Origin of the sequence: Peribacillus sp. NPDC097225 (assembly GCF_044761955.1) — a bacterium.
Lineage (GTDB): Bacteria > Bacillota > Bacilli > Bacillales > DSM-1321 > Peribacillus.
The window spans coordinates 393,806-475,565 of the sequence record NZ_JBIWDJ010000004.1 but is presented as its reverse complement, the minus strand read 5'-3'; the positions used below and the strand labels follow the sequence as shown (position 1 = coordinate 475,565).

At 41.0% G+C, this 81,760-nt stretch carries 73 protein-coding genes, 4 tRNA genes and 1 rRNA gene (1 of these 78 only partly in view); 57 read left to right on the top strand and 21 right to left on the bottom strand.

Annotated elements, in window-relative coordinates:
- The 9 genes from ACIQXH_RS15020 to dnaA all read right to left on the bottom strand — a co-directional run.
- Window positions 1-89: ribosomal RNA gene (locus ACIQXH_RS15020) — 16S ribosomal RNA — on the bottom strand; the annotation flags it as partial.
- Window positions 90-399: 310 nt separating this feature from the next.
- Complete coding sequence (locus tag ACIQXH_RS15015) at window positions 400-1,395, bottom strand: HD-GYP domain-containing protein (RefSeq protein ID WP_403124265.1); 996 nt, start codon at window positions 1,393-1,395, stop codon at window positions 400-402.
- Between the two features lie 276 nt (window positions 1,396-1,671).
- Entirely contained in the window at window positions 1,672-4,251 is a 2,580-nt protein-coding gene (gyrA, locus tag ACIQXH_RS15010; protein WP_402991096.1) for a DNA gyrase subunit A, read from the bottom strand.
- A 95-nt stretch (window positions 4,252-4,346) separates the two neighbouring features.
- Complete coding sequence (gyrB, locus tag ACIQXH_RS15005; protein WP_402871286.1) at window positions 4,347-6,272, bottom strand: DNA topoisomerase (ATP-hydrolyzing) subunit B; 1,926 nt, start codon at window positions 6,270-6,272, stop codon at window positions 4,347-4,349.
- A gap of 73 nt (window positions 6,273-6,345) precedes the next feature.
- Window positions 6,346-6,597 carry an extracellular matrix regulator RemB gene (gene remB, locus ACIQXH_RS15000; protein ID WP_402869910.1) on the bottom strand — a complete coding sequence of 84 codons (252 nt, stop codon included), beginning with the start codon at window positions 6,595-6,597 and terminating at the stop codon, window positions 6,346-6,348.
- A 12-nt stretch (window positions 6,598-6,609) separates the two neighbouring features.
- Complete coding sequence (gene recF / locus ACIQXH_RS14995; RefSeq protein WP_402869912.1) at window positions 6,610-7,728, bottom strand: DNA replication/repair protein RecF; 1,119 nt, start codon at window positions 7,726-7,728, stop codon at window positions 6,610-6,612.
- 21 nt (window positions 7,729-7,749) lie between these two features.
- Window positions 7,750-7,962 carry a S4 domain-containing protein YaaA gene (gene yaaA / locus ACIQXH_RS14990; protein WP_402869913.1) on the bottom strand — a complete coding sequence of 71 codons (213 nt, stop codon included), beginning with the start codon at window positions 7,960-7,962 and terminating at the stop codon, window positions 7,750-7,752.
- Window positions 7,963-8,174: 212 nt separating this feature from the next.
- A complete protein-coding gene (gene dnaN, locus ACIQXH_RS14985) occupies window positions 8,175-9,311 on the bottom strand; it encodes a DNA polymerase III subunit beta (protein ID WP_402869915.1) in 1,137 nt (378 codons plus the stop codon).
- A gap of 191 nt (window positions 9,312-9,502) precedes the next feature.
- Complete coding sequence (dnaA, locus tag ACIQXH_RS14980) at window positions 9,503-10,852, bottom strand: chromosomal replication initiator protein DnaA (protein ID WP_402869917.1); 1,350 nt, start codon at window positions 10,850-10,852, stop codon at window positions 9,503-9,505.
- Window positions 10,853-11,815: 963 nt separating this feature from the next.
- Here dnaA and rpmH point away from each other — a divergent pair.
- From rpmH to ACIQXH_RS14930, 10 genes are all read left to right on the top strand, one after another.
- Window positions 11,816-11,950 (top strand): 50S ribosomal protein L34, encoded by a 135-nt coding sequence (gene rpmH / locus ACIQXH_RS14975; RefSeq protein ID WP_402869919.1) that lies wholly within the window; start codon window positions 11,816-11,818, stop codon window positions 11,948-11,950.
- Window positions 11,951-12,031: 81 nt separating this feature from the next.
- Complete coding sequence (gene rnpA, locus ACIQXH_RS14970) at window positions 12,032-12,385, top strand: ribonuclease P protein component (RefSeq protein WP_402955098.1); 354 nt, start codon at window positions 12,032-12,034, stop codon at window positions 12,383-12,385.
- A 161-nt stretch (window positions 12,386-12,546) separates the two neighbouring features.
- A complete protein-coding gene (gene spoIIIJ / locus ACIQXH_RS14965) occupies window positions 12,547-13,335 on the top strand; it encodes a YidC family membrane integrase SpoIIIJ (RefSeq protein ID WP_402869925.1) in 789 nt (262 codons plus the stop codon).
- Window positions 13,332-13,952: an RNA-binding cell elongation regulator Jag/EloR gene (gene jag, locus ACIQXH_RS14960; protein WP_403124261.1), complete on the top strand. Its 621-nt coding sequence runs from the start codon at window positions 13,332-13,334 to the stop codon at window positions 13,950-13,952. The genes spoIIIJ and jag overlap by 4 nt, the downstream gene beginning before the upstream one ends.
- A 374-nt stretch (window positions 13,953-14,326) precedes the next feature.
- Window positions 14,327-15,712 carry a tRNA uridine-5-carboxymethylaminomethyl(34) synthesis GTPase MnmE gene (gene mnmE / locus ACIQXH_RS14955; RefSeq protein ID WP_402869932.1) on the top strand — a complete coding sequence of 462 codons (1,386 nt, stop codon included), beginning with the start codon at window positions 14,327-14,329 and terminating at the stop codon, window positions 15,710-15,712.
- A gap of 21 nt (window positions 15,713-15,733) precedes the next feature.
- A complete protein-coding gene (mnmG, locus tag ACIQXH_RS14950) occupies window positions 15,734-17,620 on the top strand; it encodes a tRNA uridine-5-carboxymethylaminomethyl(34) synthesis enzyme MnmG (protein ID WP_402955090.1) in 1,887 nt (628 codons plus the stop codon).
- Between the two features lie 31 nt (window positions 17,621-17,651).
- On the top strand, window positions 17,652-18,368 hold the full coding sequence (gene rsmG, locus ACIQXH_RS14945) for a 16S rRNA (guanine(527)-N(7))-methyltransferase RsmG (protein WP_402869937.1): 717 nt from the start codon (window positions 17,652-17,654) through the stop codon (window positions 18,366-18,368).
- A gap of 351 nt (window positions 18,369-18,719) precedes the next feature.
- Window positions 18,720-19,586 (top strand): nucleoid occlusion protein, encoded by an 867-nt coding sequence (gene noc, locus ACIQXH_RS14940; RefSeq protein ID WP_402869940.1) that lies wholly within the window; start codon window positions 18,720-18,722, stop codon window positions 19,584-19,586.
- 232 nt (window positions 19,587-19,818) lie between these two features.
- Entirely contained in the window at window positions 19,819-20,580 is a 762-nt protein-coding gene (locus ACIQXH_RS14935) for a ParA family protein (RefSeq protein ID WP_402871289.1), read from the top strand.
- On the top strand, window positions 20,573-21,433 hold the full coding sequence (locus tag ACIQXH_RS14930; protein ID WP_402869943.1) for a ParB/RepB/Spo0J family partition protein: 861 nt from the start codon (window positions 20,573-20,575) through the stop codon (window positions 21,431-21,433). Before ACIQXH_RS14935 ends, ACIQXH_RS14930 begins: the two co-directional genes overlap by 8 nt.
- A 93-nt stretch (window positions 21,434-21,526) precedes the next feature.
- Here the strand turns inward: ACIQXH_RS14930 and yyaC are convergent, their stop codons facing one another.
- Window positions 21,527-22,159: a spore protease YyaC gene (gene yyaC / locus ACIQXH_RS14925; protein WP_402869946.1), complete on the bottom strand. Its 633-nt coding sequence runs from the start codon at window positions 22,157-22,159 to the stop codon at window positions 21,527-21,529.
- A gap of 392 nt (window positions 22,160-22,551) precedes the next feature.
- Here yyaC and ACIQXH_RS14920 point away from each other — a divergent pair, with 392 nt between their 5' ends.
- From ACIQXH_RS14920 to rlmN, 25 genes are all read left to right on the top strand, one after another.
- Window positions 22,552-23,391 (top strand): mechanosensitive ion channel family protein, encoded by an 840-nt coding sequence (locus ACIQXH_RS14920; protein ID WP_402869949.1) that lies wholly within the window; start codon window positions 22,552-22,554, stop codon window positions 23,389-23,391.
- A 21-nt stretch (window positions 23,392-23,412) separates the two neighbouring features.
- Window positions 23,413-23,610 (top strand): DUF951 domain-containing protein, encoded by a 198-nt coding sequence (locus ACIQXH_RS14915; RefSeq protein WP_402869952.1) that lies wholly within the window; start codon window positions 23,413-23,415, stop codon window positions 23,608-23,610.
- Window positions 23,611-23,776: 166 nt separating this feature from the next.
- The gene (gene ychF, locus ACIQXH_RS14910) at window positions 23,777-24,877 is read left to right on the top strand and encodes a redox-regulated ATPase YchF (RefSeq protein WP_402869955.1); all 1,101 of its coding nucleotides are present in this window, start codon (window positions 23,777-23,779) and stop codon (window positions 24,875-24,877) included.
- 172 nt (window positions 24,878-25,049) lie between these two features.
- The gene (gene rpsF / locus ACIQXH_RS14905; protein ID WP_402869958.1) at window positions 25,050-25,334 is read left to right on the top strand and encodes a 30S ribosomal protein S6; all 285 of its coding nucleotides are present in this window, start codon (window positions 25,050-25,052) and stop codon (window positions 25,332-25,334) included.
- Window positions 25,335-25,402: 68 nt separating this feature from the next.
- Window positions 25,403-25,933, top strand: coding sequence for a single-stranded DNA-binding protein (gene ssb, locus ACIQXH_RS14900; protein WP_402869961.1), 531 nt, complete (start codon window positions 25,403-25,405; stop codon window positions 25,931-25,933).
- Between the two features lie 45 nt (window positions 25,934-25,978).
- Entirely contained in the window at window positions 25,979-26,218 is a 240-nt protein-coding gene (gene rpsR, locus ACIQXH_RS14895) for a 30S ribosomal protein S18 (protein ID WP_053348323.1), read from the top strand.
- A 335-nt stretch (window positions 26,219-26,553) separates the two neighbouring features.
- Entirely contained in the window at window positions 26,554-27,495 is a 942-nt protein-coding gene (locus ACIQXH_RS14890) for a YybS family protein (RefSeq protein ID WP_402955085.1), read from the top strand.
- 33 nt (window positions 27,496-27,528) lie between these two features.
- On the top strand, window positions 27,529-29,499 hold the full coding sequence (locus ACIQXH_RS14885) for a DHH family phosphoesterase (RefSeq protein WP_403124256.1): 1,971 nt from the start codon (window positions 27,529-27,531) through the stop codon (window positions 29,497-29,499).
- On the top strand, window positions 29,496-29,945 hold the full coding sequence (rplI, locus tag ACIQXH_RS14880) for a 50S ribosomal protein L9 (protein ID WP_402869967.1): 450 nt from the start codon (window positions 29,496-29,498) through the stop codon (window positions 29,943-29,945). Before ACIQXH_RS14885 ends, rplI begins: the two co-directional genes overlap by 4 nt.
- A gap of 156 nt (window positions 29,946-30,101) precedes the next feature.
- Window positions 30,102-31,466, top strand: a complete 1,365-nt coding sequence (gene dnaB / locus ACIQXH_RS14875) for a replicative DNA helicase (protein ID WP_402869969.1) — start codon at window positions 30,102-30,104, stop codon at window positions 31,464-31,466.
- Between the two features lie 335 nt (window positions 31,467-31,801).
- Window positions 31,802-33,094 carry an adenylosuccinate synthase gene (locus tag ACIQXH_RS14870; protein WP_402869971.1) on the top strand — a complete coding sequence of 431 codons (1,293 nt, stop codon included), beginning with the start codon at window positions 31,802-31,804 and terminating at the stop codon, window positions 33,092-33,094.
- Window positions 33,095-33,325: 231 nt separating this feature from the next.
- Window positions 33,326-33,401 (top strand) — tRNA-Lys (locus ACIQXH_RS14865).
- An 8-nt stretch (window positions 33,402-33,409) separates the two neighbouring features.
- A tRNA-Glu gene (locus ACIQXH_RS14860) sits at window positions 33,410-33,481 on the top strand.
- Window positions 33,482-33,507: 26 nt separating this feature from the next.
- Window positions 33,508-33,583 (top strand) — tRNA-Asp (locus ACIQXH_RS14855).
- Between the two features lie 45 nt (window positions 33,584-33,628).
- Window positions 33,629-33,701 (top strand) — tRNA-Phe (locus tag ACIQXH_RS14850).
- A gap of 421 nt (window positions 33,702-34,122) precedes the next feature.
- Entirely contained in the window at window positions 34,123-35,544 is a 1,422-nt protein-coding gene (locus ACIQXH_RS14845; RefSeq protein WP_403124254.1) for a peptidoglycan DD-metalloendopeptidase family protein, read from the top strand.
- A gap of 274 nt (window positions 35,545-35,818) precedes the next feature.
- Window positions 35,819-36,526, top strand: coding sequence for a response regulator YycF (gene yycF, locus ACIQXH_RS14840; protein WP_402869975.1), 708 nt, complete (start codon window positions 35,819-35,821; stop codon window positions 36,524-36,526).
- A gap of 5 nt (window positions 36,527-36,531) precedes the next feature.
- A complete protein-coding gene (gene walK / locus ACIQXH_RS14835; RefSeq protein WP_402869978.1) occupies window positions 36,532-38,364 on the top strand; it encodes a cell wall metabolism sensor histidine kinase WalK in 1,833 nt (610 codons plus the stop codon).
- Window positions 38,361-39,686, top strand: a complete 1,326-nt coding sequence (locus ACIQXH_RS14830; RefSeq protein ID WP_403124250.1) for a YycH family regulatory protein — start codon at window positions 38,361-38,363, stop codon at window positions 39,684-39,686. Before walK ends, ACIQXH_RS14830 begins: the two co-directional genes overlap by 4 nt.
- A complete protein-coding gene (locus tag ACIQXH_RS14825; protein ID WP_402869982.1) occupies window positions 39,673-40,467 on the top strand; it encodes a two-component system regulatory protein YycI in 795 nt (264 codons plus the stop codon). Before ACIQXH_RS14830 ends, ACIQXH_RS14825 begins: the two co-directional genes overlap by 14 nt.
- A gap of 6 nt (window positions 40,468-40,473) precedes the next feature.
- The gene (locus ACIQXH_RS14820; RefSeq protein ID WP_402991125.1) at window positions 40,474-41,268 is read left to right on the top strand and encodes an MBL fold metallo-hydrolase; all 795 of its coding nucleotides are present in this window, start codon (window positions 40,474-40,476) and stop codon (window positions 41,266-41,268) included.
- Window positions 41,269-41,523: 255 nt separating this feature from the next.
- Window positions 41,524-42,732, top strand: a complete 1,209-nt coding sequence (locus ACIQXH_RS14815) for a S1C family serine protease (RefSeq protein WP_403124247.1) — start codon at window positions 41,524-41,526, stop codon at window positions 42,730-42,732.
- 169 nt (window positions 42,733-42,901) lie between these two features.
- Entirely contained in the window at window positions 42,902-43,063 is a 162-nt protein-coding gene (locus ACIQXH_RS14810; RefSeq protein WP_402869992.1) for a CxxH/CxxC protein, read from the top strand.
- Window positions 43,064-43,385: 322 nt separating this feature from the next.
- On the top strand, window positions 43,386-43,865 hold the full coding sequence (gene rlmH / locus ACIQXH_RS14805; RefSeq protein WP_402955073.1) for a 23S rRNA (pseudouridine(1915)-N(3))-methyltransferase RlmH: 480 nt from the start codon (window positions 43,386-43,388) through the stop codon (window positions 43,863-43,865).
- Between the two features lie 77 nt (window positions 43,866-43,942).
- Window positions 43,943-45,010, top strand: a complete 1,068-nt coding sequence (rlmN, locus tag ACIQXH_RS14800; RefSeq protein ID WP_402955070.1) for a dual-specificity RNA methyltransferase RlmN — start codon at window positions 43,943-43,945, stop codon at window positions 45,008-45,010.
- A gap of 138 nt (window positions 45,011-45,148) precedes the next feature.
- On the opposite strand, the gene ACIQXH_RS14795 is transcribed toward rlmN, so the two are convergent.
- On the bottom strand, window positions 45,149-45,481 hold the full coding sequence (locus ACIQXH_RS14795; RefSeq protein ID WP_402869999.1) for a heme oxygenase: 333 nt from the start codon (window positions 45,479-45,481) through the stop codon (window positions 45,149-45,151).
- 333 nt (window positions 45,482-45,814) lie between these two features.
- Between ACIQXH_RS14795 and ACIQXH_RS14790 the strand changes: the two genes are divergently transcribed.
- From ACIQXH_RS14790 to ACIQXH_RS14765, 6 genes are all read left to right on the top strand, one after another.
- Window positions 45,815-47,263 carry a DEAD/DEAH box helicase gene (locus ACIQXH_RS14790; RefSeq protein WP_403124244.1) on the top strand — a complete coding sequence of 483 codons (1,449 nt, stop codon included), beginning with the start codon at window positions 45,815-45,817 and terminating at the stop codon, window positions 47,261-47,263.
- 605 nt (window positions 47,264-47,868) lie between these two features.
- Window positions 47,869-48,939, top strand: coding sequence for a DUF5105 domain-containing protein (locus tag ACIQXH_RS14785; RefSeq protein ID WP_402955062.1), 1,071 nt, complete (start codon window positions 47,869-47,871; stop codon window positions 48,937-48,939).
- Window positions 48,940-48,953: 14 nt separating this feature from the next.
- Window positions 48,954-50,090 carry a TcaA second domain-containing protein gene (locus ACIQXH_RS14780; protein ID WP_403124241.1) on the top strand — a complete coding sequence of 379 codons (1,137 nt, stop codon included), beginning with the start codon at window positions 48,954-48,956 and terminating at the stop codon, window positions 50,088-50,090.
- A 434-nt stretch (window positions 50,091-50,524) separates the two neighbouring features.
- Window positions 50,525-51,166, top strand: a complete 642-nt coding sequence (locus ACIQXH_RS14775) for a phosphate starvation-inducible protein PhoH (protein ID WP_403124239.1) — start codon at window positions 50,525-50,527, stop codon at window positions 51,164-51,166.
- Window positions 51,163-51,771: a hypothetical protein gene (locus ACIQXH_RS14770; protein ID WP_402955053.1), complete on the top strand. Its 609-nt coding sequence runs from the start codon at window positions 51,163-51,165 to the stop codon at window positions 51,769-51,771. Before ACIQXH_RS14775 ends, ACIQXH_RS14770 begins: the two co-directional genes overlap by 4 nt.
- Window positions 51,772-52,043: 272 nt before the next feature.
- Window positions 52,044-54,107 carry a catalase gene (locus tag ACIQXH_RS14765; protein ID WP_403124236.1) on the top strand — a complete coding sequence of 688 codons (2,064 nt, stop codon included), beginning with the start codon at window positions 52,044-52,046 and terminating at the stop codon, window positions 54,105-54,107.
- A 65-nt stretch (window positions 54,108-54,172) separates the two neighbouring features.
- On the opposite strand, the gene pepT is transcribed toward ACIQXH_RS14765, so the two are convergent.
- The 3 genes from pepT to ACIQXH_RS14750 all read right to left on the bottom strand — a co-directional run bounded on the left by pepT (window position 54,173) and on the right by ACIQXH_RS14750 (window position 57,529).
- A complete protein-coding gene (gene pepT, locus ACIQXH_RS14760; protein ID WP_403124234.1) occupies window positions 54,173-55,408 on the bottom strand; it encodes a peptidase T in 1,236 nt (411 codons plus the stop codon).
- Between the two features lie 168 nt (window positions 55,409-55,576).
- Window positions 55,577-57,034: an alpha-amylase gene (locus ACIQXH_RS14755; protein ID WP_402870020.1), complete on the bottom strand. Its 1,458-nt coding sequence runs from the start codon at window positions 57,032-57,034 to the stop codon at window positions 55,577-55,579.
- 309 nt (window positions 57,035-57,343) lie between these two features.
- Entirely contained in the window at window positions 57,344-57,529 is a 186-nt protein-coding gene (locus ACIQXH_RS14750) for a hypothetical protein (RefSeq protein ID WP_403079744.1), read from the bottom strand.
- Between the two features lie 299 nt (window positions 57,530-57,828).
- Between ACIQXH_RS14750 and ACIQXH_RS14745 the strand changes: the two genes are divergently transcribed.
- Genes ACIQXH_RS14745 through rbsB form a run of 6 tightly spaced genes read left to right on the top strand, consistent with a single transcriptional unit; the run spans window position 57,829 to window position 63,465 of the window.
- Window positions 57,829-58,812 (top strand): LacI family DNA-binding transcriptional regulator, encoded by a 984-nt coding sequence (locus ACIQXH_RS14745; protein WP_403124231.1) that lies wholly within the window; start codon window positions 57,829-57,831, stop codon window positions 58,810-58,812.
- Complete coding sequence (gene rbsK / locus ACIQXH_RS14740) at window positions 58,809-59,693, top strand: ribokinase (protein WP_402870027.1); 885 nt, start codon at window positions 58,809-58,811, stop codon at window positions 59,691-59,693. Before ACIQXH_RS14745 ends, rbsK begins: the two co-directional genes overlap by 4 nt.
- Window positions 59,690-60,082: a D-ribose pyranase gene (gene rbsD, locus ACIQXH_RS14735; RefSeq protein WP_402870030.1), complete on the top strand. Its 393-nt coding sequence runs from the start codon at window positions 59,690-59,692 to the stop codon at window positions 60,080-60,082. The genes rbsK and rbsD overlap by 4 nt, the downstream gene beginning before the upstream one ends.
- An 18-nt stretch (window positions 60,083-60,100) precedes the next feature.
- Window positions 60,101-61,582, top strand: coding sequence for a sugar ABC transporter ATP-binding protein (locus tag ACIQXH_RS14730; RefSeq protein ID WP_402955036.1), 1,482 nt, complete (start codon window positions 60,101-60,103; stop codon window positions 61,580-61,582).
- Between the two features lies 1 nt (window position 61,583).
- Window positions 61,584-62,528 (top strand): ABC transporter permease, encoded by a 945-nt coding sequence (locus tag ACIQXH_RS14725; protein WP_402870036.1) that lies wholly within the window; start codon window positions 61,584-61,586, stop codon window positions 62,526-62,528.
- A 16-nt stretch (window positions 62,529-62,544) separates the two neighbouring features.
- Window positions 62,545-63,465 carry a ribose ABC transporter substrate-binding protein RbsB gene (gene rbsB / locus ACIQXH_RS14720; RefSeq protein ID WP_402870039.1) on the top strand — a complete coding sequence of 307 codons (921 nt, stop codon included), beginning with the start codon at window positions 62,545-62,547 and terminating at the stop codon, window positions 63,463-63,465.
- A gap of 111 nt (window positions 63,466-63,576) precedes the next feature.
- Here rbsB and gdhA read toward each other — a convergent pair whose 3' ends face one another.
- On the bottom strand, window positions 63,577-64,959 hold the full coding sequence (gene gdhA / locus ACIQXH_RS14715) for an NADP-specific glutamate dehydrogenase (RefSeq protein WP_402870042.1): 1,383 nt from the start codon (window positions 64,957-64,959) through the stop codon (window positions 63,577-63,579).
- A 163-nt stretch (window positions 64,960-65,122) separates the two neighbouring features.
- Between gdhA and gltC the strand changes: the two genes are divergently transcribed.
- The 3 genes from gltC (at window position 65,123) to ACIQXH_RS14700 (ending at window position 68,811) form a co-directional block, all read left to right on the top strand.
- Window positions 65,123-66,025, top strand: coding sequence for a glutamate biosynthesis transcriptional regulator GltC (gene gltC / locus ACIQXH_RS14710; protein ID WP_402870044.1), 903 nt, complete (start codon window positions 65,123-65,125; stop codon window positions 66,023-66,025).
- Between the two features lie 482 nt (window positions 66,026-66,507).
- Window positions 66,508-67,500 carry a PTS sugar transporter subunit IIC gene (locus tag ACIQXH_RS14705; protein WP_402871292.1) on the top strand — a complete coding sequence of 331 codons (993 nt, stop codon included), beginning with the start codon at window positions 66,508-66,510 and terminating at the stop codon, window positions 67,498-67,500.
- 111 nt (window positions 67,501-67,611) lie between these two features.
- Window positions 67,612-68,811, top strand: coding sequence for a class I SAM-dependent rRNA methyltransferase (locus ACIQXH_RS14700; protein ID WP_403124228.1), 1,200 nt, complete (start codon window positions 67,612-67,614; stop codon window positions 68,809-68,811).
- Between the two features lie 74 nt (window positions 68,812-68,885).
- Here the strand turns inward: ACIQXH_RS14700 and ACIQXH_RS14695 are convergent, their stop codons facing one another.
- On the bottom strand, window positions 68,886-69,563 hold the full coding sequence (locus ACIQXH_RS14695) for a lysoplasmalogenase (RefSeq protein ID WP_403124226.1): 678 nt from the start codon (window positions 69,561-69,563) through the stop codon (window positions 68,886-68,888).
- Window positions 69,564-69,704: 141 nt separating this feature from the next.
- Window positions 69,705-70,973: a dicarboxylate/amino acid:cation symporter gene (locus tag ACIQXH_RS14690; RefSeq protein WP_403124224.1), complete on the bottom strand. Its 1,269-nt coding sequence runs from the start codon at window positions 70,971-70,973 to the stop codon at window positions 69,705-69,707.
- 286 nt (window positions 70,974-71,259) lie between these two features.
- Between ACIQXH_RS14690 and ACIQXH_RS14685 the strand changes: the two genes are divergently transcribed.
- The 3 genes from ACIQXH_RS14685 to ACIQXH_RS14675 all read left to right on the top strand — a co-directional run bounded on the left by ACIQXH_RS14685 (window position 71,260) and on the right by ACIQXH_RS14675 (window position 72,820).
- Complete coding sequence (locus ACIQXH_RS14685; protein WP_403124222.1) at window positions 71,260-71,424, top strand: hypothetical protein; 165 nt, start codon at window positions 71,260-71,262, stop codon at window positions 71,422-71,424.
- A gap of 169 nt (window positions 71,425-71,593) precedes the next feature.
- Window positions 71,594-72,349 carry a threonine/serine exporter family protein gene (locus ACIQXH_RS14680; protein WP_403124219.1) on the top strand — a complete coding sequence of 252 codons (756 nt, stop codon included), beginning with the start codon at window positions 71,594-71,596 and terminating at the stop codon, window positions 72,347-72,349.
- Between the two features lie 18 nt (window positions 72,350-72,367).
- Complete coding sequence (locus ACIQXH_RS14675) at window positions 72,368-72,820, top strand: threonine/serine exporter family protein (RefSeq protein ID WP_402870056.1); 453 nt, start codon at window positions 72,368-72,370, stop codon at window positions 72,818-72,820.
- 66 nt (window positions 72,821-72,886) lie between these two features.
- Here the strand turns inward: ACIQXH_RS14675 and ACIQXH_RS14670 are convergent, their stop codons facing one another.
- Window positions 72,887-74,422 carry a solute symporter family protein gene (locus tag ACIQXH_RS14670; protein ID WP_402870058.1) on the bottom strand — a complete coding sequence of 512 codons (1,536 nt, stop codon included), beginning with the start codon at window positions 74,420-74,422 and terminating at the stop codon, window positions 72,887-72,889.
- 7 nt (window positions 74,423-74,429) lie between these two features.
- Window positions 74,430-74,756 (bottom strand): DUF485 domain-containing protein, encoded by a 327-nt coding sequence (locus ACIQXH_RS14665; protein ID WP_402991185.1) that lies wholly within the window; start codon window positions 74,754-74,756, stop codon window positions 74,430-74,432.
- Window positions 74,757-75,114: 358 nt separating this feature from the next.
- Here ACIQXH_RS14665 and ACIQXH_RS14660 point away from each other — a divergent pair, with 358 nt between their 5' ends.
- From ACIQXH_RS14660 to msrB, 4 genes are all read left to right on the top strand, one after another.
- Window positions 75,115-75,786 (top strand): response regulator transcription factor, encoded by a 672-nt coding sequence (locus ACIQXH_RS14660; protein WP_402870061.1) that lies wholly within the window; start codon window positions 75,115-75,117, stop codon window positions 75,784-75,786.
- A 12-nt stretch (window positions 75,787-75,798) separates the two neighbouring features.
- Window positions 75,799-77,025, top strand: coding sequence for a sensor histidine kinase (locus ACIQXH_RS14655; RefSeq protein WP_402955027.1), 1,227 nt, complete (start codon window positions 75,799-75,801; stop codon window positions 77,023-77,025).
- A 330-nt stretch (window positions 77,026-77,355) separates the two neighbouring features.
- Entirely contained in the window at window positions 77,356-78,534 is a 1,179-nt protein-coding gene (locus tag ACIQXH_RS14650) for a NupC/NupG family nucleoside CNT transporter (protein ID WP_402870067.1), read from the top strand.
- Window positions 78,535-78,690: 156 nt separating this feature from the next.
- Window positions 78,691-79,650: a peptide-methionine (R)-S-oxide reductase MsrB gene (msrB, locus tag ACIQXH_RS14645; protein WP_403124216.1), complete on the top strand. Its 960-nt coding sequence runs from the start codon at window positions 78,691-78,693 to the stop codon at window positions 79,648-79,650.
- 90 nt (window positions 79,651-79,740) lie between these two features.
- Here the strand turns inward: msrB and ACIQXH_RS14640 are convergent, their stop codons facing one another.
- The gene (locus tag ACIQXH_RS14640; protein ID WP_402870072.1) at window positions 79,741-81,393 is read right to left on the bottom strand and encodes a glutamine--tRNA ligase/YqeY domain fusion protein; all 1,653 of its coding nucleotides are present in this window, start codon (window positions 81,391-81,393) and stop codon (window positions 79,741-79,743) included.
- A 258-nt stretch (window positions 81,394-81,651) separates the two neighbouring features.
- Window positions 81,652-81,760 carry the 3' end of an amino acid ABC transporter ATP-binding protein gene (locus ACIQXH_RS14635; protein WP_402870075.1) on the bottom strand. Its footprint extends 632 nt past the window's final position, so only the last 109 of its 741 coding nucleotides appear in the window; its start codon lies off the right edge, out of view — the gene reads right to left on this strand; it ends in the stop codon at window positions 81,652-81,654.

Genomic DNA, 81,760 nt, shown 5'->3' with positions numbered 1-81,760 from the left:
GGGAGCAAGCTCCCATCGATTCGCTCGACTTGCATGTATTAGGCACGCCGCCAGCGTTCGTCCTGAGCCAGGATCAAACTCTCCGAAGAAATGTTTGACTTGCTCATTTTGCTTTTTTATAGTGTGTGCTCACTCAAAATTTACGTTGGCGCTTTGTTTTGTTCAGTTTTCAAAGAGCAATTATTCAATCGCCCTGAAGCGACTTTAATAATATATCAAATATATTATTTGTTGTCAACAACTTTTTATTAACTCGCTGTCGACTTAATTAGTATATCTATTATCGCTACTAATTGCAAGTGTTATTTTAAAATAAAATAAAATGACCAATAGGTTTACCTTGAATCGTCCCCCTTTTATAAGGAGGCTTACTAATTAATCTAGTAAGCTACCCATAAATTATAGGATTTCCTCTATATATATTTCCCTATTGGATCCCAAATCAATTATATCACCATTATCATATAAACGAACCAGTGGCCTAGTTTGTGAATTAGCATTTATGAACATGATGTCAGCTATGGAACCATCATTTAATTTGACTTTGGTCCCAACCGCAAAACTGGAGAAGCAAGCTAAAAGCGCTTGAACGACCGTAATGTCAAATTGGCCAAAACTATCATGGAGAATCATTTCCACTACTTTGAACGGAGGCTGTTTCTTTCTATAGACTCTTTCGGATGTCATTGCATGAAAAACATCCGCCACTGCTATTATTTTCGAGAATAGATGCATGGTTTTCGCTCTCATCTTGTGAGGATACCCGCTCCCATCCAACCTCCCGTGATGCTCTAGTACTGCTAGCTTCACGCTATCCGTAATGATTGAACTATCTTTAATCATTTGATAACTGGAAATGGGGTGATTCTGGACCTCTTCATTCTCTTCCAAAGACAAGCTTGTGGCTTTATTGAAAATGCTGGGGGGGAGTTTGGCCATCCCACAGTCTGCCAAGCACCCACCAAGAGCTACTTGGTAGATATCAGCTAACTCACATTTCATTTTAAACGCGATGAGTGCTCCTATTAAGCCAGTTGATATAGCATGGTGATAGATATAATCTTCTTTATTGCTGTAATGATGAAGCTTCAGGATAGCACTCGGTTCTTCCAATGCTTTAACCACTAGAGGGATAAGAGACGACCGAATGATGGCCACTTCGACTTTACTACCTGCCTGCCAATTTTTAAAAAGCTGCTTATAGGTTTGGACAGTTTTTAAATAGTGGGTGATGAAGTCGGAGGAATCTTCTGTATCGTCTAGTTCCTTATCAATGATTTCCTTCGGGATAAATCTTTCTCCGTCAATCAACATCTTTTCAACACTAACTTCTTGTATTAAGAAGACTTTCAAGACTTCTATCAATTCAGAAGTCAATATCGTTTTCTTGTTCATGATAGGGTGGCCCATGTATCCCTTAATATCTTTTGAAAGTATGCAACCTTCTACTAAAAAGTCGGTTTTCACCAGCAAAACTGTTCACCTCTGTAACAGTTATTTAACACAGACTATTTTACTAGAAAATTATGGAGATATCCATCTTTTTATGATAAATTACCTATTAATCATTCAATGATTCAAAAAAAATTTAGGCATTTATAACCACATTGGTGTATGTACAACAAAAAAAGGCCCAGCTAAATTAGCCTGGGTCCCCTTTGCTACACCTTTTTATTCTTCCGTATCTGTATCTGTATCTACATCTATTTCAGTTTCATCGTTCACTGCAGTTTCACCAGCGTCTTGAACTGACTCCTCAACAGGAGCATCTTCATCGATGCCTTCTACTGGTTCAAGAAGTTCTTCTTCTTCCTCTTCACGTCCAACGATAGCCACAGTCGAAACATATTCATTTTCCGAAGACTCAAGACGGATGAGCTTAACACCCTGTGTATTACGACCTGTCTTAGAAATTCCTTCAACTTCCATTCGGATCAATACACCGGCAGCTGTAATCAGCATCAAGTCTTCTTCTTCCCCTGTAACGGTTTTCACGGCAACAAGCTCACCGTTTTTCTCTGTGACATTACAAGTTTTGATACCTTTACCACCACGGCTTTGGATACGGTATTCCTCAGCGTTTGTCCGCTTTCCATAACCATTTTTCGTAACAATCAGTACTTCTTCATCTTCTTCCAAAATCTCCATGCCGATTACTTCATCGGAGGCTCTTAAGGAAATTCCTTTTACCCCAGCAGCTGTACGTCCCATTGTACGGACATCGGTTTCTGGGAAACGAATCATCATTCCCGCTTTAGTACCGATGATAATTTGCTTTTCGCCATTCGTGAGTCGAACCGAAATCAGTTCATCATCTTCACGGAGACCTACAGCTATCAATCCATTATTTCGGATATTAGCGAAGGATGACAACGGTGTACGCTTAGATATACCGTGTCTTGTTGTGAAGAACAAGTACCAATCATTAGTGAATTCCCTCACTGGGATGATTGCATTGACCCATTCTCCTTTATCAACTTCTAACAGATTGATAAGAGGGAGCCCTTTTGCTGTCCGTCCATATTCAGGTATTTCATATCCTTTAGAACGATAGACTTTCCCTTTATTGGTGAAGAATAATAATGTATCGTGAGTCGATGTCGTTAACAGATGATCAACAAAGTCGTCAGCATTTGTACCCATACCTTGTATGCCTCGCCCTCCACGTTTTTGACTACGATACGTAGTGGCAGGTAACCGTTTGATATATCCATTATGCGTTAGGGTCACGATAATATTTTCTTCAGGGATTAAATCCTCATCTTCCAGACTTTCAAAACCTACTAATGTAATTTCAGTTCTCCTCTTATCATTGAAACGCTCTTTTATTTCTAGAAGCTCTTCACGAATGATTTCAAGAACCTTCTCTTCATTGGCCAAGACCGCTTTGAATTCTGCGATCAATGCCATCAAGGCTTGATACTCTTCTTCAATTTTTTCTCGTTCCAAACCAGTTAAGCGTTGTAAACGCATATCCAAAATAGCTTGGGCTTGCTTTTCTGAAAGCGAGAATTGAGTCATTAACCCTTCTCTAGCTATTTCAGTAGTCTGTGAACCACGTATTAATGCAATGACTGCATCCAAATTATCAAGTGCTACTCGTAATCCCTCTAGTATATGGGCCCGAGCTTCCGCTTTACGCAGTTCAAATTCCGTTCTACGACGAATGACAATCTTTTGATGTTCCAAGTAATGATACAGGCATTCCTTCAAGTTCAAGACCTTAGGCTGCCCGTTTACCAAAGCAAGCAGGTTAATTCCAAAAGTCGTTTGCATGGCAGTATGTTTGTATAAATTATTTAGGAGGACATTCGCATTTACGTCTTTCCTAAGCTCCATGACAATTCTCATACCGTTACGATCCGACTCATCCCGTAGATCGGTTATGCCTTCAATCCTCTTATCCCGAGCAAGCTCGGCAATTTTTTCTATCAATCTTGCCTTGTTCACTTGATAAGGGATTTCCTTAACGATAATGACTTGTTTACCATTGGCTTTCTCTTCGATTTCAACTCTAGCACGTTGAATGATTGAACCTTTTCCTGTTTCATAGGCTTTCCTGATACCACTCCGGCCTAATATAAGCCCTGCAGTCGGGAAATCGGGTCCAGGAATGTGTTCCATCAACTCTGGAATCGTAATTTCTGGATTTTTACTTAATGCCAATACGCCATCAATTACCTCGCCTAATTGGTGAGGAGGGATATTGGTTGCCATTCCGACAGCTATCCCTGAAGAACCATTCACTAATAAGTTTGGGAAACGAGCCGGCATAACAGCAGGCTCTCTTTCCGAACCATCATAGTTATCTTGGAAGCTAACTGTATCTTTGTTTAAATCACGAAGCAATTCCATCGATATTTTCGACATCCTTGCTTCCGTATACCTCATTGCAGCCGCTTGGTCACCATCGACAGATCCGAAGTTCCCATGACCGTCGACAAGCATATAACGATAGTTAAAGGGCTGCGCCATCCGGACCATCGTTTCATACACAGCAGAATCACCATGAGGATGATACTTACCGATTACTTCACCTACAATACGGGCTGATTTTTTAAATGGTTTATCCGACGTCATCCCAAGATCATTCATTGCATAAAGAATTCTCCGGTGCACCGGTTTCAAGCCATCCCTTACATCAGGCAAAGCCCGAGCTACAATAACACTCATGGCATAATCTAAAAAGGACGTCCGCATTTCCTTGCTTATATTTATCTCTTGCACACCTGATCTTTCTATTTCAGACATGGAGCCAACCTCCTTTATAAAGCTTATACTTTCATTTTTGGATCGGGTCGTGAACTATGTAAAGAACAGGATATAAGATCATCCTGTTAAACAAATTAAATATCTAGATTTTTTACATAAATCGCGTTTTCTTCAATGAAATTTCGACGTGGTTCAACCTTATCCCCCATGAGCATCTCGAACGTTTCATCCGCTTCAACGGCATCTTTTAAACTAACCTGAAGCAATGTTCTCGTGTCAGGGCTCATGGTCGTATCCCATAGTTGTTCTGGATTCATTTCCCCCAGCCCTTTATAGCGCTGTAGGTTAGGCTTCGGTGTGCTTGGAAGGCTTGCCATTATTGTTTCAAGCTCCCGGTCATTATAGGCATAATCCACCTTTTTCCCCTGTTGAATCTTGAAAAGAGGTGGCTGGGCGATATAGATATAACCATATTCGATGATTTTTCTCATATAGCGGTAGAAGAATGTCAGCATCAACGTTCTAATATGGGCACCATCTACATCCGCATCGGTCATGATGACAATTTTATGATATCTTGCCTTTTCAATATTGAATTCATCGCCAATACCCGTTCCAAGTGCAGTAATAATCGTACCAATCTCCTCATTATGAAGAATTCGATCCAATCGCGCTTTTTCAACGTTTAAAATTTTACCCCGTAGTGGCAAAATAGCTTGGAAGTGGCGGTCACGGCCTTGTTTGGCAGATCCTCCGGCAGAGTTTCCTTCCACGATGTACAATTCGCTGATACTAGGATCCTTGGACGAACAATCCGCCAGTTTACCCGGTAGATTGGAGACTTCCAATGCACTTTTTCTTCTTGTTAACTCACGTGCTTTCTTGGCAGCCATTCTTGCCCTTGCAGCCATAAGCCCTTTATCTATGATTTTTCTGGCGACTGCAGGGTTTTCGTATAAGAAGGAATCCAACCTTTCGGAAAGAATGGAATCCGTTACAGTCCTGACTTCAGAGTTCCCCAGTTTTGTTTTCGTTTGCCCTTCGAATTGGGGCTCAGGGTGCTTAATCGATATGATTGCGGTTAATCCTTCACGCACATCTTCACCAGAGAAATTATTATCCGCTTCCTTCAAAAGTCCGTTTTTCCTAGCGTAATCATTGATTACGCGGGTCAACGCAGTCTTGAAACCTGATTCATGCGTACCGCCTTCATAGGTATGAATATTATTGGCAAAAGAAAAAAGGTTACTAATATAGCTATCATTGTATTGAAGAGCTAACTCGATAGAAATGCCATCTTTTTCGCCTTCCATGAAAATGGGTTCTTCATGGAGTACTTCTTTAGAACGGTTCAAATGCTCTACATATGACTTAATTCCACCTTCATAGTGGAATTCCTTGATTTTTTCCTCTTCTTCACGCTTATCTTCAATGATCAGCTTCAATCCTTTATTTAGGAAAGCGAGCTCTCGGATACGAGTTGCCAGCGTATCAAAATCATATTCTATGGATTCCGTGAATATTTCCTTATCCGGAACAAAGTGGACCGTTGTACCCGTATGGTCAGTTTCTCCGATAACCTTTAGGTCCTCTTTAGGTACACCACGATTAAATTGTTGATAGTGTATTTTTCCGTCACGATGAACAAATACTTCTAACACTGTCGATAGGGCATTTACGACTGAGGCACCTACACCATGCAGACCTCCGGAAACCTTATAGCCTCCGCCGCCGAACTTCCCACCAGCATGAAGTACAGTCATGATTACTTCTACTGCAGGACGACCCATTTTTTCATGTATACCCACTGGTATACCACGACCATTATCGACAACAGTAATACTGTTGTCCTTTTCAATTGTCACTTTTATTTCATCACAAAAACCTGCTAGCGCTTCATCAATACTATTATCGACAATTTCCCAAACAAGATGGTGAAGTCCTTTTGCAGATGTGGTACCGATATACATGCCGGGACGCTTACGTACTGCTTCTAAGCCTTCTAAAACCTGTATCTGATTCTCATCGTATGCCTGAGCTTGTACTTCTTTTTGTTCCATTGTCATACGTATCCACCTACACTTTTCTTTTGGCATTTATCACTTTAAAGGATAACAATAATCTATAGAGCATTTATTCATCGATTAAGGAAGGTGACTGCAGCGAGCGTTTTTTCAGGGTGACCGAGGCAAGCGGTGAATAATAGACCTGCTTTTCTGTCACTACAATCGATTTAATCGAGTTTTTTGTTAAATGAGAGATCACATCTACCCTTTTCTCCAAGAATTCATCGATTATGGGAGAGGAGTGAAGCATCTTTTTATCTAAAATAGCTATGATATCATCCGTTTTCACAAGAATATCCTCACCAATATGGAGATACATGCTTTCACCTCGTTATTTAAGCTTTTTTATACTGCCTTGACTCACATAAAAGGTGGACGCTTCTCTGAGGGTTTGATGATCGATTCCATCGATAGAAGGTGTCGTCACAAACGTCTGCACTTTTCCTTGTATCGTATTTAGTAAATGAGTTTGACGATAATCGTCAAGTTCCGATAACACATCATCCAATAGTAAAATCGGATACTCACCGATTTCCTCATGAATCAATTCAATTTCAGCAAGTTTCAAAGATAACGCAGTCGTACGCTGCTGTCCCTGGGAACCATAGGTCTGGACATCACGATCATTTACATAAAAAGTCAAATCATCCCGGTGAGGTCCTATCAAGGTTACACCCCGCTCAATTTCTCTTGCCTTTATTTTATCAAATTTTTCTGTGTATACTTCTATTATTTTCGTCAAATTCATGGATTCTGATACATCAAGCGACGGCTTATATTGGATTTTCAATACTTCTAGATTCCTGGAGATCCCTGAATGAATCGGCTCTGCCCATTGCTGAAGCTTAGAAAGAAAGTGAAACCTTCTTTCGACAATTTTCGCTGCATACTGAATAATCTGGTCAGTTAATACATCAAGCATCGCCTCGTCCTTTTGTTTACGGGTCTGCAGAAGCTTTAAGTAATGATTTCTTTGTTGAAGTATTTTATGATATTGGCTCATATCATGAAGGTATACAGGAGAAACCTGGCCAATTTCCATATCTATAAAACGGCGTCTGACTTGAGGACTTCCCTTTACGAGATTCAAGTCCTCAGGAGCAAACATGACCACATTCATATTGCCGACATACTGACTTAATTTTCTCTGTTCAATATGGTTGCACTTCGCCTTTTTACCCTTTTTCGAAATGGTCAGCTCAAGTGGGATTGATGTATTTCTCTTTCTTACTCTGCCTTCTATTTTAGCATACTCTTCATCCCAGCGAATAAGTTCTTTGTCATTTGAGGTACGGTGGGATTTTGCCATTGCTAATACGAAAATGGATTCCATTACATTTGTTTTTCCTTGGGCATTTTCCCCAAGGATTACATTGACCTTATTTTCAAAGGTAAGGTCTAATTCGGTATAGTTGCGGTAGTTTTTCAAACTTATTTTTTCAATGTACATAATCCGCTCTTCCCTTATGTTTTAGCTTGTTATTGTGAAGGTGCCGAATTCAGGGATTTCGATTTTATCACCTGACCGTAACTTTCTGCCTCGTCTCACATCTAATTCGCCGTTGATGAAAACCTCATATTCGCTTAAAAACCATTTTGACATGCCGCCGCTTTGAATTAAATCGGCCAACTTCAAGAATTGTCCTAGCGTAATATATTCCGTGCTTATTTTTATTGAGTCCATTAGGTGCCTCACTCATTTCTAAGTAGTCTTTAATACTTTATTTTACTAAATAAATTGGATTAAGACAAAGTATAGCTTTTACTTATCCTTTATTTAACAGATTGTACCTTCTTTGCATAGGTTGCAGTCTTGGTTAATCCTTGTCTCCCCATACATTTGGGCTAAAAAATTAAAGACCCGGTAGCAGGTCTTTAATTTTGTGAAATATTATTTTAGTAAGTTCTTACTGGCAGGATTAATTGGAGCATTGATTCATCATGTAACGGTCGGATGACAAATGGACGCATAGCACCAGTAAAGTTTATTTTGATATCGGATCCTTCTAATGCCTTTAATGCATCCATGACAAATTTTGCACTGAAGGATATTTTCAAGTCTTCCCCTTCGATGGCTTCAGCTTGTACTTCCTCGCTCACTTTACCTATTTCTGGTGTATTGGAAGACACTTCGATGATGCGACCCTCTATGGTTGTTAGTTTAACCACATTATTTCTTCCCTCTCGAGCTAATAAAGATGCCCGATCAATCGCTTGCAGGAAGTCTTTTGTATGGACTGTCACATCCGTTTTGCTATCGGTTGGAATCAATCGGGAAGTGTCCGGGTAGTTTCCTTCAAGTAGACGTGAGAAGAACAATAGGTTTTCTGCTTTGAATAAGACTTGGTTATCCGTGATGACGATTTCTATAAGTTCATTCGTATCATCCAGAATCTTACTTAACTCGCTTAGGCTTTTCCCTGGAATGACGACACTATAAGCTCCGTTAATCTTGTTCTCAATTTTAGCTGTCCTCATGGCCAATCTATGGCTATCTGTTGCAATACAGGTTAATTCGTCATCCTGAACCTTCAAGTTTACACCTGTTAAGATAGGTCGTGTTTCTGAGGTGGACACTGCAAACCCGGTTTGACGAATCAGTGTTTTTAAAAGATCCGTTGGAAGTTTGAAGATATTTTCTTCTTCAATGATCGGTAAATGAGGATATTCTTCAGGATCTAATCCATTTAAGTTAAATTCAGCTTTACCAGACCGGATGATCGTTTGAAAATTATTTTGGACCTCGATTTCTACTGTATCCATCGGTAGTTTTTTGACGATTTCACTGAAAAAGCGTGCATTAAGGACAATTCCACCGCTGCTTTTAACTTCGACGATTTCATCACCATCTACTTCAGCTGGAATAAATGACTGTATGGAAATATCCGAGTCACTTCCTGTTAAGGTAACTCCTTCTGTTGTCACACTTATTTTTATCCCCGTTAAAATAGGAATCGTCGTTCTCGATGTGATAGCTTTCATTACTTCTTGGACACTATGAACTAATCGATCTCTTTGAATTACGAATCTCATGTTCCATCCTCCAATTTTAATTGCCTAAATGGCATATTTATTAATAATTTTATTTAAAAAAGATAGTAGTAATAGTAGTAGGGCTTGTGGATATGTGGATAACCCGGTTGAAGCTAAGATAAAACAGTCTATCCACATGTGGACAGACTGTGTGTAAGTAGTCATCAGTTATACACATTATCCAGAATCTATTATACCTTCAATTGATCCTGGATTTCCTTGACCTGACGTTGCAGCTGGGTATCCGTTTGCATAAGTTTCGAGATTTTTTCATGGGCATGGATGACGGTCGTATGGTCTCGCCCTCCGAATTCATCGCCTATTTTAGGGAGCGAAAAGTCGGTCATTTCCCGGGAGAGGTACATAGCAATCTGTCTTGGAAAAGCTACGGATTTAGTCCTCTTTTTCGCTTTGAAGTCCTCAAGTTTTACGCTGTAATGCTCACCGACCGTTTTTTGAATTTCCAAGATCGTGATTATTTTAGGTTTTGAGCTTGGAATGATGTCTTTCAAAGCCTCAGCAGCTAAATCAGCATTAATATCTTTATTGATCAGCGAAGAATAGGCGACAACACGAATAAGTGCACCTTCAAGCTCCCTGATGTTCGAATCGATTTGGTTGGCTATATAAAGCATTACTTCATTCGGAATATCGAGTCCTTCCGCCTTGGCCTTTTTACGTAAAATGGCAATCCTCGTTTCTAAGTCAGGTGGCGTAATATCCGTAATCAAGCCCCATTCAAAGCGGGAACGGAGACGATCTTCAAGTGTTGGAATCTCTTTGGGTGGACGATCACTCGAGATGACGATCTGTTTACTTTCTTCATGCAACGCATTGAATGTATGGAAAAACTCTTCTTGAGTTTGTTCTTTTCCTGCTAGGAATTGAATATCATCAATTAATAAAACATCTACCGTACGATATCTATCACGAAATTCCCCGGCCTTATTATCCCGGATCGAATTGATGAATTCATTCGTGAATTTTTCAGAGGATAGATAAACGACTTTTGCCTTTGGATTATGCTCAAGTACGTAATGACCAATGGCATGCATTAAATGAGTCTTACCAAGCCCTACTCCTCCATATATAAACAACGGGTTATAGGCTTTGGCGGGTGCTTCTGCGACAGCGAGAGACGCAGCATGGGCAAAACGATTGCCGGAGCCAATGACAAACGTATCGAAGGTATTTTTCGAGTTAAGCATATGCTGTGGAAATGGATTGTTTTCCTTATCCTGTTTTTTTATCTTTTTAGGCTGAACGGGAGCGGAAAAGTCATCATCTTCCTGATTGGGCGGAATAATGAACTTCGCTTCCAATTCTTCGCCGGTCAGTTCGAATAAAACATCAGAAATAAGGTGAGAATAACGTTCCTCAAGCCAATCCCTAGCAAATTCATTGGGAGCGGTGACTGTTAAGATGTCACCTTGAAGTAAATAAGCTTTAGTTGATTTAAGCCAAGTTTCAAAGCTTGGTTTACTGATCTTTTTCTCAATTTTTCCGAGTGCCTGATTCCAGAGGCTATCGATGTTATCCAAACTTATCCCTCCTTTGCAAAATATTTTTCTATAAGTATTAAAAGGTCTAGGCACAAATAAACTCATCGATCGCTGTCTTAAAAAAATTTGGACAGCAAAAGTTCGGTGAGCTGTATAAGGGATGTTGGATGTCACTAAAAGGTGAGGTCCCTGGAACAATATCGCGCATTGTACAACCTTTGTATAAATAACATCTTGTAATAAGATGCAGGTCCGTATGTTTATTCATCAACAGGCATGTCTTGAAATATATAATAAGAAGATAATAGGTTTTTCGACAATATCCACTGTTTGTGGACAGATTAATATTCACAGGTCGAATAAACTATCCACAAGTTATGCACAGTCTGTGGATAACCGTTATCTGTTGATAAAGTTATTCAGAGTGAAAACACAAATATAATATCAGAAATTTGGACGTCTTGCAATGGCTTAGTGAACTTTATCCACAACTCAAAGGGCCTGTGGGAAAAACTTTTCCACAGGCTTCTTTTTTGTGTAAAACTATACGAAATGGGCTGTGGATAGAAAAAAACATGTCGAATTTTATCCACAGATGGAGTGATGGCGTCGAATTCCTCTAAATTATTTTATTGATGGATGGAACTAAAACAGGTTGTATACTGATTCCCCATCACTGTATTTATGCCATTCAGGTGTCCTTAGTTCCTCTATAAAACGAAAGCGGAAGTTCACAAATGTTTTTGTCGATTCGTTATATGCATGGTAAAGTAGTATGAAGAGGGATCAATTAGGTTAAAATTCATGAAATGTACCCTCTGACCAAAAATTTCTATATCAGTTATAGGCAAAATCATTTACAATAGGCTAGGTAGTAAAAAACCCACTGGACATTAAGCAAAAAGTAAATATTTTTCTAGATGTAGTTGACAAGTAGAAAGCAACATCTATATAATTGTAAGGACTGTCTTTAACTGTTATTCCTCAGGGAGGTGTCATATAATGAAAAGAACTTATCAACCGAATAATCGCAAACATAGTAAAGTTCACGGTTTCCGTGCACGTATGAGCACGAAAAACGGACGTAACGTAATCGCTGCACGTCGCCGTAAAGGAAGAAAAGTACTATCTGCATAGACCACTGAAAAGTCTCAGTGGTTTTTTTTCGCTAAATAAAGGATTTACTGAGACTCAATTCATTCTAATGAAGGTGTAAAGATGAAAAAAAAGTTAAGGATAAAGAAAGAGGACGAATTCCAACTCGTTTTTAAAAAGGGAGAATCCTCTGCCAATCGACAATTCGTTATCTATGTCCTTCAAAAGCCCGAGCAGGAATATTTCCGCATAGGCCTCTCTGTCAGTAAGAAGATTGGGAATGCCGTTGTTCGGAATCAAATTAAAAGATACATACGGCAAGCATTTTTAGAATTGAAAGAGGATATAGAAGAGGGAAAAGACTATATTGTGATTGCTAGAAAACCAGCGGCAGAAATGGACTTTTCTCAAGTGAAAAGCAGTTTGATCCATGTCCTGAAGCGTTCTAAATCGCTAAATTTCAAAAAAATAAAATAAACCCTTAAAAACTCCTTTTTCGACATAGTTATTAATTATGCTTTGAAAAAATAGAATTTCATCGTTAAAAGTTGATAAGTGGGTGACTTTTCCTTGTAGTTCACTTGTGAACGGGTTACATTTATTCAAAAAGATTGATTGAAGTTAGGAGGAAAAAACGGTTGAAGAAACGAATATTACTCATCATTGGATTAGCTTCGATAATGATGTTGCTATCAGGATGTACGGAGATCAAAGAACCGATAACGGCAGATAGTGAAGGGTTCTGGAATTCATATATTGTCTATCCGTTATCATCCCTCATTATTTATATTTCTGAATTATTTGGCGGAAGCTACGGTTTGGGAATCATTGCGGTTACCTTAATCATACGCTTGATATTACTTCCACTTATGATTAAACAGGTGAAAAGTTCAAAAGCAATGCAAGCCATTCAACCAGAAATGAAAGAACTTCAAGCAAAATACAGCTCAAAAGACGCTGCCACACAACAAAAACTACAAAAAGAAACAATGGCGTTATTTTCAAAATACAATGTGAATCCATTGGCAGGATGTTTACCGATAGTGGTTCAAATGCCAATTTTGATTGGTTTTTATCATGCAATCAGCCGTACGCATGAGATTTCCCTGCATAGTTTTCTCTGGTTCGATTTAGGTTCTCCGGATCCTTATTATATCTTGCCGATCATAGCAGGTATTACAACTTTCATTCAGCAAAAGTTGTCAATGGCGGGAATGAACTCAAATCCGCAAATGGCGGCACAAATGACAATGATGCTTTACATCATGCCAGTCATGATTGTTATTTTTGCAATTAATTTTCCAGCTGCTCTTTCACTTTACTGGGTAGTGGGTAACCTTTTCGGCATCGTTCAAACATATTTCATCAAAGGTCCAGATCTTAGAAAAGCAGCTGCGGAAAACGCGGAGGGAGCAAAGAAAAAGTGAAAAAGATAACTGCTACAGGACAATCTGTCGAAGAAGCAGTCAATTCAGCTTTAGCTCAACTTAACAGCACAAGAGATCGCGTGGAAATTGAAATTGAGGATGAAGGAAAAAAAGGATTTTTGGGTTTGTTTGGGGCCAGGCAAGCAATCGTCCACGTGACATTGCCTGCTGATCCCGTTGAAGAATCCCTAAAGTTCCTGCAGGATATCACTCGAAAAATGGGAGTTAAGTCGGAAATCAGGGTTCAACGCCAGGGGAAGAACGTAACGTTCCATTTGTCAAGTGAAAAAATTGCCTTATTAATTGGTAAACGGGGTCAAACGTTAAATTCCCTTCAGTATTTAACACAATTGGTAGCCAATCGCTATTCGAAGCAGTTTTTGAATGTGATTGTAGATGCAGAGGATTATCGCAACCGTCGAACGGATACTTTAATCCAATTAGCTGAAAGAATGGCCAATAAATCCCTGAAAACTGGTAAAATTGTTGCATTGGAGCCGATGCCGTCATATGAACGGAAGGTAATACATAAGGCTCTGCTTCATTATCCGAAAATCAAGACGACTTCCAATGGTACAGAACCATATCGCCATTTGGTCATCACTCCGGTTAAATAAACCTTCTGCTAATTAAGCGGAGGTTTTTTTTGCTTTATATAGAGGCGAACCGAAAGGAATGTCGACATTATCAAATGCTCCTTTAACTAAATCCTGATCACATATTATCCTTTCATTCCTCCCCTTCAATTTCTAAGGCTGACTCTTAAAAAAGGGACATGGAAAGAAAGTCAGGCTTTATTTGTTATTCACATGTGGATAAGTTAAAATGAAGGGTACAGAAATATAAGGTTTAAGGCATGTGGATAACTCTTGAAAGGAAGGAGTATCTACTTTTTTTCATGATTATACTGTGTTATTGTTGTAATTTAGGGATTCAAGATTTTTGTTTATCAAATAAATTAGAGAAACATTAATATACAAGAGGTGAAAGCATGGAATTCGATACAATCACCGCCATTTCAACTCCTTTAGGGGAAGGGGCAATTGCCATCGTAAGAATCAGCGGTGATGAGGCCATAGAAATAGCCGATAGAATATTTAAAGGACCAAGCGGTAAAAGTTTACGGAAAGTGGATTCACATACCATTCATTACGGGCACTTGGTTGTACCTAAAACTGGAGAAGTCATAGAAGAGGTTATGGTTTCTGTCATGAAAGGTCCTAAAACGTTTACGAGAGAAGATGTTGTTGAAATAAATTGTCATGGTGGAATCGTTTCGGTTAATCGGGTTTTACAGCTTATCCTCTCACAGGGGGCACGCTTGGCAGAGCCTGGTGAATTCACGAAACGAGCTTTTTTGAATGGGAGAATCGATCTCTCTCAAGCAGAAGCTGTCATGGATTTAATCCGAGCTAAAACGGATAAAGCGATGAATGTTGCGTTGGGTCAAATGGAAGGGCGGCTTTCGAAATTAATTCAAAAGCTGCGACACGAAATATTACAGACTCTCGCACAGGTCGAGGTGAATATAGATTACCCAGAATATGATGATGTTGAAGAAATGACACATCGATTGTTTTTGGAAAAGGGCAGTTATGTCAAGGCAGAGATTGAAAAACTTCTCAGGACGGCCCAGCAAGGAAAAATTTTGCGGGATGGCTTGGCGACGGTTATCATCGGGCGTCCGAATGTCGGAAAATCGTCTTTGCTAAACAGCTTAGTGCATGAAAATAAGGCAATCGTTACCGATGTCCCAGGGACAACTCGAGACGTTATTGAGGAGTATGTCAATGTGCGTGGGGTGCCGCTAAAACTTGTCGACACAGCTGGTATTCGTGAAACGGAAGATATCGTTGAGCGGATTGGTGTGGAACGCTCCCGGGCGGTATTAAAAGATGCGGACCTGATTTTACTCGTTTTAAATTACTCCGATGACTTTACGCCGGAAGATGAAAAGCTGTTCCAAGCAGTCGAAGGAATGGATGTCATCGTCATTATCAATAAAACGGACCTGCCACAGAAAATCAATATGGAGCAGGTTAAGGAAAAGGCAGCCGCACACAAAATAGTCACTACATCTTTACTGGAAGATGAAGGTGTCGATGAATTGGAAGAAGCGATTGCTTCTTTATTCTTTGAGGGCTCTTTGGAAGCGGGGGACATTACCTATGTTTCCAACGCCCGTCATATTGCGCTGCTCGGACAGGCCTTGCAATCGATCGAGGATTCCATGGAAGCAATCGAGATGGGAACGCCGATTGACTTAGTTCAGATCGATTTCACAAAGGCATGGGAATTACTTGGGGAAGTTATTGGTGAAAGTGTCCAGGATAATTTAATCAATCAATTGTTTTCACAATTTTGTCTAGGAAAGTAAGAGTAGAGGGAGGAAAATGATATGCAATATGAAGCAGGAAACTATGATGCCATCGTAGTTGGGGCAGGCCATGCAGGTAGTGAAGCGGGTCTTGCATCTGCTAGAGTCGGTGCCAAAACATTGATGATCACCATCAACTTAGATATGGTTGCCTTTATGCCATGCAACCCTTCTGTTGGAGGACCGGCAAAAGGGATTGTGGTCCGGGAAATTGATGCCTTAGGCGGCGAAATGGGTAAAAATATCGATAAAACGCACATTCAGATGAGAATGTTAAATACAGCGAAAGGTCCGGCCGTTCGTGCTTTACGTGCACAAGCAGATAAGTTTCTTTATCAGCAAGAAATGAAAAAGACGATAGAAGATGAGCCGAATTTAACGTTAATTCAAGGAATGGTTGAGGAATTGATTGTTGAAGATGGCGTTTGTAAAGGTGTCATCACAAAAACGGGTGCCATTTACCGTGCGAAAACTGTCGTTATTACGACTGGGACCTATTTACGGGGCGAAATCATTTTAGGGGAACTAAAATATTCAAGTGGTCCTAATAATCAGCAACCATCCATCAGGCTTTCCGAGCATTTGGAAGAGTTGGGCTTTGATTTGGTCCGGTTCAAAACGGGAACGCCTCCGCGCGTCAATAGTTCTTCTATTGATTACAGTAAAACGGAAATACAGCCGGGTGATGAAGTTCCACGTGCTTTTTCCTTTGAAACGACAAAATACATCACCGACCAATTGCCATGTTGGTTAACGTATACAAATGAAGGAACTCACCAGCTCATTGATGCGAATCTACACCGTTCCCCAATGTATTCTGGGATGATTAAAGGGACTGGCCCTCGTTACTGTCCATCGATAGAAGACAAAGTTGTACGCTTTAATGACAAGCCACGCCATCAGATATTCTTGGAACCGGAAGGGCGCAATACCAAAGAAGTATATGTACAAGGATTGTCTACGAGCCTTCCCGAGGATGTCCAAATTAGGATCCTTCAGACCATACCAGGTCTTGAAAAGGCTGAGATGATGCGTGCAGGATATGCGATTGAATATGATGCGATCGTGCCGACACAACTTTGGCCAACATTGGAAACGAAAAAAGTGAAAAACCTGTATACAGCAGGTCAAATCAATGGGACATCAGGTTATGAAGAAGCGGCGGGCCAAGGATTAATGGCTGGTATTAACGCTGGCTTGAAGGCATTGGGAAAAGAAGAACTGATTCTAAGCCGGTCAGATGCATATATTGGCGTTTTAATCGATGATCTTGTGACAAAAGGTACGAATGAGCCTTATCGCCTGCTGACTTCACGTGCAGAATACCGCTTACTGTTACGTCATGATAATGCAGACTTACGCCTGACCGAAATCGGTTTTAAAATTGGAATGATCAAAGAAGAGCGATATAATCGTTTTCTTATAAAGAGAGAGGCCGTGGAGGCAGAACGAGAACGGTTGAAATCCACCTTCATTAAACCTACTCAAGAGGTGCAGGAGATTATCATCGCAAGTGGTGGGAGCGAACTAAAAGATGGGATTCGCGCTTCGGATTTATTGAAGCGGACAGAAATGGATTATTCCCACATTCAAAAGCTTGCTCCAAGTGATGTCGACCTAAGTGATGAAGTGAAGGAACAAGTCGAAATCCAGGTCAAGTATGAAGGATATATTGAAAAATCCTTACAGCAGGTTGACCGCCTCAAGAAAATGGAGAATAAAAAAATCCCAGAAAACATCGATTACGATGCAATCAATGGATTGGCTACGGAAGCTCGCCAAAAATTAAAACAGGTACACCCTCTATCCGTTGCCCAAGCTTCACGGATTTCAGGTGTGAACCCTGCTGATGTCTCTATTTTGCTAGTTTATTTAGAACAAGGAAAGATCGCTAAAATTTCTAAGTAAACGGAAATACCCGAAAAGGATTGAAGTAATCATGAATATTGAGCAATTCCAACAAGCGCTGCAGGAGAAAGGCATTGAACTTTCTCCACGCCAGCTTGAGCAATTTGATATGTACTATCATTTATTGGTGGAATGGAACGAAAAGATGAACCTAACGGCCATAACCGATAAAGAAGAAGTCTATTTAAAGCATTTTTATGATTCGATCAGCGCAGCTTTTTACTTCGATTTCAACAAGCCTCATCGTATTTGCGATGTGGGTGCCGGAGCTGGTTTCCCGAGTATCCCTTTGAAGATCTGTTTCCCGGATATTCATGTATCAATCGTTGATTCTTTGAATAAGCGCATCTCTTTTTTAAACCATCTTGCTGACTCTTTACAATTGTCAGGCGTATCGTTTTATCATGACCGTGCCGAAACATTTGCTCAGAAACCGGAACATCGTGAAACCTATGATGTTGTTATGGCAAGAGCGGTGGCAAGAATGTCTGTTTTGAGCGAGCTATGTTTACCCCTTGTTAAAACGGATGGGACATTCATTGCGATGAAAGCGGCCAGTGCCCATGATGAGATGGATACAGGAAAAAAGGCAATCTTCACATTAGGTGGGAAAATTGAGGAAATACACCCGTTCATATTGCCAGAAGAGAATAGTGAGCGAAATATCATTACGGTGAAAAAAGTGAAGAAGACTCCAAAAAAATATCCAAGAAAACCAGGTACACCGAATAAACAACCTATAGAATGACCGGTACGTGAATAGTCTGTTTATCACGATTCATACGCGACTAGCACTTTACGATCCTTTCCTTTACTATAAATAATATAATTTCCATTTTATTTAATGTAAGCTGTCCCAGTGAACCAGTTTGGTGGGAAAAAGTTGGGGACTCTTAAATCGGCGGGGAAATAATCTTAGACAGGCGTCTACTATTAATAATAGCAAGACATTTAGGCTATGGAAATGCATTGGTGACGCCAGTCGACATGGTTATACAGCAATGGTCGATATGTATTTTCATGTCGGGAAATGTATGGAGGACTTGTTCTTTCCATAGAGAATATGTTATTTGGGAGTTTTAAAAGGTGGTGTAGGAAGATGAAGCATCCTTTTTCGCGTTTCTTAAGGTTTGGCGAAAAAGAAGAACAGCAACTTGAGATGGAGGCACCAAGCAATAATAATGAAGAAATAAGGAAAATTTCCATTTCTGATATTGTGCCAAATCGATTTCAACCAAGGACTGTATTTAACGACGATAAAATCTCGGAACTAGCTCAGACGATTCATACACATGGTATCATTCAACCGATTGTAGTTAGGGCATATGGTCAAGGGAAGTATGAAATCATTGCAGGTGAGCGTCGTTTTCGTGCTATGCAAAAGCTTGGTTGGGAGTTGGCACCAGCCATAATTAAAGATTTCACGGATACAGAAACGGCTTCAGTAGCGTTGATAGAGAATCTTCAGCGTGAAGAATTGACACCGATTGAAGAAGCGTTAGCATATGGGAAATTAATTGAGCTCCATAACTTAACGCAGGAAGCACTTGCTCAAAGATTGGGAATTGGCCAATCGACGGTTGCCAATAAACTTCGGTTGTTAAAATTGCCACAGGAAGTCCAAGAAGCACTGCTTCAAAAACAGATTACGGAACGTCATGCCCGTTCGCTGATTCCGTTGAAAAACCCGGAAAATCAAGTCAAGCTGCTTCAAGAAGTCATTGAAAGAGGTTTAAACGTCAAGCAGACGGAAGAGCTGGTTGTCAAGCTTCTTACTGGTACAAAGGATCATTCAAAGCCAAAGCCGAAACGCAAGGCATTTAGTAGGGACATGAGGATTGCGGTTAACACGATTCGCCAATCGCTGACCATGGTAACGGATAATGGCATAAACCTTGATGCAGAAGAAGAGGAATTCGAGGAATATTATCAGTTTACGATAAAAATCCCAAAGAAAAAGTCTTAATCTGGTATCATCCCCCGCTTGGTAGTCATCGATTACCAAGCTTTTTTCTTGTGATTCGCAGTGAAAAAAACGAAATATTTATCTCCAAAAACTGCATTTTTTGACTAATTTAAAAGAATACCGAATTTTTCGTCGAATTTAAGAATTCGAGTTTCTTCATCATTATTCATGATAAAATAGAAGAAATATAGTACGTTTAAGATAGATGAGATTGTTGAAAGCAGGTGAATTCGTGGGGAAGATTCTTGCCATTGCCAATCAAAAGGGCGGTGTTGGAAAAACGACAACTTCGGTCAGCCTCAGTGCTTGCCTTGCATATATAGGAAAGAAAGTCTTGTTGGTCGATATAGACCCTCAGGGTAATGCGACTAGCGGCACTGGTATTGATAAAGCAGATGTGGAACAGTGTATTTATGATGTATTGGTAGATGATGTCGAAGCCAGTACCGTAATCTTGGAAACAAAGGTTGAAAACTTATATGCCATACCTGCCACAATCCAATTAGCGGGTGCGGAAATTGAGTTGGTACCTACCATCTCCAGGGAAATTCGATTGAAGCGTGCATTAGAAGAGGTGCAAAGTCAGTTCGATTATATCGTCATCGATTGTCCACCTTCACTGGGCTTGCTCACACTGAATGCCTTGACGGCAGCCGATGCCGTTTTGATTCCCGTACAATGTGAATATTACGCATTGGAGGGATTGAGCCAGCTGTTGAATACGGTCCGTCTCGTGCAGAAGCATTTAAATCATGATTTAAAGATCGAAGGTGTTTTGCTGACGATGTTGGACGCCAGAACGAATCTAGGTCTTCAAGTGATTGAGGAAGTGAAAAAATACTTTCAGGATAAGGTATATCAAACTATCATTCCCCGAAATGTTCGTCTGAGTGAAGCACCGAGTCATGGGGAACCGATTATCATTTACGATCCGAAATCACGCGGTGCGGAGGTCTATCTACAATTGGCAAAGGAAGTGGTCTCAAATGGCTAAAGGACTTGGAAAGGGACTCGACGCACTCTTTCCTAATGTGGAAGTCAGCAAGGATGAAACTGTTCAGGAAATAAAATTGAGGGAATTAAGGCCCAATCCCCATCAGCCGCGAAAAAACTTCCGCCCCGAAGCGATTGAAGAACTTAAGCAGTCAATTTTGGAGCATGGGATCCTTCAACCGATTATTGCCCGGAAAAGTATTAGAGGATTTGAAATTGTAGCTGGAGAAAGACGATGCCGTGCGGCTAAGGAAGCCGGTTTAAAAACGGTTCCTGTCGTTGTCAGGGAGTTAAATGAACAGCAGATGATGGAACTGGCGATATTGGAAAACCTACAGAGGGAAGATTTGAATCCGATTGAGGAAGCGGCAGCTTATCAAACGTTGCTCGAAAAGTTAAATTTCACTCAAGAGCAATTAGCACACCGTCTCGGAAAAAGTCGGCCTCACATAGCTAACTATGTCCGCTTGCTCTCTTTGCCTGAAGAGATCAGGAACTATATATCAGAGGGCACGATCTCCATGGGGCATGGGCGTGCATTGCTAGGATTAAAGAAAAAAGAGCTGCTTAAGTCTGTCATAGATAAAATCCTCAAAGAAACGATGAACGTTCGGCAGCTGGAGAATTATATCCATCAGTTGAATGATACTGTTTCACGTGAAACGAAGAATGCCAAACAACCAAAAAAAGATATATTCATCAAACAAAGAGAGTCCATACTACGGGAGAAACTTGGGACCAGCGTGACCATAAAACAAAGCAAGAAAAAAGGGAAGATAGAAATAGAATTCTTTTCAAAAGAAGATTTAGATAGAATACTAGACTTAATCGACCAAGAAAACATCTCCTCATAGGAACCATGGACTCTAATGTTTCTTGTCCCACTATGTATGCATAAAAAATAAAGGAAGGGATGTCCCTTCCTTTATTTTTTATAAGTATCATTATTAAAGTGTTTTTTCCTTTTTGAATGACCAGGTAAATGGGGTGATGGATGGCTTGGCAGGATAATGTCGTTGTGCTTCATGAATGCCCTCGGCTATAGTTTTGGCCATTTTTAAAACCAGGTTAAGCCGTGTGTTCTGTAGGACCATGAATTCCATGAACCCACTGACATTCACGATGCCTGTAATATGGGCATGCCCAACGGCTGGTAGGTCTTTATTGACACCCGCACCAGGTTTCACTGGTCCTTTACCGAGTTGGACAATCCCCACGCTCTTTAGTTTACCTAAGCAGGCATCTATGCCAACGATAAATGCATTCACATGGACTTTTTTGATTTCATCTAACTTTTCCTGCAGGTTCATCGCATGTATAGGGTTATCGAGTGTCCCATACACATGGAATGAAGAAGCACCTAGTTCGGATTTTTCTTGAAGTAGGGTACCGACAAGTGGACCGAGGGAATCACCAGTAGAACGATCTGTGCCAATGCAGACAAAAACGATAGGCTGAAGCTTTCCTGAAGGCAAGAGATTGAGTAATTCCTGGGAAATTTGATTGGTTGCGTCCGCATCTTCATGCAGGATACGACTTAATCTAGTTTTGTTATTAAATAGATTAGAATTAAGATTCATCGGCTCCACTCCTTTACTTTGTTTTGTGTTAACAGTATACGGTTGAAAAGGAAAAAATATACGGGATATAGGTTAAATTGAGGGGGAATTAATTATTAAGAACAGCTAATTGGCTGAAGGGCAAATGTGAATCTGTCCTTTCCTCTACCTCGTTGCTAGTTGCATAGCGATTTATAGTAAAAAGATTTATGTTTTGAAATGGAAAAAAATTTCTAATTTCTTTACTATATACCCATGTTATTTTTATACAGAAACCTTTAATTTAATGATATTACAAACAAAACTTCTCCTATACTGGATTACATCCTCGGCCGTAGGGTAGAAAGAATAAGTTCAACAGGAAAAACGGTGGGCCCTTTAGTAATTTGCAAAAGATAGAGTAGGAGGAAAGCATGGAAAACGCTACATATAGTAAAATTACAGAAGAAATTTTGGATGAAAAAGTATGGCTGATGTTAGGTGAGGGGATTATTAAAATCTTCCTTGTTCTCCTCTTATCGCGTATTATTATAAGAATAGGAAAGACGGTACTAAATAAATTTTTTCTGGTCCGAACCAGAACCCCCCTCCGTGTCTCGGAGCGGAGAGAAACGACGCTCATTAAGTTACTCGAGAACGTCATTACATATGTTGTGAATTTCATATCCTTGATTATGATCCTTGAAATTTGCGGACTCGATGTGAAGGCTTTACTTGCTGGGGCTGGAATTATTGGACTCGCAGTAGGGTTTGGAGCCCAAAGTTTGGTCAAGGATATTATTACAGGATTCTTCGTCATTTTCGAGGATCATTTCTCTGTCGGTGATTATATTAAAATCAATACTTTTGAGGGTGAAGTCCTTGAAATTGGGCTACGCACAACCAAGATTAAGAGTAGTAAAGGGGAATTGCATCTCATACCGAATGGGAGCATCACGCAAGTAACAAACTACTCCATATTGAACAGTAAGGCTGTGGTGGATGTGACGATCCCTCATGACGGATCCGTTGAACTTGCTGAAAAGGTATTAATCCGACACTTAGGTGGTTTAGCGAAAAAATATGATGATTTAGTCAGAAACCCTGAGTTACTGGGAATCGAGACAATTACTCCAGAAGAAATCGTATTGCGTGTGACGGCTGAAACAAAGCCAATGCGCCATTCTGAAATGAGTAGGATATTGAGGAAAGAAATCAGTACTGCCCTTGAAGAAAGTGGAATCCAATCTACTTACAAAGGCAGTGAGTCATAAAAGCTGGGGGGCCACATGTTTATGGAAGAAAAAGAATTTGCATTGAATGATGTTGTCGAAATGAAAAAGCCACACCCATGTGGAATCAATAAGTGGAAAATCATCCGATTGGGCATGGATATCCGGATTAAATGTGAAGGTTGTGGACACAGCGTAATGTTGCCCCGGCGTGAGTTTTCCAAGAAAATGAAAAAAGTTTTACTAAAGCATGAGGAGTGATCATGCTTTTTCCATGTATAGATGGCATTTCTGTCTCTCAATGATTTACTTGTCTTTTCAGGAAGTGAAATCTATAATTGGGAAAGGTTTAGGTATTGGGTGTATCTTTAGTAATGATTTATCTAGTAACACTATGAACGAATTATCTTGAAGGAGTGAAATATAAATGGCTTTAACAGCTGGTATAGTCGGTTTGCCTAACGTAGGTAAATCCACTTTGTTTAATGCAATTACTCAGGCAGGTGCGGAATCGGCGAATTACCCTTTCTGTACAATCGACCCAAACGTCGGAATTGTAGAAGTACCCGATTATCGTCTGCAAAAATTGACTGAACTGGTCCAACCGAAAAAAACCGTGCCAACAGCATTTGAGTTTACAGATATTGCTGGGATTGTAAAGGGAGCGAGTAAAGGGGAAGGTCTAGGCAATAAATTCCTATCCCATATCCGCCAAGTAGATGCGATTTGTCAGGTTGTTCGTTGCTTCGCTGATGATAACATCACTCACGTTTCAGGAAAAGTAAATCCGATTGATGATATCGAAGTCATCAATCTTGAATTGATTCTTGCTGACCTTGAATCTGTGGACAAGCGCATCGATCGTGTTGGAAAGATGGCTAAACAAAAAGATAAGGGTGCCGTGGCCGAACATGAGATTCTTGTTGCATTGAAAGAAGCTTTAGAAGCTGAAAAGCCTGCCCGCTCAGTCGAATTCACTGAGGAACAGTTGAAAATCGTGAAAGGCATGCACCTCCTAACAGCGAAACCAATGCTTTACGTGGCAAATGTAAGTGAGGATGAAGTGGCAAATGCGACTGATAATGAGTTCGTGCAACAAGTCCGGGAATACGCCGCGACGGAAAATGCAGAAGTTATCGTAATTTGCGCCAAAATCGAAGAGGAAATAGCCGAGCTTGAAGGTGAAGAAAAGGAAATGTTCTTATCTGAGCTAGGCATCGAAGAGTCAGGTCTTGATAAATTGATCCGTGCTTCATACAATCTATTAGGGCTGGCCACTTACTTTACGGCTGGAGTGCAGGAAGTGCGTGCCTGGACGTTCCGTAAAGGTATGAAGGCTCCTCAATGTGCGGGTGTCATCCATACAGACTTCGAACGTGGCTTCATTCGTGCCGAAGTCGTCGCTTATGATGATTTGCTAGAAGCAGGTAGCCATAGTGCAGCAAAAGAAGCAGGAAAAGTACGACTAGAAGGTAAAGAATATATAGTGAACGACGGAGACGTTGTCCACTTCCGCTTTAACGTATAATATAAAGAGACTCCGCAGATTCATTCTGCGGAGTCTTTTTATACTATAGGAAGATACATTCGACACTCGTTGCAAACCTAGTTTAACTATGCTATAATTTATTCTTGTGAGTAATTATAAAAAATTGCTCCTTGCCCAAATGGGCCGCTTAGACCAAAAGGAGGTGACAGTGATGAGAAAATACGAAATTATGTATATCATCCGTCCAAACATTGAGGAAGAAGCTAAAAAAGCTTTAGTTGAACGTTTCAACACAATCCTTACTGATAATGGTGCGGAAGTAGAAGCAAAAGAATGGGGTAAACGCCGTCTTGCATACGAAATCAATGATTTCCGTGATGGTTACTACATGCTTCTTAAAGTTAACGCTGAAAGTGCTGCGATCCAAGAATTCGATCGTCTTGCTAAAATCAGTGAAGACATTATCCGTCATATGGCTACTAGAGAAGACGTTTAATTCAATATTTAATATAAATTCTAATCTAGCTTCTTGTAAGCAGGGTTGAAAACTAGGGGTTGATTCTGATGATGAATCGCGTAGTTTTGGTAGGACGCTTAACTAAAGATCCTGAATTACGATATACACCTAATGGAGTTGCAGTGGCTACCTTTACTTTAGCAGTGAATCGTACTTTTACGAATGCACAAGGTGAACGTGAAGCGGACTTCATTAATTGTGTAGTTTGGCGTAAACCGGCAGAAAATGTGGCTAACTTCTTGAAAAAAGGTAGTTTAGCTGGCGTGGATGGACGTGTCCAAACGCGTAATTATGAAGGACAAGACGGCAAACGCGTGTATGTGACGGAGATTCTGGCTGAGAGTGTTCAGTTCCTTGAACCACGAAGCAGTTCAGCGGGTGAAAGAAATGATGGCGGTTCTTACGGTGGCGGTCAAAAAAGCTATAACAACAATAATGGCGGCAATGATCAAAATTCGTATGGACAAAATCCTAATCAGAATCAACGGAGTAACAACAACTACACTCGTGTAGACGATGATCCATTTGCAAATGACGGTAAAACCATCGACATTTCAGATGACGATCTTCCGTTTTAAACAGCTGTTTAAAACGAAAATCCTAAAGCAGGGAGGGAAATTATTATGGCAATGGGTGGACGTAAAGGACGCGGTAAGCGTAAAAAGGTTTGTTATTTCACATCAAACGGTATCACTAAAATTGATTACAAAGATACAGACCTTCTTAAAAAATTCGTCTCAGAACGCGGTAAAATCTTACCACGTCGTGTGACTGGCACTAGCGCTAAATATCAACGTAAATTAACGATTGCTATTAAACGCTCACGTACTATGGCATTACTTCCATACGTATCAGGTGAATAATAACAACGGAGCGCATTGAGGAGAAATCCTTGATGTGCTTTTTTGTATATTTGCCCAAATGGTCCTTTTTCATTTGAAAAAACGATGCGAGCCCCAACTTCCTTCATCTTCGTTCTACAGTTTCTACGTGATTTGCTTCATTTTAGCTAGTTATTGTATTTAAAATTCGTGATCGGCCTGTTTTGCAAAAAAAATTTAACTAACAATGAAGAGAACTCCTATTTTTAAAGCTGATTTATCTGGAAAAAAGAATGGGAAGTTTGAAATATCCTGGGCTTAACGGATACAATATGTAGAGAAAGATACTTCATGATTTTATGATAGGGGGGATTCGGTTGAATAGTGGTAGAAAAATCGCTGAGGGCGGTGCTCTTTTAGCGTTATATTGTATATTATTACTCATTACAATATATATTCCTTTGTTGGGATTTATAACTTTTTTCTTTTTGCCGATTCCTTTCATTCTGGTGACCAGTAAGCAAAAGCTTTCGTGGTCAGTTGGATTCTTGTTTGTTGGATCGTTATTAACCATTTTAATCGGTAGCGTCTTATCCTTGCCAATGACCTTGCTAATGGGGGCGACGGGCATTGTGATTGGTTCCTTCCTGAAAAGGGATAAACCGATGACCCCTATGTTCATCAGTGCTGTCCTTACGTTCCTAGGTGGGATATTAGTGACCTATGCTGCCACAGTAGTGTTATTTGGAGTTAATTACATAGAAGAAACCATGACGGTAATGGAGGAATCCATTGATTCTTCTGCGAAAATCATGGAATCATTTGGTCAGGCCCCAACTGAAAAGATAATCCAAGGCATGCACGACTCGATAAGTACCTTGACTACGCTGATTCCGAGCTTGCTCGTGATTACATCTATCATCATGGTATTATTGATATTCTTAGCGGCCCACCCCATACTTAAAAGGTTCAGTGATAAATCCCTGAATTGGCCTCGTTTCCAAGATCTTCGCCTTCCAAAAAGCCTTTTATGGTATTATTTAATTACAATGCTTTTGGCTCTTTTTGTGAATATGGACAACAAAGATTTTGTATATATGGCCATAACGAACCTATTTTTCATTCTTCAATTTTTCATCATGATTCAAGGCTACTCACTCATATTTTATTTCAGCGATGTCAAGGGCTGGGCTAAGGCTATACCCGTTTTGATAGTGGTTGCCTCATTGTTGCTGCCGATATTCGCAATCCTCATCCGTTTTTTAGGTATAATAGATTTAGGATTCCCTTTTCGGGAGACGATCAAGAAAAAGGAATAGTCTGTTAAACAGATGCTTTTAGGAGCTGAAAATATGCCATCTTATTTAAAGGATTATTCGGTTAAGGCCCTGCTATACGGGTTGCTCGTTGCAGGATTGATATTTTTGGGCGTACTGGCTTACTATAATTGGGTTATTGCTCTAATTGGATTGTTGGTTCAAGCCGGTTTGTTTTATTTAATATTGAAAATGGAAAAAAGAAAACAAATTAAGACCGAAGAGTACATCACGACGTTATCCTACCGGTTAAAAAAGGTGGGAGAGGAAGCCTTATTGGAAATGCCGATCGGGATCATGCTCTTTAATGATGATTTTTATATTGAGTGGACCAATCCATTCCTCGCCTCATGCTTTAGTGAAGACTCACTGGCAGGAAGGTCTCTTTATGATATGGCGGATTCACTTGTCCCGCTCATTAAGCAGGAGATTGAAACAGAGACCATTACGCTTTATGACCGGAAATTCAAAGTGGTCCATAAACGCGAGGAACGCCTTCTTTACTTTTTCGATGTAACGGAGCAAGTGGAAATCGAAAAACAATATGAAGAAGAGAGAACGGCCATTGCGATTATTCTGCTGGATAATTACGATGATTTGACGCAGGGAATGGAAGACCAACGTAAAAGTAGTATAAATAGCTTGGTTACCTCGTTGCTGGATAAGTGGGCAAGGGATAATGGGGTATTTTTCAAGAGGGTTTCTTCTGAACGGTTTATTGCGGTCTTTAATGAACATATCCTGCAGCAGCTGGAAAATGATAAATTTTCAATCCTGGATGAAATCAGGGAAACGACCGCTAAACAGAATGTCCCTTTGACGCTTAGCATTGGAGTGGGATCTGCTGTTTCCTCCCTTCCAGAGCTGGGGACGCTTGCTCAATCTAGCCTCGATCTGGCCCTGGGCCGCGGTGGGGACCAAGTAGCGATTAAACAGGCAAGCGGGAAAGTGAAATTCTATGGCGGTAAAACCAACCCTATGGAAAAGCGTACGAGGGTGCGTGCACGCGTCATTTCTCATGCCTTAAAGGATATCGTCCTAGATAGCGATAAAGTCATTGTCATGGGCCATAAAAATCCCGATATGGATGCCATAGGTTCTGCTATAGGCATTTTGAAAGTGGCACAGATGAATGAACGTGAAGGGTATATAGTAATCAATACAAACGAGCTAGACAGTAGCGTCTTGCGTTTGATGGAAGAAATCAAAAATAAAGAGGATTTATATGGACGATTTATAAGCCCTGACGATGCATTCGAGATGGTCACGGACGAGACGCTACTCGTCGTCGTCGATACCCACAAGCCTACAATGGTGATAGAAGAAAGATTATTGAATCGGATTGATAAGGTGGTCGTCATTGATCACCATCGTCGTGGCGAGGAATTCATCAAAAACTCCCTGCTTGTCTATATGGAGCCCTATGCATCTTCGACAGCTGAGCTGGTGACGGAGCTACTTGAATATCAGCCAAAACGCAGTAAAATTGATATGCTGGAGTCGACGGCGCTACTTGCTGGGATCATTGTCGATACGAAAAGTTTCACTTTAAGAACCGGTTCACGTACCTTCGATGCAGCTTCTTATTTACGGGCCCATGGAGCGGACACGGTACTGGTACAGAAATTCCTAAGGGAAGATGTGGACACGTATATCAAGCGATCCAATTTAATTAAAGAAGTTGCGTTTTATAAAAAGGGTCTTGCGATTGCTTCCGCAAAATCCGAACAGACCCATAATCAGGTCCTGATCGCCCAGGCCGCTGATACGCTTCTGATGATGGATGGTGTTACCGCTTCCTTCGTTGTGGCTAAACGGTCTGAGGATACAGTTGGCATAAGTGCCCGTTCCCTAGGTGATGTCAACGTACAGGTTATCATGGAAACATTGAATGGCGGCGGTCATTTAACGAATGCCGCCACACAGATGGTCTGCTCCATTGAAGAAGCGGAGAGCCAGTTGAAAGCAGCAATTGATGAATATTTAGAAGGAGGACGAAAAGAATGAAAGTTATATTTTTAAAAGACGTTAAAGGTAAAGGGAAAAAAGGGGAAGTCAAAAACGTTGCGGATGGGTATGCCCATAACTTCCTGATCAAGCAAGGATTGGCAATCGAGGCGAATAACTCCAATGTAAAAACTTTGGAAGCTCAGAAAAACAAAGAAGATTCCCTGGCTGCCGAAGAACTTCAGCATGCAAAAGACTTGCAGGTGGAAATTGAAAAATTGACTGTCGAATTATCCGCTAAAGCCGGTGAAGGCGGACGTTTATTCGGTTCTATCACGACGAAGCAAATAGCTTCAGAACTTCAGAAAAAGCATGGTATTAAAATCGATAAACGTAAAATGGAGCTTGCCGAAGGAATTCGCTCATTGGGGCATACGAAGGTTCCTGTGAAGCTACATCCAGAGGTTACAGCGACTTTAACTGTGCAAGTGAAAGAAATTAACTAATTTTAGTGGTTTCATATCTGAAAAAAATTGATAGAATAGAGAGAGACGAAAAAAATGTGATTGGGCTATGTTGTCCTGTCACTTTTTTTCTTTTTCAACTAAATCTACGAATTAATTAATGAAAATATATCCTCTTAGATTGGGAGGTTTTAAGATATGATAGAGCAATTTCAGGATAGAATTCCCCCTCAAAATATAGAAGCGGAACAAGCGGTGCTAGGGGCCATCTTCTTGGAGCCATCTTCGCTGACCGTTACTTCGGAATTGTTGATTCCAGAGGATTTTTATAGAAGTTCGCATCAAAAAATCTTTAACGTCATGATCAAGTTGAATGACGAAGGTAAAGCCGTTGACTTGATTACGGTAACGGAAGAACTTTCCGCCACGAAGAATCTTGAAGAAGTGGGCGGAGTGTCTTATTTAAGCGAACTGGCTGGATCGGTCCCTACTGCAGCCAATATCGAATATTATGCCCGAATCGTGGAAGAAAAGTCATTGCTCCGTCGTTTGATCAGGACAGCAACGAACATCGCCCAGGAAGGCTATAGCCGTGAGGATGAAGTCGAGGAGCTGCTAGGGGAAGCGGAAAAGACGATCATGGAAGTGGCACAGCGTAAAAACGCCGGTTCATTTCAAAATATTAAGGACGTTTTGGTTCGAACCTATGATAACATCGAGATCCTGACCAACCGCAAAGGTGATGTAACTGGAATCCCGACGGGTTTTGCTGAACTGGACAGAATGACGGCGGGATTCCAACGGAATGACCTCATCATTGTTGGAGCCCGTCCTTCTGTTGGTAAAACGGCTTTCGCTTTGAACATTGCCCAAAATGTCGCAACCAAAACGGATGAAAACGTCGCGATTTTCAGTCTGGAGATGGGTTCCGAACAGCTCGTCATGCGTATGCTTTGTGCCGAAGGAAATATCAATGCTCAAAACTTAAGGACTGGTGCCTTAACAGATGAAGACTGGCGCAAGCTGACAATGGCAATGGGAAGTTTGTCGAATGCCGGTATCTATATAGATGACACCCCAGGAGTCCGTATTGGCGAAATCCGCTCTAAAAGCCGTCGTTTGAAGCAGGAACATGGTCTTGGGATGATATTGATCGACTACCTACAATTGATTCAAGGAGATGGTCGTTCAGGCGATAACCGACAGCAGGAAGTATCGGAAATTTCCCGTTCACTGAAGGCCCTGGCCCGTGAACTTCAAGTGCCTGTCATTGCCCTTTCCCAATTATCCCGTGGAGTGGAACAACGGCAGGATAAACGTCCGATGATGTCGGATATTAGGGAATCAGGAAGTATAGAGCAGGATGCCGACATCGTAGCATTCCTGTACCGTGATGATTATTATGATAAAGAGTCCGAGAATAAAAATATCATTGAGATTATCATTGCAAAACAAAGGAATGGCCCAGTTGGCACGGTTTCACTGGCATTCGTCAAAGAATACAATAAATTCGTGAACCTCGAACGGCGATTCGATGATGATTCGATGTCTCCAGGAGCTTAATTGACTTTCTATATTTGGAACAAAGCCCACTATCTCTGGTGGGCTTTTTTTTTACAATAAGGTGAAAGTTTAAAGGAGTTTGGGCAAAGAATAAGGAGAACCGCCAGGGGAGAAAGTGAATCCTTGCTAAAGTTGCACGGATTCCTTATTTGGGGATGAAAAAGTGTATAAGTAAAGTATGAAAGTCACTTAATAACGAACAAATTTATTATTAATTTATGTAATGTTCGTATTTTATGTTGACTTCCCTTTGGGATTATTGATAAAATAGGTTTGTTTGATAAGAACCGGTTAAGAATCGGTATTACGTGAACCTTTGGAGGTGCTTTTTTCAGATGTCATCAGTTGTAGTAGTTGGTACACAATGGGGAGACGAAGGTAAAGGTAAGATAACGGACTTTTTATCCCAGAATGCAGAAGCCATAGCTCGTTACCAAGGTGGTAATAATGCAGGACATACGATTAAATTTAACGGAGTAACATATAAACTGCATTTAATTCCTTCTGGAATTTTTTATAGTGATAAGATTTGTGTCATCGGGAACGGAATGGTAGTCGATCCGAAAGCGCTTGTAGAAGAGCTTGCTTATTTACATAGTCATGGTGTAAGCACGGATAATCTTCGCATCTCGAACCGTGCTCATGTCATCCTTCCTTACCATATTAAATTGGATGAAGTGGAAGAAGATCGCAAGGGTGCAAATAAAATTGGAACGACGAAAAAAGGAATCGGCCCTGCTTACATGGATAAAGCCGCTCGTAATGGTATCCGTATGGCAGATCTTTTGGACCGTGAAATTTTCGAGGAAAAACTGAATCAAAATCTTGTGGAGAAAAACCGCATGTTTGAACGTTTTTACGAAACGGAAGGTTTTAAAATCGAGGATATTCTTGAAGAATATTATGAGTACGGACAACAAGTGCAAAAGTATGTTTGTGATACTTCCGTTGTATTGAATGATGCACTTGATGAAGGGAAACGCGTCTTGTTTGAAGGGGCTCAAGGAGTCATGCTTGATATCGATCAAGGAACATATCCTTTCGTTACTTCCTCGAATCCAGTCGCAGGTGGAGTAACAATTGGTTCAGGTGTTGGACCAACGAAAATCAACCATGTTGTCGGTGTGTGTAAAGCTTATACAAGCCGTGTTGGCGATGGTCCTTTCCCGACAGAACTACAAGACGAAATTGGCAATCAAATCCGTGAAGTTGGACGTGAGTACGGAACAACTACGGGTAGACCACGTCGTGTCGGTTGGTTTGATGCCGTAGTCGTTCGCCATGCCCGTCGTGTAAGTGGAATCACTGATTTATCGTTAAATTCCATTGACGTGCTTTCAGGACTTGAAACGGTGAAAATTTGTGTAGCTTATGATTATAAAGGTGAAATCATTCATGAAGTGCCGGCTACTTTGAAAGCAATCGGAGAATGTAAGCCCGTTTATGAAGAGCTACCAGGTTGGTCAGAAGACATCACAGGATGCAAATCATTGGATGAATTACCTGCTAACGCCCGTCACTATGTGGAGCGCGTATCTCAATTAGTAGGCATTCCGTTGACTACATTCTCCGTCGGTCCTGACCGCAATCAAACAAACATCGTAAGAAGCCCTTGGCGTTTAGCATAAGAGGTATAAAGAAGTCGACTAAGTGCGGCTTCTTTTTTTACTTAGTTGGTAAAAAAAGACCTGTTTAATTGGAGTAGAGTCATGGTAGATATATAAAAAAATATATTAATTTAAATTTATTTTAAAATACTATTGCACAAACCATAAATACTATGATAATATAAAAAGCGTCGTCACAGTAGAACAACGTTAAGCGACATTGCAAGACATACGGATTACATTCATTAGTACGAGCCATTAGCTCAGTTGGTAGAGCATCTGACTTTTAATCAGAGGGTCGAAGGTTCGAATCCTTCATGGCTCACCATTTTTTTCGGCCCATTGGTCAAGCGGTTAAGACACCGCCCTTTCACGGCGGTAACACGGGTTCGAATCCCGTATGGGTCACTTTTCTTCTTAATTATATGTTTGATGGTCCCGTGGTGTAGCGGTTAACATGCCTGCCTGTCACGCAGGAGATCGCGGGTTCGATTCCCGTCGGGACCGCCATTTTATTTTTTACATGATTCTTTCATAATGAAAAATGGAATATTTGGCTCAGTAGCTCAGTCGGTAGAGCAAAGGACTGAAAATCCTTGTGTCGGCGGTTCGATTCCGTCCTGAGCCATTCTTTTGTAAAGTGCCCTAGGGCGCTTTTTTTGTTTGCTTTAAAAGTAAACTGTCTTAGCCCTTTAAAGGAAATCTCTTTGATGGCACTTCTGTTAAGTGTTTGTTATCAGATTGTAACAATGTTAATGCCACCCTTAGTAACCATCGACTCGTCACCCCAACCAGGACCTACTTTCCTCGTGGAAACCATACCTTCGCTGCTCTTTTGCAAAAAGAGCGATTTGGCACTTGTTGTCACTATTTATACATTTATATTACAATACGAAGTCTATTTCTTGATTTTTTTTTCATTATGGTAAAGTTATGAGTGAAAAAAAAGAAATTAATCATGTGTATATGAATTTTGAAAACAAGGTAATTTATCTTAATTTTTTGATTAGTTTCTTAAGGGGCCCACGGGCCGTTAAGGGGGACAATAAATGTTCAGCTCAAAAGGCAAAGGAAGTTTCCTGTTGATGGTTTCCATCATCTTATTGCTTGCAGGGAATCGTGCTACGGCTGCGGAAATTCAAAAAATCTCCTCCATTCAGCATGTATATGTTGATGACGAGTTCATTGGCAGCGTGAGTGATGAATCCGAAATAGAAAAAATGGTACTAGCTAAAATAGTCGAAGCAGAGGCGGATTATCCCGAATACACATTCGATAAGGAAGCACAGATGACATATGTGCAAGAGAATGTATTTAATGCAGAAATAGATGATGAAGAAACCTTAAAGGTACTCGAGGAAGAGTTTGCTGTAAAAGCGGAGGCTTATGAAATCACCATTGATAATCAAGTAGTTGCTTACGTTCCCTCCAAGGAGGATGCACAGGAGGTTTTAAAAGAGATTCACCTATTATATATAGATGAGGGTGAATTGGCCGAATATGAAGAGAGTCAGGAAGCTGGAGTTTTAAATCAGCCCATGGCTCTAAACGAGCAAGGAAGCAGGATACTGTCCATTGAATACTCAAAGCCGATCTCCTGGAAGGAAACGATTATGGAACCGGATAAGCTCATGACTGTGAAGGATGCCATTTCCTTGATAGAAAAAGGAAAGAAGGAAAAAGTCATCTATGAGGCAACTGGAGATGAAGAACTTGAGGCAATTGCCGATCAGTATGATATGTCCCTAGGACAGCTTTTACAGCTTAATTCAGAACTAGAAGAGGGCAAGAGGCTTCATAAAGGGCAAAAGGTCCGTGTGACGGAGGTAGCTCCTTTTGTGAATGTGCTGGTAGAAAGAGAAGTATTGAAAGAAACTGAAATTCCTTTCGAGAGAAAAGTAATAAAGGATAAGAACCTATTGAAGGAAGAATCTGTCGTTGAGCAAGAAGGACAGGAAGGCGTTCAGGCATTCACGTATAAACTCACTGAAACAAACGGTGAGCTCTTAAGTGAAACGATCGTGAAAAAGGAAATTACCGCGGCAACACAAAATGAGATAACTAGAAAAGGCACGAAAATCATTCCTTCAGAAGGGAGCGGAACCTTTGCATGGCCTGCTGATGGGGGCTATATTTCAAGCAAACAAGGACATCGTTGGGGCAAGCTTCATAAGGGAATAGATATTGCTAGGCCAACCACCAGAACTATTACGGCGGCTGATCATGGCACTGTTGAGTTTGCCGGTAACGCCGGGGGTTATGGTAATAAGGTGACCATCAACCATAACAATGGGTACAAGACGGATTATGCTCACTTAGAATCAATAGACATCGAAGCAGGACAGAAGATTGAAAAAGGAATGCCTATTGGTAGAATGGGCTCGACAGGCAACTCCACTGGCGTTCACCTTCATTTTGAAATCTATAAAAATGGTGTTCTCGCAAACCCGTTAGATTATATAAGCCAATAGAAGTCTTCGAGACATTTTTCGAAGACTTCTTCTGCTATCTTCATAGATGAGAATAATAGGTAAAAGATGATTTAATGCCTGTAAAATGATAAAGTAGAAGAGGTACAATGTGCTCGATTTAGGTGTTTTGACCGTTTTTTAGGGAATATATAGTGTGAGGATTTGCATTACTAGTACGAAGGTCAGTATGAACATCAGGACAATACGAATAAACGTCCCGGATAAGGACATGTTTTTTATAGAGTAAAGTTATGCTTTAAAAGGAGATAGGTAGATGGATAAGAAAATTCTAGTAGTGGACGATGAAAAGCCGATTGCAGATATTTTACAATTCAATTTAAAAAAGGAAGGGTACGATGTTTCCTGTGCATATGATGGCAATGAAGCTCTAAAAATGGTGGAAGAGCTTCAACCTGATTTGATTTTACTTGATATCATGCTTCCACAGCGTGATGGGATGGAAGTTTGCAGAGAAGTAAGAAAGAAATATGAAACGCCAATCATCATGTTAACAGCAAAAGATTCGGAAATCGATAAAGTCTTAGGATTAGAGCTTGGTGCGGACGATTATGTGACGAAGCCGTTTAGTACCCGGGAAATAATTGCTCGGGTAAAGGCAAACTTAAGACGTCAACAAGCCGTTCCGGTGCCAGATCAAGAAAATGAGCCAAAAGAAATTACAATAGGCAATCTTACCATCCATCCTGATGCATATGTCGTGTCTAAGCGTGGAGAGACGATTGAGTTAACGCACCGAGAATTCGAGCTGCTTCATTATTTAGCTAAACATATTGGCCAGGTCATGACAAGGGAGCACTTATTGCAAACTGTGTGGGGATATGATTACTTTGGCGATGTCCGAACAGTCGATGTAACCGTTAGACGCCTCCGTGAAAAGATTGAGGATAACCCAAGTCACCCAGGTTGGATCGTAACTAGACGAGGGGTCGGTTATTACCTGCGTAACCCTGAACAGGAGTAATATCTATGAAAAAGGTTGGTTTTTTTCGTTCAATTCATTTTAAATTCGTCCTGATTTATGTGTTGCTTATTTTCGTAGCCATGCAAATAATTGGGGTGTATTTTGTCGGGGAATTGGAAGAAAATCTCGTCGGGAATTTCACAAAGTCGATCAAGGGCCATGTTAACCTGCTTACCTATAGCATTGGGGAAGAAATGGAGAAATCGAGGGGGGAGGAAGACCCTACCCTCGAAGAAGCCATTAATACGGTATTGAAAGATCGCGACAACTCAACGAATGATATTTCGGAAGTGCGCGTTATCGATACCCGCAGCAGGCGGGTGATTGGGACGTCCGATCCCGGTAACCAAGAGATTGTAGGAAAGAAAACGACACTGCCGATCATCAAGAACACGTTGACTTATGGTGGCGAGGATCATGAAATATATAGAGATCCGAATACTGGCAGGCGTGTATGGGTCCTTTCAACACCCATTGAAGCGAATGGTACGGTGATAGGAGCGGTCTATGTCATTGCGGAGATGGAGAATGTCTTCGAACAAATGGATGAAATCAACGCCATTTTCATGACTGGCACGGCCATCGCTCTGGCCATAACAGCCATTTTGGGGATTCTGCTTGCGCGGACCATCACACGGCCAATGTCTGATATGAGAAAACAGGCGTTGGTGATGGCCAAAGGGAATTTCTCACGAAAGGTAAAAGTATATGGCGATGACGAAATAGGGCAGCTAGCCGTTACCTTCAATAACTTGACTAAGAAACTTCAAGAGTCGCAATCGAGTACGGAAGGGGAGAGACGGAAGCTTTCATCTGTTCTCACCAACATGACGGATGGCGTTATATCGACGGATAGGCGTGGCCGGGTGAATTTGATAAATGAACCTGCCGCACAGCTTTTGAATGTCTCACGTGAAGCCGTCATGAACCAACCAATCATCGAATTGTTGGGACTTGAGGAAGAATATAAATTCGAAGATTTACTGGAAGAAAGGGAGTCCATCATCCTTGATTACAGCAAAAAGGGTCAACCGTTTATTTTAAGAGGGAATTTTTCCGTCATCCAAAAGGAAACGGGCTTCGTTAATGGTTTGATTACAGTGCTCCATGATATTACTGAGCAGGAAAAGATAGAAGGGGAGCGAAGAGAGTTTGTCGCTAATGTATCCCATGAGTTGCGTACGCCGCTCACGACGATGAGAAGCTATCTCGAGGCATTGGCTGAAGGTGCCTGGAAAGATGAAGAGATTGCCCCTGCCTTTTTAAGTGTCACACAAAATGAAACGGAGCGGATGATCAGGCTTGTAAATGACCTGTTACAGCTTTCAAAAATGGACAGTAAAGATTACCGGCTTAAAACCGGATGGGTGAATCTGAATAAGTTCTATGACCATATTATCGATCGTTTTGAAATGACGAAAAATGACGATATTACTTTTAAAAGAGACATACCAAAGGACGCGTATTTTGTCGACATTGATGAAGACAAGATCACCCAGGTTCTTTATAATATCATCTCGAATTCCTTGAAGTATTCTCCTGAAGGAGGTCAAGTGACATTCCGTATCAGGCCAAAGGAAAACTTTATCGTAATTAGCGTAACCGATCAAGGTGTCGGTATCCCTAAAAAAGTGATCGATAAGATTTTTGACCGGTTTTACCGAGTGGATAAAGCGCGGGCAAGGAATCTTGGAGGGACTGGACTTGGGCTGGCGATTGCAAAGGAAATGGTCGTTGCCCATGGAGGCAAAATTTGGGCGGAAAGTGTGGATGGAAAAGGAACTACGGTGTTCTTTACACTTCCTTACGAACAGGAAGAAGAGGATGATTGGGCATGAATTTTGAACGTGCGAAAAGTATCATACTGATTATTTTAGTTGGGACAAGCGTTTTCTTGACATGGAGTATTTGGACGTACGAGCCTGAATATAAAAAAATCGATGAATCCGATCTGATTAAAATCAAGAGTGATGAACAAATTGTCAGTGATGTCATAAAACCCGTCAGTGTTCTTTTTCATCGCAACGGCCAGCATTTCCAGACAATCGATCCCGAAAAAATCGAAAGAATGGAGAAAGAGTTTTCACAATGGACGTTTAGTGATATAAAGCAGATGTCATTGAAGATGATTCAAAGGGACTTCGATGATTTCGTCCATGAGGATAGATCAATCGAGATCAACTTTTCCGATGATGTTCCGATGTCTTTATATAAAACGGTACTGGATGTAAAGGACGAAGATATGTCGAGCTTTACCTTTGACCGGATCGTGATCAAGCAGAAGGATATCAGCGGTGACCAATCAGCCGTTTATTTCGTTTCTTATGAACATGAACAAATCCATCAAGGAATGGTCCCTACTAAGGACCTTAGAAAGTTCAGTGAGAAGTTCTATAATAAAAGTTATCCTACCTATACAGCTCATACGTTACATGATAAAAGGACGATTTTTGTTCCGGAAAAGCCCGTAGAAGTCAACCGATATCAATATTATATAGATTATCTGGACGTTAAGAATCTGAAAGATGCCTTATTCAGTAATCCTAAATATGTTCGTCAAGAAACGGTAACCCGAGGAGAGGAATACTCCGACGGAACAAGACTGTTGTCAGTCAACAATGAAAATTATATTCTCTCGTATATAAACCCTGCCCAAAAGAGTAAAGTGTTCGGCAGTTCTAGTGAGCTGTTGGAAAAAAGCATTGATTTCATCAATGATCATGCCGGGTGGGAAGGTAGTAATTACCGATTTGATTATATGTCGGAAAATGAGCAGCGTGTGGTATTCCGTTTATTTATAGATGGTTATCCAGCTTTCAACGAATATGGAATGACTGAAATCGAGCAGATTTGGGGGAAGGAAGATATTTATAGTTATCAACGTCCCTACTTCTCATTGGCTTCCGTCTTGCCATCAGAAGGATCTGTAGTGACCTTGCCTACAGGAAATGAAGTGTTGAACCAGCTGGAAGAGAACGGGAACATCGATCTCGATAGTGTGCAAGATATTTCAATAGGTTATAAGTTAAACAAATCGTTGGACTCTAAACTCGTTACTCTCGTTACACTGGAACCAACTTGGTATTACCGTTCCGGTGAAAAGTGGTTGATTGCGCCTGTTGACGAAAATGCAGGAGGCGATAACGATGGATTGGAATAATACAAAATCCATATTCATAATGGTATTTTTCATATTGAATATATTTTTACTGTATCAGTTTCTTGAGAAAATCAATGATAACCAATATGAATTCATTGCAGAGTCTTCCTATGAGGAAGTTCTAAAAGAAGACGAGATCAAAACCATTCCGCTCTCGAAGCAAAAGGTAAAGGATCAATTCTTAATTGCAAAAAGTAAAACATTTGATAAGAAAGAACTAAAGAATCTAAACAACCAGAAAGTAAATATTATAGATGGGAATAAGCTGGTCGGTTCATTAAAAACGCCCATCAGTTTAGGCAAAGAAATTCATCCCGCGGATGTTACCATATTCCTGAAGGATCACATTTTATACGGAAGTGAATATGGGTTTTGGAGCTATGATAAGGATAATCAAACCATCATTTGCTATCAGGTTTCCGACAATAAGATGTTTTTTAACAACAGTAAAGGAAAGGTCACTTTGTATCTGAATAAGGAAGCCGAAGTGACCTCCTATGAGCAGACATATTTAGTGGGAATTGAAAAGTTCAATAAACCGAAAGAGCTGTATTCCGACCTGGATGCTGTTTATGCCTTATATAGTCATGGTGATATCGTATCAAAAGACGAAGTTACGGACGTAAAGCTTGGATTTTATAATTCGTTGCAAACCACATCGTTCTCACATCTTCTTGTACCGACATGGTGGGTAGTCGTGAACGATGAAACGGATTTATTCGTAAATGCGTTCGATGGCGAAGTGATTGAGTTAAATACAGAAGAAAAAATACTGGAGTGAGTATAGATGACTATGCATTTTAGTGTACTCGCAAGTGGGAGTACGGGAAATGCCTTGTTCGTGGAGACGGAGGACCAATCTTTCCTTGTCGATGCGGGATTGAGTGGGAAAGCCTTGGAAGGATTATTTCGGGATATCGGCCGAGATATGTCCAAGCTTTCTGGAATCCTGGTTACGCATGAACATAGCGACCACATTAAAGGTCTGGGAGTCGTCGCTAGAAAACATAAGCTCCCCATATATGCGAATACAAAGACATGGCAAGCAATGGAGCGTTCCATCGGGGAGATTTCTCCTGAACAGAAATTCGCCTTTGAAATGGAACAAGTCAAAACCTTTGGAAGCCTTGATATTGAATCGTTTGGTGTATCTCATGATGCTGCCGAGCCGATGTTTTATGTGTTCCATCAGGGAGGAAAAAAACTTGTGGTCATAACCGACACAGGTTATGTCAGCGATCGGATGAAAGGCATCATCACGAATGCTGATGCCTATGTGTTTGAGAGCAACCATGATGTGTCCATGCTTCGGATGGGTCGATATCCATGGAGCATCAAGCGCCGGATTTTAAGCGATGTTGGACATGTATGCAATGAAGATGCTGCTCTTGCCATGAGTGAAGTGGCAGGGGACAAGACGAAACGGATATACTTGGCCCATTTAAGTATGGATAATAATATGAAAGACCTTGCAAGAATGTCAGTGGAGCAAACCTTAAAAACGAAAGGGATTATTGTTGGCGAGCAGTTTTCGCTCTACGATACGGATCCCAAAAGACCAACAGAGCTTGTTACACTATAATGAGTAAAGGAATGAGTGGGGAAACCTGCTTCATTCCTTTTTTATTTTTAATGGGTTAGTTAGTAAGGGGATTAAAAAGGGTATTGGTTGGTTAGTACTGAATGAATAGAAAAATGATGATAAAAAAAGAGGCAGTAAGCTAAATATGGCATACATTTTTTTAGATATTTCTTGTTAATTGAGTATAATTAAGGGTGGATATCAAACACTAGTAATTGCTATAATTCATTCCTAAAAAGAGAGGATGGAGCGGTCTTGGAGAACGAAGAGAACCAAAATAAACAGAAAAAAGGAAGCCGTACAGGTTATTTTCTATCAGGCTTAGGAGGCGCCATCATTGGGGCTCTGCTGATTTTATTAGCATTCCCGGGCGGTGGGGTATTAAATGATGAAACAAACCCAAACCAGACGGAAAAATCAACGGATGGTGAAGAGGCCAAGCCAATTCAGCGGAAAGTTTCCGTAGAGGTCACAAGTGCTGTTACGGGTGCGGTTGATAAGGCAAGCGATGCAGTTGTTGGCATCTCCAATATTCAGGAAACTTCCTTCTGGGGCGGAAAAGGAAACGAAAGCAGTTCAGCCGAAGCGGGTACTGGATCTGGAGTCGTATATAAAAAGGATGGTGGCAAAGCCTATATTGTCACGAACAATCATGTTATCGAGAATGCTAATGAGTTAGAGGTCACGTTAAGTGATGGAACCAAGCTACCTGCCGAGCTACAAGGAAGTGACCCTTGGACGGATTTAGCTGTCGTGGTAGTGGAAGCGGATAAAGTTAAGACGGTAGCAGAGTTTGGCACAACCGAAAAATTAAAGCCAGGTGAACCCGTCATAGCGATCGGTAACCCATTAGGACTTCAATTCTCTGGATCCGTTACACAAGGAATCATCTCAGGAGTAGAGCGTACCATTGAAGTGGATATCGATGAGGACGGACAGGTAGACTGGAATGCAGAAGTTATCCAAACCGATGCGGCGATTAACCCAGGAAATAGTGGCGGGGCCCTCGTAAACATGTCCGGTCAGGTCATTGGGATCAATTCCATGAAGATTGCGGAAAATGCTGTAGAAGGCATTGGTCTATCCATCCCGATTGATTCAGCGATTCCTATTATCAGTGATATTGAGAAATATGGTGAAGTGAAACGTGCCTACTTAGGTGTCAATCTGGCATCAGTTGAGGAAATTTCACAGTATCATCAGCAGAATACATTAAAATTGCCAAACAAAGTAACCTCTGGTGTGGCTGTGACTGGCGTTCAAAGTAACTCACCAGCGGCAAAAGCAGGCCTAGAGGAATTTGATGTAATTGTTGGTATGGATAATGAAAAAATTCATGATATCGTTGAATTAAGGAAGTACCTGTACAATGAAAAGAAAATTGGTGACACTGTAAAAATCACTTATTACCGAGACGGAAAAAAGGAAACCGCAGAAATTAAGCTTTCAAGTGGAGAAATCTAAAAGCAATAAAGCAGGGGAGTTTTGCTTTCCCTGTTTTTTTGCTTGTGTTTTTATTATCGTTTGATACCATTACTTGTGGATATTTTGCCGAATATGATGAATACTAAATGAATTGTGGATAAGTGGCATCAATAGATTGGCCAATAAAAAATGAAAAGGAGAATGAGGAATGAACCTATATTGTTGTCAGGAACACGTTGATATGGCGCTCGATGAAGTTGTATATGAGTGTGAAACGTATCCGTTATTAACGCTGGTTTCAGAAGAAAATAAGTTATCAACAACCTGTGAATATTGTCGAAACGTGGCAATATATCTAGTAGGGAACTAATATTCCCATACAAGATGTGGATAGAAATTGTGGATATGTGGATAAGTTTTGTGGATAACCTGTTCGTAACCTATTTGGAAAGACTAAAATACTGGAAAAAGTCATAATGAAAAACCACCGGCACTTTCTTTTAGAAGGGCTGGTTTTTTGTTATTTAGGAAGCAAATATAGTCCAATATTCTTTATAGGGAAGTCTCTTAAATCTTAACTTTTGGATTTGGAAAGGATTTGCTTGTTTTGTTTATGGGTCTCTCTAAGGTATGATAATAGGAGGTACTTCCAACAATTGAACTAAAAACATATGGAAAGTCAGAGGATATATATGAAGATAACGATCATTACGGTTGGCAAGCTCAAAGAAAAATACTTAAAGCAAGGAATGGCCGAATATACAAAACGGCTAGGAGCCTATGCTAATATAGATTTTATAGAAGTGCCTGATGAAAAGGCACCAGAAAACTTGAGTGCAGCGGATATGGATATCGTCAAGCAAAGAGAAGGTGAACGGATCTTGGCGAAAATCAGCCAGGATACTTATGTGATTACGCTTGAAATCAATGGGAAGCAGCTCACTTCTGAGCAACTTGCGACCCATATTGACCAACTTGCCACTTATGGAAAAAGCAAACTTGCCTTTATTATTGGTGGTTCACTGGGGCTTAGTGCCGATGTGATTTCTAGAAGCGATTACGCCCTTTCTTTTTCTAAAATGACCTTTCCGCATCAACTCATGAAGTTAGTTTTGTTGGAACAGATCTATCGGGCGTTTCGGATAAATAGAAATGAGCCATACCATAAATAATCACCCAATCGATGATGGGTGGTAGCGTTAGCTAGGTAAAGAATTTAATCTTAACGTTATGAAAAGAGGGTAACCATATGAATAAAGAGTCCATTTATGGATTAACATTTGAACAATTGACAGCTTGGCTTTTGGAGCATGGGCATAAAAAATTCCGGGCAACCCAAGTCTGGGAATGGCTTTATCGGACGCGCGTTACGGATTTCTCTGAAATGACAGATGTTAATAAAGAGTGCATTCAACTGCTGGAAGAAAACTTTGTCATCCAGACTTTGACTGAACATGTTAAACAGGAGTCGGCGGATGGGACAATCAAGTTTCTATTCAAATTACTGGATGGTAACCTGATTGAAACGGTCATGATGCGCCATAAGTATGGGATATCCGTTTGTGTCACGACCCAAGTAGGCTGTAATATAGGCTGTAGTTTTTGCGCTAGCGGTTTATTAGCGAAGAGCCGTGACTTAACTGCTGGAGAAATAGTGGAACAGATCATGAATGTTCAACTCCATCTTGATCAGTTGGGACAAGGGGATATCGTCAGTCATGTAGTCGTAATGGGGATTGGCGAGCCTTTTGATAATTTCGATAATATGATCGACTTTTTGAAGGTCATCATGGACCATAAAGGGTTGGCTATTGCAGCAAGACGCATTACTGTTTCCACGAGTGGGCTGGCTAATAAAATCTATGAATTCACCGATACTCAATTACAGGTTAATTTGGCCATTTCTTTACATGCCCCGAATAATGAACTAAGAACGAGAATCATGAAAATAAATCGTGGCATTCCAATCGAAAAATTAATGAAGTCATTGGATTATTACTTGGAAAAAACGAATCGTAGAATTACGATTGAGTATATCCTATTGAGGGACGTCAACGATCATCGAGAAGAAGCCGAACAACTTGCCGAATTGCTTGATGACAAGAAACATCGTTTATATGTAAACTTGATTCCATATAACCCTGTAGATGAACACAGTCAATATCAAAGAAGCGAGAAGGAGTCAGTGCTCGCATTTTATGATACGCTGAAAAAACGAGGCGTGAATTGTAAAATCCGTCAGGAACATGGTACGGATATAGATGCTGCCTGTGGTCAGTTAAGAAGTAAACAAATCAAAAAAGCAGAGGCCAACTGAGAAAGGCCCCATGTATAGAAAAAACAGTATGTTTTTACACACATACTGTTTTTTTATGCTGAAAGATGAACGGCCATGCTTCTAAAAACAAGAAAAATGGGGCTGTAAGGATACAGCCTCATTTAAATGAGAAGTTGATTATTTAGCGATTTCTTTTACAGAAGCGATTTCATATGTGACAATTTCGCTACCAATAATTGGTGATTCTTTTTTAGCTTCATCTGAAGAAGGTTCTGGACGTTTATGTGCAGCTTTAAACGCGTCACTGTTTCTCCATGCAGTAAAGCTGTCCATGTTTTCCCAGTACATATTCACGTTTAGTTCGTCGTAGTCCGTTAAGTTTTGTGTTAACAATACTTCAACTTTAACGAAGCCTTCTGTCGTATCTAGAGGGCCTGGTGCCGTAAAGCCTGGTGCCATTACTGCTCCCATTCCTTTTTTTACTTTGATTTTATTTGCTACGATTATCATCATTAATCTCTCCTTTTAAGGTTATTTAACTGATTCATTACATACATATTTTAGCACATTATTAAGCTTATAATCCATTTTGATTAATCAATAACTGTTGATAGTGAATTCTATACTGGATTTGCTGTTTTGAGTATATATCGAACCATCTTATTATTTGTCTTTCAAAAAGTATTATACCCGGATGGCATGAAGGGAAGTCTTTGAAGCAGGAATTGGTTTAGGAATTATAAGGTTTATTGATGCATATCGCGTATAATAGAATTTAGTATAAGGAAATAACAATTACGGAAACAATAAAGCAAGATACTAAACAATAAAAGAGGCTGTTATATGACGGAAATTAAGTTTATTGATTATAAATTAAGTGATGAAATCGTTCGGGCGTTGGAAAGCCTAGGCTATCAGCATCCAACGGAAGTGCAACGTGAAGTGATTCCTGTTGCTTTGCAAAAAAGGGACCTGGTCGTGAAGTCGCAAACGGGAAGCGGAAAAACGGCTGCATTCGGCATACCGCTCTGTGATATGGTCGATTGGCAGGAGAATAAGCCACAGGCGCTCATTTTAACACCAACGCGAGAGCTTGCCGTACAGATTAAGGAGGACATTACGAATATTGGTCGATTTAAACGGATTAAAGCAACTGCGGTATATGGGAAGTCTCCCTTTGCCCAGCAAAAAGCGGAGTTGAAGCAAAAGAGCCACGTGGTTGTGGGTACGCCTGGACGTGTCCTTGATCATATTGAAAGAGGTACATTCGCTTTAGACCGATTAACCCATTTGGTAATCGATGAAGCCGATGAAATGTTAAATATGGGATTCATCGAGCAAGTGGAAGCCATCATTAAAGTACTGCCGCAGGATCGTGTGACGATGCTGTTTTCCGCTACTTTACCAGATAGCATTAAAAAACTGTGCCATAAATATATGAAGGAACCTTTGGATATTGAAATAAAGGCAACCGGCTTAACGACTGAAAAAATCGAACATGCTGTTATTGAAGTCAAGGAAGATGAAAAGTTTACCCTGCTTAGAGATGTTACGATTGTCGAAAATCCAGATAGCTGCATCATTTTCTGTCGCACAAAAGACAAGGTCGACCAAGTATGTGAGCAGTTAGTGGAATTAGAGTATCCATGCGATATGATTCATGGAGGGATGCTTCAGGAGGACCGCCTGGCAGTGATGGACGAGTTCAGAAGAGGTGAATTCCGCTATCTAGTCGCGACCGATGTAGCGGCACGTGGAATTGATATTGATAATATCACCCATGTCATCAATTATGACCTACCACTTGAAAAGGAAAGCTATGTCCATCGTACAGGTAGAACAGGACGTGCGGGTAAACAGGGGAAGGCAATCACATTTGTGACTCCATTCGAAGGTAAGTTCCTCACCGAGATTCAAAGCTATATCGGATTTACGATCCCTACCATGCCGGCTCCATCAAAAGAATATGTCTTGGACATGAAGAATGATTTTGAAGCGAAGCTAAAGACACGGCCAAAAATTAAAAAAAGTAAAAGTGAACAGCTTAACAGACAAATTATGAAGCTGTATTTTAATGGTGGCAAGAAAAAGAAAATCAGGGCCGTAGATTTCGTGGGTACCATTGCAAAAATAGAAGGAGTAAAGGCAGAGGACATCGGCATTATAACCATTCAGGATAATGTTTCCTATGTAGAGATATTGAATGGAAAAGGTCCGCTGGTCTTGAAAGTGATGAAGAATACGAAAGTCAAAGGCAAGGTTTTGAAGGTTTCAGAGGCAAATAAACGATAAATGGCAGGAAGAACCGGAAAAGACGTACATATATCTTTTCCGATTCTTGTAAGGCCAGGTTCGCTCTAATACTAGTGAAACAACGGAAACATTCACCTTTCTACAGTGCCACATCAGAAGCTACCCGGAGACTTCACTGGACATCCTATCCTTGGTTTTCCCGGCGAAAAACATGTGCGAAGATAGAAAGAACCTTATTACCGTGAGTTACATAGTGTTAGCAATTGATATAAAGGTCGTCCTAAGGGATGATCTTTTTTTGTGTGCAGTTTTAATTTATGGGTAAAAATCGTAGCGGTCTTTCTGGTTTAATAGGGGAATGGTTAAAATGGCTCATGAAAGTAAAGAAGTGGATATGACCTATATACTTTATGCCTGTTCAACTATAAAAATTATACCAAAATATTCATAAAATAGGTTGTTTTTGGGTTTGTGGTAGGCCGATTAGAGGTAAATAAAGATAAGTGGAAAAAGAATCCAATACATACTAGTCTAAAATCATTGATCTGCATTAACTAATAGTTCTCGGTATTCTTTTTCCCTATCCAAAGATCTCGCTGGAAATCAGTGTGCGGTCTTTTACTTATTTATAGGGGGGAATTTTGATGGTGTCTAAGTTAAGGGGTATTTCGCTATTGTTTATTTGTATGCTGTTGTTATCTGCATGCAGCAGTTCTAGTGGATCTTCGGAAAAAAAGAGCGATAGCAAGAGTAAGAATAAGGATTTAGAGGTATCCATTGAGGATGCATCTTTTGTGCTACTTGGAAAAGATGATGGTGTGGCTGAAGAAGGTACAGAAAAAGGAGTCCTGGCGGTTAAATTTAAGTTGAGTAATAAATCAAAGGATGGCATTCGACTCTCAACAAGAGATGGATTTAAGTTATACGATGGCGATGAAGAGACAAATGCCATTTCAGATGCATATAACACCAACGTAGGGATTGAGTTTGAGTCTAGTGGCGATTTGGGTGCCGGCAAAACGAAAACGACCACAGGCTTTTTTGAAGTAGAAAAAGATAAAGAGTATGAAATAGGGATAAAAGCGGCTTCAGAAGACTATGAAAAGAAAATTGAAGAAGTGATCATTAAGGTGAATACGGCAGATTATGCTGAAAGTTTTGATGCCCTTCAAGACCCGGCGAAAGCGTTAGCTGCTTATATTGATTCGATATACCTGGATAAGGACAATAGTGATTATGAAAAATTAGTATCTGCTGACAAAGCGGTTATACAGGAAGAAGCGAAAAAGGTATTCAAAGAGAAAATAAAAAGGTACTTTGTGGGGAAATTGACTGATGAAGAAGTAGATAAACTTTATGCTGCTTATAAATCGGCTCAGTCACAAAAGGCCGAGTTTAAAACGGTCACATCTGCCAAGGCAAATGGAAAAGCCGTGGTGCTAATTGAATTCTCAACGGTTTCATTGCGAAACATATATGAAGACCTTTCAGAATACCAATATGAATATAGAGAAAAAACGAAAAAATACGATGAAAAAGGTACCAAAAAGTATTTAATATCTAAATTCGATAAAATCATAAATAACCAAGAAGTAGAAGAAGGCGAAGATTTAAAGATTCATATGATAGAAGAGGATGGAAAGTGGAACGTTAATTCATCACAAGATGGTCAAGAAAGATTAACGAATATTTTTGCTGCAGGATCAAAATATTAAAGGAGCAGTGAGATATGTCGAAAAAAGCTTGGATTATAAGTGGGGTCTCCGCTGTTGCCTTAATTGCCGTGATCTTGGTCACCATGCTTTTCGTTCAACAAAACAATAAACCCAAAAAAGTAGTGGCATCCTTTACAGAAGCAGTTGAAAAGAAAGATACGGACCAACTTAAGGAGTTACTCGATCCTGATAAAAAGGGAACGGTGGTAAATAATGCATCCATTAAGGCATTTGCTACGTACTTAAACAAAAATGACTCGAGTTTTGATGCCATCAAGGACGGATTGGATGAACAAGTAGAAGATAAGGATTTTTCGGCAACCAACCAGCAAGTCAGCTTGGTGGAGTCGGGGAAAAAATGGGGCATTTTCAAGGAATACAAAATGAGAGTCAAAACCGGATTCATTAAAGTGACGGGACAAAATGATGAAGATCAACTATCCCTTTCTGTAGATGACTTGAAGGAATCCGTAAAAGAGAGTAAGAAGGGCACGTATGGTCCATTTTTGCCTGGGACGTATAACACGGTCACTACAGTAAAGAACAAACTGGGTACTTTCATGAAAAAGGATAAGATAGATGTCTGGGGTGGATCTAAGGAAGTCACGCTTGTAGTGGATCCTGATTCCTTGGCTAGAAATGATAAAGATGTACAAAAATCGGTCATGTCCGCTGTCGATGTTTTCAATCATGACTGGGCCGTATTTGAAACCAGCAGTTTTGATACCAAGAAGCTTACCAATGTTTCGGATGACATTAAAGATGATACCTCCATTGTTGCGGAAAACTTTGAACAGGTCAAAAATTATGTCGATGAAGTACATTCACAATATTTAGGGGCCGTCATTAATCTGGATGATTTGGATATCAGTTACTTTGATAATCAGTGGAGAGCGGAAGCGGTAGCTGTAGTGTCCTATCACAGCAAAATGAAACTCAAAAACAAAAAGAAAATGGATGACCTTTCTTATAAAGCGGTGCGTGACTTTTCCATGATTTATAATGCCGATAAGAAGAAATGGATTATTGAAGAAATTAAGGAGTATGAGGCTGACGGAACGGAAGAGGATTGGGAGAATAAAAAGGAAATGAAAATTAAAGATCCAAAACTGCTCAAATGGAATCGCAAAGACAGTAGCAAGGGCTTGTAAGAGTGTGCAAAGCGGGAATAAAGAAAAAGGGTTTCTTCCATGGGGAGAAATCCTTTTTCTTTGGTTCCAAAGGAAATGGCTTTATAGAATTAAGATCCTTTCTTGCTAAAGTCACAAATTTTATTATTCAAAAAATAAATAAATCGATTCTAGAATATAATAATCGACATGAAACCTTTATAATTGGAGGTTTTTTATAAAAGGAAAAAATACTTCCATTGATAATGATTATCAATGATGATAAATTTAAAGTACGATTACTGTATAGTCCGTATCATGCTTATAGGGAAGTCCTTTTAGTCCCTTCTTTGGCGGATAGGGTTTTCCAGTAAAGTACAGGGGAACATCCCAATCTTGTACCCCTTAACGATCTATTCACACAAAGTCTCACAACAGCATTGTTAGAGTTAGAGCAACACGAAGGAGGAAAAAAAGTGAATAAGAATAGAACGGACTTTCTGATGCTTGACACAGGAAGTTACTTTGGAAAGGCAAGGGTGAATGACCCGCAATATCAGGATGACTTTACCTTTGTTGATACATATGAACTGCCCAATATAGACTTAAAACCTTATAAATGCTTGGTCGTTCAAGGGTTAATCGATCAGAAATTCTTATTTAGACATAAAGAAGTCATTCGTGAGTTTTTGGATGATAAGAAGATTGTCGTTTTTAGTGGGAATTTGTTTTTGGACTGGTTACCTGGAGGTTCTTCCTTCATCCCTAAAACCATTCTTAGTTACAAGGATTATGAGGTTTCAATCGATCATCGCCATCCAATCTTTGACGGGGTAGAGGAAGATGATATGACTTATAATAAAGGAGTTTCGGGATTTTTCGCAAGGGGGCACCATCCAATTCCCGAAGGAGCGGAAGTTCTGTTGACCTTACCTGGCGGAGAACCTATCACGTATATTGACAGGAATAGTACAAAGGGCACTATTTTAGTTCATGCAGGTAGTGACCTTTTTGGTGCGATGAATGCGAGTGGAACGAAAAAGCGCATTGGTCCACAACTCATACAATGGGTACGGGATGAGTATTCAACGCTTCAGGAGAGAGGTGAAATGGGATGAGAAAAATTGCAGTCATCGATGGAGGCAGTTCGCAACATAATCGGACATATACCGAACCGAAATACAGCAAATACATTGAGAAACTTATTTATCTTCCCGATTTAGAAAAAACGTCTATAGATGAATTTGATGTAATCCTTCTTCCTTCCCAGCTGCATATGGGCCTACTCATGAAATCCATGAAGAAAATTATGGATTTCGCTGATAAGGGAGGGATCATCGTTTCCTTTGGACCACAGTTAAATGAATGGCTACCAGGCCATAATTGGGAATTCAGAGAAACGAACTTTTGGTGGTGGCTTGATAAGGATGCCAAAAGTGGTTTAGTGTTGCAACGTCCCGATCATGATTTATTCAGTCGCTATCTTACACTTGCCGATGCGACATGGCATCAACACGGGGTGTATTGGCCTCCGGCAGGGACAGATATCCTGGTTTCAACAGAAGATGGCGGAGCTGTCCTATACATCGACAAGGTTAGTACAAAAGGTACTTGGGTAATCATGACACTAGACCCCGACTATCATTACGGCTCATACTTCATGCCTGCGACCGAGAAATTCCTAGATGGATTTTTCCCTTGGCTTGCGGAAGGCGAAGTGTAAGAAGCAAAAAGTTATCATGAGTAATGGCTATGGAGAACAGCATCTCCGTAGCCATTTTTTTATAAAAAACATGGAAGGAGTAGCGGATACATCTCTAGGTCGTCATTTGTCTTAAGCTTTTAAAGAACTCTTGTCCTATAACTTTTGTGATTCCTGTTTATCGATGAAATTAGGGTGGTATTAAAGAATAAGATACTTATTTAGCATACATACATCATGAAATGGACTATACATCGACTTTTATCGACAAGGTACTGGAGGGAAAGACAAGGATGAAAAAAGATAATGAACAAAGCAAGAACCAACAGTTGGAACAATATAGAGTGGATGATAACGGGAAAAAGATGACAACCAATCAAGGTTTGCGGGTTTCCGAAGATGAGCATTCTTTGAAGGCGGGTGACCGTGGTCCGACGTTGATGGAGGACTTTCATTTCCGTGAAAAAATGACTCATTTTGACCATGAGCGTATTCCTGAGCGAATTGTACATGCACGTGGATCAGGCGCACATGGTTATTTCCAGGTGTATGAGTCAATGAAGGAATTTACAAAGGCAAAATTTCTACAAGACCCTTCTGTTAAGACACCAGTATTCGTACGTTACTCGACTGTAGCGGGGTCCCGTGGTTCAGCCGATTCCGTCCGGGATGTCCGTGGATTTTCAACGAAGTTCTACACCGAAGAGGGGAACTATGACTTGGTAGGGAATAATATCCCGGTATTTTTCATACAGGATGCGATTAAATTCCCCGATTTGATCCATGCTGTTAAACCAGAACCCCATAATGAAATACCTCAAGCTGCAAGCGCCCATGATACATTTTGGGATTTTGTTGCGAACAATGAAGAGACAGCCCATATGGTCATGTGGCATTTGTCGGATAGAGCCATTCCTAGAAGCTTTCGCATGATGGAAGGCTTCGGTGTTCACACCTTCCGTTTTGTGAATGAAGAAGGCGTTTCTCATTTCGTCAAGTTCCATTGGAAGCCAGTGCTTGGTGTGAAATCCCTTGTCTGGGATGAGGCACAGAAAATTGCCGGGAAAAATTCAGATTTCCATCGACAAGACCTGTGGGAAGCTATTGAAATGGGGAATTATCCTGAGTTTGAATTTGGCGTGCAAATGATTAAGGAAGAAGACGAGTTCAACTTCGACTTCGATATCCTGGATCCTACGAAACTATGGCCAGAAGAACAGATACCAGTGAAAATTATCGGGAAAATGGTATTGAATCAGAATACGGATAACTTCTTCGCCGAGACGGAGCAAATCGCTTTCCATCCTGGGCATGTCGTACCGGGCATTGATTTCTCCAATGATCCGTTACTTCAAGGACGACTATTCTCGTATACAGATACCCAGCTTTCACGTTTGGGTGGTCCGAATTTCCATGAGATTCCGATTAACCGCTCAGTAGCACCGGTTAACAATAATCAACGTGATGGCATGCATCGCATGGCTATCAACCAAGGACAAGTCAGCTACCATAAAAATGGACTTGCCAATAACTCTCCTGAACCGGCTTCAGAAGCTGAAGGTGGATATGCTCATTATCAAGAAAAAGTCGATGGCCGGAAAGTTCGTCAGCGCAGTGAAAGCTTTAAAGACCACTACAGCCAGGCAAAACTATTCTGGAATAGCATGACGGACGTGGAAAAAGAACATATAATCGAAGCTTTCCATTTTGAAGTGGGTAAAGTGAAAAGTAAAGATCTCCAACAACAAATTGTTGAGATGTTCAGCAATGTGGACTTGAAATTGGCTGAAAAAATTGCGCAAGGAGTCGGTGTAAACCCTCCTACCAATAAAAATGAATCAGAAGTGGAATTGACTTCACCGGCTTTAAGTCAGGAGCAAAATAAGATCATTACGCCTGCAACGCGTAAAGTGGCTGTATTGGCTGCCGATGGATTTAAGGGCTCTGAAATGGACCAAGTCATGGACGCATTTAAAACAGCTGGAATCATGGCTGAAATCATCAGTACGAATCGCGGAATGATTACGAGTGAAGAAGGGCAACAACTAGAGGTGAGTCAAAGCTTCCTGACTGCAGACTCGGTTTTATATGATGCCGTTTATGTGGCGGGTGGCAAGAAAAGCATGGAGCAATTGAAAGCTGTAAAAGATGCCATCTATTTTGTTGACGAAGCTTATAACCATTTCAAAGCGATTGGGGCAGGGACAGAAGCAGCCGATATTCTGATCCAGGCAGGAATACCAGTAGGTGATCCTATTGCAGGAGTTGTCACGATTACTGCAGATGCAGAGGGTAAATCCGCTGCTAGTTTCATTGAGGCTATTGCCCAACATCGACATTGGTCACGTGCACTATAAGAATACTCCACATGCAAAAGCCCAGACTGTATAGAGTCTGGGCTTTTCGCGTGTGGTTAAAGCGATTAAACCGCCTTTTCCTCAAAGATTGAAGCAATTCCAATAATGACATTTGTTGCTTTCACCATATTATCGACGGAGATGAATTCATATTTTCCATGGAAGTTTTCGCCGCCTGTAAAGATATTAGGGGTAGGCAGTCCCATATAAGAGAGCTGAGACCCATCTGTCCCTCCACGGATTGGAGAGATTTTTGGTTCAATCCCGAGCCTTTCCATGGCTTCGTATGCGATATCGACGATTTCTTTGACCGGTTCTATTTTTTCTTTCATATTGTAGTATTGGTCAGTCAATTCCAGTTTGACTTGTTCATGTCCATACTTATCACTTAACTCGGCGACGATTTGCTTGATGAAGTTTTTACGATCATTAAATTTTTGCTTATCGAAATCCCTGATGATATAGGATAGTTTAGTTTCTTCTACATCTCCATGGAATGAGCTAAGATGATAAAAGCCTTCATATCCTTCTGTGTATTCCGGTGCTTCGTTAACAGGCAGTTTGCTATGTAGCTCCATGGCTATTTTAGCGGAGTTGACCATTTTTCCCTTGGCTGTGCCCGGGTGGATGTTCGTGCCCTTTATGGTAATCTTGGCAGACGCAGCATTAAAGCTTTCATATTCGAGTTCACCAAGCGGGCCACCGTCCACTGTGTAAGCAAATTGGGCATTGAAGGATTCCACGTCAAATTTATGGGGACCTCTTCCAATTTCCTCATCGGGAGTGAAGGCCACGCGGATTTTTCCATGCTTGATTTCTGGATGTTGAAGTAAATAGTCCATAGCCGTCATGATCTCAGCGATGCCTGCTTTATTATCCGCCCCAAGAAGGGTTGTTCCATCCGTCGTGATTAATGTGTGTCCTTTGTAGTCATGAAGGGAGGGAAAGTCATCAGGTGATAGAATGACATTCAATGTTCTATGTAATAGGAGGTCACTACCATCATAGGCTTCAATGATCTGAGGTTTCACATCTTTCCCTGTGAAATCCGTTGCCGTATCCACATGGGCCAGGAAGCCGATTGTCGGAACCTGCTTTTCTGAATTGGCAGGCAAAGTTGCCATGACATAACCATTTTCATCAATGGTGACATCGGACATTCCGATAGCTTGTAACTCCTCCACCAACTGTTGGGCTAAATGCAGTTGCCCAGCTGTGGAAGGACAACTGGAAACATCCTCGTTTGATTGTGTATCCACCTTCACATAAGATGTAAACCTCTCAATGATTTTATCTTTCATGATTCATCCAACTCCTTTTCCCTTATCTTACCATGGTTGCTGTGGATGGAGAAATCTTCGGGCATGCTTGAAATGGTGTAATGGGGGTTTCTTTTTCCATGAGAAACAACAGCAAAAACAGTAGGATGATGATGAACCTTACTGTTTTTGCTGTAGGAGGCAAATCCCTTATTGATTGAGTGCCCAAACGGATACGCTTTTTCCATGAACGGGAAACGTTGCATACCCATCTTCCTCTATCGTAATGTGGTCATCTCTATGGAAGGTTAGGTCGGTCCAGATTTCACCGGCGCGGTGCTCGCCAACAAACATCCTTTTCTCACTGTTTTGATCGCTGTTGGAGACGACGACGGCACATCCCGAGCCTTCTAGCTCTTCTACGCCTAGGCGAACCCAACCGATTGTATGGGGATCATCGAAATAATCCTTTTGCTCACCATAGGCTTTTTCATACCTTGCATGCAGGAGCCGGTCGATAATGTCTTTTTTACCGGGAACCGGGGAAGGACCGCCAATTCCATAGTAATCTCCATAAAAGACACAAGGGTAACCACAAAGTCTAAGCAGGATTAGGGCATATGCCGAGGGTTTGAACCAATCCTTAACCCATGATTCAAGTGATTCATGGGGCTGAGAGTCATGATTATCGACAAAAGTGACGGCCTGTGCCGGATTAGTTTGAACGAGGGTATGATCAAAGATGGTTGAGAGATCGAAGTCAGATCCTGCTTTTGAGGCTTCGTGAAATTTATAATGCAAGGAAACATCGAATAGATTGAGGTCATGATTCGTTTGGTCTAAAAAAGTTTGACAGGCATTTACGTCTGCCTTCCAGAATTCACCCACCATAAAGAAATGTTCCTTTGTGTAAGGGATGAGTTCTTGTAAAAATTCATTGATGAATTCATAATCAATGTGCTTTACAGCATCTAAACGAAAACCATCGCATTTCAATGTGTCGACCATCCATTTTCCCCAGGTGATCATCTCCTGCCGAACTTCTGGAAGACTGTAGTCAATGTTGGCAAACATCAGGTAATCGTAGTTCCCAAATTCATTAATGACATGCTTACTCCAATGCTTATTTTCGCCTGTTATCCGGTAAACGCCCATTTTGTCATGTTTGGCGTCATAGTCTGTTCCATTAAAATGAGTATGGTCCCATTTAAAAGAGGAGTACTGATTATTACGTCCGGGAAAATCGAATGTTGTCCATCCCTCTATTTCAAATGGTTCCGATATGTCTTCCATCCTGTTCTCTGGATTGACTTCGATGACTTCGAACTTTTCAGTGCCATCAGCCCCAGCTTTATGGTTCATGACCAGGTCGATATATACGCATAGCCCGTAGTTATGACAGGCGGCAATCGCCTGATGCAATTCTTCCTTTGTCCCGTATTTTGTACGCACGGTTCCTTTTTGGTCGAATTCACCCAAATCGTACCCGTCATAAATACCATACCCATTATCCTCTAGGGATTGGCCCTTTGTAACAGGTGGAAGCCATATACAGTCAATTCCTGTATCCTTCAATTTCAGGGCCGCGTATTTCAATCTTTCCCAGTGCTTTCCATCCGCTTCTAAATGCCACTCGAAAAATTGCATCATCGTATGATTTCTTTTCATTCTTTCCCCCCTGACACCGACACGTTTGACAAGATACATATAGAACGATCGGAAAAGTGATGATAATGGAAATCTTTACCCTTTATAGAAAAATAATAAACAACTGAAAATGTTTAGATGAAAATAAAATTCACCCTCCTATTATTTTACTACCTTGTAATAAAAATGGATATAGCGTTTCGGTTTGTAAAAAAATAAGGCGAAGTTATAAAGATTGGATGTCTCCTTATAGTCGTGTGTTTGATGAAAGCAACATGGAAAAAGGCGTCCCAAACTCGGGATACCTGATTGTGATGAATTTTTAAACGATTAACCCTTTCTTCCTCTGCGTCTAAAGGAGAGAGCAAAGGCTATCGCACCGAATAGTAATAAAAGGAGGGCAGATGATAGAATGATGGTTTCCTTGGAATAGCTGCTGTTAATTCCACCACGTGAATCCAAATCTCGATTCATACCACGAGGCTGCATGGCCATACGATTTTCATCATTTCCCATGTTAGGAGCGGTACCGCACAGTTCATAAATGATTCATATATCCCACCCAATCGAGTGAGAAACCGACGAGTTTGTTATGAAAACAGCGAAAGAAAAAGATCATCGATATGCATCCAAGGACAGGATTTAGAAAGGTAATCACATTTTACTCAGTGTAAATTTTAAAGAATGGTGGATTGTGTTACACTTTTTAGTTATTTGTACCTACTAATTGCTAAGATAATAGGACTTGCCGTTCATATAAAATGATGATAAGCTAATGTGGAAACGGTTACAGATAACACATTGAGGTGAATGTATTGGCGACTATTCGGGATGTTGCAAAGGAAGCGGGATTTTCCGTAGCGACGGTTTCTAGAGTGATAAATGACAGCGGGTACGCACATGAAGATACAAGAAAAGCCGTCATGTTAGCTGTGGAAAAATTGAATTACAAGCCGAATGAAGTGGCTAGATCCCTCTATAAACGTAAATCTAAATTGATAGGCCTTATTTTACCTGACATTACGAACCCCTTCTTTCCTGAGATGGCAAGGGGGGTAGAAGATTATCTCCAACAATATGGATATCGGTTAATCTTTGGCAATAGTGATGAGAAGAGAAATAAGGAAATGGAATATATAGATACTTTTTTGCAAAACAATGTAGTGGGAATGATTGCTTCTACAAGTGAGATAGGAAATGAAAGTTTTAGCAACCTGGAAATCCCCGTCGTCTTGCTGGACCGGACGGTAGAGGGACTGCCCGCGGTTTATTCCGACCAAAGGGCGGGTGGCCAACTGGCGGCCCGAATATTGATAGATAGAGGAAGTAAGGACATCGTTTTAATCAGGGGTCCTGTTGAAATAAAACCTGTGTATGACCGGTATGTAGCGGCAATGGAAGAGTTAAGGCTTGCAAAGGTGAAGTTCCATGTTGTGGACTCGCCGCTTACCATTCAAGGTGGTCAGGTCTGTGCGCAAGAATTATTTGAAAAATATCCACATGTAGATGGAGTCATTGCTTGTAATGATATAGTGGCAGCAGCGATTTTACAGGAGATCTTAAAAAGAGAAAAACGCATCCCTGATGACATCCAATTGATTGGGTACGATGATATTGCCTTCACAGCATTATTACACCCGCCTCTGTCGACTATTCGGCAGCCAGCTTATGAGATGGGAAAACAGGCAGCAGAGTTATTGATTAAAAGAATCAATCAGGAAGTAATAGAAGAGACACATAGAAAGCTTCCAGTTACATTTGTTGAAAGACTAACTACGAGAAAGAAGGCGGAGTCATGATAAAAATAGCAGTAGTCGGAAGTTCCTCGATGGACTTAGTCGTTACATCGCCTAAGCGTCCAATCGCAGGCGAAACGGTCCTTGGGGATTCTTTTGTAACAGTTCCAGGTGGAAAAGGAGCCAATCAAGCCGTTGCAGCAGCCCGTTTGGGTGCTGAAGTAACGATGGTCGGTTGTGTAGGAGATGATTTTTACGGAGAAATTATCCTCGAAAATTTAAAAAATAACGGCGTTTTTACCAATTTTGTGGAACCGGTTGCAGGTGAAGCTTCCGGAACTGCCCATATAACGCTTTCAGAGGGAGATAATAGCATTATAGTTGTTAAAGGTGCTAATGATTCCATCACCCCCGATTATGTCAAAAAGGCAATGAAAATTATAGAAGGGAGCGATATCGTCCTGGTTCAACAAGAAATACCGGAGGAAACTGTGGAGTTTCTTGCTGAATTATGTGAAAAGCTCCAGAAAAAATTACTGTTGAACCCTGCACCTGCACGTGAGATTAGTGAGCTTGTTATTCAGCGCTCATCCTTCATCACCCCGAATGAGCACGAATTCGACATTCTTTTCAAGGGAAGGGATCGGAGTGAAGTTTTGGCCGAATATCCTAATAAATTGTTTATCACAGAAGGGAAAGACGGAGTACGCTATTTCGATGGGGAACAAGAGAGAGTGGTTCCAAGTTTCGTGGTCGAGGCAGTCGATACAACAGGGGCCGGGGATACGTTTAATGCCGCCTTTGCTGTGGCTGTTGCAGAAGGGAAAGGTTTCGAAGAGTGTTTGCTCTTTGCTAACCGAGCAGCCTCTATTTCAGTAACGAAGTTTGGCGCACAGGGCGGTATGCCGACAAGGGAAGAAGTCGAAGGGAGCTTTAATTCATGAAGCGTCATGGAATCATCAATAGTTCAATCGCCAAGGTACTAGTCGATCTTGGACATACAGATTATATCGTCATTGGAGATGCAGGCCTGCCAGTTCCTGAGGGAGTGCTCAAAATAGATGTAGCATTAACACCGGGAACACCTTCTTTTCAAGATGTCGTTCGTGCCGTTCACGACGATATGGTTATTGAAAAGGTAATTGCGGCTAATGAAATCATAGAAAAAAATCCAGAACAGCATCTTTTCATGAAACAAGAATTCGGAGAATCGATTGATTATATTTCCCACGAGGAATTCAAAGTATTGACGCGTAAAGCAAAGGCAGTCATCCGTACAGGAGAAACGACGCCGTATTCCAATTGCATTTTGCAGTCTGGCGTATTCTTTTAACGAAATGAGGTGAAAAGTATGCAAATTGAAATGAGTAATATCTATAAGGCATTTGGCCAGAACAAGGTATTAGAGGGCGTACAGTTTTCTTTAGAGGCAGGAGAAGTCCACGCACTTATGGGGGAAAACGGAGCCGGAAAGTCAACCTTGATGAATATTTTGACCGGACTTCATAAACATGACCAGGGAACAATCATGATCAATGGCAAAGAGGTTTCCTTCAAGGACTCGAAGGAAGCGGAAAAAGCAGGATTGGCCTTTATCCGACAAGAGTTGAATATCTGGCCAGAAATGACGGTATTAGAAAACCTATTCATCGGTAAGGAAATGGTCAATGCTTTCGGTGTGTTGAAAAACAAACAAATGAAGGCTAAAGCCAATGAGATTTTTAAGACGCTTAATATTTCGCTTCCTTTTGATAAAGAAGCCGGTCTTTGCTCAGTTGGCGAACAGCAGATGATAGAGATTGCTAAAGCGCTGATGACGGATGCTGAGGTCATCATCATGGATGAACCAACCGCCGCCTTGACCGATCGGGAAATTGAGAAGTTGTTTGAAGTGATGAAAGGCCTAATAAAAAAAGGAGTATCACTTGTTTATATTTCTCATCGGATGGAAGAGATTTTTGCCATTTGTGACCGGATCACAGTCATGCGTGACGGTAAAACAGTGGATACCAAAAGAATCATAGATACCAATTTTGATGAAGTGGTCCAGAAGATGGTCGGTCGTGAGCTAGAGGACCGTTTCCCTCATCGTGAGGCATCCCCTGGAGAAGTGGTACTTGAAGTGAATGCACTCACTAAAAAAGGACTCTTTGAAGATATTCATTTTGCTGTCCGTCAAGGTGAAATTGTGGGTGTAGCCGGGTTAATGGGAGCAGGAAGAACGGAAATCATGCGTGCCATTTTCGGAATTGATCAAATAGGTAGTGGAGAGTTAAAGATAGAGGGTAAAAAGGTAGCCATACGTAAACCTACAGATGCAGTACGGCATGGTTTAGCCTTCATCACGGAAAATCGTAAAGAAGAAGGGTTGATCCTGGACTTTTCTATCCGCGAAAATATCGGCCTTCCAAACCTAAAGAGCTTTGCCCCTAACGGAATTGTAAAGACAGCTGATGAGAAAAAATTTGCGGAGATGATGGTCAAGCGTCTTCACGTGAAAACATCGTCTACAGAAGCGATTATTGGCAACTTATCTGGAGGAAATCAACAAAAAGTGGTCATTGCCAAATGGATTGGAACTTCTCCTAAAGTGTTGATCATGGATGAGCCGACAAGGGGAATCGATGTCGGAGCGAAACGTGAAATATATGAATTGATGAATGAATTAACAGAACGAGGCATCGCCATCATTATGGTTTCGTCAGAACTTCCTGAAATTGTGGGAATGAGTGACAGAGTTCTTGTTGTACACGAAGGTAAAATTGCCGGGGAATTGATGAAGAAGGAAGCAACACAAGAAAAAATTATGGCATTGGCAACAGGAGGAAACTAGGATGAAACTTGAGGCTGCAGGGAAAACTGGAATCTGGCAGAAATTTGGTCCATTACTTGCTTTGATTCTTTTATTTATCGTAATAACCGTTTTAAACCCATCATTCATGGAACCGAGTAACATCTTGAATCTATTGCGTCAAACCTCCATTAATGCATTGATTGCGTTTGGGATGACCTTCATTATTTTGACTGGCGGAATTGATCTGTCGGTCGGCTCCATTCTAGCACTATCCAGTGCACTTATGGCTGGCATGATGGTTTCAGGATTGGACCCTATTTTAGCTATATTAGTAGGCGTTTTATTAGGTACCATAATGGGTGTGATTAATGGGATTCTTATCTCGAAAGGAAAAATGGCGCCTTTCATTGTCACATTGGCAACGATGACCATTTTCCGTGGATTAACGCTTGTGTATACAGATGGTAAGCCGATTACGGGTATTGGTGACTCTTTGATGTTCCAATTGTTTGGTAGGGGATATTTCTTTGGAATTCCTGTTCCAGCGGTTGTGATGATCATCGCTTTCATCATTCTCTGGTTCTTGCTCCATAAAACATCATTTGGACGTAAGACGTATGCAATAGGTGGAAATGAGAAGGCTTCACGTATCTCTGGAATTAAAGTGGACCGGGTCAAGGTAGCTATTTATGGGCTTGCAGGCACAATGGCAGCGCTTGCCGGTGCCATTCTAACATCTCGTTTGAATTCAGCACAGCCGACTGCCGGTCAATCCTACGAAATGGATGCCATTGCTGCCGTTGTATTAGGCGGGACAAGCCTATCAGGAGGAAAGGGCCGGATGTTCGGTACGCTAGTCGGTGTCTTGATTATCGGTACATTGAACAACGGAATGAATTTACTTGGTGTGTCCTCTTTCTACCAGCAAGTCGTAAAGGGCGCAGTTATATTGGTTGCTGTTTTACTTGATCGTAAAAAATCATAAGTAGAGGTGTATCAAAATGAAAAAGGTTCTTTCGTTATTCATGGTTCTGTCTTTAGTGGTATTAGCAGCATGTTCAATGGAATCGGGATTCAATGATAATAAAAAAGAAGTAAAAGAGTCCATGAAAGACGTGAAGGTTGGAGTCAGCATATCTACATTAAATAATCCTTTCTTCGTTGCGTTGAAAGATGGGATTGAAAAAGAAGCGAAGGCAAAAGGCATGAAAGTGTCAGTGGTCGATGCACAAGATGATACAGCGAAACAAATAAGCGGGATTGAAGATTTGATTCTTCAAAACGTCGATATACTACTCGTCAACCCTACGGATTCGGCTGCGATTTCATCAGCGGTTCAATCGGCTAATGAAGCGGGCATTCCCGTCATAACAATTGACCGTTCTTCCGAGGAAGGCGACATTGAAACGTTCATTGCTTCAGATAATGTAGCCGGCGGAGAGACAGCGGCTGAATATCTTGTTAAACAACTTGGAGAACAGGCAAAAGTTGTGGAATTAGAAGGGGTTTCTGGAGCATCTGCAACGCGTGAGCGGGGGAAAGGGTTCCATAACATCGCAGATGAGCAATTAGATGTTCTGACAAGCCAAACGGCTGAATTTGACCGTACAAAAGGGCTTAACGTTATGGAAAACATCCTGCAAGGGAAAAAAGACATCCAAGCGGTCTTTGCTCATAATGATGAAATGGCATTAGGAGCAGTAGAGGCAATCAAAGCGGCCGGAAAAGACGTCATTGTCGTTGGTTTTGATGGAAACGAGGATGCTCTAAAAGCGGTTGAAAACGGTGAATTACAAGCAACCGTTGCTCAACAACCGGTCCTTATCGGTGAAGAAGCAGTTCATGCGGCTGAAAAAGTCCTGAAAGGCGAAAAAGTGGATAGTACGATTTCTGTTCCATTGAAGCTAGTGACTAAGGAATAAAAGTGTATGTAATAAAGGAGAGTGCCGGTATTTTGTCCGGCACTCTCCTTTGTTGTGGGATGTTACAATGAAGAGGAGGCGGTCCATTTGGACCGCCTCCTTCACTAGCTCTTAGAGTATTCCCTGAGTCATCATAGCGTCTGCTACTTTAAGGAATCCTGCAATGTTGGCACCGACAACTAAGTTGCCTGGAACACCATATGCTTCAGCTGCTTCTATACTATTTTTGTAAATATTTTTCATGATGCCATGCAGTTTTTCGTCGACTTCTTCAAACGTCCAAGGCATTCTGGCACTATTTTGTGCCATTTCAAGGGCTGAAACAGCTACGCCACCTGCATTGGCAGCTTTAGCTGGACCAAAGAGGACACCATTGTTAAGGAATACGTCAATCGCTTCAAGGGTAGAAGGCATGTTAGCACCTTCGCCGACCGCTTTTACATTGTTTTTGATCAGCAGTTTTGCTGCATCTTCATCAATTTCATTCTGTGTTGCACAAGGAAGGGCGATGTCGCATGGGATAGACCAAATTCCGTAACTGCCTTCAGTGTATTCCGCTTCAGGATGAACACTAACATAATCACATAGGCGTTTCCGTTCTACTTCTTTTAGTCGCTTAATCGTATCTAGGTTTAGACCGTTTTTATCATAAATGTATCCATTGGAATCACTGCAAGCGACTACTCTGGCACCTAATTGTGTTGCTTTTTCAATCGCATAGATGGAAACATTACCAGATCCCGAGATGACAACAGTACTGCCGTTGAATTGTAGTCCTTTATCTTTTAGCATTTCTTCAACGAAGTAAACCGTTCCATAGCCGGTTGCTTCTGTACGTGCTAGACTGCCTCCGTAACTAATGCCTTTACCGGTTAAAACGCCGGCATGGTAGCTTCCCTGCATTTTCTTATACTGACCGAACAGATACCCGATCTCTCTGGCTCCCACTCCGATATCCCCAGCCGGTACGTCGGTGTCTGGTCCTATATGTAATCCAAGTTCTGACATGAAGCTTTGGCAGAAACGCATGATTTCACCATCTGATTTTCCTTTTGGATCAAAGTCGGCGCCACCTTTACCTCCGCCGATCGGTTGACCTGTTAAAGAGTTTTTAAAGATTTGTTCAAATCCTAGAAACTTGATGATGCTTGCATTTACCGTTGGATGGAAACGTAGGCCGCCTTTATAGGGTCCGATTGCGTTATTGAATTGTACGCGGAAACCTCGATTCACGTGTACATTACCTAGGTCATCGACCCAAGGGACACGGAAGGTGATCATTCTCTCTGGTTCAACGATCCGCTCTAGTATCCCGTTTTTCATATAATCCGGATGTTGTGCAAATACCGGTACCAACGAAAGGAAGATTTCCTTTACAGCTTGTTGGAATTCACTTTCGTGGGGATTGCGTTCTTTCACTTTTGCATATACGTCGCTTACGTATTCTTTTGCAACTTGCAATTCATCTTGCTGGATTTCTTGGGATGTTATCATCTTCATTTAGCTCCCTTTTTTTTGTTATTTAGTAAAATAATTATAAGTAGTATTATCGATGGGTTCTTATGTGATAGTTTCATGATATAATTTAAATTCTAAAAGAACAATCTGAATATTAGATAAATTACATGCTGTTTTGATATGAAAGAAGGAACCAACATTGGAATTAAGACAAATCGAGTACTTCATTGAAGTGGCAAAACGAGAACATATGACTGAAGCAGCCGTGGCGTTGCATGTGGCCCAATCTGCGGTTAGTCGTCAAATATATAATTTAGAAGAAGAACTGGGTGTGCAGTTATTTATCCGTGAAGGACGGAAAATCAAGCTGACCCCCATAGGAAATACCTTTCTCATACATATGCAGAAGGCAGTCGACATGATTGAACGGGCAAAACGGGAGATGGCTGAAAGCTTGGATCCGGAAAAGGGAACGATTCGGATCGGTTTTCCGAGTAGTTTAGCTTCCTATATATTGCCAAAGGTCATTTCTGACTTCAGGGAAATATACCCGCAAGCTAAATTCACATTAAAACAAGGATCCTATCGCTACTTAATAGATTCTGTAATAAAAGGAAATATCAATATGGCCTTGATAGGTCCGTTACCACCGAATGAAAAGAAAATTCATGGAGAAACGTTATTTATTGAACAGCTAGTTGCCCTTCTATCGGAAAATCATCCATTGGCAAAGAGGAAGTCCATCAAGTTAAATGAATTACAGGGAAACCCATTCATTGTCTACCCTAAGGGATATGTTCTGCGGGAACTGGTCATGAAGGCGTGTAAGCTCAACGGCTTTGAGCCGGAGGTTGCCTTCGAAGGGAAAGACACCGATGCTATTAAAGGGTTGGTGGCAGCCGGGCTTGGCGTCACGCTGATACCTGAAATTTCTTTGATTGATAGCCTGCCTCGCTTCACGGTGAGATTGCCTTTAGAGGAACCTTCCGTAACACGTGCAGTTGGTGTTATCATTCCTACTGAAAGAGAATTAATGCCAACGGAAAAGTTATTTTATAAATTTCTTAGAGAAACCTTTGCTACCCTTGAAGGCTTTCAATAGTAGGAAAGGTAAGGACATAAACCTAAAAAAGGAGAATCCGCTGTAAAGTGGTTCTCTTTTTTGTTAGGAAAGAAAAAATCGTCTATTATAGTGAAATAACTAAGGAATCGGAGGAGTGAAGGGATTGATTATATGGATAATTTAACCATAAACCTTGTGCCAAATAGTCATGAAGATAATAAGTGGAAGCGAAATGGTTAGCGCTAAATGAAGAAATCATTCCTTTTTGTAAGCGTTTTTATTTTATTAGAATATAAATCCTGTTTACATTATCAGAATATTCGTGTTACTATACGAACAAGCTCAATTAATGAAGGAGAAAATCAATTGTCTAACCTCTATCTTACGATGGATATTTTGGGGTATATTCTACCTTTTATATAGGCTTAGCGTAGTCAGTTTTTTATTTGATATTTAATATTAGAATATTTAAAAAATAGGAGTGGAATCCAGTGAGCAGAAAAGAATACATCACAGAACGAATGTATAAGGCTTCAACGGGAATCGCTAATGCTGTATTGGTAACATTAGGGATCGGTTTATTGTTTGAATCAATAGGAGGGTATTTAGACTGGGAAGTCTTCCTTGCAATCGGCGGGGCTACTAAGGTCTTGTTGGCACCAGCTTTAGGAGCTGGAATAGCATACCAACTCGGGGGTAATTCGTTGGTCATCTTTAGTGCGATGGCTTCAAGTGCGGTCGGTGGAGCTGCAATTAACCGAACGGCAGAGGGGGCTTTTACGATTGTCACCGGTCAGCCGATCAGTGCTGTTCTGGCTGCATTGATTGCCACGTATGTCGGTAAACGTTTGATAGGGAAAACCAAGTTGGATATCATGGCCATCCCGTTGGCTGCTGTCCTTGTCGGAGGGGTGTCAGGTTATGGACTTGCGCTTGTTACGACACCGTTACTGACTTGGTTAAGCGGTCAAATTACCGCCGCTGTTTCCGGTTCTCCTTTAATTGGTTCCATGGTCATTGCGTTAGTCTTTAGCATTTTATTGATGACACCGGCTTCTTCCGCTGCTTTAGCAATTGCGCTCCAGTTGGATCCCGTTTCTAGTGCGGCAGCGTTAATTGGGTGCACTGTTCAGTTTGTTGGCTTTACTGTTATGTCTTATAAAGATAATGATATGGGCGGTTTTCTAGCCCAGATGGTCGTGACTCCAAAGGTTCAATTTCCCAACTTAATAAAGAATCCGTTATACGTCATTCCGCCATTCGTGGCAGCTATTGTCTGTGCTCCAATTGCCACGATGGTCTTTGATTTTCAAGTGTCTTATGAGCTTGGAGGAATGGGGCTAAGCTCCTTAATCGCTCCGATTGCCGTACTGACGGGTCAAGGGTTGTATACGTTTCTTATCTATGTGGCAGTAGGGATGGTGCTGCCCGCCTTAATTACCATCGTTTTACACCGGGCCTTGAAAGTGATGGGGAAAGCCCATGCCGGGGACCTTCACTTGAAAATCTCATGAATCGATAGAGTTTTAGAAACCAGCTTGGTCAGGGAACCAAGCTGGTTTTTATTTATGTGGGGATTAGGGTAAAATGGGGAGGAAAGCAATACCAAAGATAGGATGATATATTTGATAAAAGAAATAGATGTAAAAGTTAAAACTAAATTCGTAAGTAAAATCGCAAAAGGCTATCCTCTGATTGCCAAGGAGGCGATTGGCAACCTCAATGACCTTCAGGAAGAAGGATGCTTGTTGCGATTGGTCGACGAAAACAATCGCTTTCTTGCCAAGGGCTATTATGGAAGACAGAATAAAGGCTATGGATGGGTGTTGACGCACAAAGAGGGCGAAAACATTGACCAGGAGTTTTTCAATCAAAAAATCCAGGCTGCTTATGACTATCGAAAGCCTTTCTTCAAAGATAACGAAACGACGGCATTCCGCTTCTTCAATGGTGAGGGAGATGGAGTTGGTGGGATAATCATTGATCACTACGAGGGCAACTATGTCATCAACTGGTATAGCAAGGGAATCTATTCATTTAAAGACTATATTATTAAAGCCTTGCAGAATACGGTCAATGTCAAATCCATCTATCAGAAGAAACGCTTTGATACAAAGGGACAATATGTAGAGGAAGATGACTTTGTCATGGGTGTGCAGCCGGAATTTCCACTTATCGTCAAGGAAAATGGTGTTCAATTTGCGGTTTACCTGAACGATGGAGCAATGGTAGGCGTTTTCCTCGATCAACGTGATGTTAGAAGGACCATCAGGGATAAGTATGCAAAAGGGAAAACTGTCTTGAATATGTTCTCTTACACCGGTGCCTTCTCTGTATTTGCAGCTTTAGGCGGTGCCATTAAAACGACAAGTGTGGACTTGGCTAACCGCAGTTTGCCTAAAACGATTGAACAATTTAACGTGAATGGAATTGATCCAGAAGCGCAGAACATCGTCGTAATGGATGTATTTAATTACTTTAAGTATGCGATGAAGAAAGCTCTGAAATTTGATATAGTCATCCTGGATCCACCGAGTTTTGCCAAATCAAAGAAGTTCACATTTAGTGCCGGTAAAGATTATACGAACTTATTGAAAGATGCAATTGCCATTACAGAGGACAATGGAGTGATCATTGCCTCTACGAACTGCAGCACCTTTGATATGAAAAAATTCAAAAGCTTCATTGATGCGGCATTTAGGGAAATGAATGGAAAATATGAATTGATGGAAGAGTTCACGCTCCCCACTGATTTTAGAACAAATTCGAACTTCAAAGAGGGCAATTATTTAAAAGTGGCATTCATCAAGAAAATCAAAGGATGAAAACCCTATGAAGGTATGCAACGGTCTTGAATAAGACTGTGCATACCTTTTTTATGTATCGAATAGGAATGAAATTAATCGTATATAGTCGGTTCATCATACTTTCTGTTTATCAATGAAGGATAAGCATATTTTGGCCGAATGCTAGTAGCGATGAAGAATTGAGCTGTATAGTAGGTAAGCATGATGAGGGGACCGGCAAAGGTAATATCTTCGACGAATTTATTCCAGGATAAAATGGAGTCTGAAATGACAAACAGCAAACCACCGATAATGGCGGCAGCTTTCCCGGTCATGAACGCGGCCCAGCCCATGATGGAAATCACGGTTATATAGCAAATGACGGGAATAATCAAACTGCTTTCCCCCTTATCAGCCAAAGAAAGGACTATTTCCCGGCCAATCCAAGTGGAATAAACCCCAATTGGAAGAATGCTCGCCATGCGCAGCCAAGAAAAATTCCATTGGTTCAAGAATGCGGCAATATAGAAAATGTGTCCGATCAAGAAAGCCGTTAGGCCAATAACAAACCAGATTAATAGGCCATCACCCAGCATACAAAAGAATAACCCAAGTAATACAAGTTGTTGATAGCGGGTCATGCGATCCATATTTTTTGTGTAGGCATAAAACAGGATCAATATCATGGGGATAATCTTGAATAGGATCTTTATAGCTAACGGTTCTTCAGGTATGAAAAATATATAGAGTAAGCCCATGATAAGAATTCCAGCAGGCAGCCACTTATTCAATATTCTACCCCTCCTCGCGTCCTTTCTCCTTTAATTCGATTTAAGGAAGGGAAAATCCTTTTCTGATGAAAACTTGTTCGAAGAGAATCTAAGAAACAAAAAAATAGACCCCAAATTTCTTGGAGTCTATTTATACGAAGCTTATATAGTAGGATCCTCTTTTACAAAGGCCCGTTTTACCCAATTCTTACCCTCGACAAGGCGTGTGACAAGCATAGCGCACACGGTATTCCCTGTTGAGTTTAGAAGTGTAGCGGGTGCATCGATAATAGTAGAGATGACAGCAATAATTGGTAAGACTTCGATAGGGAAACCAAAAACGCTCAGAATCAACATTTCCCCAATCATACCACCGCCAGGAATGGCGCCCATAACCGCACCGACTAAAAAGGCCACGGCAAGGATGCTTAGAATGCTGGAAATACTCGTCATATCTTTGCCAAATAGGGTGAAAAGGAAAACGATTTTCAAGACACCACCAAATACAGAACCGTCTTTATGTGTGTTGGCTCCAAGTGGGATGATTGTTTCGGCAATGTCCTTTGGGACACCCATTTTTCGGACGTATTCCAAGTTGACTGGAATCGAAGCCGCACTCGAGCAGGTAGCGATGGCCGTAATGGAAGGCGTGAATGCGTTTTTCCAGAACAACTTAATACCTTCTTTGCCACCAGCAAGAAAGGCATATAGAGTGAAGAACCCAAAATAATAGATCACGGTCAAGATGAGATAAAGAACGAAAGTACGTGCATACCCTTCTAAAATTTGGGGTCCAAGCTGACCGATGATGGAAGCGAAGTAAGCGCCTAGACCAATCGGTGCATAATACATGACAATCTTGACGACTTTCATCATCACAGCCGTACCAGCTGATAAAAACACGGTAATCGGTTTGGCTTTTTCGCCGACTAGTGCGGTGGAAAGTCCAATTAAAACGGAGAAGACAATCAACTGGAGCATATTGCTTCTTGAGAACAGTTCCGGAAAGTCGGAGACCGTAACCGTTTGAACAAGCTGGCTAAGTAATGAAACCTCTTCAATAGGCTCCTGTGAACCGCCACTTTCCATTAGTTCTTTAATTGCAGTTGTATCTGTGCCTTCCAATGGATTGATGATAGTTGTCCCAACGAAGCCAATTACGGCAGCCAGCGCAGCCGTTGCTAAGAAAACGAAGACGATGCTGCCCATGATTTTCCCTAGACGATTCATCCCATTCATATTGGCGATGGCCGAGGAGATACTGAAAAATACCAGTGGCACAATTATTGTGAACATTAAATTTAGAAATAAGTCCCCCAGCGGCTGGATGATGGAGGTCTTCTCTCCAAATATCAGACCAGCTATACCGCCAATAATAATTGCCGTCAGCAATATTAGTGAGGATCGATAGTTTTTAAAGAAGCTTTTCATGAAATATTCCTTCCTTTCAGGATGTGGCTAACAATAATTACACGCTCAATTATCAGCTTTAGAGCGTAGTTTGACAATAATTAATTAAAGGAAGTTTAGTTAAAAGAATAATCAGATAAAAATAGTGCGGTGAGTTAGCAGTTGGCATTTGAGAAATCTCTCATGTGTTATGTAACAATAAATATCAGAATCTTTGTGAAAATATGTAGGCCTAGGGGGCAATTTGGTTGACCATGTACGGATTAGAAAAGGTGAATTCGATAAAACACTGAAATAGCAAGGAGATATGTTCCATTGGCCAACGAGGTGGATATGCCTGTTACCAAGTACCGTGGATGTTGGGGCAGTTGAAAGTAGTGGGATTCCAGTCTTTAAGAACCAGCCCTTGCAGGATGTAGAAGGCTTGATGAGGTTACTAGGTGGAAAAGGGGGTACCCTTCGATTAGCGTAATGAGGAATATAAATAATAGGGAGAGATTTGTTAGAATAATCGGCTTATTTAGGAAGGGTTAGCTATATCCTTTTTTCGAAAATTAGGCTATCATGGAATGAATTTGGAAGGGTTAGTTTTTACTTATAAAGCAAGCATTTCCTATATAGGAAGTAATGGAGAGGATACGATGGAAAGTCAGTTTCAGACGAATGAAATTATAGATGTTTGTTTGCTTGCAGGGAAAATCATGCTCCAAAACGGGGCGGAAACCTCCAGGGTGGAAGATACGATGGTTAGGATAGCGGCCGCTTTTGGTTGTGATGAATCGCATAGCTTTTCAACGCCGACAGGAATTATCTTCTCCTTGGATGGGGAACACCCCGCCTCTAAGCTAATCAGGGTTTCCCAAAGGTCCACTGATTTACACAAGGTGACGTTAGTGAACAGCATTTCCCGTAGCATATCAAGTCGGGAAATGACGCCACAGCAAGCTTATTCCCGTCTGAAGGAAATAGAAAAGGAAGGCATGGGGTATTCCGTGTGGGTACAGATTTTTGCAGCCTTCATATCAAGTGGTTGTTTTTTAATTATGTTCCAAGGACAGTGGAGTGATTTTATCTGGTCGTGTATCGCCGGAGGGTTAGGGTTTTCTTGCCTGCTGTATTTGCATTGGTTATTGGAGGTCCGTTTTTTTGCCGAGTTTATCGCTTCGTTAGTTGTGGGCATGGCCGCCATGTTATTTGTGCAATTAGGTTTGGGTAGTCAGTTGGATAAGATCATTATTGGAGCCGTGATGCCACTTGTGCCGGGATTATTAATTACGAATGCAGCAAGGGATTTAATTGCAGGGCATTTAGTTTCAGGGCTGTCCAAAGGAGCAGATGCAGGTTTGACCGCCTTGGCCATTGGTACTGGGATTGCGGTTGCCTTTGTTTTCCTATGATGTTGGGGAGGTAGAAAAATGATTGCACAGTTAATTACAAGTTTTATTGCCTCTGCTGCATTTGGAGTCATTTTCAATGTGCCAAAAAAATCGTTGATTCAATGTGGTACGGTTGGAATGGTAGGTTGGTTTCTCTATTATTATCTGGTCGAAAATGAGATAAATAGCATTGCTGCTACATTGGCAGCGGCATTCCTCGTAGCAGTTATCAGCCAATATTTTGCGAAGAGGTATAAAACACCGATTACAATCTTTAATGTGTCAGGGATTATCCCACTCGTACCTGGGGGACTATCCTATGATGCGATGAAGCATTTTGTGGAAAATGATTTCAATATGGCCGTCCAGCTGGCAGCAAAAGCATTTATGCTAGCAGGGGCGATTGCCATGGGTTTGATTTTTGCTGAGGTTATGAATCAGTTAGTGAATAAATACAATAAAAGAAAATTAAAGAGGCTAAATAAGATATAGAAATAGCTGGAATGTTACCAAATAGGAAAAGAGGGGAAAAATGATCCCCCTCTTTTCCTATTTGGGTTAAATTGAATCCTTCATCCCCGTATTAGCCTTGACTAATATTTCATCATATTTCTTGGCATCCGCTTTTTTACTGGACAACAAGGTTCCTACGATTGCAGCGATAAAGCCAATCGGGATGGAGATGATTCCTGGATTTTCAAGAGGAAAGAGCGGATTCCCTACAAAGATGGCATTCCCATCCGGAGACCAGACATTCGGGCTTAAGAACACGAGCAACAGGGAGCTGATTAGGCCGACAAGCATGCCTGTGACTGCTCCGGCTGTGTTGAAGCGTTTCCAGAATACCGTAAAGAGAATGATGGGAAGATTGGCGCTAGCGGCAACGGCAAAGGCAAGGGATACAAGGAAGGCAACATTCATATTTTGGGCAAATAGAGCAAGGATGATGGAAAGGATGGACACCCCGATGGATGCCCAACGAGCGGCCACGACTTGTTCTTTATCAGTGGCTTCACCTTTACGAATGATATGACCATAAAAGTCATGGGCAAAGGCGGAGGCGGCAGATAGAACAAGACCGGCCACAACCGCTAAGATGGTAGCAAAAGCAACGGCTGATACAAAGGCGAAAAGGAAATCCCCGCCTAGGGCTTCAGCAAGCAAGGGAGCAGCCATATTGCCAGCAGAATTCGCTCCAACGATTTTGTCATATCCTACGAAGGCTGCTGCCCCGAATCCAAGGAATATGGTCATGATATAGAAAATTCCAATGATCCATGTAGCATAGACCACGGACTTTCGCGCAGTGATGGCATCTTTCACTGTAAAGAATCGAATGAGTATATGCGGAAGTCCAGCCGTTCCTAGCACGAGGGCCAGATTGAGTGATAAAGTGTCCAATGGATCTTTAAACTTGTTTCCTGGGTTCAGGAAATCACCTCCGAGAGGAGTGGCTGTTTTCATCTGCCGGAACATCTCCAACACACTGAAGTCGAATTTTGCCAGTACGATAATGGAGATGATGAATGTCCCGGCCATCAATAAAACGGCTTTGACGATTTGCACCCAGCTAGTTGCGGTCATCCCACCAAATACGACGTATACGGTCATTAAAACCCCAACAATGATAACGGAGTATAAGTAATCGATTCCAAGTAATAATTTTATGAGGGCGCCTGCACCGACAAGTTGGGCAATCATATAAAAGGTAGAAATGGAAATCGTATTTAAAGCAGCCACGCCGCGTACCTTCTTTTCATTGAAGCGTGCAGCAATCATGTCGGCAAGAGTGTATTTCCCAAGATTACGAAGGGGCTCGGCTACAATATAGAGTACGACGAGGTAAGCGACTAGAAAACCGATGCTATAGAAGAAACCATCGAATCCAGAGAGTGCGACCATCCCCGCAATTCCCAGAAATGAAGCGGCGGACATATAGTCCCCGGCTATTGCCCAGCCATTTTGCCAACCGGTTAGACTGCTATCCGCCGTATAGAAGTCAGCTGTCGTTTTGGTGCGGCGTGAGGCAAAGAAGGTTATGACCAAGGTTAGACCGACTATGAGAAGAAATAAGACAAAAGCAAGTACATTCATGCCCTCTTCACCCCCTTCCTTTCGCTTCTTTTAAAATATGTTCGACAAGCTTGTCGAAAGTTGCAGCCTTTTTGGAGTAAAGCACACATAGGGTCCATGTCATGATGAATTGTGCGAAGGCAAGCACCCAGGCCCAACTGATAGCGCCGAAAGCATTTGAATTCAGGACTGTAGAATAGGAAGTGAGAATGGGTAAGGAGAAATAAAAGACCATGAAAAAGATGGAAAGTGGAACGATGAACTTACGTTTTTTTCTAAGGAGATCTTGAAATGATGGTGATTGGACAATTTCGGTGTAATTTGTGGAAGCGCTTACTTTTTGATCTTCAGCCATTGATTCATTTGATGGCAATGTGGTTCCCCCTTTATAAATCAAGATAATTTACCTAGTGGAGCCCGATAACACTCTCAGTATATATTTATTGGAATATTTTGTAAATTTAATTTTAAAAAAATCCCCTTTTTTTGTTCGACATAGAATTTAGTAAAGCGAAGAAAAGAAATCTTCGTTCATTTTTTGTTACATATAAAGGCAGCCATCATTAAGGAAAAGTTAAGCTTCTTTCGTAATACTGATTTCATCATACATCTTTAAAAAAGCAGGCTGATGTTGTCAGGTTTTCTTTTATATATATAAAGGGGTAGGATTACAATATATTTACAGGAGAATTTTGTCGGGAGGGAGACTTTTGATGAAGGTATTAGTGGTAGAGGATAATGCTTCATTATTAGAGTCAATGAGGCAAATTTTAGAGGATGAATATGAAGTGGATACAGCTGATAACGGGGAAGATGGGCTTTTTTTGGCCCAGCAACGTATATACGATATCATTCTTTTGGATGTAATGCTTCCGGGTATGGATGGATTCGAGATCATCCGCCAAATGAGGAACGCCAAAATTGATACGAGTGTTTTATTTTTAACCGCAAAAGATTCCCTGGAGGATCGGGTAAAGGGCCTGGAACTTGGAGGGGATGATTACTTGGTCAAGCCATTTCAGGCAGCCGAGCTTAAGGCAAGAATACGGGCTCTTCTGCGTAGGAGTGGAATTCTTTCGCTTGAGCAAGGTTGGAAGTACCGAGGAATTCAATTGTTGGAGAAGGAAAAGGGTATTTTGGTAGAGGGTGAGGCGGTAAGACTAACGCTGAAGCAATATGAATTGCTCGAATACCTCATTCAAAACAAAGGAAAAATCCTTACCCGTGAACAGATTTTTGACCGCATCTGGGGGTTTGACTCCGATACGACGATCGCAATCGTTGAAGTGTTTGTGCACCATTTAAGAAAGAAATTGGAACCCTTTCAATACCATAAGGACATACAGACTATCCGAGGAATTGGCTATATGTTAAAACAACCTTAAGGGGGGGTTAGCATGTTTCAAAAAACGAGGCTTCAGTTGACATTATTGAATTCAATCGTCTTCATAGTTCTTATTGCGATATTAAGCAGAACAATTTATTTCTATACGGAAAATCAGATTTATAAAGAAGTGAATGACTCCTTACGTGAGCAAAGGATTGGGGGAATGCCGGGGGGAATTCGTCCCCCAGGTGAATTTCAGTTAGGCCCAGGTCCGAGTGTGATCGTTTGGGGTCCGAATGAAACAATCATTGAGCCAAGGTTAAACGAAAACAGTTTCTTCAAGGTCAATGAACCAGAGTTTTTCCCGAAAACGTTTGATGAGATTGAAGAAATTTCTGTCGATGGTGCTACATACCGGGCGGTTTCCACACAGGTAGAAACAGAATACGGAAAAATGACGTGGCAATTCATTCGGAATGTAGATTCGGAAAAAGCTATGCTCAATCGCTTATTGCTCATATTGCTCATGGGTGGAGGCATCGGAAGCCTTTTGGCCATTGGAGCTGGGTACCTTTTAGCGGGGAGGGCCCTCATCCCGATAAAAAAATCATGGGAGCAACAGCAGCAGTTCGTTTCCGATGCTTCCCATGAAATCAGGACACCTCTTGCTGTCATTCAATCGAAAGCTGATTTGTTGTTTCAATCACCTTCCGCGACAATCGAGGAAAAAGCGGTTGATATATCGATCATTTCCAAAGAAGTGCGACGTTTGAATAAGTTAGTTACAAACCTTTTAACCTTGACACGAACGGATTCCAATCAAGTGGAGGTTACAAAAGGAAAGTTTTTCTTAGATGAAGTCATTAGCGAAGTTGTTGAACAGTATATTGATATAGCTTCTTTTCAGAATAAAACAATGGTTAGCTTAGTACCGGAGCAGGTTGAGTTTTTTGGTGACAAAGAAAGAATTCATCAATTATTGGTGATATTAGTGGATAATGCATTGAAGTTTACGGAAAAAGGCGGGAAGATTTCGATAACCTGCGTCAAGAGCGCTTCGTCCATCATTCTATCTGTAGAAGATGATGGGAAGGGGATTCCTCAAGAGGAACTATCGAAAATCTTTGATCGATTTTATCAAGTGGAACAATCCCGTTCCTTAAACGAAGGGTCAGGGCTTGGTCTCTCTATTGCCAAGTGGATTGTCCAAATGCATCAAGGGATTATTAAAGTGACGAGTGAAGAGAGAAAACGCACGCGTTTCGAAATTACCTTTCCCAAAAAACCAAAGATATAAATAAAAAGATAGGCTCTAATTTCCCCTTTTATCTTAAGGGAAAGTTAAGGGTCTTTTTTAACCCTAAGTTTTTTTTGATCGTTGCTGTTTCGTTAGATGTGGATATAGAGAAACCAGTTGGGGAAACTTTTAATAAAATGGGTTTGTCAGTTACCAAATATTGTATTGTTCTTATAGAAAAAAATTAATTGCACTACAAAAAATATTAGTATAGTATATAAAATTGAAGAGGTACGGACAAGGTATTTTGGCTAAAAGAGAAAACGCTTGCATAATTCTTTTAAGGTACCAGTTAAAATAAATTAAATTCACCTAAGTGGAGGCCGCATAATGAAATTTCTGATAGCAATTTTAGGGCTGATCGTCGTTTTTGGACTTGCTGTATTAGTGAGCAGTGACCGTAAGAAAATCAAAGTTAAACCAATCATCATAATGATCCTGATTCAGCTTATCTTGACGTATATATTATTAAATACGAAGTTTGGTCTTGTCATCATCAATGCTATTGCTGACGCATTTGGAATGCTTTTGAAATGGGCCAATGAAGGGGTAACATTCGTCTTCGGCGGAATCGTCAATGAAGGCGCATCACCGTTCTTTTTAAATGTTCTTCTTCCGATTGTCTTTATATCCGCCTTAATTGGTATTTTACAGTATTTAAGAATCCTTCCATTCATTATGAAGTGGATTGGTTTACTAATCAGTAAAATAAATGGGATGGGTAAGCTTGAATCCTATAATGCGGTTGCTTCGGCTATCGTTGGTCAATCAGAAGTATTCATTACTTTGAAGAAACAGCTGGGTGCCATACCGCCTTCACGTATGTACACGCTTTGTGCATCGGCTATGTCCACTGTATCCATGTCGATTGTAGGAGCTTACATGACTATGGTTGAGCCAAGGTATGTGGTGACAGCCATTGTTATTAACATGTTTGGTGGATTTATTATCGCTTCTATCATCAATCCATATACAGTTTCCGAGGAAGAAGATATTCTCGCTGTTGAAGAAGGGGCAGAAAAGCAATCCTTCTTCGAGATGCTCGGAGAATATATCATGGATGGATTCAAAGTGGCGATAACTGTTGCTGCCATGTTAATTGGTTTTGTCGCATTAATCGCTGGTATAAACAGCTTATTCGACTTGATTCTAGGTATTAGCTTCCAAGAAATCCTAGGATATATCTTTGCTCCATTTGCCTTCATCATGGGTGTTCCGGCATCTGAAATTGTATCTGCTGGTGGAATCATGGCCACTAAATTAGTGACGAATGAATTCGTTGCCATGTTGAGCTTAGCGGATGCTGGATTCAGTGAGAGAACTTTAGGTATTGTATCGGTGTTCTTGGTATCTTTTGCAAACTTCTCATCAATCGGGATTATCGCTGGTGCAGTTAAAGGACTAAATGAAAAGCAAGGGAACGTTGTGGCACGATTTGGCTTGAAGTTACTTTATGGTGCGACGCTTGTCAGCATTCTATCAGCCATCATTGTAAGTGTCATCCTTTAATGGATTCCATGGCAATAATTAATTAATGATCATGTAAGGCACTTAGGTTGATTCCTAAGTGCCTCTTTTTATAGAATGGCATGAAATGAAAGAGTTAGTTTGTTGTTTGGGTCTGTAATAATATAACAAAGTAAATAGTAGGAAAGGGTGCCATGTGTGACAGTGAATGATAGAGAGATCGCGACCTTTGCAGGGGGATGCTTTTGGTGTATGGTAGCTCCCTTTGATGAAATGGATGGAATGATTGAAGTGACTTCGGGTTATACGGGCGGGAAGGTTCCCAAACCCCGTTACAAGCAGGTGATTTCAGGTCAGACCGATCATGTAGAAGCGGTTCAGCTTGTGTTTGATCCTCGCCTCATTTCTTATAAAGATTTACTTCGGATATTCTGGCAGCAGATTGACCCTACCGATGTTGGTGGACAATTTTCTGATAGGGGTAATCAATATAAATCTGCGATATTTTATCATAATGATCGTCAACGATTAGAAGCCGAGGAGTCTAAGAAAGAATTAATGGAGAATAATCTGTTCGATGACCCCATCGTAACGGATATTTTAACGGCCATGGAGTTTCATCCTGCCGAGGAATATCACCAGGGTTTCCATAAAAAGAATCAATTTAGGTACGCCTTGTATCGTAAGGGTTCAGGCCGCGATGCTTTCTTAAAAGAAAACTGGCCTAAGGATCAATCCCACCTTAAGGAAATCTTGACTGAGAGGCAATTTTTCGTTACACAGGAAAATGGGACAGAGCCACCTTTTGACAATGAGTACTGGGATCATTTTAAAGAAGGCATCTATGTGGATGTCGTTTCTGGAGAGCCCCTATTCAGCTCCAGGAATAAGTATGATAGTGGATGTGGATGGCCAAGCTTTACAAAGCCGATCATGTCTGCCAGTGTTCATGAAAAGATTGACGTAAGCTATCGATCTACCCGTACTGAGGTGCGGAGCAGGGAAGGCGATTCCCATCTAGGACATGTGTTTTCGGATGGTCCTGCCCCCAAGGGAACTCGTTATTGCATCAATTCGGCTGCACTTCGGTTCATCCCTAGAAATGAAATGGAAGAGGAAGGATACGGCGACCTATTATTGCTATTTCAAATGAAGTGATGTTGTTGAGGGATGGAAGATGCAAGATAATTCATAAGCATATGAAAAGGACCAAACTCCATTATGGAATTTGGTCCTTATCATTAGTTTTTATAATTTAAATGAACTCTTCAAGCTAACGATTTGATTGAAGACGAGCTGATCGGATGACGTAAGTTTAGGATCGACATTGTAATAGCCATGTCTGAAAAACTGGAATTTATCCTGTGGCTTGACGTCTTTCATATTAGGCTCAACAAATCCTTGTAAGACTTCTATGGAATCAGGGTTAACCCGCTCTAAAAATGATTTTTCTTCTTCTTCATTTTGCTCATTATCCAAGATTAAAGGTTGGAAGTTACGGAATTCTGCTGAAATAGCTTGTGTAGCTTCGACCCAGTGAAGTGTCCCTTTCACCTTACGGCCGGTGAAACCAGATCCGCTCTTTGTTTCAACATCATATGTGCAATGAAGCTCAATTACATTTCCAGCCTCATCTTTTATCACGTCTTCGCATTTAATGAAATAAGCGTGTTTCAAACGGACTTCATTACCCGGGAAAAGACGGAAGTACTTTTTCGGTGGATTCTCCATGAAATCATCTTGCTCGATGTATATTTCACGTGAAAATGGAATTTGTCGAGTACCCATCTCAGGTACTTCGGGATTGATTTCAGCTTCAAGCATTTCAACTTCACCTTCTGGATAGTTGGTGATGACGACTTTAAGTGGCTTTAAAACACCCATGGTACGTGGAGCCTTCAGCTTCAAATCCTCACGGACAAAGTGATCAAGCATTTGGGAATCGACGACACCACTCGTTTTAGCAACACCTATTTCCTGGCAGAAAGCACGAATCGCTTCCGGTGTATATCCCCGTCTCCGTAAACCGGAGATGGTAGGCATACGTGGATCATCCCAGCCGTCGACAAATTTCTCATCGACAAGCTGTTTCAATTTACGCTTGCTCATCACCGTATTCGTCAGGTTTAAACGGCCAAATTCATATTGTTGTGGTTTGCTTTCCATTTCACAATTATCAACGATCCAGTCATAAAGCGGACGTTGATCTTCAAACTCCAACGTACAGATGGAATGAGTGACGCCTTCAATGGCATCCTCAATTGGGTGAGCAAATGCATACATCGGATAGATGCACCATTTATCTCCTGTATTGTGGTGTTCCGTATGGGAAATACGGTAAATAACAGGATCCCGCAGGTTAATATTTGGCGAGCTCATATCGATTTTTGCACGCAATACCTTTTGGCCATTCTCAAATTCGCCGTTACGCATCTTTTCAAATAGCTCAAGGTTTTCCTCAACCGTTCTATTGCGGTAAGGGCTATCTTTTCCAGGTTCCGTTAATGTTCCACGATATTCACGGATTTGGTCTGCATTTAGGTCATCCACATAGGCTAGACCTTTAGTGATTAGCAATACAGCCTTTTGATACATCTTATCAAAGTAATCGGAAGCAAAGAAAAGGTTATCCCAGTCATAACCAAGCCATTTGACATCTTCCTTGATGGAATTGACATACTCAATATCTTCCTTCAATGGATTCGTGTCATCGAAACGCAGGTTCGTTTTCCCATTGAATTCATCAGCCACACCAAAATTCAGTATGATGGATTTTGCGTGCCCGATGTGTAAGTAACCATTTGGCTCAGGAGGGAAACGGGTGACGATATGATTATGTTTTCCGGACTCTAGATCATCGTTTATAATATTTTTAATAAAATTTGAAGAGTTATGTTCCAACAGAATTCGACCTCTTTCATTTATATACTTCTTTTAATTTTACCTGTATATATACCATAAATACAGACATTTTTCCATGTTCGAGCCGGAATGGGGGGAGTGAGGATATATTCTGAAACAATTCATCTAGTATTTAGTTTGCACATTTGGGAAGAATATATCCCTGAAACTTTGGTGGCAACTGATAAATCTATATATCTAGTATTGTTCAGAAAAGAAGCAATGCAGAGTTCTCTGCATTGCTTCGGATGATGTCATTTAAAATACAGTCGTTTGTAAAAATTCCTTCGTCCGTTCTTCTTTTGGATTGGAGAAAAATTCCGTAGGTGGGCCGCTTTCTATCACACGTCCGTTGTGCATGAAGACA

Coding starts and splice junctions, on each gene's coding strand:
- ACIQXH_RS15015 (WP_403124265.1), bottom strand. CDS start 1,395: ATGAACAAGAAAACGATATTGACTTCTGAATTGATAGAAGTCTTGAAA.
- gyrA (WP_402991096.1), bottom strand. CDS start 4,251: ATGTCTGAAATAGAAAGATCAGGTGTGCAAGAGATAAATATAAGCAAG.
- gyrB (WP_402871286.1), bottom strand. CDS start 6,272: ATGGAACAAAAAGAAGTACAAGCTCAGGCATACGATGAGAATCAGATA.
- remB (WP_402869910.1), bottom strand. CDS start 6,597: ATGTATCTCCATATTGGTGAGGATATTCTTGTGAAAACGGATGATATC.
- recF (WP_402869912.1), bottom strand. CDS start 7,728: ATGTACATTGAAAAAATAAGTTTGAAAAACTACCGCAACTATACCGAA.
- yaaA (WP_402869913.1), bottom strand. CDS start 7,962: ATGGACTCAATAAAAATAAGCACGGAATATATTACGCTAGGACAATTC.
- dnaN (WP_402869915.1), bottom strand. CDS start 9,311: ATGAGATTCGTAATTCAAAGAGATCGATTAGTTCATAGTGTCCAAGAA.
- rpmH (WP_402869919.1), top strand. CDS start 11,816: ATGAAAAGAACTTATCAACCGAATAATCGCAAACATAGTAAAGTTCAC.
- rnpA (WP_402955098.1), top strand. CDS start 12,032: ATGAAAAAAAAGTTAAGGATAAAGAAAGAGGACGAATTCCAACTCGTT.
- mnmE (WP_402869932.1), top strand. CDS start 14,327: ATGGAATTCGATACAATCACCGCCATTTCAACTCCTTTAGGGGAAGGG.
- mnmG (WP_402955090.1), top strand. CDS start 15,734: ATGCAATATGAAGCAGGAAACTATGATGCCATCGTAGTTGGGGCAGGC.
- rsmG (WP_402869937.1), top strand. CDS start 17,652: ATGAATATTGAGCAATTCCAACAAGCGCTGCAGGAGAAAGGCATTGAA.
- noc (WP_402869940.1), top strand. CDS start 18,720: ATGAAGCATCCTTTTTCGCGTTTCTTAAGGTTTGGCGAAAAAGAAGAA.
- ACIQXH_RS14930 (WP_402869943.1), top strand. CDS start 20,573: ATGGCTAAAGGACTTGGAAAGGGACTCGACGCACTCTTTCCTAATGTG.
- yyaC (WP_402869946.1), bottom strand. CDS start 22,159: ATGAATCTTAATTCTAATCTATTTAATAACAAAACTAGATTAAGTCGT.
- ACIQXH_RS14920 (WP_402869949.1), top strand. CDS start 22,552: ATGGAAAACGCTACATATAGTAAAATTACAGAAGAAATTTTGGATGAA.
- ACIQXH_RS14915 (WP_402869952.1), top strand. CDS start 23,413: ATGGAAGAAAAAGAATTTGCATTGAATGATGTTGTCGAAATGAAAAAG.
- ychF (WP_402869955.1), top strand. CDS start 23,777: ATGGCTTTAACAGCTGGTATAGTCGGTTTGCCTAACGTAGGTAAATCC.
- rpsF (WP_402869958.1), top strand. CDS start 25,050: ATGAGAAAATACGAAATTATGTATATCATCCGTCCAAACATTGAGGAA.
- ssb (WP_402869961.1), top strand. CDS start 25,403: ATGATGAATCGCGTAGTTTTGGTAGGACGCTTAACTAAAGATCCTGAA.
- rpsR (WP_053348323.1), top strand. CDS start 25,979: ATGGCAATGGGTGGACGTAAAGGACGCGGTAAGCGTAAAAAGGTTTGT.
- ACIQXH_RS14885 (WP_403124256.1), top strand. CDS start 27,529: ATGCCATCTTATTTAAAGGATTATTCGGTTAAGGCCCTGCTATACGGG.
- rplI (WP_402869967.1), top strand. CDS start 29,496: ATGAAAGTTATATTTTTAAAAGACGTTAAAGGTAAAGGGAAAAAAGGG.
- dnaB (WP_402869969.1), top strand. CDS start 30,102: ATGATAGAGCAATTTCAGGATAGAATTCCCCCTCAAAATATAGAAGCG.
- ACIQXH_RS14870 (WP_402869971.1), top strand. CDS start 31,802: ATGTCATCAGTTGTAGTAGTTGGTACACAATGGGGAGACGAAGGTAAA.
- ACIQXH_RS14845 (WP_403124254.1), top strand. CDS start 34,123: ATGTTCAGCTCAAAAGGCAAAGGAAGTTTCCTGTTGATGGTTTCCATC.
- yycF (WP_402869975.1), top strand. CDS start 35,819: ATGGATAAGAAAATTCTAGTAGTGGACGATGAAAAGCCGATTGCAGAT.
- walK (WP_402869978.1), top strand. CDS start 36,532: ATGAAAAAGGTTGGTTTTTTTCGTTCAATTCATTTTAAATTCGTCCTG.
- ACIQXH_RS14830 (WP_403124250.1), top strand. CDS start 38,361: ATGAATTTTGAACGTGCGAAAAGTATCATACTGATTATTTTAGTTGGG.
- ACIQXH_RS14825 (WP_402869982.1), top strand. CDS start 39,673: ATGGATTGGAATAATACAAAATCCATATTCATAATGGTATTTTTCATA.
- ACIQXH_RS14820 (WP_402991125.1), top strand. CDS start 40,474: ATGACTATGCATTTTAGTGTACTCGCAAGTGGGAGTACGGGAAATGCC.
- ACIQXH_RS14810 (WP_402869992.1), top strand. CDS start 42,902: ATGAACCTATATTGTTGTCAGGAACACGTTGATATGGCGCTCGATGAA.
- rlmH (WP_402955073.1), top strand. CDS start 43,386: ATGAAGATAACGATCATTACGGTTGGCAAGCTCAAAGAAAAATACTTA.
- rlmN (WP_402955070.1), top strand. CDS start 43,943: ATGAATAAAGAGTCCATTTATGGATTAACATTTGAACAATTGACAGCT.
- ACIQXH_RS14795 (WP_402869999.1), bottom strand. CDS start 45,481: ATGATAATCGTAGCAAATAAAATCAAAGTAAAAAAAGGAATGGGAGCA.
- ACIQXH_RS14790 (WP_403124244.1), top strand. CDS start 45,815: ATGACGGAAATTAAGTTTATTGATTATAAATTAAGTGATGAAATCGTT.
- ACIQXH_RS14785 (WP_402955062.1), top strand. CDS start 47,869: ATGGTGTCTAAGTTAAGGGGTATTTCGCTATTGTTTATTTGTATGCTG.
- ACIQXH_RS14780 (WP_403124241.1), top strand. CDS start 48,954: ATGTCGAAAAAAGCTTGGATTATAAGTGGGGTCTCCGCTGTTGCCTTA.
- ACIQXH_RS14770 (WP_402955053.1), top strand. CDS start 51,163: ATGAGAAAAATTGCAGTCATCGATGGAGGCAGTTCGCAACATAATCGG.
- ACIQXH_RS14765 (WP_403124236.1), top strand. CDS start 52,044: ATGAAAAAAGATAATGAACAAAGCAAGAACCAACAGTTGGAACAATAT.
- pepT (WP_403124234.1), bottom strand. CDS start 55,408: ATGAAAGATAAAATCATTGAGAGGTTTACATCTTATGTGAAGGTGGAT.
- ACIQXH_RS14755 (WP_402870020.1), bottom strand. CDS start 57,034: ATGAAAAGAAATCATACGATGATGCAATTTTTCGAGTGGCATTTAGAA.
- ACIQXH_RS14750 (WP_403079744.1), bottom strand. CDS start 57,529: ATGGGAAATGATGAAAATCGTATGGCCATGCAGCCTCGTGGTATGAAT.
- rbsK (WP_402870027.1), top strand. CDS start 58,809: ATGATAAAAATAGCAGTAGTCGGAAGTTCCTCGATGGACTTAGTCGTT.
- rbsD (WP_402870030.1), top strand. CDS start 59,690: ATGAAGCGTCATGGAATCATCAATAGTTCAATCGCCAAGGTACTAGTC.
- ACIQXH_RS14730 (WP_402955036.1), top strand. CDS start 60,101: ATGCAAATTGAAATGAGTAATATCTATAAGGCATTTGGCCAGAACAAG.
- ACIQXH_RS14725 (WP_402870036.1), top strand. CDS start 61,584: ATGAAACTTGAGGCTGCAGGGAAAACTGGAATCTGGCAGAAATTTGGT.
- rbsB (WP_402870039.1), top strand. CDS start 62,545: ATGAAAAAGGTTCTTTCGTTATTCATGGTTCTGTCTTTAGTGGTATTA.
- gdhA (WP_402870042.1), bottom strand. CDS start 64,959: ATGATAACATCCCAAGAAATCCAGCAAGATGAATTGCAAGTTGCAAAA.
- ACIQXH_RS14705 (WP_402871292.1), top strand. CDS start 66,508: ATGTATAAGGCTTCAACGGGAATCGCTAATGCTGTATTGGTAACATTA.
- ACIQXH_RS14690 (WP_403124224.1), bottom strand. CDS start 70,973: ATGAAAAGCTTCTTTAAAAACTATCGATCCTCACTAATATTGCTGACG.
- ACIQXH_RS14685 (WP_403124222.1), top strand. CDS start 71,260: ATGTTCCATTGGCCAACGAGGTGGATATGCCTGTTACCAAGTACCGTG.
- ACIQXH_RS14680 (WP_403124219.1), top strand. CDS start 71,594: ATGGAAAGTCAGTTTCAGACGAATGAAATTATAGATGTTTGTTTGCTT.
- ACIQXH_RS14675 (WP_402870056.1), top strand. CDS start 72,368: ATGATTGCACAGTTAATTACAAGTTTTATTGCCTCTGCTGCATTTGGA.
- ACIQXH_RS14670 (WP_402870058.1), bottom strand. CDS start 74,422: ATGAATGTACTTGCTTTTGTCTTATTTCTTCTCATAGTCGGTCTAACC.
- ACIQXH_RS14665 (WP_402991185.1), bottom strand. CDS start 74,756: ATGGCTGAAGATCAAAAAGTAAGCGCTTCCACAAATTACACCGAAATT.
- ACIQXH_RS14660 (WP_402870061.1), top strand. CDS start 75,115: ATGAAGGTATTAGTGGTAGAGGATAATGCTTCATTATTAGAGTCAATG.
- ACIQXH_RS14655 (WP_402955027.1), top strand. CDS start 75,799: ATGTTTCAAAAAACGAGGCTTCAGTTGACATTATTGAATTCAATCGTC.
- ACIQXH_RS14650 (WP_402870067.1), top strand. CDS start 77,356: ATGAAATTTCTGATAGCAATTTTAGGGCTGATCGTCGTTTTTGGACTT.